Origin of the sequence: Maritimibacter alkaliphilus HTCC2654 (assembly GCF_000152805.1) — a bacterium.
Taxonomy (GTDB): domain Bacteria; phylum Pseudomonadota; class Alphaproteobacteria; order Rhodobacterales; family Rhodobacteraceae; genus Maritimibacter; species Maritimibacter alkaliphilus.
The window spans coordinates 2,915,529-3,022,301 of the sequence record NZ_CH902578.1; the positions used below are offsets into that span (position 1 = coordinate 2,915,529).

The window sequence follows — 106,773 nt, forward strand, 5'->3', positions numbered from 1 at the left end:
CGTGGACGGTCTATGCCTTCGGGACGGCGGGTCTGTTCGGTTATCACTTCTTCTATTTCAGCGCGCTCAGGCTTGCACCCGCCGCCGAGGCCGGGCTGATCGCCTATCTCTGGCCGCTTCTGATCGTCCTGTTCTCTGGTCTGTTGCCCGGCGAACGCCTGCGGTCGGGGCATATCGTGGGCGCGCTCGTCAGTTTCGCGGGGGCGGCACTTCTGCTGTCGCGGGGCAGTGGCGGGTTCAGTGCCGAGGCGCTGCCGGGCTACATCTTCGCGGTGCTCTGCGCGCTGACATGGTCCAGTTATTCGGTCCTGTCACGGCGTCTGGGCGCGATGCCGACGGATACGGTCGCCATTTACTGCGTGGCGACGGCGGTGTTGTCGGCGGTTGCGCATCTTGTCGTGGAAACGACGACATGGCCCGAGACCGGCATCGGCTGGGTTTCGGTCGTTGCCTTGGGCCTTGGTCCGGTCGGGCTGGCCTTTTACACGTGGGACGTGGGGGTCAAGCGCGGAAACATCCAACTGCTGGGCACCGCAAGTTATGCAGCTCCCTTGCTGTCGACCTTCGTCCTGATCGCATTCGGGGTCGCGCAAGCCAGCCCTGTGCTGATCCTTGCGGCAGCTCTGATTACGTTCGGTGCGTTTCTTGCGGCCCGCGCAGGTCGTTCGCCTGCGCGGTGAGTGTGAGGCTCAGGTGGTGGCGAGACGCTCGATCTCGTCCTTCAGCATGAGTTTCTGCTTCTTCAAGGAGCTGATTTCGGTGTCCGGGGTGCTCGGGCTGCGCTGCGCGGCTTCGACTTGCACGGCCAGCGCCTCGTGTTTCCGGCGGAGTTCCTTCAAGCGCGCACTCAAATCCATGGGGTCCTCCTATTTGGTTATGTAGACCTAAATTGGAGCATAGAACCGCGAGTCTGTCACGAAATCGTTTCAAAACTCGGCGTCTTGGCAAACAAATGCCAAGGATTCAGGTTCTAATGCGTCAGAAAATATCAATGCGATTGAAGGATCACTACCAGAGGGGAAGCGCGGCGCCGTCCCGCAGGATTGCCGACACCTCACGTCGATAGGATTCCGAGTCGCCCACATGCTCGGCCCCGTCATGCAATATGAGCGGGGAGGCCAGTCGAAATTCACCCCGTCCGCCTTTGCGGGCCTGAACGAGGATGAGAACCGCCGCGCGCCCTTCGCGGGGAAGCAGCGGCTTGACCAGAATACTTCCCATGCGGTCGTCGAAACCCCGCAGAATCTCCGGCAGTCTTTCGGCTTTCTGGATGATCGTCATGTATCCACGCTGCTTCAGGCGCCGTGTGCCGACATCGATCCATGTGGCGAGCGGCGTATCCTCGAACAGCGCGGCGGCCCGTCCGGCATCGTCCGAGGTCGTGGAGCGTTCCCGCAGATGATAGGGCGGGTTCATGATGACGTGATCGTAGCTTTCCTCTTTCACCTCCGAGGGCAGGTCCGAAATATCGGCTTCCACCACGTCCATGTCGATGTCGTTGTCGAAGGAATTCTTTCGCGCGAGGTCGGCATAGTCCGCCTGCCGCTCAACCCCGACAAGGCGGATGCCCGGCACCCTCGTCGCCAGGCAAAGCCCGGCAGCCCCGGCGCCGCAGCCCAGATCGAGCACGCTCTCACCATCATGCGCGGCCACGGAGGCGGCCAGAAAGACAGGGTCGACGCCCGCGCGGTAACCGTCGCGTGGTTGCATCAGAACGAGCTGTCCGCCGAGGAACTTGTCCTCGGTCACAAGTTGGCGGGCAAACCCCATACTCATTCCTCCTCGAGCTCAATACCGTTCTCGGTCAGCACGCGGCGCGCGCGGACGTAATCATCGGCCCGAACCATAAGGCGACGAGGTAAAATACCTATTGATCCCTCGAGGGTGCTCATATGGACGTCCATCGGAAAGGCAGGTATACCTTCGCCCGATAAAAGGGCGCTCGCAAAGGCGATGATGGTCGGGTCTGTCGTGCGAAGAAGCTCTTTCATATATGGGACTTAGGACTGAAATCGACCGGATGTCGAGGCCATCGTCCGGGCGGCATGAAGAGAGACATCACGTGCTGGACCAAAAAGCGCACAAACCCCACGAACGGCTCGCGGCCCATCTGAAAGACGACTTGTCGCAGGTGGACGAGATGATTCGCGCCCGTATGGCGTCGGAGCATGCCCCCCGCATCCCCGAAGTGACGGCACATCTGGTGGATGCAGGCGGCAAGCGTCTGCGCCCGATGCTGACCCTCGCCTCGGCGCGGCTCTGCGGCTACGAGGGCGGGCATCACATTCACCTCGCCACGGCGGTCGAGTTCATCCATACCGCGACGCTCCTGCATGACGACGTGGTGGACGAAAGCGGTCAGCGGCGCGGGCGCCCGACCGCGAACCTTCTGTGGGACAACAAGTCGAGCGTGCTGGTGGGCGACTACCTGTTCGCACGCTCGTTCCAGCTGATGACCGAGGCGGATTCGCTTCGGGTGCTTCAGGTTCTGTCCAACGCGTCGGCCACCATCACCGAGGGCGAGGTGCTGCAACTGACCGCGGCGCAGGATCTGGGCACGACCGAAGACACCTATTTCAAGGTGGTGCGCGGCAAGACGGCTGCCCTGTTCGCGGCCGCGACCGAGGTGGGGGGCATTCTTGCGGGCGTGTCCGAGGACCGCATCAAGGCGCTGCACGACTACGGCGACGCGCTGGGCATCGCCTTTCAGGTGGTCGACGATCTGCTCGACTTCTGGGGCGGCGACGCGACGGGCAAGAACATCGGCGACGATTTCCGCGAACGGAAGCTGACCCTGCCGATCATCAAGGCGATCGCGCGCGGCGACGATGAGGAGCGCGCATTCTGGAAGCGGACGCTCGAGAAGAACGACCAGCGGGACGGCGATCTGGAACGGGCGTTGGAGATCATGACGGCCCATGGCGCGCTGGATGACACGCGGGCCGCTGCACTGGACTGGGCCGCCCGCGCCAAGGCCTGTCTCGACGCTTTGCCGGAAGACCCGATCCGCGACATGCTGAGCGACATCGCGGACTATGTGGTCGCGCGCCTGAACTGACATGAGCGAAGCTGGCGTCTATTTCCACGGCTTGCCCGGCGGGCCTGCCGAGCTTGACGCGCTTGGGCCGGGCTCACCGTTGACGGCGATCGACCGGATGGGCGTCGCGGGTGACGGCTACCCTGCGCGGCTCGAGGCGGTGGCGGACAGGTTGCAGGCCGGTGCCCCGCACCGCATCGTCGCGTTTTCACTTGGGGCCATGTCGGCGCTTAGGCTGGCGGCGGCGCATCCAGACCTCGTGCGGGAGTTGGTGCTGATCGGGCCGGCTGGTCCGCTTCAATTCGGCGACTTTCTGTCGGATATGGCCGGGCGTCCCGTTTTCGAGGCGGCGCAGCGCGGCGGCTTCCCGTTCAAAGGATTCGTCTATGGGCAGGCAAGTGCGATCCGGTTGATGCCGCAGTCGTTTCTGGAAAGCCTGTTTCGTGGCGCGCCTGTGCATGACAAGGCCCTGCTGGTCGATCCCGATATCATGGATGGACTGATCGCCGCGTGGCGGTCGGCATTGTTGAACGCCCGCGCGGCCTATCGCGACGAGCTTGCGGCCTATGTCGAGGACTGGTCCGATGTGCCGGGCCGGGTGACGGTGCCCGTCACGATCCACATGGGCGCGGCGGACTCCTGGGTGCCGCCTGCCATGGTAAAGGCGCTCGCCAAATCCCTTGGGACCGAACCCGAGATGATCGAACATCCGGGCCTCGGTCACTACGGAACGGCAAGCAAGGTTCTGCTCGACATCAGGTAAGCGTGGCGGGGACCACCCACCAATCCGGGTGCACCTCCGCCAGCGTGGCTGCGGCGGCGTTCGCGGCTTCCCGGCTGGCGAAAAGCGCAAAACAGGTCGCACCGGACCCGGACATACGCGCAAGACGTGCATCCGGCAGCGTGGTGAGGGCCGCGAGCACATCGACGATCACCGGGGCGACCTGCATCGCGGGATCTTCCAGATCGTTGCGCTGGGCCGCGAGCCAGTCGATAAGCTGCTTGGTGCCCTGCCACTTCGGCAGTTTGCGCGGCATCGGGGCGTTTGTCTTGCTCGCAAGGGCCTTGAAGACGGCGGGTGTCGGGACTTCGACGCGGGGGTTGGCCAGAACCGCATGAAGCTGTGGCAGCGGGCCGACCGGCTCGACGATTTCCCCGATCCCGGACATCCGTGCGGCTTGCCGCGTCAGGCAGACACGCACGTCGGCGCCAAGCTGTGCCGCCCCCTCGGGCAACGTGCGTTCGCCGGTCAGGTCGGACATCGCCAGCAAAGTGGCGGCGGCGTCCGACGACCCGCCGCCGATCCCGGATGCAGCGGGCAGATGCTTGGACAACGTGATGGCGACCGGCTGATCGAACAGCTCCGCTGCCCGCCAGACAAGGTTCGTCGCGTCGGCCGGCACACCGTCTGACATCGGGCCGGTCACGTCGAGCGACAGTTTGTCCGCCGCCATGACGGACACACGGTCCCCCACGTCGGCGAAGGCCACGAGGCTGTCGAGCAGGTGGTAGCCGTCCTTGCGCTGCCCGGTCACATGCAGCGTCAGGTTCACCTTGGCCGGTGCGAAAACCTTAGTTAGCAGCCGCGCTCTCCTGCCGAAGGATGGGATCGCCGCCTTCCTCTTCCAGCACCTTGTCCAGACCGACCTCAAGCTTGCGGCGGATGCGGTCGGGTTTGACCTCTTCGAGGTTGGTCTCATCGGTGATGAAGCTAAGTGCGCGGCTCCACTGGAACTCCGCCTCGCGGGTGCGGCCTACGGCCCAATAGACGTCGCCGAGGTGATCGTTCACGACCGGGTCCACCGGCATCAGCGAAACGGCTTTTTCCATCTGCGGCACGGCTTCGTCGTAACGGCCCAGCCGGTAATAGACCCAGCCGAGACTGTCGACGATGTAACCTTCGTTCGGGCGCTGATCGACGGCCTTCTCGATCATGCCGAGCGCTTCGTCGAGGTTCTCGCGCTTTTCCACGAGCGAGTAACCGAGGTAATTGAGAACCGAAGGCTGGTCGGGCTCAAGTTCCAGCGCCTTTCGGAAATCGCGCTCGGCGTCCTCCCACCGGCCACCGCGTTCGTTCACAATGCCTCGTGCGAAATAGACCGCCCATTGCGCCGCCACTTCCTCGGGATAAAGCGAAATCGCGCGGTCATAGGCCGCAATCGCCTCGGGCCAGGCTTCTTCGTAGCGATAGGCATCGCCGAGCGCGACATGCACGGGGGCGAGATCGGGATAGCGATCCGCCAGTGTCGTCAGCGTTTCGATGCCGGCTTCGGCCTGATCCGAACGGCGCAACGCGCTTGCCTTGCCCATCATGGCCTGAACATAGGCGCGGCTGTCCGGGGCGATCTGGTCGTAGGTCTGCACGGCGAGTTCGTGGTTCTGCATGTCCTCGAACACCGCGGCACAGAGCAGCGTGGCACTCACGTTCTCGGGGTCGAGGAATTGCGACAGCCGGGCGTAGATCAGGACGAGGCTGGGGCTCGCATCATTGGCGAGCACTTCCGCCACGTTGTAAAACAGGGCTGAAAGCCCGTCCTTGGGCGATTTTACCGAGTCGAATTCGACCGTTGCGCCGCTTTCCAGTTCGGCACGCAGCATCGCGATTTCTTCGTCGCCGGTGTTCGGCAATTGCGCGTCGAGCAGGGCGATGGCGTCGTTGTTGCGTTCCAACTGGCTCAGGATCTGCGCATAGGCGATGACGCCCGAGCGGTTCAGGGCAAGCTCGACGCCCGCCTCGCCGGACAGGATCGCGGCCGCACCTTCGTAGTCACCGACATAGGCAAGGGCCTGCGCTTTCTGGAAGGCCGAGACCTGTTTCGCGACGTCGTCCTGCGACAATTCCTCGAAAACTTCGAGCGCGCGGGACATGCGGCCATCGCCGATGGCGGTCCATGCCAGAATGAGCGGGTCCATCAGGCCGCCGACCGAAAAACCGCCGTTCATGGTGTCTTCGACCGCAGCCCAATCCTCGCGCCCCATCGCGTCCCCCAAAAGGACGATCTGGCCAAGTTCATTGCCCTCGGACATCTCGACGAGGCGCCGGGCCACCGGCACGGCTTGGTCGATCTGTCCGAGACCGAGATGCGCGACCAGCAGCCCCTCCATGATCCCGGCATTGTCGGGACGTTCGGCAAGGGCACGGGTGCCGTATTCGACCAGAGCCTCGAAATCCGCATTCGCGTCGGCGGACCGCGCCGCGAGATACGCCCCGGTGAAACCGTCGGTCGACTGAGCCGAGATCGGCAAAGCGGTGAGGGCGAGAAACGACGCGACACCAAGCGTGCGGGCCGTTTGGAACAGTCGGGGCAAGGGGCACCTCTCCTCAGATGGACATGGAGAAACCTAACGTCGCGCCCGAGCGGGTTCAATGCGGGTGGGCCGCAAATGGCCGCCCACCCACGCAAAGGTTACATATTGGGATAATTCGGCCCGTCGCCGCCCTGAGGCACCGTCCAGTTGATGTTCTGGGACGGATCCTTGATGTCGCAGGTCTTGCAGTGGACGCAGTTCTGGAAGTTGATCTGGAACTTGGGTCCGTTGTCGCCCTCGACCACCTCATACACACCCGCCGGGCAATACCGCTGCGCCGGTTCCGCGAACTGGGGCAGGTTCACGTCGATCGGGATCGACGGGTCCTTCAGTTTCAAGTGGCAGGGCTGGCTTTCTTCGTGGTTCGTGTTCGAGAACGACACGTTGGTCAGCCTGTCGAAGGATAGAACGCCATCGGGCTTGGGATAGTCGATGGGTTTGTGCTTGTCCGCCTTCTCGGTCGCCTGCGCATCGTTCTTGCCGTGCTTGAGCGTGCCGAACAGCGAGAAGCCACCGAAGAGGGTCTGGAACCACATGTCGAAGCCACCCAGCGCCATGCCGCCGGCAGGGCCGAAGCGGGCATTAAGGGGCGCGACGTTGCGCACGCGCTTGAGGTCTTTGCCCACCGGGCCGGATTTCAGCGCGGCGTCGTATTCGGACAGCGTGTCGCCGGAACGGCCCGCCTTGATCGCCTCATAGGCGGCTTCGGCGGCCTGACGGCCCGAATGCATCGCGTTGTGGTTACCCTTGATGCGCGGCAGGTTCACAAGGCCTGCCGAGCAGCCCGCAATCACGCCACCGGGGAACGCGGTGTCGGGGATCGACTGAAACCCGCCCTTGGTCACGGCCCGCGCGCCATAGGCCACGCGCTTGCCGCCTTCGAGCACCTGCTTCACACGCGGATGGTGCTTGAAGCGCTGGAATTCCTGATAGGGCGAGAGGTAGGGGTTCTTGTAGTTCAGGTCGACGATGTAGCCGACGTACACCTGATTGTTGTCGATGTGATACAGGAACGAACCACCGCCGTTCTTGAACCCGAGCGGCCAGCCGAGCGAGTGCGTGACTTCGCCCTCGTTGTGGTTCTCGGGGTTCACCTCCCAGATTTCCTTCATCCCGATGCCGAATTTCGGCTCGTCGGAATCCTTGGCGAGGTCGTTTTTCGCGATCAGCTCCTTGGCGAGCGACCCGCGCACGCCTTCGGAGATGATGGTGTATTTCGCCAGAAGCTCCATCCCCGGCTCATAGCCTTCGCCGGGTGTGCCGTCCGGGTTTTTGCCGAACTCGCCCGCGACCACGCCTTTGACCGCGCCGTTGTCGTCATAGACCAGCTCGGACGCGGCCATGCCGGGATAGACCTCGACACCCAGCGCCTCGGCCTGTTCCGCCATCCAGCGGCAGACGTTGCCCATCGAGACGATGTAGTTGCCGTGGTTGTTCATCAGGGGCGGCATCAGGAAGTTCGGGATCTTCATCTGCCCGCCTTCGCCGAAGATGTAGAAGTTATCCTTCTTCACCGGGACGTTCAGCGGCGCGCCCTTTTCCTTCCAGTCCGGGATAAGCGCGTCCAGACCGGACGGGTCCAGAACGGCCCCCGACAGGATATGCGCGCCCACTTCCGAGCCTTTTTCGAGCACGACGACCATAAGGTCCTCGTCCAGCTGTTTCAGTCGAATGGCTGCGGACAGGCCGGCAGGCCCGGCCCCGACGATGACCACATCGACTTCCATGGCTTCGCGTTCGATTTCGGCCATAAAAGGCTCCCTCCACGAAATAAAGTTGCGCCTTGGTAACGGTATGCCAAAGGCCGGTCAATCGCGACACGGCGTCATTCGCCGCGTTGCGGCATCCCATCGGCTCCAACTATGCCGTTGCAAATCAAGCCCGATTGCTTTTGTGTTGAGCAAGCCTTTGGGCACTGGCGGCGCTGTCCGTCGTGCATCATGTGAGACCCGAAGAAGACGACGACAAGGCACTCATGGAAAAGATCTTGCTGACCCGCGCGGGCTATACCGCGCTGAACGACGAATTGAAGAAGCTGAAATCGGTGGAACGCCCCGCCGTCATCGCCGCCATTTCCGAGGCGCGCGAACATGGCGACCTGTCGGAAAACGCCGAATACCACGCCGCGCGCGAGAAGCAGAGCTTCATCGAAGGCCGCGTGAAAGAGCTGGAAAGCATCATTGGTCTGGCGGAAGTCATCGACCCGGCCAAGCTGTCGGGCGCGATCAAGTTTTCGGCCACGGTCAAACTCGTGGACGAGGATACGGACGAGGAAAAGACCTATCAGATCGTGGGCGAACCCGAGGCCGATCTTGAAAAGGGCAAGCTGAACATCAAGTCGCCGCTGGCCCGCGCCCTGATCGGCAAGGAAGAGGGCGACTCGGTGGAAGTTCGCACACCGGGTGGCGAGAAGTCTTACGAAATCCTCGAGATCGAGTATATCTGACCCTGTGACGGACCCTATAACGGAACCTGCCGGGGGCGCGATGGCGCAGCAAAACGAAGAGGCGCTGGGCATGGGCATCTTCGGACGCCGGGCGAGGCGTGGAATCGCGCCGTCGGAACTTCTGGCGGCGGCGTTGTGCTGCCTCTGGCTCGTTGGCGCCGCGATCTATTTCCTGTTGATGGGGAACGACTTTTCCGCGGGCGGTGCCGGTGGCTTCATCATGACTCTGCTCGCCGTGTTCCTGCCCGTGGCGGTCATCTGGCTGGCCGCCTCCGCCGCGCGGTCGGCTCGGATCATGCGCGAAGAGACGGTGCGGCTACAGTCGACCATCGACGCCATGCGTCACAGCTACCTGACCCAATCGCACGCGCATCATGCCGAGCGAAACCCCGAGGTCGAAGCCAAGATCGCGCGGCTCGAGCAGGCGCAGAAACAGACGGAACAGGCGCTTACCACCTTCTCCACGACGCGCAATCTGGTGCGGGCCGAGGCCGAAATCCCGCGACCCCATGCGCAGCCGGTCGTCGAAGAGCAACCGTCGCTCGCGTTGGAACCTCAGGCCGCCGACACGGCCCCGCCGCTTGAGCGGGACGACATGATAAAGGCGCTGCATTTCCCGGAGAACGCCGAGGATGAAGCGGGGTTCGCCGCCCTGCGGCGGGCGTTGAAGGACAGAAAGGTCGCGGGGCTGGTGACGGCGGCGCAAGACGTGCTCACGTTGCTGAGCCAAGACGGGATATACATGGACGACCTGCGCCCGGATCGCGCACGCCCGGAGATCTGGCGCCGGTTCGCGCAGGGGCATCGGGGCCGAGAAGTGGCGGCGCTGGGGGGCATCCGGGATCGGTCGTCCTTGGCGCTCACGGCAGGCCGGATGAAAAGCGACCCGGTGTTTCGGGACGCGGCACATCACTTCCTGCGCCGTTTCGACGACGTGTTTCTGGAGTTCGAGGAAACCGCGACGGATGAGGACATCGCCCGGCTGTCGGACACGCGCACAGCGCGCGCTTTCATGTTGCTCGGGCGTGTGACCGGCACATTTACCTAAAGAATTGCCATGCCGCGTGCGTGGTTTTCCGGCGGATTCAGGATACTAGAATCCTAGTATCCTGCCTGCTTCGCATTGAAAAAGGTTATTGTTAAACAATAGGTTGTGCGACTTCGGCGCGTAGCGCGAGTTCAGGAAGATTCGAAAAACCGGGACTAGAGCCCGGCTTCCCGCGCGATCTCGGCCTTTGATTTTCGCGCCCGCTCGGTCTCGGACTTAAGCTGACCGCAGGCGGCCATGATGTCCTCCCCTCGCGGCGTGCGGATGGGCGACGCATAGCCCGCCTGATAGATGATGTTCGCGAAGGCCCGGATGCGGTTGTTGGACGACCGTTTGTAAGGTGCGCCGGGCCATTCGTTGAACGGGATCAGGTTGATCTTGGCCGGAATGCCCTCGATCAGTTTGATAAGCCGCCGCGCATCCTCGTCACTGTCGTTCACCCCGTCGAGCATCACGTATTCAAACGTGATCCGTTCGGAGTTGGACAGCTTCGGATATTCCTTGAGCGCCGCGAGCAGCTTTTCGATGTTCCACTTCTTGTTGATCGGCACAAGCTTGTCGCGCGTCTCGTCATCCGTGGCGTGAAAGCTGATGGCGAGCATGCAGCCGATCTCGGCCCCGGCGCGCGCAATCTCGGGCACGACGCCTGACGTGGACAGGGTGATCCGGCGGCGCGACAGGGAAATGCCTTCGCCATCCATCGCGATCTTCATCGCGTCGCGAACGGCGTCGAAGTTGTACAGCGGTTCGCCCATGCCCATCAGCACGATGTTCGAGACGAGGCGCGGGCGTTCACCCATGCCTTTGCCCGCCGGCACCCAATCTTCAAGATCGTCGCGCGCCATCATGATCTGACCGACGATTTCGCCAGCCGTCAAATTGCGGACCAGCTTTTGCGTGCCGGTGTGGCAGAACGAACAGGTCAGCGTGCAACCGACCTGCGACGACACGCAGAGCGTGCCGCGATCCTCTTCGGGGATATAAACCACCTCGACCTCGTGCCCGCCCGCGATGCGGACAAGGTACTTACGCGTGCCATCGGTCGAAACCTGCTTCGACACCAGTTCGGGCACCCGGATTTCGAAGTGCTGGTCGAGAAGCGCGCGGTAGTCCTTCGACAGGTTGGTCATGTCCGCGAAATCGCGCACGCCCTTCTGGTAGATCCACTGCCAGACCTGACCCACGCGCATCTTGGCCTGTTTCTCGGGCGTGCCGGCGGCGATCAGCGCGTCGCGCAGCCCGTCACGGGTCAGCCCGACAAGGTTGGGCTTGCCGAGAGTCGCATCCTCCTTGCGGGGGATGGTCATTACGTCTTGCGTGATCGGGGCCGAGGCCGTCATGTGTCGCGCTCCTGATGGAATTGCGCCTCATATAGGCGATCATACCATGAATTCAAAAGAAAACGCCCCGGACATCCTGCCGGGGCGTGTCTGTTCTGGCTCTGCGCCGGGTTATTCGCAGCGTTTGCCCGCATCTTCGACCGCGGCGGTGAAACCCATGAGCGAGAAGGTATCCTCGGTCCGGGTGCCGCGCGACGAGTTGCCGACGAGAACGGCATTGGCGCCACCCTTCATCGCGTTCACGATCTTGGTGTCGTCCTCGGGGCTGGCCGACCAGGCCCATTCACCATCCGTGAACAGCTGAAACTCGGTCTCGCCGATCGACAGGGTGACGGTCGACCCATCGGCAAAGGGGTAGCCCCCCGTGAAGCTTACCTCACCGGTGCCGTTGCCGGACCGGTAAGAGACGAAAAGCAGGATGTCGCCCCGGCGCACCGCGACCGACCGGCCATCCTTGGTGTTGACCGTCTGCTTGGGTTTCGAAACGCTCCAGCACTCCTGCGGATCGCCTTCGACGAAGACGCTCCAGTCGGTGTTGGCGGCGACCCGGTTCGTGCTTTCCTGTGCCACGGCGGCGCCGGTCGCAGTCAGCGACAGCGCGGCGATGCACAGACCCCGTGCGATGCGTGATGTCATGTCTAACACAGCCTCCAGCTGCTCTGCCTCTCGGGCCCTTTGCTCCATCCCTCTTTGGGGTGTTTCACGGCGCGGGCACCCTTTTCAACCTAATGGCGTTACCTTAACGGGTTTTTGCCGGTTTTTGAAAGACCTGTTGGCGGAAAACCGCGCGTTATCCTTGGGATGGCAGGGATGTGAACCGCGTGCGGCACCGGCCCGGTTGCGAATCGTTGGCGACGCCGATCCGGCGGGTCGGATCAGGCCCTTCGGAAGTCCGACTTCGCGTAGCCCTGCAAATACAGCAGCGCGGTGAGGTCACCGTGATTCACCCTGATGTCGCATTGGGCGGCGACAGATGGTTTGGCGTGGAGGGCGACCCCCGATCCGGCAAGCTCGAGCATCCCCAAGTCGTTGGCCCCGTCGCCCACGGCGATGACATCGGCATGTTCCAGCCCAAGGCGCGCCGAAATCTCTTCGAGGGCCGCGACCTTGGCGGCCCGTCCGAGGATGGGGTCGACCACCTGACCGGTCAGTTTCCCGTCCCGAATGTCGAGCGTGTTCGCGCGGTTCTCGTCAAAACCCAGCTCCGCCGCGACCTTGGCTGTGAACGCGTTGAAACCGCCGGAGACGAGCGCGGCATAACCTCCGTTCGCGCGCATCGTGGCGACGAGTTCGGCACCGCCGGGCATGAATGTGATGCGCTCGGCCTGAACCTTGTCGATGACCGTCGCGGGCAGATCCTTGAGAAGACCGACACGCTCGCGCAGTGCCCCTTCGAAATCCAACTCGCCGTTCATGGCGCGGGCGGTGATGTCGGCCACGCGCGGCCCAACGCCCGCTTCGTCCGCGAGTTCGTCGATGCATTCCTGCTGGATCATGGTGCTGTCCATGTCGGCGAGCAGCATTTTCTTGCGCCGGCCTTCTGTGGGCTGGACGATGAGATCGACCCCCAACGCCTGAAGTTCGTCCCACGAAGACCAGCGCGTATCGGGGACCGACGGCATGTCGAATTCCGCCGCTTCGTCAGGGGCGAGCCAGCGCGCGGTTGTCCCGCCCCACGCGCCCCGCAAGGCTTCGACCAGCGACGGGTCGAGGGCGGCTTTTCCGGGCGCGGTCAGAAGCGTGGTGGTGAACATCGGAGCCTCCGTTTGATCGGGGTCCGATTACCGTGGCAGGCCACGATGTGCCAGCCCGTTCTAGCCTTGCGGTTGGCGCAGCGCCTCGACCTCGGCCGCCGGAATTTCGTCGCCGGTTTCGAGGATCAGGATCGTCTGGCCCGAAACGACCTTGGCTTCGACGACTTCGGAGTAGACCGACATCGGTTCCTCCGACATCAGACCCCGCGTGTTGTAGCTTTGCAGGGTGAAGCTGTATTCGCCGGGCGGGAACAGCGACCCGTTGTCGTCAAGCCCGGCCCACTGGACCGAGGTGTCGCTTGGCGAAAACTCGACCCGGTCCACGATTGAGCCGGCCGCGTTCTTGACGACCATGAAGGTCTGCGTCGCGCCGGTCGGCGGGTGCGGTATCACCGTGATCGGCTCCATATCGAACTGCGCCGACACGCCCGCCCGTGCTTCCATCCCGACCCATCCGGCCAGGTCGGACATTGACATGACGCCAAGCTGGGTCTGCAACGCCTTGAGCAGATCATTGGTCTGGACCTGCTGCTCGACGCCAGAGAACGTGGCCAGTTGCACGGCGTAGTCCGAGCTTTCGATCGGATTGAGCGGGTCTTGGTTCTCCATCTGGACAGTGAGCATTTTCAGAAACGTCTCGAAGTCCGACGAGATGGCCGATTTGGATTTGGGGTCTTCAGAGGCAGCGCCGGACGCGGCGGATGCACCATACGAGACGGTCGTCGAGGTCTGCGAAAGCTCCATTCTATGTCCTTTCAGGCTGTCAAAGACGAAGGTCGACGCCGCCCCGTGCGGCGTGCGCCGACAGGTTGGCGTTCGGGGGCTGCGCGTCCTCCGATGCGGGGCCTTGTCCGGCAGGCGTTGCCGGATCTCGTGACTCGTCGGATTGACCATCCCGCCCTTCGCCGTCGTCGAAGGCGAAATTCAGACTGTCGTAGCCGAGATCGCGCAGGTCCTGCTCGAGAAGCGCGAGATTGCGTTTGATAAGATCGAGTGTTTCCGGGCGATCGGCGGACAAAGACACCGAAAGCGTGTTGCCGTCGCCGTTGAAAGACAGGTTGAGGCGACCGAGTTCTTCGGGCCGCAGGGTGACCTCGAGCGTTCCATCACGCGAGGCGCGGATCACATCCGCCACCTGCTGGGCGACGAGGCGTGGCGTTTCCGGGCGGTTGAAGATCTGTAGTTCCGGCCCCGCGCTCCGCCCAGTCTCCGAACGCGCGTGTTCGGTTCCCGACACCTCCGCGATGATCGGGTCGGACGTGACGTCGACAGGGGCGCCCATTGTCTCGGCCATCGCGGGCATTGCGGGAGGCGGCGTGGTTTGAACGGCGGGCGAGCGTTGCGTGGACGGGGCCTCTGGGGCCGCGGCTTCCGTGGTTTGTTTGGGGTCGATCGGGTCTGACGGTATCTCCGCACGCTCGCCTTCGGTCGCGTCTTGGCTAATCAGGTCTGGGCGTTGCGTGGACAAGACACCTTGCGTTGGGCTGCCGCTTTGTGTCGCTTTGGGCTCTCCCGTCTGAGGGTTCCCCGCGATCTTTTCCGACGAATCCGCGGCGGCGTTCTCAGTATCGGTCGCCCCGCCCGTCGGGATCGTAGTTGGCTCAGGGCGATGGCCCGGAACGGAAGATGGGGCTGTTGCTGCGGGAGTTGCTGCAGCTGCGAACCCCTCCTGTCCTGGCGGTGTGGCGATCGTATTTACCGCGGGCTGAGCGTCGTTTTCGGCGACGACCGGGCTCGGCGCGACGAGGGCGGAGGTGTCCCGTAGTAATGCTGGTGCCGGCCTGCGGTCGGACGCCTCCGAAGCCGTCGACGTGTTGGAAACAGGGTTCCCGGTGGGCACGGTGGCCGGCGATTCCTTGTTGTCGACCGGGGTCGTCAGATGCACAGAAGGCCCAGACAATGCCCGCGTTGCCTGAACTGGCTCTGCCGGGATGAGTGACACCGTGGCGTCCGCCGGTTCGGGCTTCGCAGCAAGTCCTTGAATTCTCGCGTGTTCCGAAACCATCGCGAACCCTAAATGCGGCGACGTGGCGGGTTTGCGGTTCGCATCGGTCGTGCTCGCCATGTCCGGCGCTGCTGCATAACTGCCTTCACTCTCTTCCAGCGTCGGCTCTGCCTCAGCTGACTTGGCGTGGCCCTGCCGTGTGTCCTCACCTCCGGCCTTGGGGCCTTGCGCGGCTTGAAACGCGTCGTCGAACGCGGTGCCTTTCGGGGCTCCGGTTTCGGGCGCATGGTCAGCGCGTCCCTGTTTGGGCGCCATGAAGGCGATATTGGTGACGTCCATCGTCGCTCCGGGAATTCTGTCTCCGAGTGGCGCGATACTCCCCCACAGAAATTACCGAATCTTTACCGGTTGCCGTCATCCTTTGCCGAAATGCCCACAATTCGACGGAACCGACGATGAACCCGGTCTTGCCAGTCTCACCGCGACCACCTTTTCAGCCCGCGCCCGTTTCTGCGGACGACAAACTGCGCGAGGCCGCGAAGGAGTTGGAGGCGACATTTCTGTCGGAAATGCTGAAATCGGCAGGACTTGGCGAGCTTTCCGAGACGTTCGGCGGTGGGCCGGGTGAGGAACAATTCGCGTCGTTCCTGCGTCTGGAACAGGCGAGGGCGATGGTCGAGGCCGGGGGAATCGGTCTGGCCGAAACCCTCTTCGAAGCCATGAAGGAGCGTGCCGATGGGGCTGTTTGATGGATCGGGCACTCTCGCCGCTCTGGATACCTTGCTGGACCGCGAAAAGGCGCTGATCCTGAAAGGCGATATCGAGGGCGTTCGGCGTCTCGCGCCCGAGAAAGAACGCCTCTTGTCGCGGATCGGGCGCAATCGGTTCCGGCGTGAACGGCTTGAAAACCTGCGGAAAAAAGCCGATCGGAACAATGAACTGCTGGCCGCGTCGGCCCGAGGTTTCAAGGCCGTTCAGGAGAAGCTGATCGCGCTGCGCGCGGCGGGGGGGCAGCATTCGACATACGATCGGGAAGGGCACCGCGCACGCATGGGAAATCGCCCGACGGACTTCAACAAGCGGGCCTGACGCCCCGCAAGTTCCGCGCTTTCGCCTAAAATCCGACGCAATCGCATTTCACACGTTCACTGTTCTTTTAGCACTCCGGCTTCAGGTTGCTCGCGCATCCTGAGGGGGTGGCGCGGACCGGAAACCGAAACGGAGACCGGCGTCCGCAGAGGTCAGAATGGCTCTGGAACCTGCCCTGAGCGGGCGGACCTCTAACCCGGCGTGAAATCTGCGCCGAACGACTGAAGGAACTGAAAATGGCGACCTTCCACGCCCCACCGTGGTGTCCTTCGCCACTGACCTTTTTGACCTTCTTGATGATGGGCGCATTGGCTTGCGCACTCATCCCACCACACCTCTCTATTCACCCGAGGTCAGGTGTAGGTCTCGCCAGTTAAGCTGCGGTTTACGGATGCCCCGGCAGGGACATTTCTTGCTTCAGGGTTAACGGCCTGTGTCAGAGCAGGTTGTCCAAGCCCCGCAGCAGCCCGGTGATCCCCATCACCTTCTGCGCGGCCAACAATGTGCCCGGCACGAGGATGTCGGCCGAGTGGCTATCGGCATCGTGCGTGATCGTCAGGCGCGAATTACCCGCCGCGAAGGTGCTGGTGACGGTCGCCGAATAGCTCGGCATCCGGATCGAATGGACCTGAACGCCGTTGACAGAGCCGCCGCGCAATCCCGGCTCGCCCTTGACCGTCGCGGGATCGACCTCGAAGGCCGGTTTCTTGATGTCCCCCATGCGCTCGGCCAGTTCGCGGGCCGTACCGGTCGGGGCGTCGGTCTTTTTCGGACGCGAGTAGTCGATGATCTCGAACCAGTCGAGGTATTCCGCCGCCATCAACGAAAACCGGGTCATCAGTGCGGCCGTCAGGGCGAAATTGCCGGACGCGACGACACCGAGCCGGGCCGCGCGTGCCGCGTCGTCGATCTTGGCGTAGTCCGCCGCCGTGAGGCCGGAGGTGCCGATCACCACGCGCCGTCCGGCGTCGATCGCCTGCATCGTGTGCGCGAACACAGCGTCGGCTTGGGTATAGTCCACGAGCACGTCGAACTCGGCCTCTGTCAGCGCCTCGGCCACCGTGGCGAAACAAGGGGCGCCCTGCACCTGCTCACCCGCGCTGGACCGCGCGACGCAGGCGGTCAGGTCAAAGCGGGGGTCTGCGGCAAAGGCCGCCGCGATGGTTCCGCCGCTCAGGCCGGTCGCGCCGGCCATGCAGATGCGTTGCACTTGGTTCTCCCTCTTTTTCGGGGGCGAGATTGCGATGTCGGTCAGTATGCCGCAACCCCTGTCGCCGCGCAGGCCGGCATGGTCCCCACGGGCCACGCGTATCAGCGGGACAGGTCGGCCTGATAGAGTTTGACCTTGATCCCGCCGTTGTCGATGACCGGGCCCGAAGTCAGGTCGAACCCGGTGGCGTGGGCCAGCGCCTGATCGGAGGTGACGATACCGACCCGCCAGCCCCGGAACCGTTCGGCGAGCACCCGGCCGAGCGTCCCGTAGAGCGCGTAGAGTTGCCCCTTGTTCCCGATGCGGGTGCCGTAAGGCGGGTTCACGATGACCAGTCCGGGCTCACCCTCGGGTGGCGTCAGCTCCGATAGCGGCTGGCAGCCGAAGGTGCAGATCTGGTCGACCCCGGCCGCTTCGGCGTTCCTGCGCGCGCCGTCGATGGCGCCCTGATCCCGGTCGTAGCCGTAGAAGCGCTGCATCGGCGTCGGACCCGAGCCTGCCCGCACGAGCGTCGCGAACCCGTCCGGGTCGAACGTAGCGAGGCTCTGAAACGCGAAGGCGCGGTCCCGTCCGGGTTGCAGATCCGCTGCGATCTCGGCGGCCTCCAGAAGGAACGTGCCGGAGCCGCACATCGGGTCGACGACGGTGTGGCGTCCGTCATATCCGCAGGCCCGCAAGAGGAGCGCGGCGAGCGTCTCACGGATCGGGGCCTTGCCGGTCGTGACCTTGTGTCCGCGCTTGTGCAGGCTCTCGCCCGAGGTGTCGACGCTGATGGTCACCAGATCGCGATCGATCCGAACCTTGATCGCGACCTCGGCCTCCGGGCTTATCGGCGCATCCATCGCGGCGGAGACGGCTTTTTCGACCCGTTCCGCAGCGGCGCCCGCGTGATAGATCTTGGACTTCCGGTTGGTCGCAACCTCGACCTTCACCGGCACATGCGGTTCCAGCGTATCGCGCCACGGAAACTTCCGTGACCGCTTGTCGAGCTGGGCCAGATGGAACGCCGGAAAACTCCCGAGCCGGACGAGTATCCGGGTCGCCCCGCGAAGCTCCAGATTGGCGCGCCAGACTTCTGACCAGTCGCCCCTGAGGGTCACGCCCCCCGGTTCCGGCTTGCCGCGCTTGAAGCCGAGGGCGGCGCATTCCGCTGCAAGCTGCGGCTCCAGCCCGGGCGGGCAGACGGCGAAGAAATCCAGTTCGGTCATGGGATGGGATTACGGCATCGCGCCGCCAAGGGGAATACGGCGCACCGTCAGGCGCGTGTTTCCGGCGTGTCGAGCCGGAACTTGCGAAATGCCGCACCGCCGTATTCGACGCCGTCCACTTCCCGCGCCCCCAGACGCGCCAGCGCGGCGATGTGGTTCCGGCTCGGCGGCAACAGGAAGGTCACGAAAGGGATGCGTGGGTGGCGGGCGGCCGCGTTCAGACAGGCGCGCGCGATTCGGGGGCCCAATCCGAAGCGGTCCGGGCGCAGGACGAGGCCGAAATCCCATTCCTCGCCCTCTCTCTGGAACCCGCCCCAGCCTGCATAGACCCCGTCCACCACGAAGGCCCAGTGACCAAGCCCGTCGCGCCGCCAAGTCTCTTCCTTTGCGGCAACGAGTTCGGCCGATTGCCGGTCGCTCCAGTCGCCGGACAGAAGCGGCATGTGCGCCGCCACGCGCGGATCGGACATATGAGCGGTGATGTCGTCCAACGGAATGTCGCTCAGTCTGCGAAATGCGATGTCCACTCCGGACTCCTCTCGGATCGGTCCTGCGCTTCTTCGTTTCCCAAATACTTTCGGGGGGCGCCCGCAGGGCGCGGGGGCAGCAAGCCCCCTCCGCACCATCCATCAGGGCCTGCCCGGTGGGTCAATGCCCCACCGAGCGAAGCGAGGCCCCGTCGCGACGGGGGCGCAGCCTACGGCGCAATGAAAAAGCCCCGGCACTCTGGCCGGGGCTCTTCCTGCCGTCATCCCGGCGCTTACGCGGGATCCTTGATCGTGCGCAGGTAGGGCAGCTTGATATCCACATCGCCGTATTTGGCTTTGGCGTCGTCATCCGACACCGACAGCGCCACGATCACGTCCTGACCCGGGGTCCAGTTGGCCGGGGTCGCCAGCGGCGCACCGTCCGTCTTCATCACAGCGTCGAGCGCCCGCAGAACCTCGGCGAAGTTGCGGCCCACCGACATCGGATAGGTCATGGTCAGGCGCAGCTTCTTGTCCGGCCCGACGATGAAGACCGAGCGCACGGTGGCGCTGTCGGCGGGCGTGCGGCCATCCGGCAGATAGGCGTCGGCGGGCAGCATGTCGAAGGCTTTGGCCATCGTCAGATCCTCGTCCGCCACGATCGGGAAGCCCGCCTTGGCGCCCGCGAAGCTTTCGATGTCGCCCTTCCATTTCTTGTGGTCCTCGACACCGTCGACCGAGATACCCAGAACTTTCACGCCGCGCTTTTCCCACTCATCGGCAAGCTGGGCGACCGCACCGAACTCGGTGGTGCAGACGGGCGTGAAATCCTTGGGGTGCGAGAACAGGATGGCATAGCTGCCATCGACCCATTCATGAAGGTTGATGTCGCCCTGATCGGTGGGCACGGTGATGTCGGGGATGGTATCGTTGATGCGAAGTCCCATGGAACTCTCCTTTTCCAATCGTCTCTTGTCTCAAACGTAATCTGATCGTGTTTCGCTTGAAGGGGGTTGTGGCAGAATGTCCGACTTGAATCGAGCGGTTTCATGGGGTGCTGTTCCGGCCCCATGACGTAGCGGCAGAACGGCCCCGGCTTGTGCCCCCTGCGCCCCGGTGACAGAGTGCGCGCAAAGCGCAATATGGGAGGTTTCCATGCTTGAGAAACGCGAATTCTATATCAACGGCGAATGGGTCGCTCCGGCCGAAGCACGCGACCACGAAGTGATCGACCCCTCTAAGGAAGAGGCCTGCGCGGTCATTTCGCTCGCGAGCGCGGCAGATGTCGACAAGGCGGTCGCCGCCGCCAAGGCGGCCTTCCCCGACTGGATGATGACTCCGGTGGAAGAGCGCATCGCTCTCGTCGAGAAGTTCCTCGAAATCTACAAGGCGCGGGCCGAAGACGTCGCGCAGGCCATCACGATGGAAATGGGTGCGCCGCTCGATCTGGCGCGCAGTTCCCAGTGGGGCGCGGGCTATGCCCATACGAAGGCGTTCGTGAAAGCGGCCAAGTCATTCGATTGGATCAAGCCGCTTGGCGATCACGCGCCGGATACGATGATCGTGCATGAGGCGGTCGGGGTCTGCGCCCTCATCACGCCGTGGAACTGGCCGATGAACCAGATCAGCCTCAAGGTGATCGCAGCGGCCATCGCGGGCTGCACGATGGTTCTGAAACCGTCCGAAGAAAGCCCGCTGGACGCGATGATCTTTGCCGAATGCATGCATGACGCCGGGTTCCCAAAGGGCGTCTTCAACCTCGTGAACGGCGACGGCGCTGTCACCGGCGACGCGCTTACCGGCCACCCGGACGTGGATATGGTCAGCTTCACCGGGTCGACGCGCGCAGGCATCGCGATCTCGCAGAACGCCGCCAAGTCGCTCAAAAAGGTGCATCTGGAACTCGGCGGCAAAGGCGCGAACATCGTTTTCGCCGACGCGGACGAGAAGGCGGTGAAACGCGGTGTCATGCACATGATGAACAACACCGGGCAAAGCTGTAACGCGCCCTCGCGGATGCTGGTCCAGCGCGAAATCTACGATCAGGCGGTCGAAACGGCGGCAGCTGCGGCGGACAAGGTCGCGGTGGGCGACGCGCATGAGGAAGGCCGCCATATCGGCCCGGTCGTGAACGAAGCGCAGTGGAACAAGATTCAGGGTCTGATCCAGACCGGGATCGACGAAGGCGCCCGGCTCGTCGCTGGCGGCTTGGGTCGCCCCGACGGCATGAACCGCGGGTTCTTCGTCAAGCCGACGGTGTTTGCCGACGTGACCAACGACATGACCATCGCGCGTGAGGAAATCTTCGGCCCGGTCCTGACCATGATCCCCTTCGATACCGAAGAGGAGGCCGTGAACATCGCGAACGATACGGTCTATGGCCTGACCAACTACGTCCAGACGCAGGACGGGGCCAAGGCGAACCGCGTCGCGCTCAAACTTCGGTCCGGCATGGTCGAAATGAACGGGCAGCCGCGCGGGGCCGGTGCGCCGTTCGGCGGCATGAAGCAGTCGGGCAACGGTCGCGAAGGTGGCGTCTGGGGTATCGAGGATTTCACCGAGGTCAAGGCGATCGGCGGCTGGGCCGTCGACGCCGCCGAGTGACGCCGGAGTGAAAGAAGGGCAGGGTCCAGCCATTCGGTTGGGCCCCGCCGATCAAAAATGCAGCGTTTTGCGTCCATGCGCGGCTTTGCGACGAGGCGAATGGTCAGGATCAGGCCCGGGCGTTGCTCCCCGAAAAGACCGCTCCTATATCTTTAATACAATTAACGAACAGTCATCCAACGCAGCCAGGGAGCCGCGCGTTGAGTTACTCGATCAGAATTCACCCGGATCGCCGCATTGCGGTGTTCCATTTCAGCGGTGTTCTGAACCCGCAGGTCGGCAAGCAGGCGTTCCTCGACTACATCAGGATGCCGGACTTCGATCCCCATTTCGCCATGCTGACGGATGCGCGGCAGTTGAACGGCGTCGAGGCCTCGTTCCCGGAAATCGTCAGCGGTGTGATGAAGGTCATGCGGAATCTGCGACAGTTCGACCAGCCGGTGCGCAGTGTGATACTCGTCAACTCGGAAAAGCCGTTCGTCGTGGCGCGACTGCTCGATCAGGTGCTCGAACGCGCCAGCAAAATCCGCATCCATATCGCCCGTGAGGAGCATGAGGCGCTTGCGCTCGTCGGCTGTTCGGACACCGATTTCGCCCGCCTGGCGAACGCCGCCTGATCCTCGTCAGTCCAACCCCAGTTCGTCCAGCATGTGACGCCCGCGGGCATCCTCGACCTCGATCACCCACAGGTCCGGGTCGAACGACCGCTGCTTGCCGATCGACTCGTCCACGGCGCGTTCGTCGCCTTCGGCCAGAACCATCCATTTGCGCTCGCCCGTCATCAGGTCGACGCTGCGTTGAAACGCCTGCGCCTGACCGTCCATCGTGGCGAGCTTGACCAGCACGGCCCCGGCGGTCGCATCGCCCTTGGCGACGACATATGTGGAGATGCCTTCGGCCTGAAGCCGGGCGAGGTATGCCGAAACCCAGATGCCGGTCGCAAGGCGGCTCATGCGTTCCCGTCTTTGAAGTCCAGACCCATTTCCGAATAGCGTTCGGATTCTTCCAGCCAGTTCGGGCGCACTTTTACCTGAAGGAACAGGTGAATCTTTCGGCCGAGGAATTCCTCAAGTTCCGCGCGTGCCGCCTGACTGACCGCCTTGATGGTCTCGCCCTTCTTGCCGAGAACGATGCCTTTGTGCCCGTCACGGGCGACGTAGACGATCTGATCGACGCGGGCCGAGCCATCCGGGCGTTCTTCCCAATGCTCGGTTTCGACGGTGAGCTGATAGGGCAGTTCCTGATGCAGGCGAAGCGTCAGCTTCTCGCGCGTCATCTCGGCGGCGATCATCCGCATCGGCAGATCCGCGATCTGGTCCTCGGGGTAGAGCCACGGGCTTTCGGGCATCATGCCGGCGAGCCAGGTCTTGAGGTCCGCGACGCCATATCCCTTTTCAGCCGAGATCATGAAGGTTTCGACGAAGGGAAACCGCTCGTTCATGTCCTGCGTCAGGCCGAGCAGGACATCGGACGACACCTTGTCGATCTTGTTGATCGCAAGCGCGACGGGGCGATTGCGCGCCACCTCGGGCAGATGGTCGAGGATCGTCTCGACCCCCTTGGTGACACCGCGATGCGCCTCGATCAGCAGGACGATGACTTCTGCATCGGCAGCCCCGCCCCATGCGGCGGCGACCATCGCACGGTCCAGCCGCCTGCGCGGTTTGAAGAGGCCAGGCGTGTCGACGAGCACGATCTGGCTATCCCCCTCCAGCGCGACACCGCGAATGCGCGCGCGCGTGGTCTGGACCTTGTGGGTCACGATGGACACCTTCGCCCCGACGAGGTGGTTCGTCAGGGTCGATTTGCCCGCGTTGGGCTCGCCGATAAGGGCGACAAATCCGGCACGTGTGGTCATGGCAGGGGCCATAGCCCCTTTCTTTGCCTCGCGCTAGGGGGCGTGAGCGGCAAGGCGCGCGGGCGTGCGCCGGGCCGCGTTCGCATGGCGCGGGAACACGGGCCTGCAAATTGCAGCTAAATCGGTATGGTGGGGATTAGGAATCAGGAGGACCTCATGCCCGACGCCACCTGCACCTGTGGACGGGTGCGGATCGAGATCACCGGCAAGCCGATCATGGTCGCGGAATGCGGCTGCACCTCATGCCAGACTGCGGGGCAGGCCTTTGGCGGCGTGCTGACCGAGCATTACACCACGCCTTACGTCATGGTGCGCAAGGATCGCGTGCGACTTGCGTCTGGCGATGGCGCGCTCGAAGCCCGACGGTTGACGCCTGAAAGCGCGACGCGCCGGGTCGTCGCGACCTGTTGCGGCGCGCCGATGTATCTGGAATTCGAGAAGGGCCATTGGCTTAGTGTCTATGCCGCGCGGCTGCCCGCGCAGGACCGCGGCGCACTCGATTGCCGAACCATGACGAAAGACCTGCCGGAGGGTATCGTTCTGCCGAACGATGTGCCGAACCCCAAGCGACATACGCCGGGGTTCATGTTGAAACTCATGGGCGCGTGGGTCGCGATGGGGTTCCGCACACCGAAGATCGACTGGGCGAGGGAGGCCACGGGATGAGCGAGGACAAGATCGAAGTCCGCAATATCAATTCACCGGATCACATCACGCGGGTGGATCGGACAAAGTACGAGGACATGAAGCAGGCCTTGCTGAAAGTGCTGCCATCCGAGGCGCCCGGATTAAAAGTCGCCGAGGCACAGGATGCGCTGAAACCGCATCTGGACCAGACCCTTTTCCCCGGCGGCGCGAAATCCGGCTGGTGGCTGAAATGCGTGCAGCTCGACCTCGAGTTCAAGGGCGAGATCAAGCGCGCGGAAAAACCGCCCGTGCGGCTTTACAAGGTCTAACGCAATTTGGGCGGGCCGGGGTCGTTTTGCCGGTCCAGAACACCTTCGAGCCCCCAGCGGAGCCCCTGTCCGATCCGATCCGCCAGCGCCGAAAACCGCTCGGCCTTTTCGGGTGTCAGCACGTCGCGGGCCGCGGCATGGAACGTCTCGAGCCACATCGGAAAGTGCTCCGGCCGCACCTCGCCATTCGTGACATGCGCTTGCATCGGGCTGCCGCGAAAGCTGTGGTCGATCTGGAACGCCGCGCGCCAGAACCCGGCGATCTTCGCCTCATGCGCCCGCCAGACCGGCCCGTCGTCCGGTGCAATCGCCCGCGCGAAAATCGGACCGAGGACGTCATGCCGGCGCACGCGGGCGTAAAACGCAGCCATGAGGAGGTCGATGTCCTCAGCGGTCATGTCTTGTGCGGTCTCAGTGTTCATGCCGACGTTATGAACCCGTTTCTCACGGGCGTCATGGGGCGCGATGTCACACGGCCTGTGCGCGGCGTCCGGTCCTGAGCAGGGTATACAGCCCCGTGGCCACGATCAGCGCACCGCCCAGAAGGGTGATGGCGTCGGGACGTTCGCCGAAGGCCAGATAGGCGATCACCAGCGCGACCAGAAGACGGGAATAGCGGAAGGGCGCGACGACGCCGATTTCGCCCGACCGCATCGCGGTGGTCAGCGCGTTATAGGCCACGGTCCCGAACAGGGCGGCCACGACGATGGCCCCCCACGCGGCGGCGCTCGCCCCCTGAGGCAGGCGCGGATCGAAGGCCCATATGACAAGGCCCGCGACGGTCACCACGATGAATCCGAGCGTGCCCAATTGACGGCCCGAAACATGGGGCGGACTGGCACGGGTGGCGAGGTCGCGACCCGCGAAGCCCAGCATCCCGATCACCGGAAAGATGACCAGAGGATCGAACATCTCGGGTGTCGGGCGCAGAATCAGGATGACGCCCGCGAACCCGATCAGCATCGCAATCCAGCGGCGCGGCCCCACCTTTTCGGCGAACAGGAGTGCCGCGCCGAGCGTCACGACAAGCGGTGTGGCCTGAAGGATCACGGAGGTCAGCGAAAGCGACACGAAGGCGATGGACAGCGTGTAGAACAACCGCCCGATCAGTTCGATGCCCGACCGGATAAGGAGCCCGCGTGACAGGAAACTCTTCGGAAAGACCGCCTCGCCTGCGCGCAGTGACAGGATCGCGCAGATCGTCATGGCGATGAGGCCGAAGAAGGTAAAGGCCATGCCGCGCGGCACGTCCTGAAAGGCGAACTTCAGAAAGGCGTCCTCGCCCGCGAAGGCACACATGGACAGGACCATGAACAGCGCACCACGTGCATTCGGGCTCATGCCTGCGCCACCATGTGAAAGGTCGGGATCAAGATCATGCTCTCCGCTGTTCCTGCCTTCCACCTAGCGAAAGCCCGAGACCGATACCAGACCTGCCGGCTTCGAGCGCGCCAGCTGGCTTTCAACACAGAGAAATGCGTGAACCGGCCCGCGGTTATGCGCCGAGCCGTTCCAGAAGCGCCCGCGCGGCATCCTGTTCGGCCGCCCGTTTGGAATTGGCTTTTGCGCGGGCGGCTTCACCGTTTTCGAGTTGTGCCTCGATCGTGAATTCCGGCGCGTGGTCGGGCCCGTCGCGTGCGATCTCGACATAGGTCGGGGGCTGCATCTTGCGCGCCTGCGCCCATTCCTGAAGCGCGGTCTTGGCGTCGCGCGCGTCCTCTTCGACCGCGCCGATGCGGTCGCCCCAGAGCCGCACGATCATCTCGCGCGCGGCTTCGAAACCCGCATCGAGGTAGACCGCAGCGATCACCGCTTCCATCGCGTCGCCCAGCAGGGCCTGTTTGCGGCGGCCCCCCGACATCTGCTCGGACCGCCCGAGTTTCAGGACGGCCCCCAGTTCGACCTGTCGCGCGACGTCGGCGCAGGCTTCCTTGCGCACGAGCGCGTTGAACCTTGGGGCAAGCTGGCCCTCGCTCGCCTCCTTGTCGGCGGCGAGCATGGCTTCGGCCATGACGAGGCCGAGCACCCGGTCGCCCAGAAACTCCAGACGTTGATTGTCGGGCCGCGTATCCGACGAGATCGAGCCGTGTGTGAGCGCCCGGATCAGAAGTTCGGGGCGCTTGAAGTCGTGCCCGATCCGGTTGGCAAAGCCCTTCAGATCCGCCGACAGTTTCATTCGATCTTCTTGAAGAACCGGTCGCCGCGCCATGTCCAGAAATAAAGCAGGCGCTTGCCCGAGGCCGAGAAGATCACGCGGTCCACGCGACCCAGCAGGTATTCTTCCGACACGAAGCCCACACCGTTGGCACGCTGGCTCACCCGGCTGTCGGTCGAGTTGTCGCGGTTGTCGCCCATGAAGAAATAGTGGCCTTCGGGCACCGTGAACACGTTGGTCGAATCGAGCCGTCCGTCGCCCACGTTCAGGATCGAGTGGGACACGCCGTTGGGTAGCGTTTCGACGTATTTCTCTTTGATACATTCGCCGCCCTGACCGACCGGGCCGTTGGAACACAGCGGGAAGGTGCCGAAGCGGCCCTGCGAACGATAGGTCTCGACAAAGGTGCCGTCCGGGACCTGCGTCGCCTCTTCGCCGTTGATCGAAAGCACGCCGTCCTGCACCTGAATCTTGTCGCCCGGCTTGCCGATCAGACGTTTCACGTAATCGGTGTTGAGCGTGGGGTGGCGGAACACGACCACATCGCCCCGTTCCGGTTCGGACCCGAGGATGCGGCCCGAGATCGGACACATGGCGAAGGGACACGAATACTGGGAATAGCCGTAGGCCATCTTGTTGACGAACAGGAAGTCGCCGATCAGCAGCGTGTCCTTCATCGAGCCGGTTGGAATCCAGAACGGCTGGAAGAACACTGAACGAAAGATGCCCGCGATCAGAAGCGCCCAGAAAACAGTTTTGACGGTTTCCATGATCCCGTCTTTTTTCTCTTTCGCCATCTGCCCCTGCCTCCGCTTGGTTCTGTCGCTACATGGGCGGGTGCGCCGAGCCTGTCAAGCAATCGGCCGGGCTTCGATCAGGACAAAGGCCTGCGCCCATGGGTGGTCGTCGGTCAGCGTGACATGAACGATCGCTTCGTGCCCCTCGGGCGTCATGTCGCGCAGGCGTTCGGCGGCCCATCCTGTCAGATGCATGACGGGCTGTCCGGTGCGCAGGTTCGAGACCGCCATGTCTTTCCAGCTGATGCCCATGCGCAGGCCGGTGCCGAGTGCCTTGGAACAAGCCTCTTTCGCGGCCCAGCGTTTCGCGTAAGTCCCGGCCTCGTCCTTGCGGCGCGCGGCTTTGAACTGCTCGGTTTCGGTGAATACCCGGTCGCGGAAGCGGTCGCCGTGCCGTTCGAGCACGCCGGCGATCCGGTCGATATTCGCAAGATCGGTGCCGATACCCAGAATCATGGTCAGGCGGACTGCGGGGCAAGGCGCAGGCCAAGCCGGTTGAAGGCGAACTGGATGACGACAAGGGCCACTGCGCCGAGCGCCACGCGCGGTGCGCCCCCCAATTCCGCGAACAATTGGCCGCCCGTCGCGACGTTTCCAAGGCCGAACAACAGCAGGCTCACGCCGAACGAAAACGCGGTCATGCACAGGCTACCTTCCATTGCGGTGCGCCCTGCGGGGCGTGCTCCGTTCGTCTTGGCGAAGGCGTTCCCTTCGACGACGGCCGCGATCAGGGGCGGCAGGGCGATGGCGAACCCGGTCGCGCTGGGCATTCCGAGCAGTACTGGCAGGAAAAAGATGGCGACGGTGAACACCGTGAACAGGCCGGTGTAGCGCCCGATGTTGATGGTCATGTCGCCGTGCCCTTCCCGCTCGCGTCTGCGCGGCAGACCCTATTGCGCGGGCGTCGTCAAGGCAATGCGGGAGGGGCGGGGAAGGTCGGCAAGCTGGCCGGGGGTCAACCCGGACAGGTCCGGGTGGTCATGCGGGTCGGCCGTCTGTGCGGTTCTGAGCGGCAGGGTGCGCAGGATGCGGGGAAGAATGCGGGTCATGGTGTGTCCTTTCGTTTGAAAAGAGTGTGCCTGTATCCGGCGCATAAAAATATGGAGTTTCGCTGATCCATGTTTTAGAAAAACTGAATGAAGGAACTGGATCGCGTCCACCTCTCGGGTCTGCGGGCCGTCGAAGCCGTATTGCGCTTGGGCACACTCGTGCAGGCCGCCGAAGAGCTTCGGGTTTCTGTCGGGGCGGTGAGTCAGCGGGTGGCCAAGGCCGAAGACGCGCTGGGCGTAACCCTGTTCCTGCGGGGGCGTTCCGGCATGCTGCCGACCGCGCAGGGCAGGGCTATGGCCGGCCTGCTGACCACCGGCTTCGGTCAGCTTGCCGCCGCCGTGGGCGAGGCGACGCGCGATCATGGCACGACACTCGTCGTGTCGGTCGCGCCGATCTTCGCGGCACGTTGGCTGATCTGGCGTTTGCCGCGCTTCTCCGCGCGGCATCCTGAAATCCGGGTGCGCATCGACAGCGTCGAGGGACTGGTCGATCCGAATACCTCTGACGTTGACCTGTGTCTCAGGGTCGGCACGGGGCCTTATCCCGATCTCAGGGCCGAACGCCTGTTCTCGCATCGCGCCATGCCGGTCTGTGCGCCGGAGATGGCAGAGCGGCTCAAGTCGCCCGCCGATCTCGCGCATGTTCCGATCATTCGCGACACGAACTCGACCCTGCCATGGTCGGTCTGGCTGGAACCCGAAGGGCTGGATGAAAGCATTCTCGGACCGGGGCCGGAGTTTTCGGACGGAAGCCTGTGCTTCGACGCCGCGATGGGTGGGGCAGGGGTCTTTCTGGCGTGGGAGACGCTGGACCTGAAGGCCATGGCCGACGGCCGGGTGGTCGCGCCGTTCCCACGGCTACAGGAAACGGGCCGATCCTACTGGCTCGTATCGGCGCGTGACCGCAGCCCGGGCGCCGCGCATCGGTATTTCGTGCGCTGGATGAAGGAAGAGCTGGCAGCGGACGGGATCGAGCTTGCGTAGGCCGGATGGCCAAAATCGTCGTTCACCTTCGGGCCGTCAGTCGCCCAGCTCCAGCCGGGGGGAAATCGCCCCGGTCGCCTGATTGAGCGAGAACTTCAGCATCGCCCCGACAGGCTCGACCGCGTTCGTCATGGCGAACACCCGGACCGGGACCGTGAACATCAGGCCGACGGAAGGGTCGTAAGCCGCTTCGAGGCGGTCGAAATCTATCCCCGCGAACCCGCTCGTGGCGGGAAAAGTCAGGACGCGACATTGCCGTTCGCCAAGTTCGCCGTAGGGCGGCGAAAGGACCAACAAGAAGAAACCGCCGAAGGCCGGTTCGCCCACGTCCAGCTTGGCAATGCGCACAGACCCGTTCGAAAAGGTCCGGCTGTTATCCTCCCACGGCTCGGCCAGGTTCCAGGCCGAGGCCTGCCAATCGCACGCGATGACATCCTGTGCTGCGGCGGGCGCGGCGAGGACCGCCAAAGCGGCGAGCGCGCGGATCATGCCCGTGCCTCGTCCATCAGCCGCCGCATTTCGGCGATGCTGGCTTCGAGGCCGAGGAAGATCGCCTCTCCGATCAGGAAATGCCCGATGTTGAGTTCCCGCACTTCCGGGAAAGCCGCGACCGGACCCACGGTTTCATAGGTCAGCCCGTGGCCCGCGTGCACCTCGAGCCCGAGGGAATGCGCGAAGGCCGCCATGTCGCGCAGGCGTTCGAGTTCGGCGTCGCGTTCGCTGAATTTGCCCTCGTAGTGGAAATCGCAATAGGCGCCCGTGTGCAGCTCGACCACAGCGGCCCCGATCCGGTGCGCGGCCTCGATCTGGGCGCGGTCCGCGGCGATGAAGATCGACACGCGGCAGCCCGCGTCGGCCAGCGGCGCGATGAAATGGGCAAGGCGGTTTTCGTCCTTCGCCACCTCCAGCCCGCCTTCTGTGGTCCGCTCCTCGCGCTTTTCCGGCACGATGCAGACCGCGTGCGGCTTGTGGCGCAGCGCGATGGCCTGCATCTCGTCCGTCGCGGCCATCTCGAAGTTGAGCGGCACGGTCAGTTCCGCGGCAAGCCGCTCGATGTCGCCGTCCCCGATGTGACGACGATCCTCACGCAAATGCGCGGTGATGCCGTCGGCGCCCGCCGCTTCGGCCAGCTTCGCAGCCCGCACCGGATCGGGATAGGCCGAACCGCGCGCGTTGCGCACCGTGGCCACGTGGTCGATGTTCACACCGAGGCGAAGTTTACCGCTCATGTCTCGCCTTCCTTCGCATGGGTCCGCTCGGCCATGCGTTTTTCATACCGTTTGCGCAACTGTTTCACGCGCCGCTTTTGATACGCCGTGATGATGGGGCGGGACAAGCCGAAGGCGATCATCGCCGCACCAAGCCCCGGAAGGATGCCTCCGACCAGATAGGGCAGAAACACCCGGTCCAGAAACAGGGCGAGGCCGGCCCATTCCGCGGTCTCGTGGGTGAAGATCGCGGTTATGTTGTGCCAGATGTCATGGCTCGCACGGGCGAAGGCGTCGACGATGTATGTCAGGTTCGTGTCCCGTGACGGCAGTCCGAGGAACCGGTTGCCGAGCCGCAGGCTGATACTCGCGATAAAGGGAAAGGTGATCGGATTGCCGACGAAAGTGGCCAGCACCGCGGCCAGAAGGTTTCCGCGCACCACCCATGCGATCAGCGCCGCCGTCACGAAATGCAGACCGAAGAGCGGCGAAAAGCTGACGAAGACACCCGCCGCGATCCCGCGCGCGATCCGGTCGGCGGGGTCCGGCAGGCGACGCAGGCGGTAGATGACGTAGCGGGTGGCGCGATACCAACCGCCACGGGGGTAGAAGAACTCGGTGAACGCGCGCATGTAGGAGCGCGGCTTGCGCTTGAACATGGCTCGGCCCCCTTTCCCTATGGTGCGCGGCTCAGGTCCCGATGCCTTCGGATTTCCGCCACGTCCGTTTCTGCCTCGAGCACCAGCATAACAGCATGAAGGTGTTCGATGTCCCTCAGATCCACGTCGATCAGAAGCCGATAGTAGTCCGGTTTCCGGTCGACGAAGGTCATGTTTGAGATATTGGCCTTCTGCTCGCCGATCAATGTGCAGATTCGTCCCAAAACGCCCGGACCGTTCGCGATCACGACATTGAGTGTGACCGTATGGATCGCCGGGTGCTGGCCGGAATGCCAATGGACGTCCACCCAACGCGAACTGTCGCCGTCGAGCGCCTCAAGCGCGCGGCAGTCGATCGAATGGACCATCATGCTCTTGCCGCGATAGGTGATGCCGACGATCCGTTCGCCCGGCACCGGCTGACAGCATTGCGCGATCTGAAAGCTCTGATCCGGTTCCAGACCGATGACGGCGCGGGCCGCGTCGATCTCGCTCCCCGTGTCGACCGCGTTCGGATACAAGATCGCGACCACGTCGCGCGCGGCGAGGTCGGCGGAGCCGAGGCGGGCCAACAGGTCTTCCGGCCCGCCGAGGCTGAGTTGCTTCGCCGCCGTCGCCAGCGCCTTGTCCGTGGCCTTGCGCCCGACATGGTCGAAAGCGACGCGGGCCAGTTCGCGCCCGAGCCGGATGAACCTTTCGCGGTCCTCTTCGCGCAACCGCCGGCGGATGGCGGACTTGGCGCGCCCCGTCACGACGATGTCGAGCCATGTGGCCTGTGGCGACTGCCCTTCGGCGGTGATGATTTCGACCGATTGGCCGTTCTTGATCCGGGTCCAGAGCGGCACGCGGATGTTGTCGACGCGGGCACCGACGCAGCTATCCCCGATCCGTGTGTGGATCGCATAGGCGAAATCCAACGGCGTCGCCCCGCGCGGCAGTTTCACGACCTCGCCCTTGGGCGTGAAGCAGAACACCTGGTCCTGATACATCTCGAGTTTGACGTTCTCGAGAAACTCGTCGTGATCCTCGGCGTTCTCGAACCGCTCGGTCAGCGAGGCGATCCACTTGGCGGGGTCGACGGCGAACGGGTTTTCGGCTCGCACACCGTCCTTGTAGGACCAGTGCGCCGCGACGCCCGCTTCGGCCACGTCGTGCATCTGCCGGGTGCGGATCTGGATTTCGACCCGTTTTCCGTCACGCCCCGACACCGTGGTATGGATCGAGCGGTAGCCGTTGGATTTCGGCTGGCTGATGTAATCCTTGAACCGCCCCGGCACGGCGCGCCAGCGTTGGTGCATCGCGCCCAGCACGGCGTAGCAATCCGCCTCGCTGTCGGTGATGACGCGGAAGCCGTAGGTGTCGGACAGACGCGAGAAGGACTGATCCTTTTCCTGCATCTTGCGCCAAATCGAATAGGGTTTCTTGGCGCGGCCAAAGACTTCGGCCTCGATCCCGACACGGTCGAGTTCCTTGCGGATGTCCTTGGTGATCTTGTTGATGACGTCGCCCGATTCCTTTTGCAGGTGGACGAAGCGCCGGATGATCGACGCGCGGGCATCCGGGTTCAGGACGTGAAAGGCGAGGTCTTCCAACTCCTCGCGCATCCACTGCATACCCATCCGGCCCGCGAGCGGCGCGAAGATATCCATCGTTTCGCGCGACTTCTGCACCTGCTTTTCGATCCGCATGGCGCGGATCGTGCGCATGTTGTGCAGCCGGTCGGCGAGTTTGACGAGAATCACCCGCAGATCCTTGGACATCGCCATGAACAGCTTGCGGAAGTTCTCGGCCTGCTTTGTCTCGGTCGAGGACAGCTGGAGATTGGTCAGCTTGGTGACGCCATCGACGAGTTCGGCCACGTCGGGTCCGAACCGCTCCGAAACCTCGGAATAGGTCGATCCGGTGTCTTCGATGGTGTCGTGAAGCAGCGCGGTGATGATGGTCGCATCGTCGAGTTGCTGCTCGGCGAGGATATGCGCGACGGCGATCGGATGCGTGAAATACGGCTCGCCCGAATGGCGGTACTGCCCCTCATGCATGCGCCGCCCGTAATCGAAGGCGGCGCGAATGAGGTCCGAATTGCTTTTCGGGTTATAGGCGCGGACCTGCGCGACAAGCTCTTCAGGATTCAGCTCGGTCATGCAGGTGCGGTCTCAGGGTCAGCCTTGGCCCTGGGCCTCCATGAGCGCACGAAGAAGTTTTTCGTCCGTCATGTCGTCGTCGTCCGGCTTGTCCGGCGTTTCCTGACCCATGAGAAGCGCCATCTGGTCGTCCTCGGGCTCGTCCACTTCGATCTGGGTCTGGTTCGACTCGATCATCCGTTCGGTCAGCTCGTCCGCCGTCTGGGTCTCTTCCGCGATCTCGCGCAGGGCCACGACCGGGTTCTTGTCGTTGTCGCGATCCACGGTGAGGGCACCGCCGGACGAAATCTCGCGCGCCCGATGGGCGGCAAGCATCACCAGGTCGAACCGGTTCGGGACTTTGTCAACGCAATCTTCAACCGTCACGCGGGCCATAGAAGGACTCCATTCAATTCGCGGATGTGAAGGGGCTATTTAGGCGCGAAAGGGCCTGAGCACAAGCACAATCGGCAGGTTTCTGCCCTGAAACAAAGGCTCCGGCGAAACGTCTTTGCGCGGCGCCCGGTCGGGTCAAGGATCAAGAGGACGAACCGGGGACACTAGGTCGTCGGGCAGCGCGTCCAGCATTTCGCGGATCGTGCGATCCAGCAGCGGATGCCGCCAGTCCGGTGCGATGTCGGCGGCGGGGACGAGAACGAAGGCCCTGTCCTGCAACCGCGGATGGGGCAGGATGAGCTCTTCGGGTGTCGCGGATTTTTGCTTGTCGAACGGGAGGTTGACCCATTCACGAAGCGTGGGCTGGTCAGGCAGGATCATTTGGTCCAAGGTGAGAAGATCAAGGTCGAGCGTTCGGTTTGTCCACCGCTCACGGCGTATTCTGTCAAAGGACGTCTCGATCTTGTGAAGACGGGCAAGGATCATCGCCGGGTCCAGGGGCGTAGAAACCTCGACCACGGCGTTGACGACATCGGGCTCGGCCCCTTTGGGGACGAAAGGAGAGACGTAAAGACGGCTGCGGGCGAGGATTTCGAACGGCCCGTCGTCGAGCGAGGAAATGGCAGCTTGAATGGTTTCCACCGGGCCACCTGCCGGTGACGTTGCGTTACTGCCAAGGGAGATCAGTGCTTTACCTAGACGTAAACTTTCACCATATGGTTGCGTCATCGCGCTTTATCCCTATCTTGACGCGGATTCGCCGCCGCCCAATTTTTTCGCACTTACCACTCACGGCACTGACGGCGAACAGAATTCGGAAGGATGGATTATGTTCTACAAGGACGAACGGCTCGCGCTGTTCATTGATGGTTCGAATCTGTATGCGGCTGCCAAGTCGCTCGGCTTCGACATCGACTACAAGCTGCTGCGCCAGGAATTCATGCGCCGCGGCAAACTTCTTCGCGCGTTCTACTACACGGCGCTTCTGGAAAACGACGACTATTCGCCGATCCGGCCCCTCGTGGACTGGCTGCACTACAACGGCTTCACCATGGTCACCAAGCCGGCGAAGGAATTCACCGACTCGATGGGCCGCCGTAAAGTGAAGGGCAACATGGACATCGAACTCACCGTCGATGCCATGGAGATCGCGCCGCATGTCGACCACATCGTGCTGTTCTCCGGCGATGGCGACTTCCGTCCGCTGGTCGAAGGTCTGCAACGTAAAGGTGTGCGCGTCTCGGTCGTTTCGACGATCCGCAGCCAGCCGCCGATGATCGCGGACGAACTGCGCCGTCAGGCCGACAACTTCATCGAGCTCGACGAGCTGAAGGAAGTGATCGGTCGCCCGCCGCGCGATGATCGCCCGGAGCGGACCTACAACGAAGAAGACGCGGACGCCTAAGCAACCGCACCGTTGAGATTACGACGACGCCCGGCCGCCCATGCGACCGGGCGTTTTTCATGCGGCGGTCCAAAGGTCGTGGTGGAAGTGGATCAGGTGCCCGGACGGATCGCGCACCGTGAAAGACCTGAGACCCCACGGCTTGTCCGATATCGGGTCCGAGATGTCCGCCCCAAGCGCGGTCAGGTCGGCTTCGGTCCCGTCCACATCGTCGCAGAACACCCAAAGCTCTAAGGGCGTGATGGGGCCATCCGTTTCGCGCAGGAACAACACGCAGTCGCCACGCCGGACGGCACCGATGCGCCCCTCGATATTGTGCCAAGCGATGTCGAAGCCAAGCGTGTCGCGGTACTGTGCCTGCGCCTCTGCGACGTCTCGCACCGGAAGTGTCGGGACCGCCGCGTGCAAGGTCACGCCCCGTCGCGGCTGTCGCACCAAGCGCGCGTGATCGCCTCGACCTCGTCACGCTTGGCGGCCAGATCCTCAAGGCTCGCCACTTTCAGGGTGCGCGCTTCCTTGCCGTCGCCTTCGAGCGACGGGAAATCGCCGGGAATGGCCGCGCCGGTGTGGAACATCAGCGAGGCGTGCTTTTTCGACTTTGGGAAGAACGACGCCATATTGCCCTTGTAGGTGAACGTCGGCGCGGACCATTTGATGCATTCGGAAATGCGTGGATCGGCGGCGAGGATCACCTCGCGCATGGCCTGCACCGTCTCCTTCATCGGATTGTCATAGGTTGCCATCCAGTCGTCGACCTCTTGCGCCATGCCATCCTCCGGTTTCGCCGCAGGAAGGGTAGCATGATTCCTTGCTCTCCCAAGTCTGGACGCGGCGCGCGGCGGTCATTAGGTGTGGGCGAAGGAGCCGACATGACCAAGCCATCCCTGACCCTCATCCTTGCTGCGCCGCGCGGGTTCTGCGCGGGCGTCGACCGCGCGATCAAGATCGTCGAAATGGCGATCGAGAAGTGGGGCGCGCCGATCTATGTCCGGCACGAGATCGTTCACAACAAATTCGTGGTCGACAGCCTGCGCGAAAAGGGCGCGGTCTTCGTCGAGGAACTGGATGAATGTCCGACCGACCGTCCCGTGATCTTCTCGGCGCATGGCGTGGCCAAGGCCGTGCCGGCCGAGGCGAACCGGCGCGAAATGATCTATGTCGACGCGACCTGCCCGCTGGTGTCCAAGGTGCATATCGAGGCCGAGCGGCACCATGCCAACGGGCTTCAGATGGTCATGATCGGGCACGCGGGCCATCCCGAAACCATCGGCACGATGGGCCAACTGCCCGAGGGCGAGGTGTTGCTGGTCGAGACCGAGGCCGATGTGGCCACGCTCGAACCGCGCGATCCCGAGCGTTTGGCGTTCATCACGCAGACCACCCTGTCGGTCGATGACACGGCGGGCATCGTCGCGGCCCTCAAGGCCCGGTTCCCGGCCATCATCGGCCCGCACAAGGAAGACATCTGTTACGCCACGACCAACCGGCAGGAGGCCGTGAAGGCCATCGCGCCCAAGGCCGACGCGCTACTGGTGATCGGTGCGCCCAACAGCTCAAACTCCCGCCGTCTGGTCGAGGTCGCGCGCTCGCGCGGGTGCGACTATGCGCAACTGGTGGGGCGCGCGGACGAGATCGACTGGCGCGCGCTCGAAGGGGTGCGTGCGGTGGGTCTGACGGCCGGGGCCAGCGCCCCCGAAGTACTGGTGGACGAGGTGATTGCGGCCTTCCGCGACCGCTACGACGTCACGGTCGAGACGGTCGAAACCGCGACCGAGAACGTCGAATTCAAAGTGCCGCGCGTGCTGCGCGAGCCTGCATGAACGACATTCCCCGCACGCCCCTCCTCCTCGGCCTCGCCGGGTTGATTCCGTTCGTCTGGGGCGCGGTGACGAGTTTTGCGCCGGTCGCGTGGGTGGACGAAATCTTCGTCGGATACGCCGTGCTTGCCGACTATGGCATGATTATCCTGTCGTTCATGTCCGGCGTGATCTGGGGCTATGCGACCCGTGCCACGGGGCGGCAGGCGAACCTGCTTTACGTCCTTTCGGTGATCCCGGCGCTCTGGGCGTTCTTCTTCGCGTTCGGCGACTATGCCCTGCTCACCCTCGCGGCCGGGTTCCTTTTGATCCTGCCGATCGATATCGCCGCGACGCGGGCCGGTCTGGCCCCGGTGTGGTGGACGCGACTGCGCGTTCTACCGACTGCGGTCGTGGTCCCCTGTCTTGTCATCGGCCATCTCGCCGCATGAGCGCGGACCGTGAGACCATCGCCGTCTATGACGCCCGCAGCGCCGACTATGCCACCATGGTCAGCGCGTGGGAGACGCCGGGGATCGACACGTTCATCGCCGCTATGCCACACCCGGCCTATGTGCTCGACCTGGGCTGCGGGCCGGGGCTGGACGCCCGCAGAATGATGGACGCGGGCCTGACCGCCGATGCGGTGGATGCCAGCGCCCAGATGGTCAGCGTCGCGCAGGCCGCAGGCGTGACCGCGCGGCAGGCGCTGTTCGACGAGATCGACGGCGAGGACCTGTATGACGGTATCTGGGCCAACTTCTCGCTCCTCCATGCCCCCCGCGCCGCGTTTCCGTTACACCTCATGGCGCTGAAGCGGGCCATCAAGCCCGGCGGGCTCTTGCATCTCGGCATGAAACTGGGTGAAGGGGAGGGCCGCGATGGCCTTGGCCGTTTCTACACCTATTACGACGAGGACGATCTGGTGCGTCACCTCAAGATGACCGGCTTCACACCTGCCGCGCGGTTTCGCGGCGTCGGCAAAGGGCTTTCGGGCGAGGAAAGCCCGTGGATTTGGATTCACGCACATGGTTGACCTGATCGCGCATACGGATGGCGCCTGCTCCGGCAATCCCGGCCCGGGCGGCTGGGGGGTCCTGATGCAAGCCAAGGACGGCGGCACCGTCGTCAAGGAGCGCACCCTGTCGGGCGGCGAGCCGGCGACGACGAACAACCGGATGGAACTGATGGCGGCGATCATGGCGCTGGAAACGCTCGAACGGGCGTCGAAGATCACCATCGTCACCGACTCCGCCTACGTGAAGAACGGTGTCACCGGATGGATTCACGGCTGGAAGCGGAACGGCTGGCGCACCGCGAACAAGAAGCCGGTGAAGAACGTCGAGCTTTGGCAGCGGCTGGACGAGGCTGCGAAGCGTCACGACGTGGAATGGCGCTGGATCAAGGGTCACGCGGGCCACGAGGAAAACGAGCGCGCGGATGAACTGGCCCGCGAAGGCATGGCCCCGTTCAAGTAAGGCTTACCGTTTGCGGATGTAGGTTTCCCAAAACCAGATCAGGAACGCCGCGCCCGCGACCGCGCCCAGAAAACCGAAGGCCACGCTGCCCACGGTCACGATGATTCGTAGGATCAGGCCGCCGATCAGCGCCCCGATCACACCGATGGCGATGGTGGTGAGAATGTCGGTCTCGACCTTCATGAGCCGTGTCGCCACGAACCCGGCCGCCGCTCCGACGATGATGACAAGCACAACGGGCATGACCTCTATATGGGGTCACGCCCGCGTGAATTGTAGGGTTCCGATCTGAAAGCAGTCAGGCCGACTTCGGCACGGCGAAGGCGCGGTCGCGGCCATGCGGCGCGTCCCAGTCGATGACGGGGCCGACCGGAATGATGCGATGCGGGTTCACCGTTTCGTGGCTGAAGTGGTAGTGCCGGATGTAGTGATCCGGATGCACCGTATTCGCCACGCCGGGCCATTGATATAGCTCGCGGGTGTAGGCCCAGAGGTTCGGGAACTCGACCAGCTTGTTGCGGTTGCACTTAAAGTGGCCGTGATAGACCTGATCGAAGCGCAGGAGCGTCGGCAGAAGCCGCCAGTCGGCCTCGGTCACGCGGTCGCCAGTCAGGTAACGCTGCTTGGACAGGATGTCCTCGATCCAGTCGAGCGATGCGAAGAGCGCCTTGACCGCTTCGTCATAGGCCTCCTGCGTCGTGGCGAAGCCGGACTTGTAGACGCCGTTGTTCACCGTGTCGTAGATGCGCGAGTTCACCGCCTCGATATCGTCGTGCAGGTCGTCGGGATAGAAATCCTGCGTGTCCCCGGTCAGATCGTTGAATGCCGAATTGAACATGCGGATGATCTCGGCGCTCTCGTTCGACACGATCTGGTTGGTCTTCTTGTCCCACAGGATCGGCACGGTCACGCGGCCCGAAATCTTGGGGTCGGCCTCGGTATAGACCTCGCGCAGAAATTTCTTGCCCATCAGCGTGTCGCCGGTGGCGCCGACGAAATCGCTGTCAAAGGTCCAGCCATCCTCCAGCATGTCCGGATGCACGACCGACACGTCGATATGATCGACCAGACCTTTCAGCGTCCTGAATATGAGCGTCCGGTGCGCCCAAGGGCAGGCGAAGGAAACGTAGAGGTGATAGCGGCCCGATTCGGCCTTGAACCCGCCGTCGCCGGTGGGGCCGGGGGAACCGTCGGCGGTCACCCAATTCCGGAATTTGGTCTCACTGCGCACGAATTTGCCGCCGTGTTTCTTGGTGTCATACCAGCCCGTGTGCCATTCGCCGTTTTCGAGATAACCCATCTTGCGTCTCCTCGTTTGCGTCTGATCTTACCTAAGTAAACGAACGACTGTGCGGAATAGTTCAGTTGGCGCAGCCTGCGTGCGGATACGCACAATGTCGCGGGACATTGAGCGTATGTCGCCTTTCCTGTAGAGACTCTCGCGACGATGCCCCATCAGGGGCCGGAGAGGTGACTGCCGAGTGATCGACCCAGACCGGGGATCAGGGCGCGGTGTCGTCGGTGGATGACGCATGGCCTCTTCGTGCCCGGACGCAGGAAAGGACCGTGCCATGAAACGTCTTGCAGCCTTTATCGCCCTCATGCCCGGCATGGCGCTAGCCCATCCCGGCCACCTCGCCGATGCCGCAGGTCATGACCACTGGGTCGCGGGCGTGGCGATCGGCGTGGCGATCGGCGTCGCGATCTGGGGCGCTCTGCGTGGCAAGAAGGACGACGAGGCCGACCAGGTCGACGAAGCCGAAGCCGAACCGCAGGAGTCCTGACCATGTCGAAGATCGGGGTGATGATCTGTGGCCACGGCTCGCGCAGCCAGTCGGCGGTGGACGAGTTCAAGGTGCTGGCCGAAAAGCTGCCCGCCTTTTTTCCGGACGACTGGATGGTCGACTACGGCTATCTGGAATTCGCGAACCCGGTGATCCGCGTCGGGCTCGACAACCTGCGCGAGGCGGGGTGCGACAAGATCCTCGCCGTGCCGGGGATGCTCTTCGCCGCGATGCATTCCAAGAACGACATCCCGACCGTGCTGAACACATATGGCGCCGAACATGGGATCGACGTTTCCTATGGGCGCGAGCTTGGCGTCGACCCCAAGATGGTCGCCGCCGCGGGCGAGCGCATCCGCGATGCCGTTGCCGCCGCAAATGCCGAACATGGCCCTGTGGCGCATGAGGACACCTGCCTCGTCGTCATCGGGCGTGGTGCCTCGGACCCGGACGCCAACGCCAATGTCGCCAAGATCGCGCGCCTCTTGCAGGAGGGGATGGGGTTCGGCTGGCTCGAGGTCGGCTATTCCGGCGTCACCTTTCCGCTGGTCGAACCATGCCTCCAGCACGCAGCCAAGTTGGGCTACAAACGCATCGTCGTGTTCCCGTACTTCCTGTTCACAGGCATCCTGATCGACCGCATCTACGGCTTCACCGACCGTGTGGCCGAAGCGCACCCGGGCATTCAGTTCGTGAAAGCGGGCTATCTGAACGACCACCCCAAGGTGCTCGAAACCTTTGCCGAGCGGGTGACCGAGCAACTCGGCACCGTGCCGCCCCCGAATTGCGGCACCTGCCCCTACCGCGAACAGGTTCTGTCGCTCGCGGGCGGCGGTCACAAACACATCAAGCCGGAGGATCGAGCCGGGCATCCGGCTTTCTCGGACACGCCGCCGCCGACCTGTGTCATGTGCAAATACCGGGTCGAGGTTCTGGGGTTCGAGGCCGAGGTCGGCGCCGTGCAGGAAAGCCACCACCACCACGTCGAAGGGCAGGGGGCACAGGCCCCCGGATCGAATGTGGCGGATTGCACGTTCTGCGATACCTTCTGCACGGGGGAGTGCCGCCTGCACCTGCACGATCATCACCACCACGACCAGGATCATGGGCACCACCACCATCATCACGGTCACGACCACCATCACGCCGAGTATCCGCACGCCAAGCACCCGCACGGCCCTGAATCGGCGCGCTCGAAATGAGGCCCCCCCTGCGTTACGAGCGTGATCCGGCTGCGATCTACCGCCAGAGCTTCGCGACGGTCGAGAAAGAGGCGCGGCTGGATCGCTTCGATCCCGGCATGGCGCAACTCGCCACGCGGATCATCCACGCCTGCGGTATGGTCGAGGTGGCGGATCGTCTGGCCTATTCCGAAAGCGCTTTTTCGGCGGGGCAGGCGGCGCTGGCCGCTGGCGCCCCGGTGCTGTGCGACTGCGAGATGGTCGGGGCGGGGATCATCCGGCGTTACCTGCCCGCCGGAAACGAGGTCATCGTCACGCTGAACGACCCCACCGTGCCAGATCTCGCGCGGGAGATCGGCAATACCCGCAGCGCGGCGGCGGTCGAGCTTTGGGCCGACAAGCTCGAAGGCGCCGTGGTCGCCATCGGCAACGCGCCCACCGCGCTTTTCCATCTGCTCGAACTGCTGGATCAGGGTGCACCCAAGCCTGCCGTGATCCTTGGCTTCCCCGTCGGCTTCGTCGGAGCGGCCGAGAGCAAGGCTGAACTCGCGAACAACCCGCGCGGCTGCGATTTCGTGGCCCTACGCGGACGGCGCGGCGGATCGGCCATCGCATCCGCCGCCGTCAACGCGCTGGCCGCTGGCCTACCGGAGAAAACGCAATGACACAGCCGTGGCTCCACATCGTCGGGATCGGTGAAGACGGCATGGACGGCCTGACCCCCGCGGCCCGCGCCGTGGTCGAAGCCGCCGAGATCATCGTCGGCGGCGACCGTCACCATACGCTATCGAATGTTGGCAGAGCCGAGCGCGTGTCGTGGCCTTCGCCCTTCGACGCGCTGATCGAACAGCTACAGTCCTACAAGGGGAAGCGGGTGGTCGTCCTTGCGACAGGCGACCCGCTGTGGTTCTCGGTCGGCGCACGCATTGGCCGCTCGATCCCGGCGGATGAGATCACGTTCCACCCGCAACTCTCGGCCTTCCAGCTCGCCTCCGCCCGGATGGGGTGGAGCATGGCGGACCTCGAAACCCTCACCGTGCATGGCCGCCCGGTCGAGCAGATGATCGCCTTCATCCAGCCTGACGCGCGGCTCTTGATCCTGACCACCGGGGCCGAGACCCCCGGCCAGATCGCCCGGTTCCTCACCGAGCGCGGGTTCGGGCGCAGCCCCATGACGGTTTTCGCCAATATGGGCGGCGAGAACGAGAAGCGTTTCGATGCACTGGCCGAGGCGTGGGACCACGAAGTCCCCGCGTTCAACACACTCGCCGTTGAATGCGTCGCGGCCCCCGATGCGGCGCTCCTCCCGCGTGTGCCGGGCCTTGCGGATGAGTTGTTCCAGCATGACGGCACCATGACCAAACGCGAGGTTCGCGCGCTCACCGTGGCCAAGCTCATGCCGATGCGCGGGGCTCTGCTGTGGGATATCGGGACGGGCTGCGGGTCGGTCGCGGTCGAATGGATGCGCGCGGCACGTTATGCCCGCGCCATCGGGATCGAACCCCGCGCGGACCGACGTGCGCTCGCCGCCGCCAACGCTCTAGCGCTGGGCGTTCCACAGCTTCGCATCGTCGACGGGACGGTGCCCGAAGCTCTTGATGGGTTGGAGGCCCCGGATGCCGTGTTCATCGGCGGCGGTCTGTCGGAAGAAACATACGCAACCGCATGGTCGGCGCTGAAACCGCTCGGCCGTCTCGTCGCAAACGCCGTGACGCTGGAAAGCCAGGCGGTTTTGACCGAACTCTACCACGCCCACGGCGGCGAACTCGTCCAGCTCTCGGTGTCCCGCGCCGACACGCTCGGCCCGCAGTCGACCGGCTGGCGTCCGTTCCGCCCGGTCGTGCAGTGGAGCATGGTCAAACGATGACCGGCACGCTGATCGGTGTGGGCCTCGGGCCGGGCGATCCCGACCTGATGACGCTGAAGGCCGCACGCGCGATCGGCGCCGCCGACGTCGTGGCCTATCCCGCGCTCCCCGACACCGACAGTTTCGCGCGGTCCATCGCGGCGGATCTGATCCGTCCCGATGCCCATGAGATCGTCATCGAAGTCCCGATGACCAAATCCCGCGAGCCTGCACAGGCGGCCTACGACCTCGGGGCCGACCGGATCGCCGAAGCATTGGAGGCCGGCAGGAACGTCGCGGTCCTGTGCGAAGGCGACCCGTTCTTTTACGGCTCCTTCATGTATCTGCACGCTCGGCTCGCGGCTCGCTTCCCGGTCGAAGTCATACCCGGCATCACCTCGGTTTCCGCCGGGGCCGCGCGCGCCGCCGCGCCGCTGACCGCCCGGAACGAAGTGCTCACGGTCCTTCCCGGTCCGCTCGACAGCGACACGCTCGCCGCTCGCATCTCAGACGCGGACAGCATCGTCATCATGAAGGTCGGGCGTCATCTGGCACGCATCCGTGACGTCTTGGACGCCCAAGGTCTGTCCGACCGGGCCGTTTACATCGAGCGCGCCACGCTTTCCGCCGAGCGAATTCTGCCGCTCGCCCAAGCGCCCGATCCCGCGCCCTATTTCTCTCTCATTCTCGTGACGAAAGGTTCCGACCCGTGGCTGTGACCCCCGTCGTTCTCTGTCTCAACCGTTCCGGCGAAGCCGTGGCGCACCGTATCGCGGGCGCGCTGGGCGCACAGGTGCATGGCCGCGAAGGCCGCGTCGACAAAGCCGATGCGTTCTTCCCGAATGCGCTCGACCATGCCCGCGATTTGTTCGCGGCTGGCACGCCGATCATCGGGGTCTGCGCCGCTGGCATCCTGATCCGCGCGGTTGCGCCGATCCTTGCAGACAAGCGGACCGAACCACCCGTGGTCGCCGTTTCGGACGACGGCGGCGCTGCGATCCCGCTGCTGGGCGGGCACCGTGGGGCGAACCGCTTGGCGCGGGAGATCGCGGACCTGCTGGGCGCCAAAGCGGCGGTGACGACAGCTGGCGACGTGGCCTTGGGTGTCGCGCTGGATGTCCCGCCCGCAGGCTACCGTCTCGCGAACCCGGAAGACGCGAAATCGGTCATGGCCGCCATGCTGGCGGGCAAGGGGGCGCGCATCGAAGGTGACGCGATCTTCGACATCGCGAGCGATCCGCGGGGCGGCGTCGAACTGGTGGTCACGGAGGCACCCGTCGCGGGCGGCCCGGAGCGCCTTGTCTATTACCCGCAGACCTACGTTCTCGGCGTCGGTTGCGCGCGGAACGCGCCGGTGGAGGAGCTGCGTTCTTCGGTCGAGGTCATGTTGCGGGACGCGGGTATCGCCACCGGAGCCATTGCGGCCATCGCGACGCTCGACCTTAAGGCGGACGAGCCTTCGGTGAATGCGCTCGCGCGTGCGTTCGGCGTTCCGCTCAAGCTGTTCACGGCTGCGGAGTTGGAGGAGATGACGCCGCGCCTTGCCAACCCGTCCGATGTCGTCTTCGCCGAGGTCGGCTGTCATGGTGTGGCCGAAGCAGCTTCGCTGGCCTCGGCAGGCGAAGACGCGGTGCTTTCGGCCGAGAAGCGCAAGACCGCCAATACGACCTGCGCTTTGGCAAAGGCGCCGTCGCCCATCGCAGAGCCTTTGGGTCGCGCCCGCGGTCACCTGTCGATTATCGGGATCGGACCGGGGCAGGCCACGTGGCGCACGCCGGAGGCTTCGCGGCTCATTCAAGAGGCGGAAGAGCTGGTCGGATACGGTCTTTACATCGATCTGCTCGGCCCTCTCGCCGCAGGCAAAATGCGGTCGGACTTCCCCCTCGGCGGGGAAGAGGATCGGTGCCGCTATGCGCTGGAACAGGCGGGCAAGGGCAAGAACGTCGCGCTGATCTGTTCGGGCGACGCGGGCATTTACGCGATGGGGGCGCTGGTGTTCGAACTGCTCGACCGCGCGCCCGATGAACAGGGCGTGTCGGACGCGGCGCGCCGGGTCGAAGTGATGTCGACACCGGGCGTCTCGGCGCTTCAGGCTGCGGCCGCGCGGGCAGGGGCGCCGCTTGGGCACGATTTCTGCGCCATTTCGCTCTCCGATCTGCTGACGCCGCGCGACGATATCGTGAAGCGGCTGCACGCCGCCGCCGAAGGCGACTTTGTGATCGCCTTCTACAATCCCGTGTCGCGCCGCCGCCGCACGCTGTTGGCAGAGGCAAGGGACATTCTGCTGGGGCATCGGCCGGAAGATACGCCCGTTCTTCTTGCGTCCTCACTTGGGCGACCCGAGGAAAACATACGCTACCGTAGGTTGGCCGACCTCGATGTGGACGATGTCGATATGCTGACCGTCGTTCTGGTGGGATCGTCCAACTCCAAACTCGCCCAACTGGGCGACGGCCCCCGCATGTACACGCCGCGCGGCTATGCCCGGCGAATCGATGGTGACCTTCAGAACGTGGGCAATCGCCATCTGGAAACGGAGACTTCTGAATGACCGTCTATTTCATCGGCGCCGGACCGGGCGACCCGGAATTGCTCACGCTCAAGGCGCAGCGGATCATCGGAGAATGCCCTGTCTGCCTGTATGCCGGATCGCTGGTTCCGCCCGAAGTGGTCGCCTGCGCCCCCGAAGGCGCGCGCGTGATGGACACGGCGCCGATGACGCTCGACCAGACTCACGCCGAGATTCTGGCGGCACATCAGCGGGGCGAGGATGTGGCGCGTGTGCACTCCGGCGACCCGTCGCTCTATGGCGCGGTGGCCGAGCAGGTGCGGCGCTTGCAGGCGGACGGCATCGATTATCAGATCGTGCCCGGCGTGCCCGCCTATGCCGCTGCGGCTGCGGCGCTGGGTCAGGAGTTGACGATCCCGGAGATCGCGCAAAGCATTGTTCTGACACGTGTTTCCATGCAGTCGACCGCCATGCCCGAAGGCGAAACACTTGAGAATTTCGCCCGCACGGGCGCGACGCTGGCGATCCATCTGGGCGTGCGCAACATGCGCGAGATCGAGCGGGTCCTGACCCCGCATTACGGCGCCGATTGCCCGGTCGTCGTCGCCTATCGCGTCGGCTGGCCCGACGAAATACTCATCCGTGGCACGCTGTCGGACATCCGTCTGAAAGTGCGCGCCGAGAAGATCACGCGCACGGCGCTGATCCTTGTCGGTCCGGCGTTGGGCCGGGTTCGCGACTTCAAGGATTCCGCGCTTTACGACCCTACGCGGCCGCATGTTTTGCGCCCGGTGGTGGGTGTCGACCTGGTGGAAGAAAACAACACCTGACACGGAACACATGCCCGCGACATTCGTTTACTTGACGAAAACCATGTCCCTGTCATGGTTTAGCCGTGATCGGAGGGTAACATGGACTCGCTTCCCAAGGACGTTCAGGAAGGCCTGCAAGCGGCCCACATGAAAGCGGCGCGCAAGAAGGCGCATATGCGTGTGGCCGTGGGGGACGAGTCTTTCCCGGTGTTGGAATTCCGTGAGGGCGGTTTCGCACTCGATCGGGACGATGCGCCGAAGCTGCGCGGGCTGGTCGATCTCTACGCCGGTGAGAACCATCTGTATCAGTGTCTGATCGTGGCCTCGGAAGAGGACGGTCCGATGATGCGGTATGAGTTCAAACGCTCGACACTTGCGATGGACAAACCCCCGCTCGATTTCGCGCGCGACCCGGATTCGCCCGTCGCCCTGATCCCGCGTTGAGCTACTGACCCCAGTCCTTGTCCTGCATCTCGCGCAGGCGGCTGGCCGTGCGTTCGAATTCGAAACTGCCCTCGCCTTCGAGATAGAGGTATTCCGGTTCCGCCGCGGCGCTCGCCACAAGCCGAACATGCGCCTCGTAGAGCGCATCGATCAAGGTGACGAAGCGTTTGGCCTCGTTGAAGTTCTGGCGTGACAGGGCCGGGATGTCCTCCAGCACCAGGACTTTCAGCGCATCCGCAATGGCGAGGTAGTCGGCCGGGCCGAGCATCCGCCCGCACAGCTCATGGAATTTCGCGCGCCCGACGCCGTTGCGGTAGGCCGGGATCTCGACCTCGCGGTTCTTCACGTTCAGCACGAGCGGTTCGGCATCGCCGCCCCCGGTCAGATCGGTCCAGACCGCTTCGATAGCCTGACGCGCCTCGCTGTTCGCGGGCGTGAAATAGACCTGTCCGCCTGTCAGACGGTCCTGCCGGTAGTCCTTGTGACTGGCGAGTTCGTGGACAACCAGACGATCCTTGATGAGGTCGATGAAGGGCAGGAACAGCTGACGGTTCAGCCCGTCCTTATAAAGGTCGTTCGGTACGCGGTTCGACGTGGTGACGATCACAACGCCCTTCTTCATCAGGTGTTCGAACAATCGCCCGACCACCATCGCGTCGGCGATGTCGGTGATCTGCATTTCATCCAGCGCGAGGAGGCGAAGGTCTTTGGCGATTTTCGCGGCGACCGGCGCGATGGCATCGGACTCGCCCGACTTGCGGGCCTGATGGAGCCCCTCCTGCACCTCCTGCATGAAGGCATGGAAGTGGACGCGGCGTTTCCCTTCGATTGGCAGATGCTCGACGAACAGGTCCATGAGCATCGACTTGCCGCGCCCGACGCCGCCCCAAAGGTATAAGCCGTCCGGCACATCCTCGGGCTTGTGAAACAGCCCGCCCAACAGACCGCGTTTTTTGTCTTTCACTGCGACCAGATGCGCGCGGATGTCGTCGAACAGCGGCAACGCCTCTTCCTGCGCGGGGTCGGGCGTGATCCGTCCCTCGGCGACGCGGGCGGCGTAGATGTCTTGCAGGCTCTCGCTCATGACAACCGTCTAGCCCGCCGTGCCCGATAGGAAAAGGTGATATGCCGCATCACGGATAAGCGTTTGACGCGGGCGCCGCTCTGGCGGATTACGCAGATGTCGGAGGGCCCTGATGGACAACACACGCCTTATCACACCGGTTCTGACTGCCGGGTGCATCGTCATCATCATAAGTTTCGCGATCCGGGCGAGTTTCGGCGTGTTCCAGATTCCGATCGCCGAGGAATTCGGCTGGATGCGCGCCGACTTCAGCATGGCGATCGCGATCCAGAACCTCGCCTGGGGCATCGGCCAGCCGATCTTCGGCGCGATTGCCGAGAAGATGGGGGATCGCAAGGCGATCATCTTCGGCGCGGTGCTCTATGCTGCGGGGCTTGTCGCCTCGTCCTTCGCGACCACGCCGCTGGCCCATCAGACGCTGGAAGTGCTGGTCGGCTTCGGCATCGCGGGCACCGGGTTCGGCGTGATCCTCGCCGTGGTCGGTCGGGCGTCGTCCGACAAGAACAGATCCATGTCGCTTGCCATCGCGACGGCGGCGGGTTCGGCCGGGCAGGTGTTCGGCGCGCCGCTGGCCGAATGGATGCTGTCGTTCATGCCGTGGCAGAGCGTGTTCATCCTGTTCGCCGTGGCCATCCTCGCCGTGCTTCTGGTCCTGCCTCTGATGCGTGCGCCTGCGGCCAGCCGATTGGAGTTGCAGGAGAGCATGGGGACGGTTCTGATGCGCGCACTGCGCGACCCGTCCTACACGCTGATCTTCCTAGGCTTTTTCTCCTGCGGCTATCAGCTCGGTTTCATTACGGCGCATTTCCCCGCCTTCGTGACCGAGATGTGCGGGGCCATCGATCCTTCGGGCACGCTGGCTTCGCTCGGTGTGTCGACGACCTCGGCCTTGGGGGCCATCGCGATTTCGCTCATCGGGCTCGCCAACATCGCGGGCACGCTTTACGCGGGCTATCTGGGCAACAAGCTTCCCAAGAAATACCTGCTCGCGGCGATCTACACCGCCCGCACGGTTGCCGCCGGCGCGTTCATCCTGCTGCCGATCACGCCCACCAGCGTCATCGTCTTCTCGATCGTGATGGGGAGCCTTTGGCTCGCCACCGTTCCGCTGACATCGGGTCTGGTCGCACACCTCTATGGTCTGCGCTACATGGGCACGCTTTACGGGATCGTCTTCTTCTCGCACCAGCTTGGCAGTTTCATGGGCGTCTGGCTGGGTGGCCGCTTCTATGACCTGACCGGCGACTACACGATGGTCTGGTGGGTCGGCGTCGGGGTCGGCGCGCTGTCGGCGCTGCTGCACCTGCCGATCAAGGAGCGGCGCTCGCCCGTCATGGCCGCGGCTTAGGTCGGCAGCGCGGTGGTCTTGAACACCGTGCGCAGGGCGAAGCTGGACTGCATGCCCTGCACGCCGGGCAACCGGGCGAGCTTTTGGCGGTGCACGCGGGCGAAATCGTCGGTGTCGCGGGCGACGACCTTGAGGATGTAGTCCGCCGTGCCCGCCATCAGGTGACATTCCAGAACTTCCGGCACCAGCGCGACCTCGCGCTCGAACGCCTCCAGCAACTCGTCGGCCTGACCGGAGAGAGAGATTTCCACGAAGACCATCGTCGGGTAGCCGATCTTTCGCGCGGTCAGAAGGGCGACGTAATCGCGGATGAACCCGTCTTTCTCAAGCCGTTGAACCCGGCGGTGACAGGCCGAGGCGGACAGATGCACCCGTTCGGCAAGGTCCGCGTTCGAAATGCGCCCCTGCCGTTGAAGAACATGCAGAATGCGTCGATCCATTTCGTCGAGAGTGGAATCCATCGAATGTCCTTGCGTCGTATCGCTTGTTCGTCGGTGGATTATTCGAAAAATGGCCCGAGTGCACGGAGGAATTTCAATCCGATTGCTTGCGGGCGGGGGTAGCCTGCGCGTGAAGCGAACGGAGGATACCATGCTCATCGGATGCCCCAAGGAAATCAAGCCGCAGGAATATCGTGTCGGCCTTACCCCTCATGCGGCGGCGGAAGCCATCGCGCACGGGCATGATGTGATTGTCGAGATGGGCGCGGGCGAAGGCTCGGGCTTCACCGATGATGCCTATCGCGCCATCGGGGCTGGGGTCGTGGACACGGCGGACGAGGTTTTCGCGCGTGCCGACATGGTGGTGAAGGTGAAGGAACCGCAGGCGGTCGAACGGGCCAAGCTGCGCGAGGGGCAGGTGTTGTTCACCTACCTTCACCTTGCGCCCGACCCGGACCAGACCCGCGATCTGATCGACAGCGGCGCCACGGCGATCGCCTATGAAACCGTGACAGATCGCGACGGGCGGCTTCCGCTGCTCGCGCCCATGTCCGAGGTGGCGGGCAAGCTTGCCCCGCAGGTCGGCGCGTGGACCCTGCAAAAGGCCAACGGCGGGCGCGGCGTGCTCATGGGCGGCGTTCCGGGGGTCGGACCCGCGAAGGTCGTCGTCATCGGTGGCGGTGTAGTCGGCACGCAGGCGGCGCGCGTCGCCTCCGGCATGGGGGCGGATGTGACCGTGCTCGATATGTCGCTGCCGAGACTTCGCCAGCTCGACGATATGTTCCGGGGCGAATTCAAGACCTCCTATTCCTCCAAGGCCCGCACCGCCGAACTTGTGGCCGAGGCCGATATGGTCATCGGCGCCGTGCTCATCCCCGGTGCGGCGGCCCCGAAACTCATCAGTCGGGCCGAACTCTCCGAGATGAAACCGGGCGCGGCGCTGGTCGACGTGGCCATCGATCAGGGTGGCTGTTTCGAAACATCGAAGGCGACCACCCACCAAGACCCGATCTACGAGGTGGACGGGATCATGCACTACTGCGTGGCCAATATGCCGGGTGCGGTCGCCCGCACCTCGACCCTTGCGCTGGGCAACGCCACCTTGCCCTACATGCTGCGGCTGGCGGATCTGGGCTGGCGCGCGGCGATGGAGGCCGACGAGGGCCTTTTGGCGGGCCTCAACGTCCATGCCGGGAAGCTGACGAACTACGCCGTGGGGCGGGCGCTGGAAATCGACGTGGTGTCGCCCTCGCTCGCGATCAAAGCCTGATGCGCCGCGGTTGACGTGCCGGGCGGTTTGGGGTCTCAAACACCCAAACCGCGAACGGAAATGGCATGGCTCGCATCGTATTCGATCTGGACGGCACGCTCATCGACTCGGCCCCTGACATCCGCGAGGTGGCCAATGGCCTTCTGGCCGAAGCCGGGGCGGCCCCGCTTACCCTTGGGGAAACGCGCCAGTTCATCGGAAACGGCGCGGCAACCCTTGTCGAAAGGATGCGCCAAGCGCGGGGGCTTCCTGAAAGTGAGCAGGACCGGATGCTCGCGACCTTCGTCGAAAGATACGATGCGGCGGTGACCCTGACACTGCCCTATCCGGGCGTCGAGGATGCGCTGGACGCGCTCGTCGGTGCGGGTCACAGCCTCGGGATCTGCACCAACAAGCCCATCAGACCGTGTCGCGCGGTTCTGAAACATCTTCGCCTGAACGGGTATTTCGACACGATCTGGGGTGGCGACAGCCTTGCCACCCGCAAGCCCGACCCCGCGCCCCTGAACGCCGCATTCGACGCGCTGGGCGGCGGGCACAGGGTCTATGTGGGCGACAGCGAAGTCGACGCCGAGACCGCGCAGCGCGCAGGCGTGCCCTTTCTGTTTTTCACGGAAGGCTACCGAAAGACCGAGGTCGCAAGTATTCCGCACAGCTTCGCTTTCGACGACTTCGCGAAATTGCCGCGACTGGTTCAGCAAGCCTTCGGCGAGGCGTGAGTGCGCGGGCGGGTCCGCGGATGCCAAGGCATCGGCGGACCCGTTCGCAAACCCGAATTGTCTGGGGTTTCGTGTGGTAGCGTGGGGGCGTTCACGTGACGGTCAGCCGATCATGTCCGCTCGGATTGGATGAGCGAGGATTAGCCTTGTCACCCTTGTTAAGTTTGGGGTTGGCTCGCTCGAGGCAGCGCGGGCGGGGAGCTGTCATTCTCTGCGCGGTGCGTCAATCGCGGGTGTGTAAGTGGAGGCGCCTATGCACCTCAATCCAATGCCTTCATGAGAGTAAAGACCTGCTTACGCATCCAGTTGGCCATCGGTGTGTTGTCTGAACGTTTGTGCCAAATGCCAATGATCAACGCAGGATCAATCTTCATCGGCGGCTCGAACACACGTAGCCGAAATGTGTCGGCGACTTTCGACGCAAGTTGCGCAGGCACGAGGGCAATGAGATCGCTTTCGCTGACCGCTCGGCAGACGCCGCTGAAAACGGGTACGGTCATCGCGACTTGTCGACTTTTCCCGACCCGGTGAAGGGCAGCGTCACCCATCGCTGCCAGATTGCCTTCAGGAGAAAACAGGACGTGATGAAGCGCGCAGAAGACATCCATTGGCATTTCCATTCCTTCCCCCAATCCCGCGGTGACCGGATGACCTTCGCGCGCGATCACATAGAACGGAGAATAGAACAAAGGCTCCCGGTTGACCCATTCCGGCAGCGGCAAGTCAGGGATCAACGCGATGTCGGCGTTGCGCCTTTCAAGACTAGTCACATAGTCGGTCGGAACGAGGTCGACGAGCTGCGCCCTGAGGTGAGGTGCCGATTTTTGTAGGAGATCAGCCAAAGGCGGCATCAAGAGCTCAGCGAAGAAGTCGCTTGCGGCAATCCTGAAAGTGCCTTTGGCGGTTTGCGGGTCAAAGACGGCCTGGGGGGCAAGCAACGCCTCAAGGCGTTCCAGCTCCTCTCTCAAACCAGCTTCGATTCCTGCTGCGTAATCAGTGGCAACCAATCGGTTCCCCTGTCGAATGAAGAGCTGGTCACCTAATGCATGGCGGAGCCGGGAGAGCGCCCCGGAAACGGCCGACTGCGACATCGCCAGCCCCGATGCGGCCTTAACGGTTGAGCCCTCTCGAAAGAGGGCGTCCAGAACGCGCAGAAGGTTCAGATCGAGTGTCGCGAAATTCACCTAGGCGATACCCTTTATCAGATAATGCGGTTTGCCTGATAGGTTGGCTTTCCGGTAAGCTCGTGTCAACGAAAGCGCTTTCGTTTCAATCCACTGCCCATGGAGAGAAACGATGAAAGATCTGCCCGAAATCGACGGAGCCATCGAATGGCTCGGCGTGCGGTACAAGACGATCCTGAGCCCTGAAGAAACCAGCGGAGCGATGTCCATCGTGGATAGCTGGTCTCCGGCCGGAAGCGGACCACCACGCCATGTGCACAAGAACGAAGACGAAACGTTCGTGATTATGACCGGGACCTGCAAGTTCTGGCTGGAAGGTCAGGAGTTCGCGGCGGGCGCGGGCGAGAGTGTGTTTATCCCTCGGGGCAAGGAGCATACGTTCAAGGTGATCGGAGATGAGCCGTGCCGCCACCTGGTGATCCTCACGCCTGGTGGTTTCGAAGGGTTCTTTAAGGATATGGCGGATGGCCAGTTCCGCATCCCGGAAGACATGCCAGCTATCGAAGAATCCGCAAAGCGGCACAACATGGCCTTCACCGGCCCACCTCTGGACTGACCAAATGACAGGAAGACATATCGTTTACCACATTCCGGTCTGCCCCTTTTCGCAGCGTCTGGAAATCCTCTTGGCTCTGCGCGGGCAGCAGGACGCGGTCGAGTTTAGGGTTGTCGACATCACCAAACCGCGCGACCCCGAACTGCTGGCGAAGACACGTGGCACGACCGCATTGCCAGTCCTCGAAACCAGAGACGGACGCATTCTAAAAGAGAGCCTTGTGATCCTGCGGTATCTTGATGAAGCTTTGGAAGGCCCCATGCTGCGCCGAAGCGACCCGTTAGAACATGCAATTGAATCGATGTTGATCGCCCGCGAAGGCCCTTTCACGATGGCCGGCTATCTCTTTGTCATGAACCAAGACCGTGCGCGTCGTGGCGAACATCTCGACAATCTCCTGGCACTTTACAGGGACATCAACGACTTCCTCACCGACCGGAATCCGAAGGGCACGTATCTCTTTGAGGACTTCGGCCTTGCGGAGGCCGTCTTCGCGCCGATGTTCAAACGTTTCTGGTTCCTGGACTATTACGAAGATTTCGAACTTCCACGAGGAACAGACTACGAGCGCGTGCGGATATGGCGCGACGCTTGCATGGCCCATCCTAGCACCCATCAGGTGACCGAGGAGCAAATCGTTAAACTCTATTACGACTATGCGCTTGGCGCGGGAAATGGCGCGTTGCCAGAGGGGCGCAATGTATCCAGCTTCGTTTTCGAACCCAGCTGGCAATCGAGACCGATGCCCCCCAAAGACAAGTATGCAGGCAGCGCCACCGACAGGGACCTCGGACTTGTAGCCTGAGCCAACGTATTGAAGGCAGCTTACAATCCTGACGTTCGTGTGAATTGCAGCAACAAGCAAATCAGAACTGGCGGTCGCGGTGAGCACCATCACCAGCGAGAATGGGCCGGAACTGGCCGTTGTGCGCGGCTGGGTATCTGCCGGGAAAGTGGACCGAACTCCCTTGGCCTAGGAGCGCCTTCGACCACTCGAGTGCGTCTCCGCCGAGCCGTTTTCGGATCAAGTCTAAGGATAACAAAGGCTTCTTTGGCCGAGAAAACAGAGACTGATAACGCCAAATTTGCGGGTTTCAATGGATCTTGCCGCGGCCGACACGCAGAATTGGTGCAGAGTGTGTGCAGAGTGTTCTTAGGGTGTTCTAAATTGATCCGGTGCGCGACATGATGTGACGCGACGCAGATCTCTTGTCGTTCAGGGGTCTCTTCGGTCGCTGGCGGCGCAAATTCCTATGCGAATAGCACTTCAGTTACCAACTTGAGGTTCGTAGTTCTTGTCAATGCGCTTAGGATCGGCCTCGGGGAGGTCGCGATTCCATGACTGCTCGGGAGCAACTTCAGACTGAACGGGATGAAACTGTCATTCGGCTGCTTAAGACGACGATGTCGTCGCGGGCCGAACTCATCGCTGAGTATGAACGCCGTTCTGTGGAAGCATTCGCGCCAAGTACGCGCAGAAACTATCTGCAGATGATCAAGTTGTTCCGCGGTTGGTGTGCTGCCAATTCATTCGAGAGCGAACCCCCGGTCCATCCTTCTGTCATTGCCGCATACGTGGATGACATGGGCGGCAAGATCAGAGCGTCTACAATCGAGACCCGCCTGTGGGCCATCAACGAGATGCATAGAGCGCGCTTTCTCGCGCCACCGTGTCAGCACAGGCTAGTTGAGCTTGCGCTGAAAGCCGTAAAGCGCAGATACGGTGCGGGTCACCGCCAAGCCCCTCCTTTGGGGAAAAGGGAGGTCATGCACGCAATTGGCTCCCTTGGCTGCTCAAGGATCGAAGTCAGAGACAGAGCTGTCCTTTGGGTGGCAACAGATAGCTGGTGCCGCGCGTCCGAACTTGTTGCGCTTCGGGTTCAGGACATCTGTCCTCAAGAGGACGGGACAAGCCTGCTCTACATTGCCAAATCAAAGACAGACCAGTTTGGAGAAGGCGCATATGCATTCCTATCACGACGGGGGACCGAGGCGGCGAAGGCCTGGGTCGATCTTGCCTGCCTGAAGCCGTCGGACCCCCTGTTCACCAAGTCGCAGGCCCAAGCGAAGGTTGGTCCCTTGGACGCAGCTACGATTTCTCGGATCATCAAACGGTGTACCGGCCGAAACGATGTGTCAGCTCACAGCACACGCGTTGGTGGCGTGCAGGATGCATTGAAGCTCGGCTGTGATCTCTCATCTATCATGGTTGCCGGTCGCTGGACCTCTCCAGAGATGCCCGCGCGATACGGGAGGAGGCTGCTGGCAAGTCAGTCTGCTGCGGCTAAGGTTTCTGCAGCTTTCTCCGATTGAGACATTAGTCTTTCGGTGAATTGTCCGTCCCTCGAGAAATCGCGCGAACGAATCGAATAAGCTCCAACTTGAGTTTCGGTTCTAACATCAAGATGTCTCTCATCAGTCGAGCGTCGCTCGGTTCTGCGTCCTTTTCTGAAATTGGAAGTTCAACGCCGTCGGGCAAGAAGCTCGACATCGGGACCGCTAGCGCCTTGGAGATCATCCAAAGCCTAGACCCGGAAACGCGATTGGCGGCTGTTTCATATTTTTGAAGCTGCTGAAACTTCACGCCTATCAGGATCGAAAGCTCTTTCTGTGTGAGTCCCGCGGCGACTCTTTCTTCGCGGATTCGGCGACCGATAAATACATCTATAGGGTGTTTCATTTGCCAACCTTGCGCCAAATACGCGACCTTGGGAAGCGCAAGAACGCGTACCGAACTGACCGTCCTAGATTTTTGCAGTGAGCGCAAAACCAAAGCTTGGAGTTGGGGGCTTGCCTGCTAGGCGGACAGGAGTGAACGCGGCCGACAATCCCACGGCAGGCGATACTAGAACTAGCCGTTGTCGACCAAGTCAGTCTGGCATTCCTGTGTGGGTTGTAATCCCCCCAAAGCCACTACAGTAGATGTTCTGATGATACTCAGCGTCCGAGACACCGCGACGTTGTTGGTGATGAACGTCCTTCAAATTGGCAATTGAGTTGACTGTCTCCGTGGGAAAATGTACTCGCCGGTTATTTTTTGCGGCAGTGGCCAAACAATTGCCCCAATCTTTGGCAAAAGTTCAAGAAGCACACACTGGCTCGAGCGGAGGTTAGCATGGGCAGTCACAGATCGTCGCACCCGCGTATCTTCCATGCGCTTCTAGGTAGTGCAGCTGTTGCTTTCTTCTTGATCGCGATCGGTCTTGCTATGCCCACGAAGAATCGTCTCGAGACCCTCGAGTACCAAGCGCAATCGAAAGCCGCTCTGCATGCTGCGGCGTCGCTACAAGTGTCTGTTTCGTCCCTTATTGCACGTGAATGGGAAAGCCTTGGAAGTTTTGGAGTTCTGGTTGATGTGAAAAACCCGTCGTCCGCCCGCCAAGTCTCGGATGCAGCCAATAGAGCTTCAAAGGGTATTCTTTGGGCAGGCGTTGTTGGATTGGATGGTGTTGTCGTTGCCGGCAGCGATGGGCTGCGGGAGGGCGAAGACGTCTCGTCTCGGCAATGGTTCCTGAGCGGACTTCACGGAGTTCGCATCGGAAACGTCTATACCCCCCAAAATGACAAAGACGGGATAGGCCAACGCTTTAACATGTCGCGGCCGATGCTCAATGACGCGGGCGATGTAGTCGGTGTTGCTGTCTACACGATGCGATTTGATTGGATTACGAACCACATCGCAGCTAGCGCGAACGCCATGGAAGTTGAGTTCGGCATTCTTGACCGACGCGGTGACGCGCTGGCCGACTATGCTGGCTTCCAGGATGATCCGATGGTCCAGGAATTGAGACGTCTTGCCTTGCTAGGTTCAAGCCGGACTTCCCATAATGTTGGTTCAGATAGCGCATTCGTCGGCGCTTTGATGCCCAACTTCGTGCAAGGCGATGTGCCCGAATTCGGTTGGAGCTTGATCGTACGCCTGCCGTCTATGCCGGAACAGAGCATTATGGGCACTGCTTGGAACTCCCTGGTGTTCATCTTGGGCGGTGCGTTCGTGATAATCGCGGCGGTCGCCTATCTTTTCGCGGCGCATTTCCTCAGGCCGATTTCCGCTCTGGTCGACACCGCCGACAATATCGCTCGTGGCGTTCCGACTTACCCCACCGAGGATGACAGTTCCCATGAAGCGATCATGCTGTCTGGAGCCTTGGCTCGCATACAAACGACGATAGCCTCGCTCGAGTTCAAGGCCAAAGGTACTTGAAGCCCCGACACGGTTGTCAACGTGGACCCGCGCGGTTAGTCCGTGCGGGTTTTTTGCCCTTGATCAGTCACTCCAACTGCTTGATCGCAAACGGAATCGGCTCGTTTTGATACTCGAGCGGTGGCTCACCCTCGATCCAGCCAGGGCAGTGCGTGTATCTCGCGATGAACGTGAAATTCGCGTCCGGCTGCAGCCCGGTCGGTGTGATCACCGTGACGAAGGTGTCTTCCCAGGTCAGTCCAATGTTGCGCCCGGCCGGCGGGTCGACGCGCTCGGCATGGGCGAAGATCTCCGACCGCGGGTTCACGAATCCCCATTCGACTGAGCCTGGCACAATCTGGCATTCCTTCGCAGGCTCGAGGCGGCGGATTCGGAGCTTGATGCGGCAGGGCTCGCCCTCTTCACAGAAGCCAGCCACCGGCCGCGTGCTTACCCTGGACACCTCGAACACCTTGCGCGGCTGCGTCAGTCGGCGCACCGTCGTCTCGACCGCCTCGATCCGTTCGCCCTGCTTCTGGATTTCACGCGGCATTGTCCCCATGCCGACCAGCCAGTCGCGCGCAGGCTCCCAGACGAGAGCGGTGGTCAGAGCCACGAAACCCGTGATGACGATCGTCAGAAACTGCCGGAAGGCGAACTTGATCGCCTCGTCTTTCATCCATGCCTTTCGCGGCATTGGGTTACCGTTCTCACCCGTCATGCGTCACCAGTCCCTTGATCGCTTCAATTTTGTCGTTGGCCGTGTCCAGCCCCGCCCGCAGGCGCAGCGCACACTCGCCGAGCGCACGTTCCGTCGTGCCGGCGGCGCAGCGCACGATCACAGGTTCGAGCAGGGTCGGCGGGATCGGCTGGCGGGCAACCGTGGTTTCACCGCACGCTGTCAAGAACAGCGCGGCCATAATCGGATAGCGCATCGTCGGCCCCTTCCAGTTCCGCGAACTCGTCGATCCGCGCCTCGAGCGCGGCGTTTCGTGCCTGCTCGGCGCGCAGCTGATCGTTAGCGACCCGCGCCGCTTCACGGTAATTCTCGATCGTCGCCTCGGCCCCGCGCAGATCCGCGCGCAGAGCGGCATTCCGGGTCGTCAGGTGGTAGATCAGCCACCCTGCCGCCAGAGCGGCCGCAAGAGCGCCGAGGATGAGCGGCAGGCGGGTCACCACCGCAACTCGACAGGGAAGATCAGTAGATCCCCGCGTGCGACCGCAGCTGAGGCATTCCACCACGCGACGATGGGCTCCTCGCGTTTCCTCAATCCCACCTGGTTCGCGACAGAGACCCCCGCCATGCAGTCGACCCATTCCTTGCCCCGCCGGATCTGAAGTCCGGGTAGCGGGCGCCCAGCCTGCTTGTGGAACCAGGTCATCGCGTCACAGGCGCCCTCGATCCACCCGGCATTCAGCCGCTTGATGGCCGTCGACCGCTGGGCGGCACCGCCCCCGATGTTCAGCGTCCAGCTGGTGAAGGCGCAGTCGCGCGGCGTGTTGAGCCGGGTGCGCCGCGACTCTTCGGTCAACGCTTTCATGTAGAAGGTTCGGTAGAGCCGCATGTGCTCGTCGAGGAGATCCATCGCCTGTTCCATCGTGATCACCATCCCCATCGTGACGGGCTTGCCGTCAATGTGGGTCGCGCCGACGCCGATGGTCGGTCGATCGTCCGGCGTCGGCATGTATGCCTCGAGGCGCACCCCCTCGTACTCCACGATCTTCAGGCGGCAATAGGCGAACGTCTTGGCCTCGGTCACGTTCGGACTCAACAGCGCGGCCTGCGTGACCTTGGCGGGCGCCGGGGCCTCGCTCATGGCCTCGGCGCGCGATCCGTAGAGCGTGGCGGCGGCGGTGACCCCGATCGCGAGCGCGTACTTGACCAGCGTGCGGATCCACCGACCCCGATCGCCGCGACGCGCGGCAATGCCCTGATCTCGGCCGCGCAGTGCAAGGGCCAGTACGATGAACACGAGGATCCCCCAGGACAGAGGCACGGGGTTCAGGTTCCCCACCGCAACGAAGGTGATCGCGAGCAGCGCGACCCCGGCGAGGATCGCGAAAATCATTGAGTCGGCGTGCAAGAGCAGCCGCAGCCAGGTCGGGGTCTGTTTCATGGGTTTCTCCTTGTGCGAGAGGTGCCGGCTAGACCTGATGCCAGTCGCCGTCGGGATGCTTGCGCAGCGTCACCTGCGCCGTTGTCGAACTGAGCGTCACGTCGCCGCTCGTCAGGGCGAGGTTGCCTGTGCCGTCCTTCAGGATGACGGCGCGCGCGTTGTCGGCGATCGCGACCATCAGCTCGTCGCCGATTGCGCCGTCCTCGATCGTGTCCAGATCGTCGCTCGACGCATCGGCCTGCGTGTCGAGGCGGTGGAAACCGTAGCCCGCGGTGACCGACCCACCCTGGATCGTCAGCTCCGGGCCGTGGCCGTCCATGAGCCGCGTCAGATCGTGCAGCTCGGGCTCATTGTTCCACCAGCCGGACCCGTCGGGATTGTAGACACGGCCTTTCCACGCGCCGTTGATCGTCGCGCTCGCCCCTTTCGAGATGACATTGGCGCTCAGACGTTCGACCAGAAGGCTTGACCGCTTTCCGAGGTAGAGGTTCGTGACGGAATTGGTGCCGCCGACGTCGATGAGCTCGTAGGTTCCGCGCACGCGACCGTCGATCCAGACCTCATGGGCGTCACCGCTGACCTTGACCAGTGCGCCCCCTTTGCTCGCGCCGAGCTGGTGCTCGAGATCCACGTCGATGAACACGTTCCGGCAATCGTTCAACAGGAACACATCGGCGACGCCGCTGGTCGGCCGGGCCTCCGACCGGATATGCCCGGTCAGCTCGACTTCCTCGGCCGTGACGGTGATCGAACCCTCGCCGTTGGTGTGAAGGTCCGCGAAATCGACGCGGACCTTACTGACATTGTCGATCTGGAATGCGCCGCCGCCCCGGATGTCGAGCGTCAGGCTCTCAAACACGATATGCTCGCTCGGCCCCTCATTGCCGAGGCGGCGCTCCCATTCACCCTCGTAATCCGTGGTCGACGGGCTGTCGACCAGCGGGACCAGGTAGTCGCCGACGTTGAAGTAGATCCCGTCGACCGTCCCCGCGACCGAGCACGTCCAATAGTCACCGACCGACCCACCCGATGGGAACGCGCCGCCGGATGCGTCCCAAGCCCCCTGGTCGTTCATATGCGTGCCGACGCCGTCGGTCGTGAACTTCGCCGGCACCATCGCGGGCAGGCGAGCGAAAGTTTCGCCGGTGTTGTACCACTCGCCCTCGTAGGTATCAGTGGCCGCATCATCCTTGAGGGCATAGACGATCTCGCCGGTCGAGAAGGTCTCACCGTCCACGGTGCCGCCTGTCGTGACCGTGTAATAGCGGTACTGGACGGACCCTGACGGGAACGCGCCCGTCGACGCGTCCCAATCCCCCGCGCTGCGCCCCTCGAATGACGGGAAGTGATCCCCGCGCGACACGAAGAGGTTGCGGTAGGACTTGAAATGGTAGCCCGGTCCCGCCTTGCCCGGGGTCGCTCGGAACGTATTGCCCCAGGCGAAGATGCCCCGGATCTGGAGGTCGGCATCGAAGGCGATACCGGTATCCGGCTCTTTCCATGTCGAGGTGACGACGATGCCACAGCCATCGAAGATGTTGTTGACGATCTTGATCTGCGAATACTGGCGCTCGCGCGCGGCAAAGTCGCCTGCGACGTTATAGGCCAGCTTGATGTCGACCGCAGCGATCAGGACGCGGAAATAGTTGCGCTCGAACGTCCAACCGTGGAAGCCCCCGGTGCCATCCGGGCCGTCGCGCTTGTCGTTGATGAATTCGTTGTCCTGCACGACACAATAGCGAGGACCGATGCCGAGCGTGGTGTTGGGCGTCGTCTTGATATTGTCGCCGAAATCGGACGGGGCCGTGCCGCTGACGTTCAGGGCGGTGATCCCCATCTGGCCCCGGTTGCCGATGTAGCGACCGAAGTGCGCCTCGCCGACGACGTTCAGCAGGTACTTTTGCGGTCCGGCGTAGCAGTTGATGAACTTCCAGTGCGGGCTTTTCGTTATCTGGATGCCGGTGCCACCCTCGAAGTCGAACCGAACCTTGTCGACGGTGATCCCGACCGGATTGTCGTCGCAGTGGAACACCTCGCCCGCGTTGCCGCCCGCGATCAGCGCGGTCTCGTCCACGGCGACGTTATGATCGAGGCGCAGGCCGCCGACCAGAAAACCGGAAGGTGTCGTGAAGCGTGTCCCGAGATCTCGGGTCAGGCTGTTCGCCGTCGCGCTCTCGTCGCAGGCGTCCATCATCAACAGCCCGCGCGTCGCTTCCTCGCCGTGGCCGATGGTTTCGTAATTGTCCGCCAGCCAGGCCTTCATGCCCGTGGGGATCGTATAGCCGCTGCCCTGGATCCAGTAATCGCCGTTCTGGCGCAGGATGGAGGCGCCGGTCGGCCAGTGATCGAGAATGCGGGTCAGGGCCGTGGTGACGTCCGCATCCTCGGTCCAACCCAGTTGCGAGGTGTAGACCTCGCCCCGGCCGTTCGGGAGGGCGTAGAGTTTGACCGCACCTGCGTTGATGACGTGGTAGTCCGACGCGGCCGAGGTGGCGACCTGGTAACGATAGTCGCTGGCCGTGATGATGTCGCCCGAAGCGACGTCGAGCGTCTTTTCGTCGCCGGAATAGCCGAGGATCGTGTCGTCAGCGATCAGGGCCGCGACGGTGTCGAAATCCGCAAGGCCGGTGGTGGCAAGCGCCAGGCCCGCCGAGGTCGCAGCACTCGCCGCAGACGACGCCGCCGCATCGGCATCGTCCGAAGCCTCGCCGGCCTTCGTGGTGGCCGTGCCGGCGGCCGTTGAGGCCGTTGCAGCGGAAGCCGCCGCCGCGTCGGCGTCGTCCGAGGCCTCGCCTGCTTTCGTCGTAGCCGTGCCCGCCGAGGTCGCCGCGCTCGCGGCAGAGGCCGCCGCTGCATCGGCATCGTCCGACGCCTCGCCCGCCTTGGTGGTGGCGGTCGACGCCGCGCCCGTGGCCGTGGTCGCGGCGCCGGACGCCGTTGTGGCCGATCCTGCCGCCGCCGTCGCGCTGGCCCCGGCCTTTGCCGCATAGTGCTTGGCCGAGTATTCGCCATCGGCGACGACCGTATCCTCGTCCTCGTTGGCCCATTGCTTTGCGAGCAGGGCCGATGCGGCCGCGCCGGCATTCGTCGCCGGCAGCTGCGACGCGACCACGCCGAGCAGGTCGTCGAGGTCATAGGTCGTCGCTGCGGGCACCGAGATGTTACCCAGCGAGATCCGGCGCTCGTACTGGCCGCTGTTCATCGAGACGACGACATGGACCTCGTATTGGGTCGAGCGCCCGCCAAGCTCGTTCGGCCACAAGTCGATCGAGAAATCGCCGCTGCCGTCGACGTCGGCCGACACCGGCTCATGCACGATCGTCGCATCCTCGGTCTCGAACCCCGTGAGTGTGAACTCGATCCGGTCGATGGTTGCCAAAGCGGTATCGTCCGGCAGCACCAGCGTGCCGGAAATCGTGGCGGTCGAAATGGTCATGTTTTACTCCGGCAGGGCGACGGGGCCGTCCGTGGCGACAGTGATGGGCTCGGGGAAACGGCGCGCCTCCGACGCCTCGGCGAGGTGCGGCAGGGTGACGGGCACGATCAGCTCGCCCGTCGCGTCGCGGTGGATGTCGCCGCAGATCCACGGGCAGTCGATCAGGATGGTGACGTCGCCGTTGGGACCGAACAGGAAATCGCCGGTCTCGTCGCGGGCGTAGAGCGGCATCGTCCCGCCGGTCGGAATGTCCGACAGGTCGATCGCCGTCCCGTTCAGGATGATGGTCTCGCCCGATACCTCGATGGTCAGGTCGTCGTAACGCAGCTGCGGAAACAGGTCGATGCGCATCAGTACCACTCCCCCATCGCGCCAAGATAGATCGCGTCGCCGGTGCGCGACGTCCACGAATGCACGCCGAACCCCCATTGCGTCGACGCATTGACGACGCGGCCATTGGCCCAGGCGGTCGCCGTACTCCGGTTTTCGGCCCAGCCGACGTGGTTGCCAACGAAGGCGGCCGGCAGGTTCTTGGACAGGCCACCCGACCAGTATCCGTTTCCGATTGAGGTGTTCGCATCGGCGCTGGAATAGGTGGCCCAACAGATCTGCAGGTTGTTCTCGAACCGCCAAAGATCCCCTGTGGCCGAGGTTGAATATTCCGGCAGGCGGTGCACGAAGATGTCAGTGCCGTCGGTCCAGAACTCGGTCAGTTTGCCGCTGCGGATGTACCCGGACGGAAGCGCGGCGCCGGTGACCGTCTTGACCGCCGTGGCCGATCCGCCGTCGATCGCGAAGGTCGTCGCGCCGGTGTTCGCGGCCGTCGGGATGAAATAGCCCCGGTATCCTTCCGGGAAGCTGGCGAGGTCGAGCGCCGAGGTCAGCGTGATCGCATTCGCGGTGCCCCCCACATCGAACCGGATCGCGCTGCGATCTTCGGGCACCAGTGCGCGGTCCGACGCCCCGTCCCAGAACTTCGGAACGTAGACGCCCGATCCGACGTCTTTCGTCCAGATGCCGCCGGTCTGGATGTTCGCGGGCCGGGTGCCGCCCTCGCCCTGCGACATCAGGTGGTTGACCAGGCCGAGAATGTCGGCCTGCGCCGCCACGCCCGACAGGGGCGAGACCGCCGTCGTGTTGCCTGTGTATTGTGACACCTTGTGCGCTCCTATTGTTGCCCGTAGCCGATCGCCTGCCAGTCGAACGTCGCCGAGATGTCCGACCCGCCGCTGTCGACGAATTTCTGGTGAAAGCTCGATGCCGTGACGGCCGAGCGGATCGAGCGCGCCCCGGTCGGCAGGCCCTGACCGTCGACGACGATCGAGGGCACCGCGCGGAACGGCGTCTGAAAGGTCACTGTGACCCCGCCCGAGGGCGCGCTGACATTTGCGCCTTTCTCGACACGATCCGGCATGTCGACGATGAAATCGCACTCCGACACGGCGACGAGCACCTGGGGGTCCAGCGACTCGAACACCAGCCGGAACCGGAACGCCCGCGCCCGGTAATCCCCAACGACGATGTCGGACCAGTCCGACCAGGTCGGCGATCCCGTCGGATCGTCATCGGTGGTCGAGACCTGGGCGGTCAGGCTCCATTCCCCATCGGCCGCGCCGAGAAGGTCGGGCGTCTGGGTGATGTCGTCGATCAGGAGGATGTCGAAATCGTCGTAATAGGCGAGCGCCTCGATCTCGGCCGAGATCTGCGCGGTGTCGACCGCGCCGAGGTCGATCACGTCGTCGGCGGTGTATATCCCTGTGTTCGCGGTCCGATAGGAGGTGAGGATGTTGTCCTCGAGCAGGATATCATCGAGGGCGAGGATGTCGTTGTCTGCCGCGAAGATCAGGTCGCCCGACACGACCGCGAGGCCGGGGTCGAGGTCGCCGTCGAAATCCGGGGCGAGCGCCAGGGTCTCGATCGCGTTCGGCAGACTCGCGGCCGAAGTGACGACGACCGAATTTGCCGTCGCGCTTTCCTGCCCAGTGGCCGTGACCGCCTTGACCAGATAGGTGCCGTTGCGGGCCGGCACGCTGGTGCGCGTGGCGCGCAGCACCGGGACCATGGGCACCGCGCTCGCCCAGGTCGCCCCGGTGGTCGCGGGCGTGTAGCGCACCTGGTAGTACTCGACGTTGGTCTCGCCCGAGCGCCAGCTGAGGTGGATCTGCCCGGCGGCGACCTGTACCGCGAACCCGGCAACGGTGGCGGGCGGCGCGAAGAACGACGCGGTCGAGATCCCGACCGACTTGATCGGCCCCCAAGTGCCGTTCGGCAGCCGCGCCGAGATCTCGGCGGTGAAGGTGTCGGCGACGACCGCCTGCACCGGGAACTTGGCGATCCGGTCGGCGCCCGTCCATGTTCCGACCGCTGCGCCTGCGCCGTTCTCCAGCGTCACGCGCCACATGGTTTCCTGACCGTAATCCAGCGCTTGCCACCGCACGACGACCGACAGCACACCGTTCGCATACTCGAACCCGCCGGTGATGCCGCGCGCCTCGTTGATCAACAGCACGCGCGGGTCGTAGGTCGGCAGCGGGCGGTTCAGATCGCCAAGCGGCACCTCGGTCGCCTCGGCCAGCGTGATCCGGGCACGTTCACCGAAGTCCGGCGCGATGTCCTTGACCAGCCACTTCGCAGGCTCGGTCTCGGCCTCGTAGACCGTCGCGAGGTCGCCACGCGCGACGAGGTTCGCATCGAAGGCGCCACCATCCATCGCGACGCCGCTGCCCGCCGTGACGGTGAAGCCCCGGCCCGCCTTGATCGCGGTGACGTATTGCAACGCCCCGGCCGAGCCGCGCAGGACCACATGCGCCTCGTAGCCGTCCGGCACACCCGGCAGAGTGTCGTCGAGCGTGAGCGTGGCGATATCGTCGCCGCTGAACGTGACGGCCGACACCCGACCCATGCCGACCTGGTTGCGCAGGAGCGGCGTCGTGAAGATCACCGGGTCGCCGCGCGTGCAGACCAGATGATCGAGCTCGGTCGTGAAACTGACCTGCGTGGTGCGCAGTTTCAGCTGCGCGAGGTGATAATACCCCAGCCGCGCGATCCGCTCGATGCTTTCGTAGCGACCCAGCGCGAGGCCGGGGAACTCGATGGTCTCGACGATCGTCGCGTTCCCCGCCGAATAACCGTTGGCATAGACGATGATCTCGTCGGTATCCCAGCCCGCCTTTTCCGAGGTGAGCATCAACCGAAGCCCGTGCACCTCGGGCGAGGGTGTCCAGGTCGCCTGCATGTCGGCCGTGTTGCGCGGGCTGAAGATCTGCACCGCAGGCTCGGCCGAGCGGTCGGTGAGCACGCCCCATTTGCCTGCCTTGTGGATCGGCATGGCGAGACCGGTGGCAAGCACCTGACGGCACAGGTCGCCCAGCTGGATGTCGCTGGTCACGACCATGTCGCAGCGCCAGTCGGGCCAGGCAAGGCGCCAGGCGCGAATGCCGTCGAGGTCGATCTTGGCGTCGGCCACCGGACGCCGCCGAATATCGGAGCGCAGAAGGTGCACGAAGATATCGGCGGGATGCCGGATCGGAGTGGGTGCGGTAAAGGCCGACCCGTTCCAGAACGGCGCCATCTGCCAGACGATCGCGTTCAAAGGATCGAGCGCGCCGTTGATCTGATCGGTCGCTTTGATCCTGAGCGTGACCTCGGCCACGCCCGACGGTGAGGGCAGGGTGCCAGGCTGGCGCGACTGCAGGGCCTCGAGATAGCTGTCGTCCTGCACCCGGACGTCGTCGTCATCCTCGGACAGCCGAATGACCGACACGTCCCATTCACCCGGCTCGGGAAAGTTGATGTATTTGCCGAACCTCAGAACCGAGGTGGTCTCGCCCTTGTACCAGTGTTCGGACACCGTGACCCAATCGCCGCCCGACGCGGGTCGGTAGTAGATCCCGATCTGCCGATAGCGCGGCTGTTTGACATTGTCGTCGTCGATCCCGACCAGGCCCGCGAAATAGAAACGGACGGTCGCGGCCGTGGTGTTCGCGGGCGTCGTGCGCGTCACCCGGACGTTGTGATCGAGCTTCGCGCTTTCGGGATCCTCGAAGATGTCCCGCGAGTAAAGCGTCATCGGATCGTCGTCGTCGAGCCAGTCGACATCCATATTGGCGAGCGCCGGGATCCGTGCCAGCGTCTCGGTCCGGTCGACGTTGCGGAACTGCAGCTGCACGTCCTTGAACTTGGCGATCTCGGTCGTGCCGATCTTCAGGTCGTCGATCAGCACCGGACCGACACCGAACGTCATGCGCTCGACCCGGTAAACCGTCTGATCGTCAAGCTCGGTATACCCCGTCGCCGTCTTGACCGCCGCCATACGGTGACGGCCCAGGACCATCGGCACCGGCGTGCCCATCGACGGATAGATGTTCTGCAGGCCCCGGATCGTCGGGTTCTCGCGGTCGGCCGCGCGCTGGTTCGGGTCCGCATCGGCCGACAGGAACGACCGGGTCAGGAGCAGGCCAGCGACCGACACCGCGATCGCGACACCCGCGACGACGAGGGTCGCCCCGGTGGTCGTCAGGGCGGTCGCACCGGCAAGCCATGTCACCGCCATCCCGAACACCGCCGTCGCCCCGACGCGCGGCTGCACGATCACGGTCGTGCCGGGCGCGGGTCGCACCTTGTCGTGGTACTCGCGGCGCACGGGCCAGGCGTGGCCGTCACGCAAGAGAACGACCTCGGCATGGCGCATGGTCGACACCCGCGCGACGATACCCGCAACGGTCAACCCGGCCGGAACGGTCGTGTGATCGGCTTGTCCGAGCAGCGGATGCGCCCGGACCTGCACGTCAATGGACATACGTGTAAACACCCTCGAGCCGCTTGCCCCATTTGGGCGAGCGGTATGGTTCGATGACCGAGGCGGGCTCGGTGCAATGCAGCATGCGCGAATTGTCGAGTGCGACCCCGACATGCCAGCCTCGGCCGTGGCGGATCAGGACCGCGTCACCCTGCCGTGCGACCCCGACCTTGCGCCAGGCGCCGATGTGGCGGGCGCGGGCGTCCTCCTCGGCCGGGCCGAGCGGGACGAGGCCATAATCGAGCGAGAGGCCGAACTCGGCGTTCTGTACGGCCATGAAAAGGCCGAGGCAATCGAACGCATCCGGCCCCCGGCCGAGCACCGCATAGGGTTTGCCAAGCCACCGCTCGGACCAGTGCATCAGATCAGCCCTGGAAAGTCGCCGGTCGAGAACCGAAACGACGCGTTCGCGACCTCTTCCATGACCGGATAGACGACAAGCGCACCGGACACTGATCCATAGCGCAGGTCGGCCTGCCGGATCTCGGCCTCGAACGGCCCCGCCTGCACCGTGTCGGGATCCGAGGCGAGCACGTAGCTGACCTCGATGTCGATCACGTCGTTGGTCGTTCTGAGCAGCACCGCGACATCGTGATCGACGTCGTTCAGGGTCCAACGCATCGCCGCGTTGCGATCCTCGGCCTGGTCCGGCATCGCCACCTGGAACCCGGCGGCGGTGTAGGTCTCGCCGTCATGCTCGAAGTCCGCGACGTCGTTCACCAGCCGCACAGGCGCAGCCCAATCGGCATGATCGAGCGTGACGAGGGTTAGGACGACCTCGGCGGTCTCAGCGTCGTTGATCGCGTCGAGCCAGGGCATCAGGGCAGCACCACAAGCGACAGGCCGACTCGGATCTTGCCACCCCCGACCGGCATCGGCTGATAGGGGGACCCATCGGATCTGAACACGGTCACCGTCCCCGTCATGGGGTGCGGAGCCGCAAACGACAAAGTGCCCTGTGAGAGGTCGTAGTTCCAGAAATTCTCAAAGTTCTCGAACTCAGCTGCGGTCAATGGGCGGGTGCGGCCGGACATCATGCGTTCGGCGGCCGTGGTCACCGCCCGCACTTTCGTGTTGCCGCTATCCGACACGAACGTGCGCCTGTTGCCGTCCGGGCCGTTCAGAGAAAGGCCTCTGAGTTGATCGATGAACGGCAAGTCCGAAGGCCATGATGGAATAGTCACGATCAGGCGCCCCGCCCGCGCGGCACGAGACCGTACCTGTTTCGGTTCGCGCGATCCAACGCGCCCGACTCGATGAATTGGGCAATCAGGGGACCAAGCTGAATGTCGATGCGATCCTGATCATGCTGAACGGTGCCTCTGGGCACCTCGGCCCCGATGTGGATTTGAACAGTCGCGCCGCCGGACTTGGTGTGATCAACGACCGTTTCGTTGGGGTGGAGGATGGCAGGAAACCCGCCCAATCCATCGACACCGCCAGATCTGGGACCTGCGCCCGTGTGACCACCACCCGCAAAAGAAAGGAGGCCGCCACCACCCCCTGCGGCCACGCCACCGAAAAGACCACCGATTAGAGAGCCGCCAGTGCCGCCGAAGGCGAGACTCATCAAAGCCTGGAAGCCCTTCGAGATGGCGAGCTTAAGAAGGTCGCGCATCGCAGAGCGGACAAAGTCGTTCACCGCAGCCTTCAGGTCGTCCAGGTTGTCGACGTTCTCCATGACGAGGACACCGAAATCTCCCAGAAAATCCCCGACTTCCTGAGTATAGTTCTTGAGCTCCTCTCCGCTCTTCAGGAACTGGTCCTGAGCCTTCTGCAGATAGGTGTTGAACTCGTCTTGTGTGATTTTTCCGGCGTTCAGGCTCTGAGTCAGGAGGTCAGTAGCTTCACGGTATTGTTGCATTCCCTTGTAAACGGGATCGAGTTGCCCGAGCAGCGTGTCGAGTGAACGAGTGAGCTTGTCGGCCTCGTCCCCAGCGCCACCGCTACTACCGCGGTTGCCGTCGGTATCGCGAAGAGCTGCGAGCGCAGCTTTCTCGGCGGCCGACATCACGGCCAGCTGGCGCGCGTTGTTAATGTATTGGCTGCGTTGGCCCCGAATACCCATCGCATTCTGCAAGCCGATGTCGATACCCGAGGGAACGCGCGCATCGAACTGAGCGCCGGCCAGAGCGCCGGCCTGATCAATCGGTTGCCCGACGGTATCAAGCTTGATCTTCTGAACCAGCAGGTCGTTGACCTGCTGGTTTGCGAGCGCTTGAGCAGCCGAAAAAGCTCTGCCGAGTTGGTCGGCAAGCGAAGAGGCGACGGCGACGGACGGCTTTAGGGCGGGCGCGACACCGCTGGCAGCATCGGATAGGGCGTCCATGACAGCCCGAGCTTCCTCCGAATTGCGCATGAGCTTGATCATCTCGCTGACGACCGAACGCATTTCTGGCGGAAGGTCGCTGGCCGTGATGTTCATTTGCCGCATGTACTGCAGCACATTGGCAAAGGCATCTTCTTGCGCGCGCGCGCCGTCCGCGTTTCGCCAGTCTGACAAAAGGCCTTCGAACTTCCGGGCTTCTGCACCAGCCAGACCGAACTGATCAGTGATCCGGAGAAGGGTGTTTCGCAGTTCTCGACCACCCGTGGCAGAGGTCTCAAACATCCGGATAGAGTCGCCGACCGCAAGGGTCAGGGCTTCAATGCCCGCCGTTGCCTCTGCCGTTGCGATTTCGGCCTGAACCTTCGCATATGCCCGAACCTTGTCAGCCGCTTCGCCGTACTTTTCTGCCAGATCCCCCGCCGACATCGACAAAACGTCCAGCGGATCATTCAGCCTCGAGACGATCCCTTCGACGGACTTCAGCGCATTCTCAAGATCGTTTGCCTCTCCCTCGCTTCCGGATAAAGCCTCCATGAGGAATGGAAGTGCGATACCTGCAACAAGACCAATCGCGGTCCCTGCGGCGCCAAAAGCCAGACCCATATCCGGCAATTGAATAGCCAACGCTCTGACAAAGTCGCCGCCAGCCATTGCCTGCTGTCCGACTTGGCTTAGCTGCTGAGTCAGCATGCGCATAGACCCAGCAGCACCACCGGCGCTCTTGCCGAGCCGGGCGGTCGCAGAACCAGAATATACCAAGCTGCGTCCGTAGTTGTTGATTGTGGCACTTTTGGCGGCGGCAGTATTGATGCGCGTCAACTGGGTCTCGACACCCTTCAGGTAGTTCGACACACCCTTCATGGCCGGGCCGGTTTTATTGTCGGCTCGGACTGAGAATTTCAGATCTTGAAGCACGGCGAGGTCAATTGCCCTTGAGCGTGAGGTATGTTGCGGTCACGGCGATCTGTTCTTCCGACATTTCCGCTGCGACCTCGTGCGGGTATTTGCCTAGGGCGACCGCGACCGCGAGAATGCTCTGCGCGGCCGGGTCGCCCATCAGACGTTTTTTACGTCGTCGGACGTCATCTTGGCTCGAGCACTGTCGGCCGCCTCGATGATGCGCCGGATCACCGAAAACTCGGCTTTGCCGGACAGAATTGCGCGCGTCTCTGCGGTGTCCTCGAACACACGCTTGCCATCCTTGTCGCAGGCTTTTCGGATGATGCTTGCGATCATCATTTCGCCGTCATCCTCGGCATCGATTCCTTTCCGGATCGACGCACGCTCCGCGGCCGTGAGCGGCGTGAAATAGAGCTTCGTGTTCCATTCCGGAACGTCAATCTCCGTTGCTGTCTGATCGGCATGGCGTTGCGAGATCGTCTGGAGAATGTCACTCATGCCGACACCGTCGCGACCGAAAGCGCGCCCTTGCCGGTGATCGAATAGGTGCGCTCGACCGGCGATTTATATTCGTGGTTCACGCCATGGCTGGTCACCGTAGCCGTTCCGGAAAGATAGGTTTTCCCGGTTGCGTCCCCCTCGGTGTAGCCTTGGAAGGCAATCTCGTCGCCAGCGCGCAGGTCCTGGCCGTCGGCCGAATGGTCAAGGCGCATCGTGATCGATCCTGACCACTTCTTGAGGGTCGTATCGTGATCCTCCCAAGTGTCGCCTGCGGCGGTGATGTCCTCGACGCCGATTTCTTCCGTGATGTCGAACGAAACCAGACCTGCAATGTCGGTGCCGTCGACTTTCACCGTGCCGTTCTTGCCGGTGTGTCGTGCCATATCGGTTCTCCTTGGATGGCGATTATGTCAGGATTGGGCGCCTTCGTCCGCGTAGCGGGTGATGGCAAAATGGATTTCGAGAGTGCCGATCCGCTTCTTGGAGCCGCCTTCGACTTGGGTCAGCACCCGCGTGACCTGGTAGAACGGGAGCTCGGTCGGCCAGCTGTCAAGGACGTCGATCACGACCGCCTCGATCGCCTCGGAATAGCCGTCGAGCGTGTCCTCGATTTCGTCGCCCCCTGCACATTTCAGAACAACGGCGAGCTCGACATTGCGACTCGCGTTGTCCCCTGTGTCCATCTCGGCCCGTTCGTCGCGCGTGACCACGGTGAATGCAGGCAGCTCTTCGTCGTTTTTGGGTAAGGCCCATGCCCGGCAGGCTGCAACGCCGGACAGGTCGGCATGGGCCGAGAGGGCGGTCCGGACCGCGTCACGGTATGCCTTGCGGGGATGCGTCACGTCTCGGACTTCGCCTTGGCTTTGTCCGGCTGATCTTCAGCGCGGCCGAACTGGATCAGATCGCGGCGCTCCTGTTCGGTCGCCTCGAACGCGGCGCCGCGCTTAACTTTGCCCCGTGTCGCTGTTGCAGACAGGGTCATGAGCGCAATCATCGGGTATTTCTTCATGGGTCGATTTCCTCGAGTTCATAGATGGTGAAGCCGTCATCGGCAGGCGAGCCGGACGGCAGTCCATTGACCACCTGGTACGTGCGGCCGTTGCCGGGCTCGACGACAGTGCCGCTCGCAAGCGAAGCCTCGACGTCGCGTGGTACACTCAAGACGGGCAGGACCGTGACGATCTCCCGGCCGTCGCCATCCGGAACCGTCACAGGGTTTTCCCGGAACACCGCCTGGATCGCGCGCGCAGCCTCGCCGTCCGGTGTGATCGTGACGGACGCGCCGAACACTCCGTTCAGCACGCCCGACACGCCGGCGAAGATCGACACTACCGAGCGGCGCCGTCGAGCAGCACCGTCCCCGTGGCCGACGGGTTCGCCGCCACAGCCATCGCGACACCGACCAACGTGTTGCCCGAGGCCGCGGTGGTGAACACCTTGTTGGTGTCATCCCAATAGAGCTTGGCGCCGACGGTCCAGGCCTGAGCCGAGGTCTTGGCGTGGGTGAATACACCCGAGCGCACCAGGGCGACGGTTGCGCCACTCTCGGCATCGGCCTGCGCGATCCCGAAGATCGAGCCGACGAGGGCACCGCCGCCCGAGCTGACAGCATAGGGCGCGGGCACTTCCACCACGGCGCCGTTCTGAACGAAGTTCTGCATTGTTCTGATCCTTTGATCGAAGTCGAAAACGACTGGGGGCGACCACTTGAGCCGCCCTCAGGTTGGAAAGGTCTCGGACGCCTTAGGAGCCGGCGTTCTTGTAAAGACCCTCCCAGGCCAGGGCCTTGGCGGCCGCGTCGAGGCGCACCTTGAACTCGGTGCCATCGACCGTCCAACCGTCCTGCTGATCGAGGAAGGGCAGCGCGATGCCGTCCAAGTAGCTGACCTCGATCGTGTCGAACCGGCTCGGATCGGCGGCGAGGAACCATGCGTCGCCAGAGATCCGGGCATCGAAGATCGGCTTGGCCGCGTCGCGCACCGTGTTGTAGGCGCGCGGCATCTTCGCGGTGCCAACCTTGTCGGTGTCATCCGGCGCATACTCGCTGTTGAGCGCCTGCAGCACCGCCGAGCGATTGTTGGGCCCGGCGATCAGGAAGGCCGCCGGGATGTTCAGCGCGGTCGCGTTGCCTCCCCGGTCCTTCTGGGTGGCCATTGCGGTGATGCCCGCATTGATCGTGGCCTCGCCGGGCAGACCTGCCGACCCAGCAAGGTTCGCATGGTCAGCATGGAAGAGGGCGGTGCCATCCGACATGTCCGGGTTGCCGGTCAAGATCGCAAAGACCAGATCGCCGACGGTGCGGCGTGCCGCGCGGCCCATCTTCATCGGAATCCGGCTGAAGGCGTCGAGATCGTCGTTGATGATGGTCTGGCGGGTGAGGGCGAAGAGGCGGCCGTAGGTCGCGAGCACGACGCTCTCACCGTGATCGCCGATCGTGCCATGCTTAAACTCGGCACCTTCCGGCACCTCGGTCAGCGACGGGAAGGCATCGAGGCCGACGCGCTTGGTCGGCTTGAAGTCGCCCAGCGTCCCGGTCGAGGTGAACTGTTCGAAGGTCTCCTCGGTCTCTTCGAACCCCTTCACCATCGACTTGTTGGCGAAATCGGCGAGGATGTTGCCGAAGTCGCTCGTGGAGTGCATGCCGCCCGACGCACCCGCGGGCGAGAAGGCCGCACCGGCAAGTGCCATTGCACCGCCCTGAACACTGATGCCGCGTGCCGTGAGCGAGGCCCGCGCCATCTCGCGCAGCTGCATCCCGGTGAACTCGTTGCGCTCGCCACCATCGAGCCCAACACGGGCGTAGAGCGCCTTGGTGATGCCTTCCGTGGTCCGGTCGACGACGTCGCCCGTCACCTTGGCCGTCGGCGTGCCACCATTGATGTCGCCGCCATCCTGAGCTTTGGCCGCTTTCTCGTCGAGGATCTTGTCGTAGGCGGCCTCAAGGCTCACACCGTCCGAGATCAGTTTCTGTCCGAAGCTCGACGGGAGCCCCGCCTGAGCGACCTTCGCGGTGATCTTCGAGGCTCGTTCGCGTTCCGCTTGTACGGCCTCTTCAGCGGACGGCACGGGCGCCGTCGCGGTCTTTGCCTTCTGCTCTTCAGCGTCCGGCTTGGTGACATCTTTCGTCATGTCAGTCTCCTTGGATGAAGGGGCCTCCGCCCCGGTTTCGCAGCCGGGGCTGCAATCTTCGGCGAGGACCGTTTCGAGGTCCTGCAGCTGAATGGTTTCGCCCTGAAGCGTCACGGGCCCGCCCAGATCGTCGATGTGCTCCTCGATCCAGGTCGTGAGGGCCGCGACGTCGGTGATGGAACTGGCAACGAGAGAGACACCCGTTGCGACACGCCCCGCCGCCATCGCGGCCGCGGCGGCAGGTCCCGCGCTCACCGCACCGGATCTGGCCGGCGGGTTGAGCTTTTCGACCAACGCCTCGAATGCAGCGCGCGCCTCGATCACCTCGTCCGCCAGCCCGTACCTCAAGGCATCCAGCCCGGTGAAGACGCCGGCCTCGAGCTTCATCGCGCCTTGCGCTGTGATCTTGCCGCGACGGCCTTGCTCGACCGCTTCAGCGAATGCGAGCCACATCGCGTCGTTCTCCTGCTGGATCCGATCGCGCACTTCGCCTTTGAGATGCTGGTACGGGTTGCCGTCGACTTTGTGCTTGCCCGAATGGATCAGCGTCACGTTCACACCGGCATTTTCGAGCTGCGTCTGATAGTCGGCATGGATCACCACCACGCCAATCGACCCAGCCTTCCCGAACGGCGGGATCGTCACGCGATCCGCTTGTGATGCGAGCGCATAGCCGGCCGACAGCGCGTATTCCGCGAGGAAGGCGTAGACCGGCTTTTTCTCCCGGGCCGCGCGAATGTCGGCCATCAGTTCGAAGATGCCAGCCGCTTCACCTCCGAAACTGTCGACTTCCATGGCGATCGCGCGGACGGTCTCGTCTTCGGCCGCCGCGCGGATCTGCGCACTCAGCCCTTCGTAGCTGGTCATGCCCGAGCTTTCGCCGACGAAAGACCCACGCCGAACGAGCGTGCCCGTCACCGGAATGACCGCAACCCCCTGCACGTTGAGATAGGCCGCGTGTTTCTTGACCCCGCGATAGAGGCTTCCCCCGATTATCGAGGCGGCCTCCGGACGCGCCTCCCAGCGGTCGGCGGACGGCTGAACACCGTGCAAGTCGAGAGCGACGTCGCCCATCTCGAGGAACCGGGGGCCAAGAGCCTGAATGATCACGGCAGCTTTCTCTGGGTCGATCATGAGCGGAGTGTTGAACACCTTCGCGGCGATCTGTGCGGTCGGGGCCATGTCAGGTTCCTTTCGTGTCAGTGGCAGCGGGTGCAGGGTCGTGTTTGTCGGTGCTGTAGCCGACGCTCGCAGCCTTGGCGGCAGCGCGTTCTTCGGCGATCTCGGCCTCGACCTTCAGGGGATCCTTGCCCCGCTCGCGCAGCTTGCTGCGGCGGCTCGCCAGGCCCGCCTCGATCTCTGCCTTGTCGGCATTCGCATCCTTCGAAGGATCCACCACCGGGCGAGCCGGCGGGGTCCAGCGGATCTCGTAACTGTCCGGATCCAGGTCGGCGACATCTTGCACGGCCTCTTCGATCCAAGCCGCGAACCGGTCACAGACTTGCGCGATCATCAGGTTCTGCTGCCAGTCCCGGATGTTCGGGTCCGTCGCCATCCGCCCCGCCCGATGCGAGGTGTAGTTGGACTGGCTCGTGTCCCCGGTGAACTGGTCATAGGTGAGCCCCAGCGCCGAGGCGATCGTGCGTTCGGTCACGCGCATGAACGGCTCGTAACCTTCGACGGTCGGCGGATCTGTGAAGTCGATCTCATCCTCGTCGCCGATGTTCAGAACCGAACCGGGCGCCAGCTCGCCAAGGTCGGTCGGTGTCTCCGAAGTCTTCCAGATGGCGGCGAACATGGCCGCGACTTCCTGTCGCTTCACCTGTCCGTCCTGGTACTTCTGAAGCTCGTGCAGGAGCGTCACCACCGGAGCGAACCAGCTCACACCGCGCTGCTGCCCCGGCCGCAAGGGATCGAACGCATGGATGATGTTCTCTGCGAGGATTCGTTTCGTGGGCGGCATGGCCCCCCAGCGGCTGCCGGGATGCTCCGCGAAGATATGGTATGCCACGCGGCGACCGATAGCGTCGAACTCAATGCCTTGGATGGCCGTATTCCCGTTCGCGAGCTTTCCGTCGATCTGCGCGTTCAGGAAATCGGCTTCCAGGACCTGCACCTGAAAGTTCAGCGGAAAGCCGTCCGATGTCCGGCGGAAACGGCGACGAAACAGAACCTCACCATCCGTGACGATCGTACCAAACCCGAGCGCCTGCTGGCCCAGCATCGTAAGGCGGCCATCGACATCCCAGTTGCGGGTCAGGCAGTGTCTTCGGATGAGCCGGTCGACCTCGTCGCGCGCCGCCGTATCGTCGTCTTCAGTATGGACAGACGGCAAGATGCCTGCGCCGACTACGTGGTTGATCAGCTGACGCCGGCCCCGCACGGCGCGAGGATTATTGCGGAGCATGTCGCGGGACATCCAGCTCAGGCGCGAGCGGTCGGCGCGTCCTGCTTCGATGGCGTCGGTCCGGTTGAACCGGAAATCCGAGGCGCGCGTTGTGCGGCCGGCCCCGTCATAGTGCCCGGACATCGAGGTCAGGGCACGGCGCTGCGATAGGGCCATCTCTCGTTGGAAGGCGAGACGGGGCGCGAAGGCTGCGATGATGTCGTTCACGCGGCTCGCGAGGGGCGGTTGTGCCGGGGCTTTCCTGCTCATCGCCAGCCACTCTTCGTTGTCGGCACCTGAATCCGTGTCGTGGCGGAGAGGCCAAGGTCCTCCATGATCTTGCGTTCGATGCGCTGCATCTCGGACAGACTGCGGAACTCGACGCGCTCGCCGTTCATCTGGACGCTGCGCGCACCCTTCGAGATCGCCGACCGAATGGCGGCGAGGTCTGTTTCGGTATAGTCGGCCATGAAGGCTCCCTGTCAGAATAGTCGGCGCGGCACGCGCCGCGTCGGCAGCGCATGCAGTTCGGCGGTGCCCGGTTCGGTTGCCTCAGCCGGGACGGCGTGACGGTTCTGCTCGCCACCGATCGCCCAGTCGGGCGGCGTGTCGAAGTTGATCTTCTTCAGGCCCAGCTGCTCGGCGACGACTCGCGCCATGACCGAGAGGTCGAAACTTTCGTTGCGGACGACGCCCGGTTTCTTTTCCCAGACGTTCTTGGCGTTCCGGAACTCAGACACGAACTCTTCGATCCTGTCGTCGGTCATCCAGCGAGGGATGATCAGCCCGCCGGCGGCCGAACTCCCGCGGCTCAGCATCGCGAACACCGACTCTTTCACCCGGTCGGTCGCGAAGTTCAGGATCTTGATCGAGCGACCCTTGCCTCCGCCAGACTTGCGCTCGGGGGTCGCCAGCCAGAGACGCGAGGCCTGCTTGCCACCATTGCCCCTCGTCACGAACCAGCGCCGGCCGTAGCCCTCTTTCTTGCGGGCCTTCCAGAAGGCCTCGGCATTGTCGGAGACCCCGGGCTGCCCCTGAAAGTCCACGTTTAGCCCAGCGGCGCGCAGGCCGTATTGGGCGCCGTCGACCGGCCAGACCCGCGTGCTGAGCGCGTCGAGCACCGCCCAGTCCTCGATGTATTTGCCGGGGTCGAGCGTCCGGCCGTTTCCATCTTCGTCACGCTCCGCATTCGGCGCATCCGCCGACGGCTGGGTGATGTCGAAGCGGTCCACCACCTGGGCGCAAGATCCGTCACCCCAGGCCGTGACCTGAACCGCGAAATATGTGCCCTGCACGTCGATCGAGACGGTGATGAACCGTGTCCACGCCGGGGCGATCCCGCGTGCAAGGTCGTGACCCTCGTCGCGCAGGAAGGCGACGCCGATCTCTTCGGTTTCGCCCTGCTTCGGGCAGAACGGAACACCGATCTCCGTGTAATGGACCGTCGCCAGGTCGGTATGATCGTCCAGCTGCTCGGCCCGCCGCCGAGCTTCCTCGTAGTTGGCGACCAGATCACGCCAGCTGGCAAAGGTCGCGGCCGCGCCATTGAGCGCGTAGCTCACGACGTCCGTCTTGCGGATCCCGGTGTCGCCAAGCGCGACCACCGTGCCGTCCGGTCCCTCATGGCGCCAGCCGCCGCGCCCCGCGAGTGCAGCACGGTTCAAGGTCATCTTGTGACGATGCGCGATCAGGCTCCCGCAATGAGGGCATTCCATCTCGGCGTGGTCGCCGGCGTCGCCGGGATCCAGTGCATCGTCATAGTGCAGTCGATCAAACCGAGGCTCGAACTCGCCAGCGCAATCGGGACATTCCTAGTGCCAACGGGCCCGCGTGCCCTGATTGTAGAGCGGCACGATCCCGCCACCGACGGGCGGCATCTCGTGCGGCGCCGTTGGCGATGGTCGCCAGCTCGGGTCTATCACCTGATAGGCAGGGCTGCTCTCGACCAGGACGAGGCCCCGGCTCAGGTAGGATTTCACCCGCTGCAGCCCCATCCGGTAAGGCGTTCCTTCGGGATTGTCCTTGCCGCCGAGCACGGCCGGATGGTGATCATAGTCGGTGAAGAGGACCATCTTGTAGGTCCCGCCCGAAAGCATCGTCGGCGTTGGGTATCCGATTGTGAGCCGCATACCCCGGAAACGCTTCCGGCTGAATGTGTCGTCGTCACGGGCACGCCCCAGCCGGTCCCTGATCACCGGGCTGTTCTGGATCAGCGGGTTCAGCTTCTCCTCAACCCACTTGTCGCGGTCGCTCTTCGACATGTGCACGATCAGGATCGGGTTGGGATCGCAGATCGGCGCATGCAGAGCCGTGGTCTGCAACATCATCGTCTTGCCGGACTGCGACGGACCGACGAACACGACCGTCTTGAACCGGCGCGACTGCGTGATGTCGCTTGGCTCGACCATGTAGGGCGTCACGCTCCTGTCGTAGCTTTGCCAAGCCCCTTGCGCCTGCACCCGGATGTAGCGCTCGGCCGCATCCGTGACCGTGATCCGGCTCGGTGGATCCATGACCGGCAGCGCGTCGGACAAGATGTCTTCCGGGGTCCTGAGTGGCGGCAGTGGCGCGAAGGCGCCAAGGCTGCCGATCGCCGCGTCGGTCATTTGCACCATCAGACGCCCATCTCTCCCTGGTCGCCGACGATCGCCCCCACGACGCCGGCCCGCCGCCCGTCGATCAGTTCCTGGAACTTGACCCGTGACTGGATCAGGACCTCGTCGGCTCGGCGCTGGATCTTGTCGACCTCAGCGGGATCGAGACCGAACTCCATCTCGCAGAAATCGGCGAGCGTGGTTGCCGATTTCTTGAACTCGTCGATCATCAGCTCGAAGAGCTCTTCGACGCGAGAGGCGCGCACCAACTCGCCGCGCAACTCTGCAGCCCGGTTTCGGGCATAGTCGGCATCCGCCTCGTCCTTCACCTGCCGCGCCGTCAGGAAGGACTCGGGGTCGGTCCCGTCATCGGCATTGCGAAAGAGGAGCGCCAGCTGGGCCGCAGAACGGCTCGCCTCGTCTTTTGCCAACTGCTCGGCATCGTTACGCGCCATGCGCCAGGCGTAGCAGTCGGCGAGCCGGAACTTGTATTCGCGACCGTTCCCACCCACCTCGAGCACCGGTAGCGGGTTCTCGAGATCTTGCAGCCACTTCGTGATCGTCGGTTCGCTCACATCCATCGCCTGGGCGAGCTGGTAGCGATTGACCGGCGTATCCTTGATGTGGTCTGGCAACGGGAACTTCGCCCGCAGCTCGGCCAGATCCTTCTCGGTCATCCTTGCCTCTTGCCTGTCTCACTGCTGCCGACCTCACCGGGACAACAACAACAACCTCAAAACGAACCCCCCGAAACCTAATCTCACCCAATTCCAACGGGGCGCGAATAACCCGCATGCGGGCGCCATGAGGAAGGACCCGTCGCCTATTTCGCTGTCGCAAGCGCGTGCTGCAGCCAGCGGTAGAAGTTGGCTTCGAACGTCTCGCGCGACCTACGGACCGCGACTTCCTCGAACTTAAATCGCGGCGTGTACGTCGGCACCGCGGTGGTGAAGTGCATCACCTTGCGCAACGTCCGCTTGCCGCGCCTTTCCCAGATCCCAGGCGAGAGCTTCGATCCGGGGCGCGGCACGAAGTACTGCGCCCGAGACGGCGCGCGCATGCGTGATCTCGCGGTCGTGTTCTGTTGCCGGTCCAGCTGAACCTGTACGGCGGCGATTACGCGGCTCACCATCGCGGGGGACATGTTGCCAGCCGCTGTCAGTCTCATGCCCGCCGCTGGTGTCACGGCGACGATCTGTCCTGCGTACTTCAGCCGGTATCCCATCGCGCGCTCAAGCCCCGTCTGCGGTCGCGCGCCACCCTCGGCTTGCACTTCAAGGTAGAAGCGGCGACCGACTGCAGACTTGCGCTCGACCGTAGCGACGAGGTTCGACTTCGACGAGCGCTCGACCCGAAAGGCGTTGAGCGTCCACCTGGTCGGTCGGTCGAATACCGAGACCATGTGCAGCCTCTCGGCTTCGATCACATCCCTGGCCGTGTCGTTCAATGCCCTTGAAAGGGCGTAGGGGATTTGCCGGGCCTGCACGTCGTCCAACTGACGCACTAGCCTTTCGATGTTCCCTGAGATCGAGATCATGGCGTTCCCAAACGAGAAGCGCCCGAGGCTGGGTCTCAGCTTCGGGCGCAGTTCGGTTCGCAGGCAAGATGTCAATAGATTGGGAATGAGGTCAAGCTTTATCTTTCCAAGGCTCGCGCCGCGGCATCGCGTCGGTCAGCCGAAAGGCCGATAGGCTGCGGCCTATCGACAGGCAATGACGCAGCTCTAGCAAGGCTGACCACCACTGAAGATAGGCGCGCCGTGCCCGACCAACGTCGACGGCTGTGCCCGTGTATGTGACCGGGCAGACATACCCGTACTTGTCCGACAACCAGGTCGAAGGCCATCGGCCCGGCCCCGTCCAGTATTCCCGCTCGGCATATGTGCCCGTCTTGTGGCGACGCCACCCACGCGGCGCGCACCGTGCCACGGCACTAGGCATGCAGTCCGGCATCCGGCCAGTGCGGGCACACTCGGCAATGGTGATCGCCATGCCAGCACCACCGTAAGCTTCAGGCAGCACGGTCAGGGCGGCCGCAACGATGTCGGCGTCAGGGTGCGGGTCCGACCGGCCGCCGCCGTCGGGGCGGCACCCGAGCCGGGCCTGCTCGATCAGGATCCACTCGATCCCGACGTTGTACCGCATCCCGACCTCATCGAAGTTGAGGCTCGCCCCTTCCACCTGGAACGCCCACTGCACCAGATCCCAGATCCCGACATCAACAACCGCACCGCGCCTCGGTCTGGCCAAGCCGTCCTTCGGTTCAAACGTCTCACTGTCCCAATTCCGCACCGCCATCATGTCGGACCTCTATATTTGGTGGGGTCTGCGCCCCGTTCTACAACCTGTTGTTTCTCGTCTGGTTCATCAGGGAGGGTAGGGAGGATCAAGGTGGTTTCATGGGAGGATAGGGCGCGAACCAAGAGGAAGCATAAGGCCCTGAAAAAGCGAGGAAAACGCAACGCTGTGGGAGGGTAGGGAGGATAGGGAGGCAAAAACCTACCCAAACCATGTGAGGCAACTTTCCCCCAGACCCCGGTTCATATCTCGCACGTGCGTAGGTCGGAAACATCCTCCCTAGCCTCCCTACCCTCCCACGCCCGACTGGTAAGCCCATAAGATTGCGAGACATTCCCCCAGACCCCGGAGCGGGCGTTATCCTCCCACGAGCGGCTCAATCCTCCCAACCCTCCCGTACATCCGATGGATCGGGGTCGGGGGTTGCGACTTCACCGCGCAGGAAACCGCCCCGATGATCGCGTGGAGCATTGTCGAGGTCGCGTGCAAACACTTCGGTCAGCCGGATCCCGTCATAGAACACGGTCGACGCCTTGCGCTTGGTGAAGCTCTGGCCGCCGTTGGGATGTCGCCATCGCTCGGCCTTGTCGGACAGGCGGCGTGAGACCGTTGTCGGTTTCCAGGCGCCCTGTCCGTTCTTCATGAGCCAGAAGGTGAAGGCCTCGACGAGCCGAGAGCTCGTGACCGTGTCCTCGGGGCGACCAGTCACCACGGTGCAGGTCGCAAGGAAGTCACCGACGGGATCCTGTTCGGCGCGGAACTCGGCCGTCGCCGCGACCACCGCATCGGGCGGCGACAGACCGATCTCCTGGAACTGGTTCAGACCCACGATCAGCCACTGGAAGATGCCATCGCGCTCCTCCCAAAGCTTGTCGACGAGGTGCGGATCCCGCTCGGCCACGGGGATCTGTTCCGTGAACGGGACCATGAGGAAGCGTCGCCAGATCCCATCGTCCGTTCCGCGAATGTCCGGCTTGTGGTTCCCCGACATCGTGAGTTTGAACTTGGGTAACACCACGATGAAGTCGGAGTGCAAGGCGCGGACGAGGATCGGTTCGCCGCCGGTCCATTCCTTGATTAGCCCCTCCTGAAGCCGCATCCCCTCGTCAGGCTCAGACGTCCGCACATGGCGCGAGCCAATAAGCGGAATGAGGTCTGGCGTCGCGTCGCCACCGCCGCGTCGGTTCGTCCCGGTCAGGCTTTCGATCCGAGCCGTGGCGCCGTAGTCACCCAGCACGCGCGAGATGATATCGACCAGCACCGATTTGCCGTTCGCACCCGAGCCAAAGAGGAACACCATGTTCTGCAGCGGCTCGGCCGTCATGGCGACGCCAAACCATCGCTGAAGGAACGCCCGTATGTCAGGGTCAGGCAGCACCCGAGTGAGGAACTTTTCGAATCCGGGGGCAGTCGCGTCAGGGTCGTACTCGACCGGCATGATTTTGGTCAGTCGTTGCTCGCGGGCGTGGGGCACGAGATCGACCTGCGCATAGCGGATCTTGCGACCGTCGTCGGTCGGCTCTTCGGTCACCCTCGACTGGACGACGCCCGACAAGCAGTTGACGTCGAAAGGGGCCGCGTCGAGCTGCTCGAGCGGGACCGCGAGCGAGGTCTGACTTTCGGCGACCATGTGATCGATCGGACCGGAATTACCTGCCTGCACCGCCTTTCGACGGCGGGCGGCGCGGCGCTCCGACAGTTTCTTCTTCGCCTCAGAAATCCGGTCCAGCTTCAATCTCAGCTCGGTTAGTTCGGTGGCCTGGTCTGAGCTTCGATCCTTGGCGGGTATGGCCTCGATCTCGACACGCCGCAGGACCAACACGTCCTCTTCTGCGATCAGGTCCATTTGAACCTGCGGCAGTCTCAGGTAATCGAGCTCTTCGAGGATCAGCGGCCCGATCTGTTGCGCACGACGCCGGACCTCGAGCTCGTCGGGATCCGCCTGCCACACGGCGCCGGTCCAGGTGAACCAGCCAACACGCGGCACGAACATAAGGTCGTCTCCAAAGTGGATGATGAACCGCTGCCCATTGCCATAGTCGTTTTCGCTCTGCTGGCTCGCCAGATAGACGGGATCGACCGGATCCTCGGGAGGCGGCGGCGCGCCTGCATCATCCGGGGTGCGGGGCGGTTGGCCCCCATCCATCGGCTCGACCCGCTCGGGCTTGTCGAACGCTTCGCGCACGTCCTTAGTGCTCACTCCCCCACCTCCTCGATCAGGCGCTCAAGACCGGCAACCGTCTCGGCGTAGTGTCCAGCGTGCTCACCGGCGGTCTTCGTGCGTTCGCACTTGCGGTCACGCAGTTCGCGGTAAAACGCGAGGCGTGAGCCGAGCTCTTCGACCGGGAACCGGTCGGAATGGATCGGACCCTCGATGACCACGTCGCGACCGTCAGTGGTCAGGGAGACGGTCTTCGTCATCGGCCTGCGCCTCCTCAATCAGCATGTCGTTCAGATCCTTGCCCGGCTTGGCCGTGACGATCTCGCCCGTCAGGCCCGGCACGAGTGCCATTGCCCGGCGCAGACCGGATTCCAGCTTGGCGCGGGTCATGGCCGGGTGACTGTCGCCGTCCATCACGAAGATGAAGCGCTTGATCCACGGCGGCGGCACGAATGCCTCGCCGTCGGTCATGTCGGGGATCCCTGACCAGCGCGGGGCGCCGGGGGTCGGATCCTTGACCATGATGCCGGACAGGTTGCCCAGATCGACGCCCGCCCAATAGGCCGCGCCCTGGATCGGTGCGCCGCGCATGGCCGAGAAGGTCGTTTCGATGCCTTCGCCCATGATCAAGGTGTGGCACCCTTGGGCCGAGGTTAGCCGGATCGCGGCGCCCTTTTTCGATCCGCGCACGAGTTTGGCGGGCTGTTCCTCGCCGTAGTAGAGGATCTTGGCCTTTTTGCCGGGGTTATCCGGGTCGATCCACGTCTGGTGAACGGCCGTGATCCGGTTGTCCGGCGACAGGACCGCCGCGATCATCGCAGGGCCAGTGTGCAGGGAACGAACCTGGCCGTCGATCTTCTTGGCGTAGGTGTGCCGGGCGAGATAGCGGATCGTCGGGGGAAAGCGTTTCAGGGGCAGGCCGCGCCCTGCGAGATAATCGGCGACCGGTGTGCCGGCCGGGTCGACCGCCTGTTGCCAGATCCGCTTGCCATCCTCGATTGCCTTGCGCCGAAACCGTGCGGCATCGGCCAAGCGTTTGCGCTCGGCGGCCTCGGCCCGCGCCCTACGCCGCGCCCGTTCGGCGTCCGAGATCTGCACCGCGGTCTCGCCGATCATCCAGTCGATCGCCGCGCCAAAATCACAGGCCAGAACGTGACGGACCAGGTTCACGCCGCCCCCGTTCGCACCGCAGCTGCGGCAGTTGAAAACGCCCTTGGCCGCGTTGATCGCAAATCGATCCGTGCCGCCACAAGCGGGGCAGGGACCGACCAACTCGCCAGACTGGCGCTTGAGGTTCGGGATCTGCAGCCGTTCCACCAGCTCGCCAATCGGCAGGGCCTTGGCCTGCGCCTTGCGGTCCTCGATCACGGCATTGAGCGCAGCCTTGGCCTCCGCCTCGTTCCCACCGTGGGATGCCAGGAGGTCGCGATATGTGGCCCGCATATCCATCAGCGCCCGCAATCCGCACGGCGTTGCCAGTCATACTCGGGAGGATCCTCGACCTGCGCGGGGAACTGGGCCTGCACCCAATCGACAAGCGCAGCACCGGCTCGGGCCTGGTCGCCACATGCGATTCCGTCGAGGTAGAACCTGACCGCCTCGGACGCATCGTCATCAAGGCGCAGCGGGTCGCCCAGTAGCAGGATCGACAGCGCGATCCCGTCGCGCGGCGTGGCACGGCCGTCCTTGGCTTTCATCCCGGCCGCGAGGGCGGCCATCGGGAAAGAGAACGGGCGCGACGACATCAGGCGGCACCTTCAGCGCCGAATTTGTCGGTCTGGTTGCCCCATGCACGCCAGCCTGGGCGGGTCTGTCGGGAAAAGAGCTCGATCCGTGGCACGTCGGGCAAGAGCGCCTCGGCGGCCGCAAAAGCCTCGTCGGGCTTGCGGGAATGCTCGCGGGCGACCGCTTCGATCGTGATCGCGCTCTTGGGCCAGTCGCCCTCAAACAGATCAATGTCGCAGTAGGTCGGGATCGTCGAGCGGGTCGACCGGGTCGCCTTCGGCTTGCCGCGCTTTCCGATCAGAAACGGTTCGTTCGACGAGCGCAGGACATATCCGGTTCCGAACGCCACCTTGCCGTGCACCGTGCGCTTGACCCAGGTGCCGGCCGTCGCGAACTCGAAATCCCAAGCGTCGAGCACCTCGAACGCCTCGCGCAACATCGGGTTCGTGGCCCAAAGCCATAGGAGGCAATTGTCGGCCGCGAGCACTTCGACGGGTAGTGACTTGATCCAGTCGAGCGAGGTGCACTCGTAGTGCGCCGTCGCGTTCTTACCCTCGCCCTTGGCCGAGAAATTCTCGAACCGCCAGGGCGGGTCGGCCATGATCAGGCCGAACCCGCCGCCGGGGCGCAGATTCGCAAACTGTTGGACGACGTTCGCGGTCATCCGCGCCATCCCATCCGCTCGATCGCGTCGCAGACCTGTTCGGCCTGGTGCGGCAGATCATGCATGAGCTCGGCTGTCGATTTGATCAACCAGGCGCGGCATTCCGGCCAGCCATCGCCATAGAGCACGTGCGGCGCATGGTGCGCGGCCCACATATAGGCGTCGAGCCGATCCGCGAACTTGAGCCAGACGCGGTCGTACTCCGCCAGGTATTCCGGTGCGATCAGGTCGTCCCAAATGTCGCGCGCGGCGTTGGCTTCTATTTCTGCAAGCCGGATCGCAAACTCCCGATCGGCATCTTTGGTCGGAGCCTTAACGTCGCCGACGACGCTTTCGCCGTCGTCGTGCGTGAGGGCTTCTCGAATCAGCACGAACGAGGGGTTCGGATGTAGGGCGATCAAGATCCGCGCGACACGGGCCGAGTGACCATCGATCCGGTCGCAGGTATGTGCGAGGTCTGGGTTCATATGCCAGCGGCGCACGAACCCGGCGCGAAAGATGGCGACCAGATCAGGCATCGTCGTCCCCGATCCCAAGCAGCTGCTCGCCCTCGATTTTCGCCTTGGCAAAGGCCTCGTCATCGCCCTCGCGTGCCGCCATGATCAGATCAACAAGGATCTCGGTTGCGCGATCTACCATGTGCGCGGTCGCTTTGGCGATCCGCTCGACCTCCTCGTCGTCGAAGGTCCCGTTCAACGTCAAATCAGTCATGCCGCACCGCCTTTCAAATCGGCCGGGGCGTGACCTTCGCCACCTGGGGAAGTGTTTGCCGCGAGGGGCGCCCCGGCCTCCAGGCGGGGCTGCAACACCGCCCGGTTCTGATTGAGAAAATGGATCGCGTCGGCCTCACCCATGGAGGGAGAAGGGATCGCCAGGCGCTGCATCGGACGGGCACGCGTCCCGACCGGTGGTTCTGAATGAGTAGAGCGGCACGCCGCAGCGCACCCGTCCGCCCCAACGGATGCACCTCGGGGCGGGACAGACGCAGTTGCCGCGACTTTCCATTGGGCACTCAAACCTGCCCCCCAGGTTTGAGGACCAGACCCGCGCGCTGGCGAAGCGCAACGACCAGCAGCGCGTTGATGTCGGATTTGAAATACGCAGTCGCGTTCCCGGAATTGTCGAATCAGGAATGCATAAGTTCCCAATCGGTCCCGCCGGCGGGCCGGCGTCGGATTGTAACCATGCTTGCGCCTTTCTTGCAGCTGGATCGGCGCACGTCCGCCCCAACATTGAGGCGGTAGGTTGCGGTACGGCGAACGGTAAGCACGTGTTGCCGAGACTGTTGAAATTCCAAACTTTTCTCTGGACGGGTTAACCAGACCCTCGGTAGGGAAACCCATACCATTCAAAGAAGTACTGGGCGGTAGGACGAAATGAGAAACGCAACTCAAGGCCAAGAACTGACCCCGTGGCGGGTCGTATATCTGGACGATTTCCGTCAGTCCTCGCGACTGCGGCCGAGTCGCGAACAGGCCGTGGTTGCCGACTCTAGAATGCTCCGCGAACTCGCGGACCCGGAGTGGGAGCAGGACATTATCGAGGCGCGTGCTCTGCTGAAGGATCTCAATGTTCGTAAAGCCGGAACTCCGTTCCACCGCGCATCGATGGGGTTGCTTGACTCGGACGTGGTGATGGTTGCCGCCATGCTCCTCGCTACGGGTGCAGTCGCAGTCTGCGCGGTGGGTCTCACTGGCCTCCCACTCGTCCCGGTCGTCGTCGCAACAACTGGCGTAATGGCTTTGGCGTTGTCTTGCATTCAACGCCTGCACCGGACCGCCTGATGCACTAGTCGCCCCGGGCATTCGCTTGAACGGCGTCATTTCGAACACCGCACTTTCATCATCAATGCGGCGCGGTGGCGCAAAGCGGCCGTCACCAGTTCGTCGATCTCCCGGATCTGTTCCGTCGCTTCGCCAAGCGTGTAGTCGCGTGGATCGGGCGAGCCGTCGGAATGTGCGACTGCATGAAGGGTGACCACGTCCGCAAACTCTTTGGATATCCCGGCCATATCCGACCAGCTCGGTCCCGATAGATCGACGGGATGAAACACGCCGCCGGCAAGAGCCGAGAAGTGCTGCGCCATGGGCAGCGCGGCCCCCGGCTCGATCCGGCCCAGCCGATCCAGATGGTTGACGCCAAGCCCGCCGGGACGATCCTCGCGTTGTTCTGTGCCGTAGCTGAGCGTCGAGATCGATATCCCTGCCTCGAGCGCGGCCGCTTCGATCCCGCCGTAGGCGGCGATGACCTGTTGTACGGTGGATTGGATCGAGCCAGGGCGAGTTCTGCGAGTCATCGCGACCCCTCCTGAAGGGCGTGATGATTTGAGTGCGCCCGGCGCTTGAACCGCGCCACCGACGGGCGGGATATCCGTAAGGCGGGAAACGTGCCTTGTTCAGGTCCGGGACATCTGAGACTGTCCGAACATCCTTTCGAATAGGCAATCTGCTTTGGCCATTGTCTGGATCGAAGGGTGGCGCGGTGATCTACGACTAAGTCGTCGCTCTTAAACCCGTAAATCTGATTCGGGTTTAAACGTTCGAAGCTGAAAACCTCGTCCTTTTTTTCGGCAAGATATGAACGATCAAGTGCCCGGCGAGCGCCCCGGGATTTCCCAAAACACCCGCAGATGAACGGCAATGTGTCGAGGTTGCCCCAATCGCGCATTTTGGGTGGGTAGGGTTTCACGACTACCGAAAAACCTGATCCTCGGGTCTCATTTAGGTCAGCTGAGAAGTAAGAAGGTACAAAACAATGACCATGTCGTCTGAGACAAAAATCGACATCGGCACTCGGGTTAGCCTTATCGACTCGATGACCGAAAGGGCTGTTTCTACATTTGCAAAACCCTGCCTGATCATGGGCCTGGTCTCGGCCTTGGCAATCTCGGTCATGGCGCCGTCCATACCGATCGCATGCATCGCGCTTGGCTTGTTTGCAGCGCAGCTCGGTGCGTTCGCTGTTGCGACGTGGATCCAGGGAAAGTCCTACAGCCGAGATCAACGGCACTATTAACAAGAACGCGAGGCTAACGCTCGGACAAATACGCCGTTGGAAAGACGGCGCATGGCTCCTGCATTCGTGCAACCCACCGAAGGACGAGGCGCACGTGAACGAAACAGGGAAAATTTCGCAAGACGTTGCGTTCTGCAACAGGCGATATTTGCGATATGCAAACGGAGCCGATCTCAGACACTGAATCTCAAAAGTATAGGATGGTGATATCCTTACTTGCCATCGCGCCGATGGTTTCGCAGCCTTCGGGCTTCGACTGGCGACATCAAAAGGAGATGCTGAATGGATGGTCGGATCTACGGGCCTGCTTACGACGACCCGCGTCACCGCCCCCATACAAGCAGCCGCCCAACCTTTGGGTGTCTGATGCACCGGTCGCTGACCTTCGGCCTTGTGGTCGCTCTTGGTGCCTGTCTCTGGTGGGGGCACGGGTTTTGGTCGACTGCCAGCATCGCGATAATCGCGTGGGGCGTCGGTCTGGGTGCGCAGGCCCTTTACGTGCGAAGGGTTTCTTAGATCACAGACAGCCGAGGGGAGGGGGCGCGCTCTCGACGTCCGCCCGGTTGGCCCATCGCCCTTCTGGCGATCCGCGACGTAGCCCGTGCCGAGGCATCGATGAAGTCGACGCCCGACTTTCCTCTGAAGTTCTCGCTCCACAGTACCGCTGGCGAAGCCTCGATATATGCCGAACTCTCGGTCGGTTGGCGTCACGCTCCGCCCTCCGTCTCAAAAGGACAGGCCATCCACCATGGACTGGAAAAACCACTTTCTCGCGCAGGACACGCCGCAGGGTACATTGGCGATCCATCGCCTTCCCGACGGATATCATCTGTTCTTCGACAACGAGGATCTTGGCTGCTACGCATCGCTTGCCTCAGCGTTGGAAGATCTCAGTTCTGGGAAAAGCTTCCGTCCGTCGAACGGTGAACCCATTTCATACAGGTGTCCCGAAGGCGCTGACGACTGGCAGCTTCGATCATATTCGTTCCGGTAGACCGCAAACTTTGCCCTCTGAGAGGGGGCGCTCGCAGGAACGAGCGGAGGTCGAAGGGCGGTCTCTTGGGACGTGTCGGACGACCCACCATACGCGCCCGTTTCAAAGCCAAATGTCAGGGCGTCAAACATGCCAACACGCACGGACATTGAATGCGATTGCCAGGTCATGCCGCGTTCTTCACCCAAGAAGAAGCTGGAACGGCGCCTTTCGTCTCTCGTTCAATTGCGAAAGCGAGCGTTAGGCTTGGGATTTTTCGGCCCGAAAGAATTTCCGAAAGATAACTGGAAGAACATCCTATTTGCTCGGCGAAGACACGCTGTCGAATGCTTCCTTCACGAAGATATCTTGCAAGGGAATCCATACCGAACTGCTCGCAAATAGCGAAGTGTTCGTCAATCAAAAAGTTCGCCATTTGCGATGTGCATTCGCAGAAAGCTACACTTATGAATGTTCACATGAAGCTAAAGCTCAGAAGCCTAAGGGAAAAAAGAGGTTGGACCCAAGAAGAGGTCGCGTCCCGCGCTGGGATGAGCAAAAGCTTCTACAGCGAGATCGAAAGCGGCAAAAAAGCGGCCAATAGTCAGCGAATCCGGAAATTTGCGGAGGTATTCGAGGTTCCGGCATTTGAACTTATCGATGATTCCTCCATAGACGACGAACTTTTGGAGCATCTCAGGACGATGCAGGCCCTTGGCGTGGAGGATCGCAAGGCAGTGATCCGTCACGCTCTTGGTCTTTCAGCCGACTAAGACCCTCACGTAATGCTCGCGCAATGCGCGTTCGACCTTCGGCGTCTTCCTTAAGGAGCGTCGCTACGATTTCCGCGTCATAGTCAAATTTGATTCTCATGCCCGCTCCAATGTTCGAGCTATGTTCTAACACCTGCGGCAGTCATCGTTCCAGTTTTTGGGTGCTGAAGGCGAAATAATTCGCATATAGCGACCTTATTTCTTGACAGAAATTTCGCTATTTGCGAACAATCATCTCCATCAACCGATGGAGGCATCCCTATGTCCACGCCCACCACCGCGCTTCCACTGCGTCTCTCTGAAGCTTGGCAGATTGTCGCGAACCCTTCGGCATATGCTGATCGTCCGCACCTCGTGTCCTATGCTCGTTTGCACCTTGCCAGCGCCGACGGCCGCACGGTGCCGCAGCGCCATCGCGCCCCAGCGCACCTGAAATCGGCGCCCTGCCTGGTCCTCATCGAAGGTAGCCGGGCATGATCGTCGCGCTGCTCGAGATCGTCGCGATGTCCGTTCTGGCCCTCGGCACCGGCCTCCTCGCCGCGACACTCAGCAACGATGAAAACCACGCCTCGGCCATTGTCATAGCTTTCATCGCGGTGATGGCCGCATGGGTCATCCCCAGCCCCATCGAATATGCCGTCATCGGCGGCGGCGCGGTTCGGCCATGAACCTCCCAGTTCACAAAGCCCCTACGGACAAGTATGCTTTACTTGGCGTGACCGGGGGGTGTGGCGCAAGCGCAATGCTTTTCCGGCCCTCCATCCAGCTAACCCCATGGCTCGTCACGCACCGCACCCCTCAGTCGTTTGCCGCCAAGCAGGTCCCTCCGGGGGGTGCGGACTTGGAACAACATACGTTAGTAGACGTTGTGGTCCGAGCCGCTCGCGGCTACCGTCTTCCGGGCGTGACCCTGGACGGGAGCGCGGCAGCGGGACGGAGAACGCCCTCCTTCTCCCCGCTGCCGCGTGACACGAAACCGTCATGACCGCGCGAGCCGACTTCCTCACCCGCCTCGCGCGCCTTCCATCGACAGATTATTTCGATGCGTTCTTCGCCGAGTCGGTCGAGCATGGAGGGCGCTTCGAATTAGGCGCCAGCAAGACGATCGAGTTGCACGACGTGTCGGTGAACCACGCGACGACCGAGGGCGCGATGATCGCCTGGGTCCGCGCGGCACGAGCGAAAGAGATGGAACCGGATTTGATCTGGGCCGAAGTGATCCTGAAAGATCCGCAGGCGTTTGGCTGCGAAAGACGCAAGGCCGCACGCCTGATCCTAATCCACTGCCGCGATGCCGCGCTCCGGATCATGGCTCAAGCAGAATTGGGCCGTCTGAGCGGGGAGGCGTCATGAGTCTCCGTGAATTCGTCCGCTTCTGGACGGCCAACCCTTTTCTGCTCCCCGTCGAAAAGCCACGGCTCAAAACGCTCGAGGGACCTCGCCGACCGCTGCGTGACCGCGCGATCCGCGTTGACGTGCCCGACGAGACCCGCCCTCACGTCCGGCTGCAACGGATAAATATCCTCACTGATGTTCGGCGTGCCGTGAGAAGGGGGCCGGCATGAACGTAGTCTTTGACCCCGCGACCCTTAAAGACCATCCTGCCGGTCTCCCTGCCGAGTCGCGCACAGTCATGGCGTGCGACGGGCTGACTTCCGGGGGTCGATCCTCTTCGACCCCCGGACTTTCCTCGACACTTCGCTCTAGCTGCTGTGCGCGACATGCAACACTTACTAACGGTTGTGGCGCCGCCCTGTGCGTAAGACCGAGGCTAAGACCGTGAAGAGTATTGGCGTCGAAGCTAGGTCAAAGACGGCTTGTAGAATTGGAGTTGTTCGAAGTCTTGCTGGTATCTTTCGAGGTCAACCCGCAAACGCTGTTCCGTCTCCAGATCATTCTGAAGTCTTGCCCGTTCGAGCCGAAGCTCCAACACTTGGATCAGACTCTCCAGGACCCGAGCATGACGTTCGTAGAGTTCCGGCACTGTCTTTTCTCCACTTTCGACTTCCGAGATGTTGGAAAGTTGCATTTAAGCCATTTGTTTTCAACAAGGTTGTCGCGAACTGGAAATGCTTGCAGGGCCGCACGTTGCCGGAACACACTGCCCTGAACAACGCTCGCAGCCAACGCGCCTGCGAACACGCCGCAGTCATGATGGCAACCGAAGCCCTGTCGGACCTCACTGCCGACCAGGCCGTCGCGATCATCCGCACGCACCTGCGCACCCGTCTCGACATCGAGGCAACGGCCCTGCACACCCTCGCCAACCAGCTGGGCCGCCATGCAGACGACATCGAACGGCAAGGTTGATGCCCGGACTGCGACCCTCCCAGCCAAGCGAGGCACCGGCTCCGGACCAACGGCTGCTGGATCTTGCGCGTGCACTTGCCAGGGCGCATGCGCGGGCCGATCTTGAACGGGCCACCCGGGGAGAGAAGAAATGCAGCGAATCGACGGCCGACGCGCCGCCCTCTACGCCCGATTCTCGACGGACCTGCAAAACGACCGCTCGATCGAGGATCAGCTTGCGCTTTGCAACGGATACGCCGTCCGCGAAGGGTTGACGGTTACCCATCGCTACGAAGACCGCGCCAAATCCTCTGCGACGCTATTCGGTCGGGACGGCCTCTTGGCCCTGATTGCAGACGCCAAGGAACGGGTTTTCGACGTGATCGTGGTGGAGGCGCTGGACCGTATTAGCCGAAACCCGGCCGACCTTCACCCGCTGTTCCAGACGCTCGACTTCGTGGGGATCCGAGTGCTCGAAGTGCACCGGGGGCAAGCCGACGCGCTGACCGTCGGCATCCAGGGCCTGTTCGGCCAAATGTTTCTCGACCAGCTGAAAGAAAAGACCAGGCGCGGGCTTGCCGGCGTGGTGCGTGACGGGCGCAGCGCCGGGGGCAGGGCCTATGGTTACGTAACCGTGCCCGGCCAGCCAGGCCAGCTGACGGTCGTCGAAGGCGAGGCCAAAATCATCCGCCGGATTTTCGACGAATACATCGGTGGCGCCACGACGCGCGAGATTGTCGCTCGACTGAACGCAGAGGGTATTCCGGCACCGCGGGGCAGTGTCTGGCGCTCGACGGTGCTGACCGGGAATGCCGCGCGCGGCTATGGCATACTTTGGAACGACCTCTACGACGGCAAGCGTATTTGGAACCGCGTGCGAATGGTGCGCGATCCGGAAACTGGTAAGCGCGTGAGCCGCACGAACCCGGAATCGGAATGGCAGATCGAGGCGGCCGAGCATCTGCGCATCGTACCGCCCGCAACCTTCGCCGCCGTCCGAAAGTTGCGTCTCGCGCGCATGGAGCTGAGGGGAGAGAAGCGCAAACGCCCGGCGCGGCCTCTGTCCGGACTGATGGCCTGCGACTGCTGCGGCGGCTCCATCGTGATTCGCGCACGCCGACCGAATGGCGCGGTCCAGGCGGCCTGTTCGAACGCGGTGGAAGCTGGCACCTGCACAGAGCGGAAGTCCGTCCGGCTAGACCAGATCGAAACTGCGGTATTCGCCGAACTAGCCCAACTCTTGCGCGAGCCTGACGTAATGGGTGAATACCTGAAGGCTTATCACGAAGAACGTCAGCGCCTCGCCCGCGAAAAGGGGCGGACCCGTGCCACACTTGAACGTTCGGCGGCCAAGGCACGCGGTGCCTTCGACCGGGCCCACCAGCTCTACATTGACGGGGTGACTGACGGTCCTAAGGCTAAGGCCAGCATCCTCGAATTGCGGCTCGCGGCCGAGCGAGCCGAAGCTGCGTTGGCGGAAGCTGACCCGCCCGAGGTCCTTACACTGCATCCTGACGCGACGAACCGATACTTGGCTGCGCTAACCGATCTCGCACCATCATTGTCGGACCTAGACACGCCCGAAGCGCGCAAGGCAATGGATACGATCAGAGAGTGGATTTCGGAGATTCGTGTGCGACGAGAGGGCGACGAAGTCCACGTAACGGTCTACGGATACCTCGCCGCCCTCGTCGAGCCATCCACCCGGCGGGGCGAGATGGTAGCGTGGGGCGGACTTGAACCGCCGACCCCAGCATTATGAGTGCTGTGCTCTAACCGGCTGAGCTACCACGCCATTCACACGAAGGGGCAGATAGCCGCCGGGGCGGGGCGTGTCAACGCACAAATGGCGGGTTTTTCAGCGGTGGAGGTATTTCTCGAACGCCCAGCCGATCGCGCCGCTTTGATGCTTCACCCGCACCCATCCGCCGGATCGCTCAAGGAGGGTGACGGCTTCGCCATTATACATCGGGCGGATGATCTGGTAGCGCGTGCCCGGTCCGGTCCGGAGGTTCAGGTATCCGTCGTTCGGCGAATACACATACCGCACGTTGGTCGCAGCGGGACGGACGAGGTACTTGGCGAAGGCCCAGCCGACGGCACCGCTTTCATGCCGGACCCGGACCCAGCCGTTCGCGTATTCCAGCGTCTCGACCGCGCTGCCGTGATACATCTTGCGGATGATATTGTATTGCGAGCCGGGGCCGGTGCGCAGGTTCAGGAACCCGTCGCCGGGGGAATTCACCAGCAGGCGTTCGGCACGGGCGGCCGTCGCGGTGACCAGCGCGGCAGCGGCGGACGTCAGGAACAGACGGCGTTTCATGGAACCCTCCCCTCGGTGTGATGAGGGAAGGATACCACGGTTTCGGGATCGCGCTATGCGTCAGACGCGCGCGCGACGTTGACCACGTCGCCTTCGTCCGATTTGACGTAGAGCGTGCGATGCGGGAACGGGATCGAAAGCCCGGCCTCGTCGAAGGCGGCTTTCAGGCCCTTGGTGAATTCGAACTTCAGATCCCAGTAGTCGGCGGCATCGGCCCACATGCGCATGGTGATGTCCACCGAACTGTCGCCAAGATTCGTGACCTTCGCCCAGGGCTCCGGATCGTCATGCACCCGTGCGTCGGCGCGGGCCATGTCGAGCATGACCTCGATCGCCTTGTCCATGTCGTCGGAATAATCGATGCCCATCACGATATCGACACGACGGGTCGCATGGTGGGACCAGTTGGTGATGATCGCCCCCCATGCCTTTCCGTTCGGCACCACGATCTGCACGTTGTCGGGCGTCGCGAGCTCGGTGAAGAACAGGTTGATCTCTTTCACCGTGCCGGCGGTGCCGTCGATGGCGATGTATTGCCCGTTCCGGTAGGGCCGGAAGAGGATAATCATGAAGCCCGCCGCAAGGTCCGAAAGCGTGCCCTGCAACGCAAGCCCGATGGCCAGCGTGGCCGCGCCCAGCATGGCGACGAGCGATGTCGCCTCGATCCCGAAGATGTTGAGCACGGTGATGAGGACGACCGCGATCAGAACCCAGCGCACGATGGACGAGATGAAGCTGCCCACCGTCGGGTCGATCCGTTTGGCACCCTCGATCCGCTTGCGCACCATACGCGCGACGGCGGCGGCAAGTATCCAGCCGACGATCAGGATGACGAGAGCTTTCACCCCGTTGACGATGTAGGGCAGGAACTCCCCGAACTGGTCGAGCCAGATGGCGATTTGGTCTTCCATGATGTGTCCTTATCTCCTGTGCTGCTCGGTCATAGAAAAAGGGCCCGGAGACCGGGCCCTGTGTCGTGTCTCAGGCGCGGTCAGCCTTTGGCGAGGGCGTCGCGGATTTCCGTCAGAAGCTGGATTTCCGGCGGCGTCGGCGGCGCTTCGGGCGGGCTGACCTCTTCCGGTTTCTCGGCAAGATCCTTGATCCGATTCACGGAGCGGACCAGCAGAAAGACCACGAAGGCGATGATGAGAAAGTTGATGACCGCCATGATGAACGATCCGTAGGCGAAGATCGACGCGCCGGTTTCCCGCGCTGCTTCGAGCGATGCGCCCGCCGGCACCTCGCCGCTCAGGACCGCGTAGTTGTTGGTGAAATCGATTCCGCCCGTGAACAGGCCGATGATCGGGTTGATCAGGTCTGCGACCAGTGACGACACGATGGCCGTGAAGGCCGCGCCGATGATGATCCCGACGGCCATGTCCATGACATTGCCACGGGCGATGAAGTTTCTGAATTCCGTCAACATTTTCCAGCGATGCTCCCATGCTGCCCGGACCACGCACTCGGCCCTGCGTAAACCTTAACACGGGGTGCAAAAAAACTGGAAGGGCCGGAACGCGAAACCCCGCCGCAGATCGGCTGCGGCGGGGGCGTGAAACACGTGGGGCGCGCGAAGCACGCCTCCGGTCAGACCGCTGCGCGGTTCGACTTCGGGCCGGCGACGAGCCAGATGATGAAGCCGAGAAGCGGCAGGATGATGACGAGCAGCGCCCAGAGCACCTTGGAACCCGTCGATGCGCCGGACGAGAAGATCGAGATCAGCGCCCAGATGTCGAGGGCAAGAAGAATGATGCCGAAAAGGCCAGAAAGTTCGAACATGTGTATCTCCATTCAGGATCGGTCGTAGAGCGACCTTTGGATTTGGAGAATGAACGCAGGCACACCCGCGCATGTTCCCTGCGGGCGCGTAAGTGCCTGCTGGCGCATCGCTTTCAGCCAACAAAACGCCCGGCTCGCAGGTCTTCGGGATGACAGCCTGAAAGTCGCGCAGGACATACCAACGGCCAAAAAGTTCCATCCCGCAGCGCGAAAACGACTGCCCGGCCCAGTGTCGGCAATGCGCTGCCGAACCCCGCCGCCTTTTCCGCTCACGGCGGGCAAGGTTCTGCTGCCCCTTGGCGAACGGTCGCTGAATTGCCGGGCCGCTGCCGCCCGGGTCTTCAAACCGCCGCGCATCGTTGTTTGGTCAGGGGCGAGGGGCATCGGACCCCCGAACGTAACCATGAAAGGAAACGATCATGAAACCGACCAAGACCCTGACCATCCTCCCGCTCGCATTCGGCGCCGCCCTGGTCGCCACAACGGCCTCGGCTCAGACAATGAGCTTCGATGGCATTGATCAGAACGGCGACCGCGTGCTCGAAATGGCGGAACTCGAAGCGGCCTTCGGTGCCAATGCGCAGGCCGCGCTGACCATGTACGACACCAACGGCGACGGCATGGTGGAGCGCAACGAAGCCGCCAGCGCGCAGGCCAGCGCCAGCGCGAATGTGGGTGGCGCCGTGCAGGGCATGGAAGACGAGACGATGCAGTCCGCCGAGACCGCGCTCGACGATGTGACGGGCACGGTGCAGGACGCGGGCGACGATCTCGCCGACGCGACCTCGGACCTGCTGGATGACACTTCGGTCAGCGGTGGCGCGACTGTCGACGGAACGGTCATGTCCAACTGATACCGGGCCGTGGAAGCGTGAGTGCTTCCGCAAAGGGGCGTCCATCCGGGCGCCCCTTTTTATATGTCAGGTCGGCAGTTTGCCGGTCAGCACGTACCGCAGAATATCGACGACCTCGTCGGGTGTGCGCGTCACGGCAAGTGCAGCGGCATCGACTTCCTTCAGCGCGTGGTCATGTTCGGGCGGTTGCAGGATCACCAGGGACTTGCCCATTGCGGCCGCCATGCCCGCATCGAAAGCCGCGTTCCACTGCTTGTATTTCTCGCCGAAACGCACGACCACGACATCGGCGTCCTCGATCCCCTTGCGGGTGCGGATCGCGTTCAGTTTGGCGCCCTTGTGGTCGTGCCAGAACTTGTCCGGCTCCTCCCCCATGATCGCCACGCCGCAATCGTCGGACGCCGCATGATCGGTGACCGGCGACGAGAACGTCACGTCCAGCCCTTGCGAGCCGTCGATGATCCGCTCGCGCCAGTCCGTATGGATTTCGCCGGACAGATAAACCTTCAGCATGATGAACCTCTCTGTCTGTGTCGTTCGGGCTTCAGGCACCGGGCCCTGCTTCTCTGGTCCCCAAATACCTCGGGGGGTCCGGGGGGCTGGCCCCCCGGCGGGTCGGACGGGCTCTGCCCGTTCGACCCCACTCAAGATGCAGTATTGCGGTCAGCCGCGCAGCGTGCCGCCGGTGGCTTTGCCCACCTTTTCCACGATCTTGGCGGCCACCGCCTCGATCTCCTTCTCGGTCAACGTGGCGTCGGTCGGTTGCATCCGCACGGTGATCGCGATGGATTTCTGCCCGGCCTCACCCAGCTTGCCGCCGGTGAACTGATCGAACACGCGCACGTCCTCGATCAACGCTTTGTCTGCACCCGCAGCGGCGTTGACCAGCGTCAGCGCTTCGACATCCGCATCGACCACGAAGGCGAAGTCACGTTCGACCGGCTGAAGATCCGAGATCGTCAGCGCGGGCCGGGTCGCGTTCGATTTGCGCGGCAGCGGGATTTCCTCGGGATAAAGGGTGAAGGCGACCGCCGGCCCTTTCACGTCCATCTCGGCCAGCACCTTGGGGTGCAACTCGCCGAAGACGCCGAGCACCTTTTTCGGGCCCAGACAGATCTTGCCGTGCCGACCCGGATGCCACCAGCCTTCGGCGCCGCGCAGGATCTGCACCTTCGCGGGCGCGCCCATCGCGGCGAGGATCGCCTCGGCGTCGGCTTTGGCGTCATAGATATCGAACCCGCGCGCCGCACCATGCACGTCCTTCGGCCCCGTCGCCCCGACGAGAATGCCGGAGATCGCCAGACGCTGCTCCTCCGGTTCGCCGCCATGCCAGATCGCACCGACCTCGAACAGGGCGAGGTCCATGAACCCGCGGGCCTGATTGCGGGCGGCGGCCTGAAGCAGGCCCGGCAGCAGGTCGGGGCGCATGTGGCTCATCTCGGACGAGATCGGGTTGTCAAGCTTGGTCGCATCCTCGCCACCCGCGAACAGCGCGGCGCTGGCCGCGTCGATGAAGCTGTAGGTCACGCATTCGTTGTAGCCGAGCGCCGCCGCGGTGCGCCGCCCGGTGTTCTCGCGCACTTGCATCGGGGTCAGAACGGGTTTCGGCACGCCGGTCGAGGCGCGCGACATCGGTTTGCCGACCAGTTTCGTGAGCGAGGCGATGCGGGCGACCTCTTCGACCAGATCGGCCTCGCCCAGCACGTCGGGCCGCCACGACGGCACGTGGGCCATGTCGCCCTCCATGACGAAGCCCAAAGCCTCGAGCGAGGCGCGCTGCGTTTCCGCCGGGATGTCCATGCCGACGAGCGACGAACAGCGGTCGGTGTCGAGCTTGTAGGCGCGGTCGGTGTTCGGCACTTCGCCTGCCGTCACGACCTCGGACGCCTCGCCGCCGCAGAGATCGAGGATCATCTGCGTCGCCAGTTCGATCGCCAACGGGTTGAACGCCGGGTCGATGCCGCGTTCGTTGCGGTAGCGGGCGTCGGAATTGATCTTGAGCGCGCGGCCCGTGCGCGCGATCTGGATCGGCTCCCACACGGCGGCTTCGAGGAAGACGTTCACGGTGTCTTCGGTGCAGCCCGATTCCTCGCCGCCCATGATGCCGGCCACGCTTTCGACGCCCCGGTCATCGGAAATGACCACCATCCCCGGCTCGAACGTGTAGGTCTTTTCGTCGAGCGCCAGTAGTTGCTCGCCGCCGGTGGTCTTGTGGATGCGTAGGTCGCCCTGAACCTTGTCCGCGTCGAAAACGTGGAGCGGGCGGTTCTGGTCGTAGGTGAAGAAGTTCGTCACATCGACCAGCGCCGAAATTGGACGCAGACCGATGGCCTTTAGCCGCTTTTGCAGCCACGCGGGCGAGGGGCCGTTCTTCACGCCTTTAATCAGGCGGCCTTGGAAGATGTAGCAGCCATCGTCGCCTTGGGTATCGCCGTCGATGGTGACGTTGATCGGGCTCTTGAAGGTGCCTTTCACGTTCGCTTCCGGCGCGGGTTTCAGTGTGCCAAGACCACGTGCCGCCAGATCGCGCGCCACGCCGCGCACACCAAGCGCATCGGGGCGATTGGGCGTGATCGCGATGTCGAACACCGGGTCGACCTTGGAAGGATCGTTCTCGGCCAGCCAGTCGACGAACTTCTGCCCGACCTCACCGGACGGCAGTTCGATGATCCCGTCGTGTTCGTCCGACAGCTCCAGTTCACGCTCCGATGCCATCATCCCGTGGCTCTCGACACCGCGGATCTTGCCGACGGACAGCGTCACGTCGATCCCCGGCACGTAATCGCCGGGTTTGGCGAGCACGACCGTGATCCCCGCCCGCGCGTTCGGCGCACCGCAGACGATCTGCTTGTCGCCCTCGTCGGTCTCCACGGTGCAGACCCGCAACCGGTCGGCATCCGGGTGCTGCTCGGCGTGCTTGACCTTGGCGAGCGTGAAGACGCCCAGCCGGTCGGCGGGGTTGATGACCTCTTCGATCTCGAGCCCGAGGTCGGTCAGGGTTTCCGCGATTTCGTCCACCGAGGCGGTGGTGTCGAGGTGGTCTTTCAGCCAGGAGAGTGTGAATTTCATCGTCTTGTCCTCGTTCGGCACCGCTCAGCGGTCTGCCAAGTCCTCTACCAGTTCGAAGTGCTCGAAGAGCAGCATCATGTTCTCGTCGAACCCGCCGTTGCGGGTGAAATAGGCCTCGTGGTCCCGCCGCCAGCCTGCGAGGTCGTCGTTCTCGCCCTCGGCCAGCGCCATCTCCTCGGTCACGTCCTTGAACGCCACCTCGTCCACCCGCACCGTGCGGATGACGAGGGCGGGGGTGCCGTCCCAGTTCATCGCGATGTCGCAGCGGCCCACCTTGGGGCGCGCGGCTGGGTCGGCTTCGAACTCCGACAGCCGCTCGCAGGTCGCGGTCTTTTCGCCCGCCCGCACGAGAGCGAGCAGGTCGTTACACAGCGCCTCGCTATCCCCGAAGGTGAAGTTGCCCGCACCGGGATAGGTCTGGTTCAGGTCTTCCATGTCGTCGGTCATGGTCACCCCTCGGCCCGTTCGGCCAGCGTTTCATATTTGCCCATACGGTAGAGCTTGATTTCGCGGACAAGGCGGATGGTCGGTTTGGCCGCGAAGCAGAACGAGCCGATCACGAAAAGCCACGTTGCGGCGTATTGCGTTGCGTCCGAGAAGAACAGGAACGAACCCACCACGAAACAGGCGGCGGCGATGAAGTCGACGACCGTGTAGGCGATCTCATACTTCGCATAGAGGTCGCGGGCGGCCTCGGACTGCTGTCGGTTTTCGTGTCGGAAGAGGGGCATGTGCCGTCTCCTGTTCAAATCGCTTGGAAATGTTTTCTAGAAGGGAACATTAGTCACAGGTTGATCCCGAGCTTTTCCGCAGCTTCTTGTTTGATGTAAGCCTTTGCCAAATCAAACATCATACCGAGGGTCGCACCGCCAAGTTTCGAGGCACCCTCCTTCGTTTTGTTCCAAACGGTGTCTGAGCGAACCGCTTCGAGATAGTCGTAGCCACTATTGGTCAGTCGGAAAGTGCCGTTTCCAACTTGCGTCATGAAACCTGCATCGCACAGGAGATTGATATGGCCGATGCGGGTCCGATCTGCTCTCGACGCCCCAAGAAACGAAGGTTCAACCAACAACCAGTCTTCAGCGGCTTCAAATTCGAAGAGCAGGCTTCGAATGAGTTCGTCGTCCCGTTTCACCGCGACAAGCCCCCCCGCATCGTCGGCATGTCCAGTGCTGCGAAGCCGTAGTGGCGCAGCCAGCGCAGGTCGCTGTCGAAGAAGGCGCGCAGGTCGGGGATGCCGTATTTCAGCATGGCGATCCGGTCGATGCCCATGCCGAAGGCGAAGCCCTGCCATTGGGTCGGGTCGACGCCTGCGGCCTCGAGCACCTTGGGGTGGACCATGCCGCTCCCGAGGATTTCCATCCAGTCGTCGCCCTGACCGACCTTGAGCTGGCCGCCCTCCCACGAGCAGCGCAGATCGACTTCCGCCGACGGCTCGGTGAACGGGAAGTGCGAGGCGCGGAAGCGCAGTTCCACCTCGTCCACCTCGAAATAGGCGCGGCAGAATTCCTCCAGCGTCCACTTGAGGTTGGCCATCGAGATGTCGCGGTCGATGGCGAGGCCTTCGACCTGATGGAACATCGGCGTGTGGGTCTGGTCGTAGTCCGAACGATAGACGCGGCCCGGCGCGATCACGCGGATCGGCGCGCCCTGCTTCTGCATCGCGCGGATCTGGACGGGGCTGGTGTGGGTGCGCAGTACGTGCGGCGGGCGATTGTCGCCCTCGGCACGGTGCATGAAGAAGGTGTCATGCTCCTGCCGCGCCGGGTGGTGCGGCGGGATGTTGAGCGCGTCGAAGTTGTGGAAATCGTCCTCGATCTGCGGACCCTCGGCCACGGCGAAGCCCATGTCAGCGAAGATCGTCGTCACTTCCTCGGTCACCTGACTGACCGGGTGGATCGTGCCGACGCGCCGGTCACGGGCGGGCAGGGTCACGTCGAGCCATTCGCCGCGCAGACGCTCGTCCAGCGCCGCATCTGCGAGGGCCGATTTCTTGGCGGCGAGGGCCGAGTTGATCTCGTCCTTCAGGGCGTTCAGCTTCGGCCCCTGCACCTGACGCTCTTCGGGCGTCATCTTGCCAAGCTCACGCATGGCCAGCGCCACTTCGCCCTTCTTACCTACGGCCTGAAGCCGGATGTCTTCGAGCGTGGCCTCGTCGGCGGCCCCGGCCACCAGTTCCAGATATTTCTGCCTCAGATCGTCCATCCCGGACCCCCTTGGTTTCGGTCGCCCTTCTGCTAGCACAGGAGGGAGTGTTTGCAAGCCGCTCCTCCGCCCGGCGGGCGACGTCGCATGCCATGAAACGAAAGAAGCCGCAGACCCCTGCGAGGTCCGCGGCTTCCTGAATTTCAACCCGGTGAGGGGTCTTACGCGAGCGCGGCCTTCGCCTTATCGACGATGGCACCGAACGCGTCGGGTTCGTTCACGGCGAGATCGGCCAGAACCTTGCGGTCCACTTCGATCCCGGCGGTGGCGAGGCCGTTGATGAATTTCGAGTAGGTCAGCGCCTCGTCATGCGCGCGCACGGCGGCGTTGATGCGCTGGATCCACAGCGAACGGAAGTTCCGCTTGCGGTTCTTGCGGTCGCGCGTGGCGTACTGGTTCGCCTTGTCGACGGCCTGCGTGGCGGTCTTGAAGTTGGTCGAGCGGCGGCCGTAGTAGCCTTTCGCGGCGTCGAGCACCTTCTTGTGGCGGGCGTGGGTCGTGGTTCCACCTTTGACTCGGGACATGGTCGTGCCTCCTCTTAGCGGTCGTAGGGCATCATCGACTTGACGATTTTCGCGTCAGGAGCCGACATGACAGTTGTCCCGCGTGCGTCGCGGATGAATTTCTTGTGGCGTTTGATCATGCCGTGGCGTTTGCCGGCCTGACCGCTGATCACCTTGCCGGTGGCAGACACCTTGAACCGCTTTTTGCAGCTCGATTTGGTCTTCATCTTGGGCATTTGCGTCTCCGTATATCTTTGACGTGACACGCGACTCGGCATGCCTCTCGAGCCGGCCGCGCTTGGAAATGCGGCGTATACGGGGGTTGGCCCCATCTGGCAAGGGGGATCAGAAGAAATAGTGGCCGATCACGTTGACGAAGGCCTCGGGCACGTCGGCAAGGCTGTAGCCGCCCGGTTTCTGCGTGATCGCATATCCGATCAGGCCCCCGCCCGCAACGATCAGCAGGGCCGAGACGCGCGGCGGGCGGCGGTCGATCCACGCGCCCATGGCGGACGGAATGGCGAGGGCGAGGATGATGACGCCGATCACCATGTATAGGTCAAAGGGCATGGCGCGCAGGGCCGTGAAAAACTGGGGTCATGGTCCCAGTTATTCAGGGTCGGTGGCGAAAATCAATCTTTCGGCGCAGGGGGCGACGCGCAGGATGTTGGTGGTGCCGGGCACGTTGAACGGCACGCCGGCGGTCACGACGATCTGGTCGTCCTCGGTCGCGATGCCCGAGGTGCGCGCCGCGCGGGCCGCCGCGACGACCGCCATCTTGAACCGGTCGATCCGCCCGGTCATGAAGCTTTGAACGCCCCACGACAGGCACAGGCGACGCGCCGTTCCGGTCAGCGGGGTGAGCGCGATGATCGGCACATGCGGCCGCTCGCGCGCGACCAGCAGCGCCGTGGTCCCGGATTGCGTGAAACAGGCGATGACCTTGATCTCGGTCGCTTCGGCGATCTCGCGGGCCGCCGAAACGATCCCGTCGGCGATGGTCGTGCGTTCCACGGTGCGCGAGCGGTCGATCACGTCGCGATAGGTCGGGTCGCTCTCCACCTCGACGGCCACGTTGTTCATCGTCGCCACCGCTTCGCGGGGGTAATTCCCGGCGGCGGATTCCGCCGAAAGCATGATCGCATCGGCCCCTTCGTAGATGGCGTTGGCGACATCCGACACCTCGGCGCGGGTCGGCACCGGGCTTTCGATCATCGATTCCATCATCTGCGTCGCGACGATCACAGGCTTCGCGGCGCGGCGGCAGGCATGGACGAGGCGCTTCTGAATCGGCGGCACGTTCTGGACGGGCAGTTCCACACCCAGATCGCCACGGGCGACCATGATTCCGTCCGAGGCGTCGAGGATGGCGTCGAAATCACGCACGGCGGAGGGTTTTTCGATCTTCGACAGAACCGCGGCGCGACCCTGCGCTAGGGCGCGGGCCTCTTCCACGTCGGCGGCGCGCTGCACGAAGGACAGGGCAAGCCAGTCGACGCCCAACTGGCAGGCGAATTCGAGGTCTTCCTTGTCCTTGGGCGACAGCGCGGCGAGGGGGAGCACGACGTCCGGCACGTTCACGCCCTTGCGGTCCGAAATCGTGCCGCCCACGATGACCTCGCAATTGGCGAAGTCGTCGCCGCATTCCTTGACCTTCAGGCGCATTTTGCCGTCGTTGACCAGCAGGGTCGATCCGACTTCCAACGCCTGAAAAATCTCCTTGTGGGGCAGGCAGACGCGATGGTTGTTGCCCGGCGCGGGATCGAGGTCGAAGCGGAACATGTCGCCCTCTTCGATATCCGCGGCTTCCGCGATGAATGTGCCGCAGCGCAGTTTCGGCCCTTGGAGGTCGGCGAGAATCGCGATCGGCCGTCCGGTTTCCTTCTCGACCTCGCGGATCGCGGCATGGCGGGCGCGGTGCTCGTCATGCGAGCCGTGGGACATATTGAGGCGGAAGACGTCCGCCCCCGCGTCGGACAGGGCGCGGATCATCTCGCGGGTGGAGGATGCGGGTCCGAGCGTCGCGACGATCTTGGTATTGCGGGAGCGTGTCATTGTGCCTCGTCTGTTTGCGGTAACAGTCGCATCGTCTGTATCCGGTGCCTTTGCCTATCGCAACGGCAACTGCTGAAATCGCGGGCAAAAAGCGGGCCTTTTGCTTTGCCTGCGTCTCCGCTACGCAGGTTTGGCGAAAATCACGACAGGCGCATGACGTATCACCCGTTTCACACCTTCGGCGAGGACCGGCCCGGCCGCTGGCTCGTCACCTGCGACC

129 protein-coding genes, 1 tRNA gene and 2 pseudogenes (2 of these 132 running past the window's edge) are annotated in these 106,773 nt (G+C 63.4%); 42 read left to right on the plus strand and 90 right to left on the minus strand.

Annotated features, from left to right (window positions below; translation table 11 throughout):
* A protein-coding gene (yddG, locus tag RB2654_RS15145) for an aromatic amino acid exporter YddG (protein WP_040885748.1) crosses the window boundary here: on the plus strand, positions 1–680 show its 3' portion. 190 nt of this gene lie to the left of the window's left edge; the window shows 680 of its 870 coding nt (coding positions 191–870); its start codon lies off the left edge, out of view; the stop codon is at positions 678–680.
* A 9-nt stretch (positions 681–689) separates the two neighbouring features.
* Here the strand turns inward: yddG and RB2654_RS22935 are convergent, their stop codons facing one another.
* The 3 genes from RB2654_RS22935 to RB2654_RS15155 all read right to left on the minus strand — a co-directional run bounded on the left by RB2654_RS22935 (position 690) and on the right by RB2654_RS15155 (position 1,991).
* Positions 690–857 carry a YdcH family protein gene (locus RB2654_RS22935; protein WP_008333427.1) on the minus strand — a complete coding sequence of 56 codons (168 nt, stop codon included), beginning with the start codon at positions 855–857 and terminating at the stop codon, positions 690–692.
* A 151-nt stretch (positions 858–1,008) separates the two neighbouring features.
* On the minus strand, positions 1,009–1,770 hold the full coding sequence (locus RB2654_RS15150; protein ID WP_008333428.1) for a tRNA1(Val) (adenine(37)-N6)-methyltransferase: 762 nt from the start codon (positions 1,768–1,770) through the stop codon (positions 1,009–1,011).
* A gap of 2 nt (positions 1,771–1,772) precedes the next feature.
* The gene (locus tag RB2654_RS15155) at positions 1,773–1,991 is read right to left on the minus strand and encodes a putative signal transducing protein (protein WP_008333434.1); all 219 of its coding nucleotides are present in this window, start codon (positions 1,989–1,991) and stop codon (positions 1,773–1,775) included.
* Between the two features lie 29 nt (positions 1,992–2,020).
* Between RB2654_RS15155 and RB2654_RS15160 the strand changes: the two genes are divergently transcribed.
* Both RB2654_RS15160 and RB2654_RS15165 read left to right on the plus strand, forming a co-directional pair.
* Complete coding sequence (locus RB2654_RS15160; RefSeq protein WP_083783408.1) at positions 2,021–3,058, plus strand: polyprenyl synthetase family protein; 1,038 nt, start codon at positions 2,021–2,023, stop codon at positions 3,056–3,058.
* Position 3,059: 1 nt separating this feature from the next.
* Entirely contained in the window at positions 3,060–3,800 is a 741-nt protein-coding gene (locus tag RB2654_RS15165; protein ID WP_008333438.1) for an alpha/beta fold hydrolase, read from the plus strand.
* Here RB2654_RS15165 and RB2654_RS15170 read toward each other — a convergent pair.
* The 3 genes from RB2654_RS15170 to RB2654_RS15180 form a co-directional block, all read right to left on the minus strand.
* Entirely contained in the window at positions 3,793–4,620 is an 828-nt protein-coding gene (locus RB2654_RS15170; RefSeq protein ID WP_040885749.1) for a 4-(cytidine 5'-diphospho)-2-C-methyl-D-erythritol kinase, read from the minus strand. The two genes, RB2654_RS15165 and RB2654_RS15170, sit on opposite strands and share 8 nt — an antisense overlap.
* A complete protein-coding gene (locus RB2654_RS15175; protein ID WP_008333443.1) occupies positions 4,610–6,346 on the minus strand; it encodes a tetratricopeptide repeat protein in 1,737 nt (578 codons plus the stop codon). Before RB2654_RS15175 ends, RB2654_RS15170 begins: the two co-directional genes overlap by 11 nt.
* 98 nt (positions 6,347–6,444) lie before the next feature.
* The gene (locus RB2654_RS15180; protein WP_008333445.1) at positions 6,445–8,097 is read right to left on the minus strand and encodes an electron transfer flavoprotein-ubiquinone oxidoreductase; all 1,653 of its coding nucleotides are present in this window, start codon (positions 8,095–8,097) and stop codon (positions 6,445–6,447) included.
* 224 nt (positions 8,098–8,321) lie between these two features.
* Between RB2654_RS15180 and greA the strand changes: the two genes are divergently transcribed.
* Positions 8,322–8,792 carry a transcription elongation factor GreA gene (greA, locus tag RB2654_RS15185; protein ID WP_008333447.1) on the plus strand — a complete coding sequence of 157 codons (471 nt, stop codon included), beginning with the start codon at positions 8,322–8,324 and terminating at the stop codon, positions 8,790–8,792.
* 40 nt (positions 8,793–8,832) lie between these two features.
* Positions 8,833–9,840 (plus strand): hypothetical protein, encoded by a 1,008-nt coding sequence (locus tag RB2654_RS15190; protein ID WP_008333448.1) that lies wholly within the window; start codon positions 8,833–8,835, stop codon positions 9,838–9,840.
* A gap of 155 nt (positions 9,841–9,995) precedes the next feature.
* Here RB2654_RS15190 and rlmN read toward each other — a convergent pair whose 3' ends face one another.
* From rlmN to RB2654_RS22940, 5 genes are all read right to left on the minus strand, one after another.
* Positions 9,996–11,180: a dual-specificity RNA methyltransferase RlmN gene (rlmN, locus tag RB2654_RS15195; RefSeq protein ID WP_008333451.1), complete on the minus strand. Its 1,185-nt coding sequence runs from the start codon at positions 11,178–11,180 to the stop codon at positions 9,996–9,998.
* A 111-nt stretch (positions 11,181–11,291) separates the two neighbouring features.
* The gene (locus RB2654_RS15200) at positions 11,292–11,816 is read right to left on the minus strand and encodes an invasion associated locus B family protein (RefSeq protein ID WP_008333454.1); all 525 of its coding nucleotides are present in this window, start codon (positions 11,814–11,816) and stop codon (positions 11,292–11,294) included.
* Positions 11,817–12,055: 239 nt separating this feature from the next.
* Positions 12,056–12,934 (minus strand): phosphoserine phosphatase SerB, encoded by an 879-nt coding sequence (gene serB / locus RB2654_RS15205; RefSeq protein WP_008333456.1) that lies wholly within the window; start codon positions 12,932–12,934, stop codon positions 12,056–12,058.
* Between the two features lie 60 nt (positions 12,935–12,994).
* On the minus strand, positions 12,995–13,678 hold the full coding sequence (locus tag RB2654_RS15210) for a flagellar hook capping FlgD N-terminal domain-containing protein (protein WP_008333459.1): 684 nt from the start codon (positions 13,676–13,678) through the stop codon (positions 12,995–12,997).
* 19 nt (positions 13,679–13,697) lie between these two features.
* A complete protein-coding gene (locus RB2654_RS22940; protein WP_083783411.1) occupies positions 13,698–15,218 on the minus strand; it encodes a flagellar hook-length control protein FliK in 1,521 nt (506 codons plus the stop codon).
* 116 nt (positions 15,219–15,334) lie between these two features.
* Here RB2654_RS22940 and RB2654_RS15220 point away from each other — a divergent pair, with 116 nt between their 5' ends.
* Together RB2654_RS15220 and RB2654_RS15225 are read left to right on the plus strand one after the other, a co-directional pair.
* The gene (locus tag RB2654_RS15220) at positions 15,335–15,628 is read left to right on the plus strand and encodes a rod-binding protein (protein WP_008333462.1); all 294 of its coding nucleotides are present in this window, start codon (positions 15,335–15,337) and stop codon (positions 15,626–15,628) included.
* Positions 15,615–15,968 (plus strand): flagellar protein FlgN, encoded by a 354-nt coding sequence (locus RB2654_RS15225; RefSeq protein ID WP_008333464.1) that lies wholly within the window; start codon positions 15,615–15,617, stop codon positions 15,966–15,968. Before RB2654_RS15220 ends, RB2654_RS15225 begins: the two co-directional genes overlap by 14 nt.
* Before the next feature lie 238 nt (positions 15,969–16,206).
* On the opposite strand, the pseudogene RB2654_RS23900 reads toward RB2654_RS15225, so the two are convergent.
* The 5 genes and pseudogenes from RB2654_RS23900 to RB2654_RS15245 all read right to left on the minus strand — a co-directional run.
* A pseudogene (locus tag RB2654_RS23900) lies at positions 16,207–16,293 on the minus strand (chemotaxis protein MotB); the annotation flags it as partial.
* Between the two features lie 111 nt (positions 16,294–16,404).
* Positions 16,405–17,178, minus strand: a complete 774-nt coding sequence (gene dapB / locus RB2654_RS15230; protein WP_202795875.1) for a 4-hydroxy-tetrahydrodipicolinate reductase — start codon at positions 17,176–17,178, stop codon at positions 16,405–16,407.
* Positions 17,179–17,279: 101 nt separating this feature from the next.
* Positions 17,280–18,386 (minus strand): THUMP domain-containing class I SAM-dependent RNA methyltransferase, encoded by a 1,107-nt coding sequence (locus tag RB2654_RS15235; RefSeq protein WP_008333469.1) that lies wholly within the window; start codon positions 18,384–18,386, stop codon positions 17,280–17,282.
* A gap of 47 nt (positions 18,387–18,433) precedes the next feature.
* A complete protein-coding gene (locus RB2654_RS15240; protein ID WP_008333471.1) occupies positions 18,434–18,913 on the minus strand; it encodes a GNAT family N-acetyltransferase in 480 nt (159 codons plus the stop codon).
* Positions 18,914–19,146: 233 nt separating this feature from the next.
* Positions 19,147–19,800, minus strand: coding sequence for a peroxiredoxin (locus RB2654_RS15245; protein ID WP_008333473.1), 654 nt, complete (start codon positions 19,798–19,800; stop codon positions 19,147–19,149).
* A gap of 208 nt (positions 19,801–20,008) precedes the next feature.
* On the opposite strand from RB2654_RS15245, the gene RB2654_RS15250 reads away from it, so the two are divergent.
* Positions 20,009–21,457, plus strand: coding sequence for an aldehyde dehydrogenase family protein (locus tag RB2654_RS15250; protein ID WP_008333475.1), 1,449 nt, complete (start codon positions 20,009–20,011; stop codon positions 21,455–21,457).
* Between the two features lie 200 nt (positions 21,458–21,657).
* Positions 21,658–22,074, plus strand: coding sequence for a hypothetical protein (locus tag RB2654_RS15255; protein WP_040885064.1), 417 nt, complete (start codon positions 21,658–21,660; stop codon positions 22,072–22,074).
* Between the two features lie 6 nt (positions 22,075–22,080).
* Here the strand turns inward: RB2654_RS15255 and RB2654_RS15260 are convergent, their stop codons facing one another.
* Both RB2654_RS15260 and era read right to left on the minus strand, forming a co-directional pair.
* Positions 22,081–22,410 carry a DUF1491 family protein gene (locus tag RB2654_RS15260; RefSeq protein ID WP_008333481.1) on the minus strand — a complete coding sequence of 110 codons (330 nt, stop codon included), beginning with the start codon at positions 22,408–22,410 and terminating at the stop codon, positions 22,081–22,083.
* Positions 22,407–23,315 (minus strand): GTPase Era, encoded by a 909-nt coding sequence (gene era / locus RB2654_RS15265; RefSeq protein WP_040885752.1) that lies wholly within the window; start codon positions 23,313–23,315, stop codon positions 22,407–22,409. The genes RB2654_RS15260 and era overlap by 4 nt, the downstream gene beginning before the upstream one ends.
* Before the next feature lie 156 nt (positions 23,316–23,471).
* Here era and RB2654_RS15270 point away from each other — a divergent pair, with 156 nt between their 5' ends.
* Together RB2654_RS15270 and RB2654_RS15275 are read left to right on the plus strand one after the other, a co-directional pair.
* On the plus strand, positions 23,472–23,981 hold the full coding sequence (locus RB2654_RS15270; protein ID WP_008333483.1) for a GFA family protein: 510 nt from the start codon (positions 23,472–23,474) through the stop codon (positions 23,979–23,981).
* Complete coding sequence (locus RB2654_RS15275; protein ID WP_008333484.1) at positions 23,978–24,271, plus strand: DUF6958 family protein; 294 nt, start codon at positions 23,978–23,980, stop codon at positions 24,269–24,271. Before RB2654_RS15270 ends, RB2654_RS15275 begins: the two co-directional genes overlap by 4 nt.
* On the opposite strand, the gene RB2654_RS15280 is transcribed toward RB2654_RS15275, so the two are convergent.
* The 7 genes from RB2654_RS15280 to RB2654_RS23420 all read right to left on the minus strand — a co-directional run bounded on the left by RB2654_RS15280 (position 24,268) and on the right by RB2654_RS23420 (position 28,272).
* Positions 24,268–24,693 carry a group III truncated hemoglobin gene (locus RB2654_RS15280; RefSeq protein WP_008333491.1) on the minus strand — a complete coding sequence of 142 codons (426 nt, stop codon included), beginning with the start codon at positions 24,691–24,693 and terminating at the stop codon, positions 24,268–24,270. The two genes, RB2654_RS15275 and RB2654_RS15280, sit on opposite strands and share 4 nt — an antisense overlap.
* Before the next feature lie 46 nt (positions 24,694–24,739).
* Complete coding sequence (locus tag RB2654_RS15285) at positions 24,740–25,612, minus strand: DMT family transporter (RefSeq protein WP_008333493.1); 873 nt, start codon at positions 25,610–25,612, stop codon at positions 24,740–24,742.
* Positions 25,613–25,766: 154 nt separating this feature from the next.
* Positions 25,767–26,447: a ribonuclease III gene (gene rnc / locus RB2654_RS15290; RefSeq protein ID WP_008333495.1), complete on the minus strand. Its 681-nt coding sequence runs from the start codon at positions 26,445–26,447 to the stop codon at positions 25,767–25,769.
* A complete protein-coding gene (gene lepB / locus RB2654_RS15295; RefSeq protein WP_008333497.1) occupies positions 26,444–27,223 on the minus strand; it encodes a signal peptidase I in 780 nt (259 codons plus the stop codon). Before lepB ends, rnc begins: the two co-directional genes overlap by 4 nt.
* Positions 27,224–27,277: 54 nt before the next feature.
* Complete coding sequence (acpS, locus tag RB2654_RS15300) at positions 27,278–27,679, minus strand: holo-ACP synthase (protein WP_008333499.1); 402 nt, start codon at positions 27,677–27,679, stop codon at positions 27,278–27,280.
* Between the two features lie 2 nt (positions 27,680–27,681).
* Positions 27,682–28,074, minus strand: coding sequence for an ABZJ_00895 family protein (locus RB2654_RS15305; protein WP_008333500.1), 393 nt, complete (start codon positions 28,072–28,074; stop codon positions 27,682–27,684).
* A gap of 39 nt (positions 28,075–28,113) precedes the next feature.
* Positions 28,114–28,272, minus strand: coding sequence for a hypothetical protein (locus RB2654_RS23420; RefSeq protein WP_008333501.1), 159 nt, complete (start codon positions 28,270–28,272; stop codon positions 28,114–28,116).
* Between the two features lie 87 nt (positions 28,273–28,359).
* Here RB2654_RS23420 and RB2654_RS15310 point away from each other — a divergent pair, with 87 nt between their 5' ends.
* Positions 28,360–29,256, plus strand: a complete 897-nt coding sequence (locus RB2654_RS15310) for a LysR substrate-binding domain-containing protein (protein ID WP_008333502.1) — start codon at positions 28,360–28,362, stop codon at positions 29,254–29,256.
* Between the two features lie 36 nt (positions 29,257–29,292).
* Here the strand turns inward: RB2654_RS15310 and RB2654_RS15315 are convergent, their stop codons facing one another.
* From RB2654_RS15315 to folK, 6 genes are all read right to left on the minus strand, one after another.
* Positions 29,293–29,745, minus strand: coding sequence for a hypothetical protein (locus RB2654_RS15315; RefSeq protein WP_008333503.1), 453 nt, complete (start codon positions 29,743–29,745; stop codon positions 29,293–29,295).
* Positions 29,742–30,485 carry a pyridoxine 5'-phosphate synthase gene (locus tag RB2654_RS15320; protein WP_008333504.1) on the minus strand — a complete coding sequence of 248 codons (744 nt, stop codon included), beginning with the start codon at positions 30,483–30,485 and terminating at the stop codon, positions 29,742–29,744. Before RB2654_RS15320 ends, RB2654_RS15315 begins: the two co-directional genes overlap by 4 nt.
* Entirely contained in the window at positions 30,482–31,123 is a 642-nt protein-coding gene (locus tag RB2654_RS15325; RefSeq protein WP_008333505.1) for a DUF2062 domain-containing protein, read from the minus strand. Before RB2654_RS15325 ends, RB2654_RS15320 begins: the two co-directional genes overlap by 4 nt.
* A 17-nt stretch (positions 31,124–31,140) precedes the next feature.
* Positions 31,141–33,264: a RelA/SpoT family protein gene (locus RB2654_RS15330; RefSeq protein ID WP_008333507.1), complete on the minus strand. Its 2,124-nt coding sequence runs from the start codon at positions 33,262–33,264 to the stop codon at positions 31,141–31,143.
* A gap of 18 nt (positions 33,265–33,282) precedes the next feature.
* Entirely contained in the window at positions 33,283–33,639 is a 357-nt protein-coding gene (gene rpoZ, locus RB2654_RS15335) for a DNA-directed RNA polymerase subunit omega (RefSeq protein WP_008333509.1), read from the minus strand.
* A gap of 135 nt (positions 33,640–33,774) precedes the next feature.
* Positions 33,775–34,368 carry a 2-amino-4-hydroxy-6-hydroxymethyldihydropteridine diphosphokinase gene (folK, locus tag RB2654_RS15340; RefSeq protein WP_083783412.1) on the minus strand — a complete coding sequence of 198 codons (594 nt, stop codon included), beginning with the start codon at positions 34,366–34,368 and terminating at the stop codon, positions 33,775–33,777.
* A 100-nt stretch (positions 34,369–34,468) separates the two neighbouring features.
* Between folK and RB2654_RS15345 the strand changes: the two genes are divergently transcribed.
* Positions 34,469–35,044, plus strand: a complete 576-nt coding sequence (locus RB2654_RS15345) for a LabA-like NYN domain-containing protein (RefSeq protein WP_008333513.1) — start codon at positions 34,469–34,471, stop codon at positions 35,042–35,044.
* A 57-nt stretch (positions 35,045–35,101) separates the two neighbouring features.
* Here RB2654_RS15345 and RB2654_RS15350 read toward each other — a convergent pair whose 3' ends face one another.
* Together RB2654_RS15350 and RB2654_RS22485 are read right to left on the minus strand one after the other, a co-directional pair.
* Positions 35,102–35,425: a VOC family protein gene (locus tag RB2654_RS15350; protein WP_254655613.1), complete on the minus strand. Its 324-nt coding sequence runs from the start codon at positions 35,423–35,425 to the stop codon at positions 35,102–35,104.
* 29 nt (positions 35,426–35,454) lie between these two features.
* Positions 35,455–35,811 (minus strand): DUF1801 domain-containing protein, encoded by a 357-nt coding sequence (locus tag RB2654_RS22485; RefSeq protein WP_008333517.1) that lies wholly within the window; start codon positions 35,809–35,811, stop codon positions 35,455–35,457.
* A 102-nt stretch (positions 35,812–35,913) separates the two neighbouring features.
* Between RB2654_RS22485 and ispH the strand changes: the two genes are divergently transcribed.
* From ispH to rnhA, 4 genes are read left to right on the plus strand one after another with little or no spacing between them, the layout of a single operon-like run.
* A complete protein-coding gene (gene ispH / locus RB2654_RS15360; protein ID WP_040885068.1) occupies positions 35,914–36,864 on the plus strand; it encodes a 4-hydroxy-3-methylbut-2-enyl diphosphate reductase in 951 nt (316 codons plus the stop codon).
* On the plus strand, positions 36,861–37,292 hold the full coding sequence (locus RB2654_RS15365) for a DUF3429 domain-containing protein (protein WP_008333521.1): 432 nt from the start codon (positions 36,861–36,863) through the stop codon (positions 37,290–37,292). Before ispH ends, RB2654_RS15365 begins: the two co-directional genes overlap by 4 nt.
* Entirely contained in the window at positions 37,289–37,876 is a 588-nt protein-coding gene (locus tag RB2654_RS15370) for a class I SAM-dependent DNA methyltransferase (protein ID WP_008333522.1), read from the plus strand. Before RB2654_RS15365 ends, RB2654_RS15370 begins: the two co-directional genes overlap by 4 nt.
* Positions 37,869–38,318 (plus strand): ribonuclease HI, encoded by a 450-nt coding sequence (gene rnhA / locus RB2654_RS15375; RefSeq protein ID WP_008333524.1) that lies wholly within the window; start codon positions 37,869–37,871, stop codon positions 38,316–38,318. The genes RB2654_RS15370 and rnhA overlap by 8 nt, the downstream gene beginning before the upstream one ends.
* 3 nt (positions 38,319–38,321) lie before the next feature.
* Here the strand turns inward: rnhA and RB2654_RS15380 are convergent, their stop codons facing one another.
* Both RB2654_RS15380 and RB2654_RS15385 read right to left on the minus strand, forming a co-directional pair.
* Positions 38,322–38,561 carry a hypothetical protein gene (locus RB2654_RS15380; protein ID WP_008333526.1) on the minus strand — a complete coding sequence of 80 codons (240 nt, stop codon included), beginning with the start codon at positions 38,559–38,561 and terminating at the stop codon, positions 38,322–38,324.
* A gap of 55 nt (positions 38,562–38,616) precedes the next feature.
* Positions 38,617–39,618, minus strand: coding sequence for a glutathione S-transferase family protein (locus RB2654_RS15385; RefSeq protein WP_008333527.1), 1,002 nt, complete (start codon positions 39,616–39,618; stop codon positions 38,617–38,619).
* A gap of 271 nt (positions 39,619–39,889) precedes the next feature.
* Between RB2654_RS15385 and RB2654_RS15390 the strand changes: the two genes are divergently transcribed.
* The 8 genes from RB2654_RS15390 (at position 39,890) to RB2654_RS15425 (ending at position 46,894) form a co-directional block, all read left to right on the plus strand.
* The gene (locus RB2654_RS15390) at positions 39,890–40,102 is read left to right on the plus strand and encodes a DUF6732 family protein (protein ID WP_008333528.1); all 213 of its coding nucleotides are present in this window, start codon (positions 39,890–39,892) and stop codon (positions 40,100–40,102) included.
* A gap of 2 nt (positions 40,103–40,104) precedes the next feature.
* On the plus strand, positions 40,105–41,304 hold the full coding sequence (locus RB2654_RS15395) for a sirohydrochlorin chelatase (protein ID WP_008333538.1): 1,200 nt from the start codon (positions 40,105–40,107) through the stop codon (positions 41,302–41,304).
* A complete protein-coding gene (locus tag RB2654_RS15400) occupies positions 41,301–41,948 on the plus strand; it encodes a precorrin-8X methylmutase (RefSeq protein ID WP_008333540.1) in 648 nt (215 codons plus the stop codon). The genes RB2654_RS15395 and RB2654_RS15400 overlap by 4 nt, the downstream gene beginning before the upstream one ends.
* Entirely contained in the window at positions 41,945–43,150 is a 1,206-nt protein-coding gene (locus tag RB2654_RS15405; RefSeq protein WP_008333542.1) for a bifunctional cobalt-precorrin-7 (C(5))-methyltransferase/cobalt-precorrin-6B (C(15))-methyltransferase, read from the plus strand. The genes RB2654_RS15400 and RB2654_RS15405 overlap by 4 nt, the downstream gene beginning before the upstream one ends.
* Positions 43,147–43,848, plus strand: a complete 702-nt coding sequence (gene cobI / locus RB2654_RS15410; protein ID WP_008333543.1) for a precorrin-2 C(20)-methyltransferase — start codon at positions 43,147–43,149, stop codon at positions 43,846–43,848. The genes RB2654_RS15405 and cobI overlap by 4 nt, the downstream gene beginning before the upstream one ends.
* On the plus strand, positions 43,839–45,680 hold the full coding sequence (gene cobJ / locus RB2654_RS15415) for a precorrin-3B C(17)-methyltransferase (protein WP_040885071.1): 1,842 nt from the start codon (positions 43,839–43,841) through the stop codon (positions 45,678–45,680). Before cobI ends, cobJ begins: the two co-directional genes overlap by 10 nt.
* Positions 45,677–46,468 carry a precorrin-4 C(11)-methyltransferase gene (gene cobM / locus RB2654_RS15420; protein WP_008333548.1) on the plus strand — a complete coding sequence of 264 codons (792 nt, stop codon included), beginning with the start codon at positions 45,677–45,679 and terminating at the stop codon, positions 46,466–46,468. Before cobJ ends, cobM begins: the two co-directional genes overlap by 4 nt.
* Positions 46,469–46,549: 81 nt before the next feature.
* Complete coding sequence (locus RB2654_RS15425; RefSeq protein ID WP_008333551.1) at positions 46,550–46,894, plus strand: hypothetical protein; 345 nt, start codon at positions 46,550–46,552, stop codon at positions 46,892–46,894.
* Position 46,895: 1 nt separating this feature from the next.
* Here the strand turns inward: RB2654_RS15425 and zapE are convergent, their stop codons facing one another.
* Complete coding sequence (gene zapE / locus RB2654_RS15430) at positions 46,896–47,978, minus strand: cell division protein ZapE (protein ID WP_008333553.1); 1,083 nt, start codon at positions 47,976–47,978, stop codon at positions 46,896–46,898.
* 112 nt (positions 47,979–48,090) lie between these two features.
* Between zapE and RB2654_RS15435 the strand changes: the two genes are divergently transcribed.
* Entirely contained in the window at positions 48,091–49,326 is a 1,236-nt protein-coding gene (locus RB2654_RS15435) for an MFS transporter (RefSeq protein ID WP_008333554.1), read from the plus strand.
* Here the strand turns inward: RB2654_RS15435 and RB2654_RS15440 are convergent.
* On the minus strand, positions 49,323–49,787 hold the full coding sequence (locus RB2654_RS15440) for an Lrp/AsnC family transcriptional regulator (protein ID WP_008333555.1): 465 nt from the start codon (positions 49,785–49,787) through the stop codon (positions 49,323–49,325). The genes RB2654_RS15435 and RB2654_RS15440 overlap by 4 nt on opposite strands.
* A gap of 130 nt (positions 49,788–49,917) precedes the next feature.
* Between RB2654_RS15440 and ald the strand changes: the two genes are divergently transcribed.
* Both ald and gph read left to right on the plus strand, forming a co-directional pair.
* Positions 49,918–51,036 (plus strand): alanine dehydrogenase, encoded by a 1,119-nt coding sequence (ald, locus tag RB2654_RS15445; RefSeq protein ID WP_008333556.1) that lies wholly within the window; start codon positions 49,918–49,920, stop codon positions 51,034–51,036.
* Positions 51,037–51,101: 65 nt separating this feature from the next.
* A complete protein-coding gene (gene gph, locus RB2654_RS15450; RefSeq protein WP_008333557.1) occupies positions 51,102–51,755 on the plus strand; it encodes a phosphoglycolate phosphatase in 654 nt (217 codons plus the stop codon).
* A 260-nt stretch (positions 51,756–52,015) separates the two neighbouring features.
* Here the strand turns inward: gph and RB2654_RS15455 are convergent, their stop codons facing one another.
* Positions 52,016–52,939 carry a LysR family transcriptional regulator gene (locus tag RB2654_RS15455; protein ID WP_008333558.1) on the minus strand — a complete coding sequence of 308 codons (924 nt, stop codon included), beginning with the start codon at positions 52,937–52,939 and terminating at the stop codon, positions 52,016–52,018.
* A 112-nt stretch (positions 52,940–53,051) separates the two neighbouring features.
* Here RB2654_RS15455 and RB2654_RS15460 point away from each other — a divergent pair, with 112 nt between their 5' ends.
* The 3 genes from RB2654_RS15460 to RB2654_RS15470 all read left to right on the plus strand — a co-directional run bounded on the left by RB2654_RS15460 (position 53,052) and on the right by RB2654_RS15470 (position 55,808).
* Entirely contained in the window at positions 53,052–53,495 is a 444-nt protein-coding gene (locus tag RB2654_RS15460; protein ID WP_008333561.1) for a cupin domain-containing protein, read from the plus strand.
* A gap of 4 nt (positions 53,496–53,499) precedes the next feature.
* Positions 53,500–54,300, plus strand: a complete 801-nt coding sequence (locus RB2654_RS15465; RefSeq protein ID WP_040885073.1) for a glutathione S-transferase family protein — start codon at positions 53,500–53,502, stop codon at positions 54,298–54,300.
* A gap of 533 nt (positions 54,301–54,833) precedes the next feature.
* Positions 54,834–55,808: a tyrosine-type recombinase/integrase gene (locus RB2654_RS15470; RefSeq protein WP_008333563.1), complete on the plus strand. Its 975-nt coding sequence runs from the start codon at positions 54,834–54,836 to the stop codon at positions 55,806–55,808.
* A gap of 4 nt (positions 55,809–55,812) precedes the next feature.
* Here RB2654_RS15470 and RB2654_RS15475 read toward each other — a convergent pair whose 3' ends face one another.
* On the minus strand, positions 55,813–56,175 hold the full coding sequence (locus RB2654_RS15475; RefSeq protein ID WP_008333564.1) for a helix-turn-helix domain-containing protein: 363 nt from the start codon (positions 56,173–56,175) through the stop codon (positions 55,813–55,815).
* Positions 56,176–56,610: 435 nt separating this feature from the next.
* On the opposite strand from RB2654_RS15475, the gene RB2654_RS15480 reads away from it, so the two are divergent.
* On the plus strand, positions 56,611–57,699 hold the full coding sequence (locus RB2654_RS15480) for a cache domain-containing protein (RefSeq protein ID WP_148912691.1): 1,089 nt from the start codon (positions 56,611–56,613) through the stop codon (positions 57,697–57,699).
* A gap of 67 nt (positions 57,700–57,766) precedes the next feature.
* Here the strand turns inward: RB2654_RS15480 and RB2654_RS15485 are convergent, their stop codons facing one another.
* The 34 genes and pseudogenes from RB2654_RS15485 to RB2654_RS15640 form a co-directional block, all read right to left on the minus strand.
* Entirely contained in the window at positions 57,767–58,399 is a 633-nt protein-coding gene (locus RB2654_RS15485) for a hypothetical protein (protein WP_217515955.1), read from the minus strand.
* On the minus strand, positions 58,389–58,613 hold the full coding sequence (locus RB2654_RS15490; protein ID WP_148912690.1) for a hypothetical protein: 225 nt from the start codon (positions 58,611–58,613) through the stop codon (positions 58,389–58,391). Before RB2654_RS15490 ends, RB2654_RS15485 begins: the two co-directional genes overlap by 11 nt.
* Positions 58,567–58,854, minus strand: a complete 288-nt coding sequence (locus RB2654_RS15495) for a hypothetical protein (RefSeq protein WP_148912689.1) — start codon at positions 58,852–58,854, stop codon at positions 58,567–58,569. The genes RB2654_RS15490 and RB2654_RS15495 overlap by 47 nt, the downstream gene beginning before the upstream one ends.
* Positions 58,851–59,795 (minus strand): lysozyme, encoded by a 945-nt coding sequence (locus tag RB2654_RS22490; RefSeq protein WP_008333573.1) that lies wholly within the window; start codon positions 59,793–59,795, stop codon positions 58,851–58,853. Before RB2654_RS22490 ends, RB2654_RS15495 begins: the two co-directional genes overlap by 4 nt.
* 28 nt (positions 59,796–59,823) lie before the next feature.
* Complete coding sequence (locus RB2654_RS15505; RefSeq protein WP_040885077.1) at positions 59,824–63,231, minus strand: hypothetical protein; 3,408 nt, start codon at positions 63,229–63,231, stop codon at positions 59,824–59,826.
* Positions 63,232–63,234: 3 nt separating this feature from the next.
* A complete protein-coding gene (locus tag RB2654_RS15510) occupies positions 63,235–63,582 on the minus strand; it encodes a hypothetical protein (RefSeq protein WP_008333574.1) in 348 nt (115 codons plus the stop codon).
* Entirely contained in the window at positions 63,582–64,388 is an 807-nt protein-coding gene (locus RB2654_RS15515) for a hypothetical protein (RefSeq protein ID WP_008333575.1), read from the minus strand. Before RB2654_RS15515 ends, RB2654_RS15510 begins: the two co-directional genes overlap by 1 nt.
* 11 nt (positions 64,389–64,399) lie before the next feature.
* The gene (gpJ, locus tag RB2654_RS15520) at positions 64,400–68,029 is read right to left on the minus strand and encodes a TipJ family phage tail tip protein (protein ID WP_008333576.1); all 3,630 of its coding nucleotides are present in this window, start codon (positions 68,027–68,029) and stop codon (positions 64,400–64,402) included.
* Positions 68,019–68,390: an NlpC/P60 family protein gene (locus RB2654_RS15525; RefSeq protein ID WP_008333583.1), complete on the minus strand. Its 372-nt coding sequence runs from the start codon at positions 68,388–68,390 to the stop codon at positions 68,019–68,021. The genes gpJ and RB2654_RS15525 overlap by 11 nt, the downstream gene beginning before the upstream one ends.
* Positions 68,390–68,848 (minus strand): DUF1833 family protein, encoded by a 459-nt coding sequence (locus RB2654_RS15530; RefSeq protein ID WP_008333585.1) that lies wholly within the window; start codon positions 68,846–68,848, stop codon positions 68,390–68,392. The genes RB2654_RS15525 and RB2654_RS15530 overlap by 1 nt, the downstream gene beginning before the upstream one ends.
* Positions 68,848–69,186, minus strand: coding sequence for a hypothetical protein (locus tag RB2654_RS15535; protein WP_008333587.1), 339 nt, complete (start codon positions 69,184–69,186; stop codon positions 68,848–68,850). The genes RB2654_RS15530 and RB2654_RS15535 overlap by 1 nt, the downstream gene beginning before the upstream one ends.
* Positions 69,187–69,215: 29 nt before the next feature.
* A complete protein-coding gene (locus tag RB2654_RS15540) occupies positions 69,216–71,273 on the minus strand; it encodes a hypothetical protein (protein WP_148912688.1) in 2,058 nt (685 codons plus the stop codon).
* Positions 71,274–71,280: 7 nt separating this feature from the next.
* The gene (locus tag RB2654_RS24030; protein WP_008333591.1) at positions 71,281–71,415 is read right to left on the minus strand and encodes a hypothetical protein; all 135 of its coding nucleotides are present in this window, start codon (positions 71,413–71,415) and stop codon (positions 71,281–71,283) included.
* A complete protein-coding gene (locus tag RB2654_RS15545; protein ID WP_008333593.1) occupies positions 71,415–71,756 on the minus strand; it encodes a hypothetical protein in 342 nt (113 codons plus the stop codon). Before RB2654_RS15545 ends, RB2654_RS24030 begins: the two co-directional genes overlap by 1 nt.
* Entirely contained in the window at positions 71,753–72,142 is a 390-nt protein-coding gene (locus RB2654_RS15550; RefSeq protein ID WP_008333594.1) for a hypothetical protein, read from the minus strand. Before RB2654_RS15550 ends, RB2654_RS15545 begins: the two co-directional genes overlap by 4 nt.
* 27 nt (positions 72,143–72,169) lie before the next feature.
* The gene (locus RB2654_RS15555) at positions 72,170–72,601 is read right to left on the minus strand and encodes a hypothetical protein (protein ID WP_008333595.1); all 432 of its coding nucleotides are present in this window, start codon (positions 72,599–72,601) and stop codon (positions 72,170–72,172) included.
* Positions 72,598–72,768: a hypothetical protein gene (locus RB2654_RS23425; protein ID WP_008333596.1), complete on the minus strand. Its 171-nt coding sequence runs from the start codon at positions 72,766–72,768 to the stop codon at positions 72,598–72,600. Before RB2654_RS23425 ends, RB2654_RS15555 begins: the two co-directional genes overlap by 4 nt.
* Positions 72,765–73,088: a head-tail joining protein gene (locus tag RB2654_RS15560; RefSeq protein ID WP_008333597.1), complete on the minus strand. Its 324-nt coding sequence runs from the start codon at positions 73,086–73,088 to the stop codon at positions 72,765–72,767. The genes RB2654_RS23425 and RB2654_RS15560 overlap by 4 nt, the downstream gene beginning before the upstream one ends.
* Complete coding sequence (locus tag RB2654_RS15565) at positions 73,088–73,420, minus strand: DUF2190 family protein (RefSeq protein WP_008333598.1); 333 nt, start codon at positions 73,418–73,420, stop codon at positions 73,088–73,090. The genes RB2654_RS15560 and RB2654_RS15565 overlap by 1 nt, the downstream gene beginning before the upstream one ends.
* Positions 73,421–73,502: 82 nt before the next feature.
* On the minus strand, positions 73,503–76,070 hold the full coding sequence (locus RB2654_RS22495; RefSeq protein WP_008333599.1) for a S49 family peptidase: 2,568 nt from the start codon (positions 76,068–76,070) through the stop codon (positions 73,503–73,505).
* Position 76,071: 1 nt separating this feature from the next.
* On the minus strand, positions 76,072–77,502 hold the full coding sequence (locus RB2654_RS15580; RefSeq protein WP_040885078.1) for a phage portal protein: 1,431 nt from the start codon (positions 77,500–77,502) through the stop codon (positions 76,072–76,074).
* Between the two features lie 38 nt (positions 77,503–77,540).
* The gene (locus RB2654_RS15585) at positions 77,541–77,744 is read right to left on the minus strand and encodes a phage head-tail joining protein (RefSeq protein ID WP_008333603.1); all 204 of its coding nucleotides are present in this window, start codon (positions 77,742–77,744) and stop codon (positions 77,541–77,543) included.
* A 12-nt stretch (positions 77,745–77,756) separates the two neighbouring features.
* Entirely contained in the window at positions 77,757–78,944 is a 1,188-nt protein-coding gene (locus RB2654_RS24085; protein WP_008333605.1) for a terminase gpA endonuclease subunit, read from the minus strand.
* Positions 78,936–79,889 (minus strand): annotated as a pseudogene (locus RB2654_RS24090) (phage terminase large subunit family protein); the annotation flags it as partial. The gene RB2654_RS24085 and the pseudogene RB2654_RS24090, both read right to left, overlap by 9 nt.
* Entirely contained in the window at positions 79,889–80,545 is a 657-nt protein-coding gene (locus tag RB2654_RS15595) for a DUF1441 family protein (RefSeq protein WP_008333609.1), read from the minus strand. The gene RB2654_RS15595 and the pseudogene RB2654_RS24090, both read right to left, overlap by 1 nt.
* Before the next feature lie 146 nt (positions 80,546–80,691).
* Positions 80,692–81,405: a hypothetical protein gene (locus tag RB2654_RS15600; protein ID WP_008333611.1), complete on the minus strand. Its 714-nt coding sequence runs from the start codon at positions 81,403–81,405 to the stop codon at positions 80,692–80,694.
* 91 nt (positions 81,406–81,496) lie between these two features.
* Entirely contained in the window at positions 81,497–82,168 is a 672-nt protein-coding gene (locus tag RB2654_RS15605) for a hypothetical protein (protein ID WP_008333613.1), read from the minus strand.
* A 373-nt stretch (positions 82,169–82,541) separates the two neighbouring features.
* Entirely contained in the window at positions 82,542–84,365 is a 1,824-nt protein-coding gene (locus RB2654_RS15610) for a DNA primase family protein (RefSeq protein ID WP_148912687.1), read from the minus strand.
* Positions 84,362–84,586: a hypothetical protein gene (locus tag RB2654_RS15615; RefSeq protein WP_008333615.1), complete on the minus strand. Its 225-nt coding sequence runs from the start codon at positions 84,584–84,586 to the stop codon at positions 84,362–84,364. Before RB2654_RS15615 ends, RB2654_RS15610 begins: the two co-directional genes overlap by 4 nt.
* Positions 84,558–85,769 (minus strand): DUF7146 domain-containing protein, encoded by a 1,212-nt coding sequence (locus tag RB2654_RS15620; protein WP_085986937.1) that lies wholly within the window; start codon positions 85,767–85,769, stop codon positions 84,558–84,560. The genes RB2654_RS15615 and RB2654_RS15620 overlap by 29 nt, the downstream gene beginning before the upstream one ends.
* Positions 85,770–85,774: 5 nt before the next feature.
* The gene (locus tag RB2654_RS15625) at positions 85,775–86,071 is read right to left on the minus strand and encodes a hypothetical protein (protein ID WP_008333617.1); all 297 of its coding nucleotides are present in this window, start codon (positions 86,069–86,071) and stop codon (positions 85,775–85,777) included.
* Positions 86,071–86,715 carry an MT-A70 family methyltransferase gene (locus RB2654_RS15630; protein WP_040885762.1) on the minus strand — a complete coding sequence of 215 codons (645 nt, stop codon included), beginning with the start codon at positions 86,713–86,715 and terminating at the stop codon, positions 86,071–86,073. The genes RB2654_RS15625 and RB2654_RS15630 overlap by 1 nt, the downstream gene beginning before the upstream one ends.
* Positions 86,712–87,233 (minus strand): YfbR-like 5'-deoxynucleotidase, encoded by a 522-nt coding sequence (locus tag RB2654_RS15635; RefSeq protein ID WP_008333626.1) that lies wholly within the window; start codon positions 87,231–87,233, stop codon positions 86,712–86,714. The genes RB2654_RS15630 and RB2654_RS15635 overlap by 4 nt, the downstream gene beginning before the upstream one ends.
* Complete coding sequence (locus tag RB2654_RS15640) at positions 87,226–87,426, minus strand: hypothetical protein (RefSeq protein WP_008333628.1); 201 nt, start codon at positions 87,424–87,426, stop codon at positions 87,226–87,228. Before RB2654_RS15640 ends, RB2654_RS15635 begins: the two co-directional genes overlap by 8 nt.
* Positions 87,427–88,211: 785 nt before the next feature.
* Here RB2654_RS15640 and RB2654_RS15645 point away from each other — a divergent pair.
* A complete protein-coding gene (locus RB2654_RS15645; protein ID WP_148912686.1) occupies positions 88,212–88,499 on the plus strand; it encodes a hypothetical protein in 288 nt (95 codons plus the stop codon).
* A gap of 35 nt (positions 88,500–88,534) precedes the next feature.
* On the opposite strand, the gene RB2654_RS15650 is transcribed toward RB2654_RS15645, so the two are convergent.
* Positions 88,535–89,011 carry a hypothetical protein gene (locus tag RB2654_RS15650; protein WP_008333634.1) on the minus strand — a complete coding sequence of 159 codons (477 nt, stop codon included), beginning with the start codon at positions 89,009–89,011 and terminating at the stop codon, positions 88,535–88,537.
* 458 nt (positions 89,012–89,469) lie between these two features.
* On the opposite strand from RB2654_RS15650, the gene RB2654_RS23430 reads away from it, so the two are divergent.
* Both RB2654_RS23430 and RB2654_RS15665 read left to right on the plus strand, forming a co-directional pair.
* Complete coding sequence (locus RB2654_RS23430) at positions 89,470–89,730, plus strand: hypothetical protein (RefSeq protein WP_148912685.1); 261 nt, start codon at positions 89,470–89,472, stop codon at positions 89,728–89,730.
* A 748-nt stretch (positions 89,731–90,478) separates the two neighbouring features.
* Positions 90,479–90,724: a hypothetical protein gene (locus RB2654_RS15665; protein WP_040885083.1), complete on the plus strand. Its 246-nt coding sequence runs from the start codon at positions 90,479–90,481 to the stop codon at positions 90,722–90,724.
* 166 nt (positions 90,725–90,890) lie between these two features.
* On the opposite strand, the gene RB2654_RS24095 is transcribed toward RB2654_RS15665, so the two are convergent.
* Entirely contained in the window at positions 90,891–91,139 is a 249-nt protein-coding gene (locus RB2654_RS24095; RefSeq protein ID WP_083783465.1) for a helix-turn-helix domain-containing protein, read from the minus strand.
* A gap of 43 nt (positions 91,140–91,182) precedes the next feature.
* On the opposite strand from RB2654_RS24095, the gene RB2654_RS15670 reads away from it, so the two are divergent.
* The 5 genes from RB2654_RS15670 to RB2654_RS24100 all read left to right on the plus strand — a co-directional run bounded on the left by RB2654_RS15670 (position 91,183) and on the right by RB2654_RS24100 (position 95,527).
* Positions 91,183–91,476, plus strand: a complete 294-nt coding sequence (locus tag RB2654_RS15670) for a helix-turn-helix domain-containing protein (protein WP_008333637.1) — start codon at positions 91,183–91,185, stop codon at positions 91,474–91,476.
* 473 nt (positions 91,477–91,949) lie between these two features.
* Entirely contained in the window at positions 91,950–92,144 is a 195-nt protein-coding gene (locus RB2654_RS15675) for a hypothetical protein (RefSeq protein WP_008333638.1), read from the plus strand.
* 313 nt (positions 92,145–92,457) lie between these two features.
* Positions 92,458–92,829, plus strand: coding sequence for a hypothetical protein (locus RB2654_RS22510; protein WP_008333639.1), 372 nt, complete (start codon positions 92,458–92,460; stop codon positions 92,827–92,829).
* Positions 92,830–93,549: 720 nt separating this feature from the next.
* Positions 93,550–93,786 carry a hypothetical protein gene (locus RB2654_RS23435; protein ID WP_008333641.1) on the plus strand — a complete coding sequence of 79 codons (237 nt, stop codon included), beginning with the start codon at positions 93,550–93,552 and terminating at the stop codon, positions 93,784–93,786.
* A 130-nt stretch (positions 93,787–93,916) separates the two neighbouring features.
* Positions 93,917–95,527 carry a recombinase family protein gene (locus RB2654_RS24100; RefSeq protein ID WP_008333642.1) on the plus strand — a complete coding sequence of 537 codons (1,611 nt, stop codon included), beginning with the start codon at positions 93,917–93,919 and terminating at the stop codon, positions 95,525–95,527.
* On the opposite strand, the gene RB2654_RS15700 is transcribed toward RB2654_RS24100, so the two are convergent.
* From RB2654_RS15700 to RB2654_RS15720, 5 genes are all read right to left on the minus strand, one after another.
* Positions 95,484–95,560, minus strand: a tRNA-Met gene (locus RB2654_RS15700). The two genes, RB2654_RS24100 and RB2654_RS15700, sit on opposite strands and share 44 nt — an antisense overlap.
* 63 nt (positions 95,561–95,623) lie before the next feature.
* Positions 95,624–96,088 (minus strand): SH3 domain-containing protein, encoded by a 465-nt coding sequence (locus tag RB2654_RS15705; protein ID WP_008327691.1) that lies wholly within the window; start codon positions 96,086–96,088, stop codon positions 95,624–95,626.
* A 53-nt stretch (positions 96,089–96,141) separates the two neighbouring features.
* The gene (locus RB2654_RS15710; RefSeq protein WP_008333643.1) at positions 96,142–96,999 is read right to left on the minus strand and encodes a mechanosensitive ion channel family protein; all 858 of its coding nucleotides are present in this window, start codon (positions 96,997–96,999) and stop codon (positions 96,142–96,144) included.
* Positions 97,000–97,079: 80 nt separating this feature from the next.
* Positions 97,080–97,514, minus strand: coding sequence for a large conductance mechanosensitive channel protein MscL (gene mscL / locus RB2654_RS15715; RefSeq protein ID WP_008333644.1), 435 nt, complete (start codon positions 97,512–97,514; stop codon positions 97,080–97,082).
* A 161-nt stretch (positions 97,515–97,675) separates the two neighbouring features.
* Positions 97,676–97,867: a PLD nuclease N-terminal domain-containing protein gene (locus RB2654_RS15720; protein WP_008333645.1), complete on the minus strand. Its 192-nt coding sequence runs from the start codon at positions 97,865–97,867 to the stop codon at positions 97,676–97,678.
* A gap of 419 nt (positions 97,868–98,286) precedes the next feature.
* Between RB2654_RS15720 and RB2654_RS15725 the strand changes: the two genes are divergently transcribed.
* Entirely contained in the window at positions 98,287–98,721 is a 435-nt protein-coding gene (locus RB2654_RS15725; protein WP_008333646.1) for a hypothetical protein, read from the plus strand.
* A 66-nt stretch (positions 98,722–98,787) separates the two neighbouring features.
* On the opposite strand, the gene RB2654_RS15730 is transcribed toward RB2654_RS15725, so the two are convergent.
* The 10 genes from RB2654_RS15730 to pyk all read right to left on the minus strand — a co-directional run bounded on the left by RB2654_RS15730 (position 98,788) and on the right by pyk (position 106,553).
* Positions 98,788–99,234 (minus strand): YtoQ family protein, encoded by a 447-nt coding sequence (locus RB2654_RS15730; protein ID WP_008333647.1) that lies wholly within the window; start codon positions 99,232–99,234, stop codon positions 98,788–98,790.
* Between the two features lie 150 nt (positions 99,235–99,384).
* Complete coding sequence (gene pheT / locus RB2654_RS15735; RefSeq protein WP_040885766.1) at positions 99,385–101,790, minus strand: phenylalanine--tRNA ligase subunit beta; 2,406 nt, start codon at positions 101,788–101,790, stop codon at positions 99,385–99,387.
* A 24-nt stretch (positions 101,791–101,814) separates the two neighbouring features.
* Positions 101,815–102,237 (minus strand): ASCH domain-containing protein, encoded by a 423-nt coding sequence (locus RB2654_RS15740; protein WP_008333650.1) that lies wholly within the window; start codon positions 102,235–102,237, stop codon positions 101,815–101,817.
* Between the two features lie 2 nt (positions 102,238–102,239).
* Entirely contained in the window at positions 102,240–102,521 is a 282-nt protein-coding gene (locus RB2654_RS15745) for a YrhK family protein (protein WP_008333651.1), read from the minus strand.
* A 53-nt stretch (positions 102,522–102,574) separates the two neighbouring features.
* Positions 102,575–102,925, minus strand: coding sequence for a DUF2513 domain-containing protein (locus RB2654_RS15750; RefSeq protein ID WP_008333652.1), 351 nt, complete (start codon positions 102,923–102,925; stop codon positions 102,575–102,577).
* Positions 102,922–103,995, minus strand: a complete 1,074-nt coding sequence (pheS, locus tag RB2654_RS15755) for a phenylalanine--tRNA ligase subunit alpha (protein WP_008333653.1) — start codon at positions 103,993–103,995, stop codon at positions 102,922–102,924. The genes RB2654_RS15750 and pheS overlap by 4 nt, the downstream gene beginning before the upstream one ends.
* 161 nt (positions 103,996–104,156) lie before the next feature.
* Complete coding sequence (gene rplT / locus RB2654_RS15760; RefSeq protein WP_008333654.1) at positions 104,157–104,519, minus strand: 50S ribosomal protein L20; 363 nt, start codon at positions 104,517–104,519, stop codon at positions 104,157–104,159.
* Positions 104,520–104,533: 14 nt separating this feature from the next.
* Positions 104,534–104,734 carry a 50S ribosomal protein L35 gene (gene rpmI / locus RB2654_RS15765; protein WP_008333655.1) on the minus strand — a complete coding sequence of 67 codons (201 nt, stop codon included), beginning with the start codon at positions 104,732–104,734 and terminating at the stop codon, positions 104,534–104,536.
* Positions 104,735–104,843: 109 nt separating this feature from the next.
* Positions 104,844–105,068, minus strand: a complete 225-nt coding sequence (locus tag RB2654_RS15770; protein WP_040885099.1) for a hypothetical protein — start codon at positions 105,066–105,068, stop codon at positions 104,844–104,846.
* A gap of 39 nt (positions 105,069–105,107) precedes the next feature.
* Positions 105,108–106,553 (minus strand): pyruvate kinase, encoded by a 1,446-nt coding sequence (pyk, locus tag RB2654_RS15775; RefSeq protein ID WP_008333657.1) that lies wholly within the window; start codon positions 106,551–106,553, stop codon positions 105,108–105,110.
* Between the two features lie 153 nt (positions 106,554–106,706).
* Here pyk and RB2654_RS15780 point away from each other — a divergent pair, with 153 nt between their 5' ends.
* Positions 106,707–106,773, plus strand: partial view of an N-formylglutamate amidohydrolase gene (locus RB2654_RS15780; RefSeq protein WP_008333658.1) — the 5' end (the start) only. The gene runs 674 nt beyond the window's last position; 67 of the gene's 741 nt are visible here — the first part of the coding sequence; the start codon lies at positions 106,707–106,709; its stop codon lies beyond the right edge, outside the window.

What these genes read in the sequence shown, in the direction of transcription:
- RB2654_RS15310 (WP_008333502.1), top strand. Translation starts at nt 28,360, where the DNA reads ATGAAGGAACTGGATCGCGTCCACCTCTCGGGTCTGCGGGCCGTCGAA.
- RB2654_RS15470 (WP_008333563.1), top strand. Translation starts at nt 54,834, where the DNA reads ATGACTGCTCGGGAGCAACTTCAGACTGAACGGGATGAAACTGTCATT.
- RB2654_RS15280 (WP_008333491.1), bottom strand. Translation starts at nt 24,693, where the DNA reads ATGAACACTGAGACCGCACAAGACATGACCGCTGAGGACATCGACCTC.
- RB2654_RS15615 (WP_008333615.1), bottom strand. Translation starts at nt 84,586, where the DNA reads ATGACGAAGACCGTCTCCCTGACCACTGACGGTCGCGACGTGGTCATC.
- RB2654_RS15210 (WP_008333459.1), bottom strand. Translation starts at nt 13,678, where the DNA reads ATGGAGCTTTCGCAGACCTCGACGACCGTCTCGTATGGTGCATCCGCC.
- RB2654_RS15150 (WP_008333428.1), bottom strand. Translation starts at nt 1,770, where the DNA reads ATGGGGTTTGCCCGCCAACTTGTGACCGAGGACAAGTTCCTCGGCGGA.
- RB2654_RS15365 (WP_008333521.1), top strand. Translation starts at nt 36,861, where the DNA reads ATGAACGACATTCCCCGCACGCCCCTCCTCCTCGGCCTCGCCGGGTTG.
- RB2654_RS22510 (WP_008333639.1), top strand. Translation starts at nt 92,458, where the DNA reads ATGACCGCGCGAGCCGACTTCCTCACCCGCCTCGCGCGCCTTCCATCG.
- RB2654_RS15675 (WP_008333638.1), top strand. Translation starts at nt 91,950, where the DNA reads ATGATCGTCGCGCTGCTCGAGATCGTCGCGATGTCCGTTCTGGCCCTC.
- RB2654_RS15330 (WP_008333507.1), bottom strand. Translation starts at nt 33,264, where the DNA reads ATGACCGAGCTGAATCCTGAAGAGCTTGTCGCGCAGGTCCGCGCCTAT.
- cobI (WP_008333543.1), top strand. Translation starts at nt 43,147, where the DNA reads ATGACCGGCACGCTGATCGGTGTGGGCCTCGGGCCGGGCGATCCCGAC.
- RB2654_RS15225 (WP_008333464.1), top strand. Translation starts at nt 15,615, where the DNA reads ATGGGGCTGTTTGATGGATCGGGCACTCTCGCCGCTCTGGATACCTTG.
- RB2654_RS15730 (WP_008333647.1), bottom strand. Translation starts at nt 99,234, where the DNA reads ATGCTGAAGGTTTATCTGTCCGGCGAAATCCATACGGACTGGCGCGAG.
- RB2654_RS15600 (WP_008333611.1), bottom strand. Translation starts at nt 81,405, where the DNA reads ATGATCTCGATCTCAGGGAACATCGAAAGGCTAGTGCGTCAGTTGGAC.
- gph (WP_008333557.1), top strand. Translation starts at nt 51,102, where the DNA reads ATGGCTCGCATCGTATTCGATCTGGACGGCACGCTCATCGACTCGGCC.
- folK (WP_083783412.1), bottom strand. Translation starts at nt 34,368, where the DNA reads ATGACGCAACCATATGGTGAAAGTTTACGTCTAGGTAAAGCACTGATC.
- RB2654_RS15285 (WP_008333493.1), bottom strand. Translation starts at nt 25,612, where the DNA reads ATGAGCCCGAATGCACGTGGTGCGCTGTTCATGGTCCTGTCCATGTGT.
- pheT (WP_040885766.1), bottom strand. Translation starts at nt 101,790, where the DNA reads ATGAAATTCACACTCTCCTGGCTGAAAGACCACCTCGACACCACCGCC.
- RB2654_RS15725 (WP_008333646.1), top strand. Translation starts at nt 98,287, where the DNA reads ATGAAACCGACCAAGACCCTGACCATCCTCCCGCTCGCATTCGGCGCC.
- RB2654_RS15605 (WP_008333613.1), bottom strand. Translation starts at nt 82,168, where the DNA reads ATGATGGCGGTGCGGAATTGGGACAGTGAGACGTTTGAACCGAAGGAC.
- RB2654_RS15625 (WP_008333617.1), bottom strand. Translation starts at nt 86,071, where the DNA reads ATGTCGTCGCGCCCGTTCTCTTTCCCGATGGCCGCCCTCGCGGCCGGG.
- RB2654_RS15485 (WP_217515955.1), bottom strand. Translation starts at nt 58,399, where the DNA reads ATGACGGGTGAGAACGGTAACCCAATGCCGCGAAAGGCATGGATGAAA.
- RB2654_RS15665 (WP_040885083.1), top strand. Translation starts at nt 90,479, where the DNA reads ATGGACTGGAAAAACCACTTTCTCGCGCAGGACACGCCGCAGGGTACA.
- RB2654_RS15425 (WP_008333551.1), top strand. Translation starts at nt 46,550, where the DNA reads ATGGACTCGCTTCCCAAGGACGTTCAGGAAGGCCTGCAAGCGGCCCAC.
- RB2654_RS15630 (WP_040885762.1), bottom strand. Translation starts at nt 86,715, where the DNA reads ATGACCGCGAACGTCGTCCAACAGTTTGCGAATCTGCGCCCCGGCGGC.
- RB2654_RS15400 (WP_008333540.1), top strand. Translation starts at nt 41,301, where the DNA reads ATGAGGCCCCCCCTGCGTTACGAGCGTGATCCGGCTGCGATCTACCGC.
- rnc (WP_008333495.1), bottom strand. Translation starts at nt 26,447, where the DNA reads ATGAAACTGTCGGCGGATCTGAAGGGCTTTGCCAACCGGATCGGGCAC.
- RB2654_RS22485 (WP_008333517.1), bottom strand. Translation starts at nt 35,811, where the DNA reads ATGGCGCAAGAGGTCGACGACTGGATGGCAACCTATGACAATCCGATG.
- ald (WP_008333556.1), top strand. Translation starts at nt 49,918, where the DNA reads ATGCTCATCGGATGCCCCAAGGAAATCAAGCCGCAGGAATATCGTGTC.
- RB2654_RS24085 (WP_008333605.1), bottom strand. Translation starts at nt 78,944, where the DNA reads ATGACCTTGAACCGTGCTGCACTCGCGGGGCGCGGCGGCTGGCGCCAT.
- RB2654_RS15480 (WP_148912691.1), top strand. Translation starts at nt 56,611, where the DNA reads ATGGGCAGTCACAGATCGTCGCACCCGCGTATCTTCCATGCGCTTCTA.
- RB2654_RS15380 (WP_008333526.1), bottom strand. Translation starts at nt 38,561, where the DNA reads ATGCCCGTTGTGCTTGTCATCATCGTCGGAGCGGCGGCCGGGTTCGTG.
- RB2654_RS15565 (WP_008333598.1), bottom strand. Translation starts at nt 73,420, where the DNA reads ATGCAGAACTTCGTTCAGAACGGCGCCGTGGTGGAAGTGCCCGCGCCC.
- RB2654_RS15525 (WP_008333583.1), bottom strand. Translation starts at nt 68,390, where the DNA reads ATGCACTGGTCCGAGCGGTGGCTTGGCAAACCCTATGCGGTGCTCGGC.
- RB2654_RS15245 (WP_008333473.1), bottom strand. Translation starts at nt 19,800, where the DNA reads ATGGGACTTCGCATCAACGATACCATCCCCGACATCACCGTGCCCACC.
- rpmI (WP_008333655.1), bottom strand. Translation starts at nt 104,734, where the DNA reads ATGCCCAAGATGAAGACCAAATCGAGCTGCAAAAAGCGGTTCAAGGTG.
- rlmN (WP_008333451.1), bottom strand. Translation starts at nt 11,180, where the DNA reads ATGACGGCCTCGGCCCCGATCACGCAAGACGTAATGACCATCCCCCGC.
- era (WP_040885752.1), bottom strand. Translation starts at nt 23,315, where the DNA reads ATGACCACACGTGCCGGATTTGTCGCCCTTATCGGCGAGCCCAACGCG.
- RB2654_RS15315 (WP_008333503.1), bottom strand. Translation starts at nt 29,745, where the DNA reads ATGATCCGCGCGCTCGCCGCTTTGGCGGTCCTCGCCGCGCCCGCCGCA.
- RB2654_RS23420 (WP_008333501.1), bottom strand. Translation starts at nt 28,272, where the DNA reads ATGACCCGCATTCTTCCCCGCATCCTGCGCACCCTGCCGCTCAGAACC.
- pheS (WP_008333653.1), bottom strand. Translation starts at nt 103,995, where the DNA reads ATGGACGATCTGAGGCAGAAATATCTGGAACTGGTGGCCGGGGCCGCC.
- greA (WP_008333447.1), top strand. Translation starts at nt 8,322, where the DNA reads ATGGAAAAGATCTTGCTGACCCGCGCGGGCTATACCGCGCTGAACGAC.
- RB2654_RS15505 (WP_040885077.1), bottom strand. Translation starts at nt 63,231, where the DNA reads ATGACCATTTCGACCGCCACGATTTCCGGCACGCTGGTGCTGCCGGAC.
- RB2654_RS22490 (WP_008333573.1), bottom strand. Translation starts at nt 59,795, where the DNA reads ATGAAACAGACCCCGACCTGGCTGCGGCTGCTCTTGCACGCCGACTCA.
- RB2654_RS15770 (WP_040885099.1), bottom strand. Translation starts at nt 105,068, where the DNA reads ATGCCCTTTGACCTATACATGGTGATCGGCGTCATCATCCTCGCCCTC.
- RB2654_RS15460 (WP_008333561.1), top strand. Translation starts at nt 53,052, where the DNA reads ATGAAAGATCTGCCCGAAATCGACGGAGCCATCGAATGGCTCGGCGTG.
- RB2654_RS15510 (WP_008333574.1), bottom strand. Translation starts at nt 63,582, where the DNA reads ATGCGCATCGACCTGTTTCCGCAGCTGCGTTACGACGACCTGACCATC.
- RB2654_RS15160 (WP_083783408.1), top strand. Translation starts at nt 2,021, where the DNA reads ATGTCGAGGCCATCGTCCGGGCGGCATGAAGAGAGACATCACGTGCTG.
- RB2654_RS15190 (WP_008333448.1), top strand. Translation starts at nt 8,833, where the DNA reads ATGGCGCAGCAAAACGAAGAGGCGCTGGGCATGGGCATCTTCGGACGC.
- RB2654_RS24100 (WP_008333642.1), top strand. Translation starts at nt 93,917, where the DNA reads ATGCAGCGAATCGACGGCCGACGCGCCGCCCTCTACGCCCGATTCTCG.
- RB2654_RS15260 (WP_008333481.1), bottom strand. Translation starts at nt 22,410, where the DNA reads ATGAGCCGCCTTGCGACCGGCATCTGGGTTTCGGCATACCTCGCCCGG.
- RB2654_RS15465 (WP_040885073.1), top strand. Translation starts at nt 53,500, where the DNA reads ATGACAGGAAGACATATCGTTTACCACATTCCGGTCTGCCCCTTTTCG.
- RB2654_RS22495 (WP_008333599.1), bottom strand. Translation starts at nt 76,070, where the DNA reads ATGGCCCCGACCGCACAGATCGCCGCGAAGGTGTTCAACACTCCGCTC.
- pyk (WP_008333657.1), bottom strand. Translation starts at nt 106,553, where the DNA reads ATGACACGCTCCCGCAATACCAAGATCGTCGCGACGCTCGGACCCGCA.
- acpS (WP_008333499.1), bottom strand. Translation starts at nt 27,679, where the DNA reads ATGATTCTGGGTATCGGCACCGATCTTGCGAATATCGACCGGATCGCC.
- RB2654_RS15305 (WP_008333500.1), bottom strand. Translation starts at nt 28,074, where the DNA reads ATGACCATCAACATCGGGCGCTACACCGGCCTGTTCACGGTGTTCACC.
- RB2654_RS24095 (WP_083783465.1), bottom strand. Translation starts at nt 91,139, where the DNA reads ATGGCGAACTTTTTGATTGACGAACACTTCGCTATTTGCGAGCAGTTC.
- RB2654_RS15745 (WP_008333651.1), bottom strand. Translation starts at nt 102,521, where the DNA reads ATGCCCCTCTTCCGACACGAAAACCGACAGCAGTCCGAGGCCGCCCGC.
- RB2654_RS15405 (WP_008333542.1), top strand. Translation starts at nt 41,945, where the DNA reads ATGACACAGCCGTGGCTCCACATCGTCGGGATCGGTGAAGACGGCATG.
- RB2654_RS15585 (WP_008333603.1), bottom strand. Translation starts at nt 77,744, where the DNA reads ATGGCCGACTATACCGAAACAGACCTCGCCGCCATTCGGTCGGCGATC.
- RB2654_RS15550 (WP_008333594.1), bottom strand. Translation starts at nt 72,142, where the DNA reads ATGGCACGACACACCGGCAAGAACGGCACGGTGAAAGTCGACGGCACC.
- RB2654_RS15325 (WP_008333505.1), bottom strand. Translation starts at nt 31,123, where the DNA reads ATGTTCAAGCGCAAGCCGCGCTCCTACATGCGCGCGTTCACCGAGTTC.
- RB2654_RS15275 (WP_008333484.1), top strand. Translation starts at nt 23,978, where the DNA reads ATGAGCGAGGACAAGATCGAAGTCCGCAATATCAATTCACCGGATCAC.
- RB2654_RS15705 (WP_008327691.1), bottom strand. Translation starts at nt 96,088, where the DNA reads ATGAAACGCCGTCTGTTCCTGACGTCCGCCGCTGCCGCGCTGGTCACC.
- RB2654_RS22935 (WP_008333427.1), bottom strand. Translation starts at nt 857, where the DNA reads ATGGATTTGAGTGCGCGCTTGAAGGAACTCCGCCGGAAACACGAGGCG.
- RB2654_RS24030 (WP_008333591.1), bottom strand. Translation starts at nt 71,415, where the DNA reads ATGGGCGACCCGGCCGCGCAGAGCATTCTCGCGGTCGCGGTCGCCCTA.
- RB2654_RS15530 (WP_008333585.1), bottom strand. Translation starts at nt 68,848, where the DNA reads ATGCCCTGGCTCGACGCGATCAACGACGCTGAGACCGCCGAGGTCGTC.
- RB2654_RS15220 (WP_008333462.1), top strand. Translation starts at nt 15,335, where the DNA reads ATGAACCCGGTCTTGCCAGTCTCACCGCGACCACCTTTTCAGCCCGCG.
- rpoZ (WP_008333509.1), bottom strand. Translation starts at nt 33,639, where the DNA reads ATGGCCCGCGTGACGGTTGAAGATTGCGTTGACAAAGTCCCGAACCGG.
- RB2654_RS15670 (WP_008333637.1), top strand. Translation starts at nt 91,183, where the DNA reads ATGAAGCTAAAGCTCAGAAGCCTAAGGGAAAAAAGAGGTTGGACCCAA.
- RB2654_RS15620 (WP_085986937.1), bottom strand. Translation starts at nt 85,769, where the DNA reads ATGCGGGCCACATATCGCGACCTCCTGGCATCCCACGGTGGGAACGAG.
- RB2654_RS15635 (WP_008333626.1), bottom strand. Translation starts at nt 87,233, where the DNA reads ATGCCTGATCTGGTCGCCATCTTTCGCGCCGGGTTCGTGCGCCGCTGG.
- RB2654_RS15490 (WP_148912690.1), bottom strand. Translation starts at nt 58,613, where the DNA reads ATGCGCTATCCGATTATGGCCGCGCTGTTCTTGACAGCGTGCGGTGAA.
- RB2654_RS15740 (WP_008333650.1), bottom strand. Translation starts at nt 102,237, where the DNA reads ATGACCGACGACATGGAAGACCTGAACCAGACCTATCCCGGTGCGGGC.
- RB2654_RS15385 (WP_008333527.1), bottom strand. Translation starts at nt 39,618, where the DNA reads ATGGGTTATCTCGAAAACGGCGAATGGCACACGGGCTGGTATGACACC.
- RB2654_RS15475 (WP_008333564.1), bottom strand. Translation starts at nt 56,175, where the DNA reads ATGAAACACCCTATAGATGTATTTATCGGTCGCCGAATCCGCGAAGAA.
- RB2654_RS15155 (WP_008333434.1), bottom strand. Translation starts at nt 1,991, where the DNA reads ATGAAAGAGCTTCTTCGCACGACAGACCCGACCATCATCGCCTTTGCG.
- RB2654_RS15270 (WP_008333483.1), top strand. Translation starts at nt 23,472, where the DNA reads ATGCCCGACGCCACCTGCACCTGTGGACGGGTGCGGATCGAGATCACC.
- zapE (WP_008333553.1), bottom strand. Translation starts at nt 47,978, where the DNA reads ATGAGCGAGAGCCTGCAAGACATCTACGCCGCCCGCGTCGCCGAGGGA.
- RB2654_RS15390 (WP_008333528.1), top strand. Translation starts at nt 39,890, where the DNA reads ATGAAACGTCTTGCAGCCTTTATCGCCCTCATGCCCGGCATGGCGCTA.
- RB2654_RS15435 (WP_008333554.1), top strand. Translation starts at nt 48,091, where the DNA reads ATGGACAACACACGCCTTATCACACCGGTTCTGACTGCCGGGTGCATC.
- RB2654_RS15650 (WP_008333634.1), bottom strand. Translation starts at nt 89,011, where the DNA reads ATGACTCGCAGAACTCGCCCTGGCTCGATCCAATCCACCGTACAACAG.
- RB2654_RS15720 (WP_008333645.1), bottom strand. Translation starts at nt 97,867, where the DNA reads ATGTTCGAACTTTCTGGCCTTTTCGGCATCATTCTTCTTGCCCTCGAC.
- serB (WP_008333456.1), bottom strand. Translation starts at nt 12,934, where the DNA reads ATGTTCACCACCACGCTTCTGACCGCGCCCGGAAAAGCCGCCCTCGAC.
- RB2654_RS15235 (WP_008333469.1), bottom strand. Translation starts at nt 18,386, where the DNA reads ATGACCGAACTGGATTTCTTCGCCGTCTGCCCGCCCGGGCTGGAGCCG.
- RB2654_RS15180 (WP_008333445.1), bottom strand. Translation starts at nt 8,097, where the DNA reads ATGGCCGAAATCGAACGCGAAGCCATGGAAGTCGATGTGGTCATCGTC.
- RB2654_RS23425 (WP_008333596.1), bottom strand. Translation starts at nt 72,768, where the DNA reads ATGAAGAAATACCCGATGATTGCGCTCATGACCCTGTCTGCAACAGCG.
- mscL (WP_008333644.1), bottom strand. Translation starts at nt 97,514, where the DNA reads ATGTTGACGGAATTCAGAAACTTCATCGCCCGTGGCAATGTCATGGAC.
- RB2654_RS15320 (WP_008333504.1), bottom strand. Translation starts at nt 30,485, where the DNA reads ATGAGCGGTAAACTTCGCCTCGGTGTGAACATCGACCACGTGGCCACG.
- RB2654_RS15250 (WP_008333475.1), top strand. Translation starts at nt 20,009, where the DNA reads ATGCTTGAGAAACGCGAATTCTATATCAACGGCGAATGGGTCGCTCCG.
- RB2654_RS15545 (WP_008333593.1), bottom strand. Translation starts at nt 71,756, where the DNA reads ATGAGTGACATTCTCCAGACGATCTCGCAACGCCATGCCGATCAGACA.
- gpJ (WP_008333576.1), bottom strand. Translation starts at nt 68,029, where the DNA reads ATGTCCATTGACGTGCAGGTCCGGGCGCATCCGCTGCTCGGACAAGCC.
- RB2654_RS23430 (WP_148912685.1), top strand. Translation starts at nt 89,470, where the DNA reads ATGACCATGTCGTCTGAGACAAAAATCGACATCGGCACTCGGGTTAGC.
- lepB (WP_008333497.1), bottom strand. Translation starts at nt 27,223, where the DNA reads ATGGCGAAAGAGAAAAAAGACGGGATCATGGAAACCGTCAAAACTGTT.
- RB2654_RS15640 (WP_008333628.1), bottom strand. Translation starts at nt 87,426, where the DNA reads ATGACTGATTTGACGTTGAACGGGACCTTCGACGACGAGGAGGTCGAG.
- cobM (WP_008333548.1), top strand. Translation starts at nt 45,677, where the DNA reads ATGACCGTCTATTTCATCGGCGCCGGACCGGGCGACCCGGAATTGCTC.
- RB2654_RS15440 (WP_008333555.1), bottom strand. Translation starts at nt 49,787, where the DNA reads ATGGATTCCACTCTCGACGAAATGGATCGACGCATTCTGCATGTTCTT.
- RB2654_RS15345 (WP_008333513.1), top strand. Translation starts at nt 34,469, where the DNA reads ATGTTCTACAAGGACGAACGGCTCGCGCTGTTCATTGATGGTTCGAAT.
- ispH (WP_040885068.1), top strand. Translation starts at nt 35,914, where the DNA reads ATGACCAAGCCATCCCTGACCCTCATCCTTGCTGCGCCGCGCGGGTTC.
- RB2654_RS15710 (WP_008333643.1), bottom strand. Translation starts at nt 96,999, where the DNA reads ATGGAAGACCAAATCGCCATCTGGCTCGACCAGTTCGGGGAGTTCCTG.
- rplT (WP_008333654.1), bottom strand. Translation starts at nt 104,519, where the DNA reads ATGTCCCGAGTCAAAGGTGGAACCACGACCCACGCCCGCCACAAGAAG.
- rnhA (WP_008333524.1), top strand. Translation starts at nt 37,869, where the DNA reads ATGGTTGACCTGATCGCGCATACGGATGGCGCCTGCTCCGGCAATCCC.
- RB2654_RS15200 (WP_008333454.1), bottom strand. Translation starts at nt 11,816, where the DNA reads ATGACATCACGCATCGCACGGGGTCTGTGCATCGCCGCGCTGTCGCTG.
- RB2654_RS15645 (WP_148912686.1), top strand. Translation starts at nt 88,212, where the DNA reads ATGCTCCGCGAACTCGCGGACCCGGAGTGGGAGCAGGACATTATCGAG.
- RB2654_RS15595 (WP_008333609.1), bottom strand. Translation starts at nt 80,545, where the DNA reads ATGACCGAGAAGGATCTGGCCGAGCTGCGGGCGAAGTTCCCGTTGCCA.
- RB2654_RS15370 (WP_008333522.1), top strand. Translation starts at nt 37,289, where the DNA reads ATGAGCGCGGACCGTGAGACCATCGCCGTCTATGACGCCCGCAGCGCC.
- RB2654_RS15165 (WP_008333438.1), top strand. Translation starts at nt 3,060, where the DNA reads ATGAGCGAAGCTGGCGTCTATTTCCACGGCTTGCCCGGCGGGCCTGCC.
- RB2654_RS22940 (WP_083783411.1), bottom strand. Translation starts at nt 15,218, where the DNA reads ATGGACGTCACCAATATCGCCTTCATGGCGCCCAAACAGGGACGCGCT.
- RB2654_RS15395 (WP_008333538.1), top strand. Translation starts at nt 40,105, where the DNA reads ATGTCGAAGATCGGGGTGATGATCTGTGGCCACGGCTCGCGCAGCCAG.